This window comes from Nonomuraea sp. NPDC003707 (assembly GCF_053587055.1).
Map to the genome: position 1 here is coordinate 1 of NZ_JBSFNK010000039.1, position 115,343 is coordinate 115,343.

General features: G+C 67.3%; 103 protein-coding genes and 4 pseudogenes. 41 read left to right on the forward strand and 66 right to left on the reverse strand.

The features are described from left to right. Positions 1–54 precede the first annotated feature (54 nt). A complete protein-coding gene (locus ACWDRB_RS55130) occupies positions 55–702 on the reverse strand; it encodes a hypothetical protein (RefSeq protein WP_449908660.1) in 648 nt (215 codons plus the stop codon). Positions 703–945: 243 nt separating this feature from the next. Between ACWDRB_RS55130 and ACWDRB_RS55135 the strand changes: the two genes are divergently transcribed. Then, entirely contained in the window at positions 946–2,289 is a 1,344-nt protein-coding gene (locus tag ACWDRB_RS55135; protein ID WP_449908661.1) for a hypothetical protein, read from the forward strand. Between the two features lie 220 nt (positions 2,290–2,509). Here ACWDRB_RS55135 and ACWDRB_RS55140 read toward each other — a convergent pair whose 3' ends face one another. From ACWDRB_RS55140 to ACWDRB_RS55160, 5 genes are read right to left on the reverse strand one after another with little or no spacing between them, the layout of a single operon-like run. Beyond that, positions 2,510–2,785 carry a hypothetical protein gene (locus ACWDRB_RS55140; RefSeq protein ID WP_449908662.1) on the reverse strand — a complete coding sequence of 92 codons (276 nt, stop codon included), beginning with the start codon at positions 2,783–2,785 and terminating at the stop codon, positions 2,510–2,512. Positions 2,786–2,825: 40 nt separating this feature from the next. Further along, on the reverse strand, positions 2,826–4,217 hold the full coding sequence (locus ACWDRB_RS55145; RefSeq protein ID WP_449908664.1) for a hypothetical protein: 1,392 nt from the start codon (positions 4,215–4,217) through the stop codon (positions 2,826–2,828). Further along, the gene (locus ACWDRB_RS55150) at positions 4,214–4,810 is read right to left on the reverse strand and encodes a hypothetical protein (RefSeq protein WP_449908666.1); all 597 of its coding nucleotides are present in this window, start codon (positions 4,808–4,810) and stop codon (positions 4,214–4,216) included. The genes ACWDRB_RS55145 and ACWDRB_RS55150 overlap by 4 nt, the downstream gene beginning before the upstream one ends. Beyond that, positions 4,807–5,286 (reverse strand): DUF7665 family protein, encoded by a 480-nt coding sequence (locus ACWDRB_RS55155; RefSeq protein ID WP_449908667.1) that lies wholly within the window; start codon positions 5,284–5,286, stop codon positions 4,807–4,809. Before ACWDRB_RS55155 ends, ACWDRB_RS55150 begins: the two co-directional genes overlap by 4 nt. Positions 5,287–5,299: 13 nt before the next feature. After that, the gene (locus ACWDRB_RS55160; protein ID WP_449908669.1) at positions 5,300–5,725 is read right to left on the reverse strand and encodes a hypothetical protein; all 426 of its coding nucleotides are present in this window, start codon (positions 5,723–5,725) and stop codon (positions 5,300–5,302) included. Positions 5,726–5,927: 202 nt separating this feature from the next. On the opposite strand from ACWDRB_RS55160, the gene ACWDRB_RS55165 reads away from it, so the two are divergent. The 5 genes from ACWDRB_RS55165 (at position 5,928) to ACWDRB_RS55185 (ending at position 11,296) form a co-directional block, all read left to right on the forward strand. Next, entirely contained in the window at positions 5,928–6,287 is a 360-nt protein-coding gene (locus ACWDRB_RS55165; RefSeq protein WP_449908671.1) for a hypothetical protein, read from the forward strand. Beyond that, complete coding sequence (locus tag ACWDRB_RS55170; protein WP_449908673.1) at positions 6,284–7,408, forward strand: ImmA/IrrE family metallo-endopeptidase; 1,125 nt, start codon at positions 6,284–6,286, stop codon at positions 7,406–7,408. Before ACWDRB_RS55165 ends, ACWDRB_RS55170 begins: the two co-directional genes overlap by 4 nt. A 784-nt stretch (positions 7,409–8,192) precedes the next feature. After that, positions 8,193–8,795 (forward strand): hypothetical protein, encoded by a 603-nt coding sequence (locus ACWDRB_RS55175; protein WP_449908674.1) that lies wholly within the window; start codon positions 8,193–8,195, stop codon positions 8,793–8,795. A 919-nt stretch (positions 8,796–9,714) separates the two neighbouring features. Further along, positions 9,715–10,059 (forward strand): hypothetical protein, encoded by a 345-nt coding sequence (locus ACWDRB_RS55180; RefSeq protein ID WP_449908676.1) that lies wholly within the window; start codon positions 9,715–9,717, stop codon positions 10,057–10,059. A 1,054-nt stretch (positions 10,060–11,113) separates the two neighbouring features. After that, positions 11,114–11,296: a hypothetical protein gene (locus ACWDRB_RS55185; protein ID WP_449908678.1), complete on the forward strand. Its 183-nt coding sequence runs from the start codon at positions 11,114–11,116 to the stop codon at positions 11,294–11,296. A 190-nt stretch (positions 11,297–11,486) separates the two neighbouring features. Here ACWDRB_RS55185 and ACWDRB_RS55190 read toward each other — a convergent pair whose 3' ends face one another. Next, positions 11,487–12,443 carry a hypothetical protein gene (locus ACWDRB_RS55190; protein WP_449908680.1) on the reverse strand — a complete coding sequence of 319 codons (957 nt, stop codon included), beginning with the start codon at positions 12,441–12,443 and terminating at the stop codon, positions 11,487–11,489. A 1,040-nt stretch (positions 12,444–13,483) separates the two neighbouring features. Between ACWDRB_RS55190 and ACWDRB_RS55195 the strand changes: the two genes are divergently transcribed. Continuing rightward, a complete protein-coding gene (locus ACWDRB_RS55195; RefSeq protein ID WP_449908682.1) occupies positions 13,484–13,648 on the forward strand; it encodes a hypothetical protein in 165 nt (54 codons plus the stop codon). Positions 13,649–15,745: 2,097 nt separating this feature from the next. On the opposite strand, the gene ACWDRB_RS55200 is transcribed toward ACWDRB_RS55195, so the two are convergent. The 5 genes from ACWDRB_RS55200 to ACWDRB_RS55220 form a co-directional block, all read right to left on the reverse strand. Further along, positions 15,746–16,684 carry a tyrosine-type recombinase/integrase gene (locus ACWDRB_RS55200; RefSeq protein ID WP_449908684.1) on the reverse strand — a complete coding sequence of 313 codons (939 nt, stop codon included), beginning with the start codon at positions 16,682–16,684 and terminating at the stop codon, positions 15,746–15,748. Positions 16,685–17,551: 867 nt separating this feature from the next. Then, positions 17,552–18,340, reverse strand: a complete 789-nt coding sequence (locus ACWDRB_RS55205; RefSeq protein ID WP_449908686.1) for an AbiTii domain-containing protein — start codon at positions 18,338–18,340, stop codon at positions 17,552–17,554. A 246-nt stretch (positions 18,341–18,586) separates the two neighbouring features. Continuing rightward, entirely contained in the window at positions 18,587–18,748 is a 162-nt protein-coding gene (locus ACWDRB_RS55210) for a hypothetical protein (protein ID WP_449908873.1), read from the reverse strand. Positions 18,749–19,315: 567 nt separating this feature from the next. Then, positions 19,316–19,648, reverse strand: a complete 333-nt coding sequence (locus ACWDRB_RS55215; protein ID WP_449908688.1) for a hypothetical protein — start codon at positions 19,646–19,648, stop codon at positions 19,316–19,318. Between the two features lie 381 nt (positions 19,649–20,029). Further along, positions 20,030–23,092, reverse strand: coding sequence for a hypothetical protein (locus ACWDRB_RS55220; RefSeq protein WP_449908690.1), 3,063 nt, complete (start codon positions 23,090–23,092; stop codon positions 20,030–20,032). Positions 23,093–23,118: 26 nt separating this feature from the next. Between ACWDRB_RS55220 and ACWDRB_RS55225 the strand changes: the two genes are divergently transcribed. Then, positions 23,119–23,454 carry a hypothetical protein gene (locus tag ACWDRB_RS55225; protein ID WP_449908692.1) on the forward strand — a complete coding sequence of 112 codons (336 nt, stop codon included), beginning with the start codon at positions 23,119–23,121 and terminating at the stop codon, positions 23,452–23,454. A gap of 136 nt (positions 23,455–23,590) precedes the next feature. Here ACWDRB_RS55225 and ACWDRB_RS55230 read toward each other — a convergent pair. Further along, positions 23,591–23,869, reverse strand: a pseudogene (locus tag ACWDRB_RS55230) (hypothetical protein); the annotation flags it as partial. 767 nt (positions 23,870–24,636) lie between these two features. Then, on the reverse strand, positions 24,637–26,724 hold the full coding sequence (locus ACWDRB_RS55235; RefSeq protein WP_449908694.1) for a hypothetical protein: 2,088 nt from the start codon (positions 26,722–26,724) through the stop codon (positions 24,637–24,639). Between the two features lie 507 nt (positions 26,725–27,231). Between ACWDRB_RS55235 and ACWDRB_RS55240 the strand changes: the two genes are divergently transcribed. After that, positions 27,232–28,044 (forward strand): TIGR02391 family protein, encoded by an 813-nt coding sequence (locus ACWDRB_RS55240; protein WP_449908696.1) that lies wholly within the window; start codon positions 27,232–27,234, stop codon positions 28,042–28,044. A gap of 755 nt (positions 28,045–28,799) precedes the next feature. Here ACWDRB_RS55240 and cydC read toward each other — a convergent pair. The 11 genes from cydC to ACWDRB_RS55295 form a co-directional block, all read right to left on the reverse strand. After that, positions 28,800–30,563 (reverse strand): thiol reductant ABC exporter subunit CydC, encoded by a 1,764-nt coding sequence (cydC, locus tag ACWDRB_RS55245; protein ID WP_449908697.1) that lies wholly within the window; start codon positions 30,561–30,563, stop codon positions 28,800–28,802. Continuing rightward, a complete protein-coding gene (locus tag ACWDRB_RS55250; protein WP_449908699.1) occupies positions 30,560–32,278 on the reverse strand; it encodes an ABC transporter ATP-binding protein/permease in 1,719 nt (572 codons plus the stop codon). Before ACWDRB_RS55250 ends, cydC begins: the two co-directional genes overlap by 4 nt. Continuing rightward, the gene (locus ACWDRB_RS55255) at positions 32,275–33,018 is read right to left on the reverse strand and encodes an ABC transporter ATP-binding protein (RefSeq protein WP_449908701.1); all 744 of its coding nucleotides are present in this window, start codon (positions 33,016–33,018) and stop codon (positions 32,275–32,277) included. Before ACWDRB_RS55255 ends, ACWDRB_RS55250 begins: the two co-directional genes overlap by 4 nt. Next, positions 33,015–34,112 carry a FecCD family ABC transporter permease gene (locus ACWDRB_RS55260; protein WP_449908702.1) on the reverse strand — a complete coding sequence of 366 codons (1,098 nt, stop codon included), beginning with the start codon at positions 34,110–34,112 and terminating at the stop codon, positions 33,015–33,017. Before ACWDRB_RS55260 ends, ACWDRB_RS55255 begins: the two co-directional genes overlap by 4 nt. After that, entirely contained in the window at positions 34,109–35,116 is a 1,008-nt protein-coding gene (locus ACWDRB_RS55265) for an ABC transporter substrate-binding protein (RefSeq protein ID WP_449908704.1), read from the reverse strand. Before ACWDRB_RS55265 ends, ACWDRB_RS55260 begins: the two co-directional genes overlap by 4 nt. Further along, positions 35,113–36,132 carry an LLM class F420-dependent oxidoreductase gene (locus tag ACWDRB_RS55270; protein WP_449908706.1) on the reverse strand — a complete coding sequence of 340 codons (1,020 nt, stop codon included), beginning with the start codon at positions 36,130–36,132 and terminating at the stop codon, positions 35,113–35,115. The genes ACWDRB_RS55265 and ACWDRB_RS55270 overlap by 4 nt, the downstream gene beginning before the upstream one ends. A gap of 25 nt (positions 36,133–36,157) precedes the next feature. Further along, a complete protein-coding gene (locus tag ACWDRB_RS55275; protein WP_449908708.1) occupies positions 36,158–38,167 on the reverse strand; it encodes a YcaO-like family protein in 2,010 nt (669 codons plus the stop codon). Positions 38,168–38,463: 296 nt separating this feature from the next. Beyond that, positions 38,464–39,021: a GNAT family N-acetyltransferase gene (locus tag ACWDRB_RS55280; protein WP_449908710.1), complete on the reverse strand. Its 558-nt coding sequence runs from the start codon at positions 39,019–39,021 to the stop codon at positions 38,464–38,466. A 7-nt stretch (positions 39,022–39,028) separates the two neighbouring features. Continuing rightward, positions 39,029–39,631 (reverse strand): superoxide dismutase, encoded by a 603-nt coding sequence (locus tag ACWDRB_RS55285; RefSeq protein ID WP_449908712.1) that lies wholly within the window; start codon positions 39,629–39,631, stop codon positions 39,029–39,031. 60 nt (positions 39,632–39,691) lie between these two features. Beyond that, on the reverse strand, positions 39,692–40,120 hold the full coding sequence (locus ACWDRB_RS55290) for a Fur family transcriptional regulator (RefSeq protein ID WP_449908714.1): 429 nt from the start codon (positions 40,118–40,120) through the stop codon (positions 39,692–39,694). Beyond that, positions 40,117–41,328 carry an MFS transporter gene (locus tag ACWDRB_RS55295; RefSeq protein ID WP_449908716.1) on the reverse strand — a complete coding sequence of 404 codons (1,212 nt, stop codon included), beginning with the start codon at positions 41,326–41,328 and terminating at the stop codon, positions 40,117–40,119. Before ACWDRB_RS55295 ends, ACWDRB_RS55290 begins: the two co-directional genes overlap by 4 nt. A gap of 73 nt (positions 41,329–41,401) precedes the next feature. Here ACWDRB_RS55295 and ACWDRB_RS55300 point away from each other — a divergent pair, with 73 nt between their 5' ends. Together ACWDRB_RS55300 and ACWDRB_RS55305 are read left to right on the forward strand one after the other, a co-directional pair. Next, positions 41,402–42,250 carry a MucR family transcriptional regulator gene (locus ACWDRB_RS55300; protein WP_449908717.1) on the forward strand — a complete coding sequence of 283 codons (849 nt, stop codon included), beginning with the start codon at positions 41,402–41,404 and terminating at the stop codon, positions 42,248–42,250. A gap of 131 nt (positions 42,251–42,381) precedes the next feature. Next, entirely contained in the window at positions 42,382–43,527 is a 1,146-nt protein-coding gene (locus ACWDRB_RS55305) for a HoxN/HupN/NixA family nickel/cobalt transporter (RefSeq protein ID WP_449908719.1), read from the forward strand. Positions 43,528–43,679: 152 nt separating this feature from the next. On the opposite strand, the gene ACWDRB_RS55310 is transcribed toward ACWDRB_RS55305, so the two are convergent. Genes ACWDRB_RS55310 through tsaD form a run of 3 tightly spaced genes read right to left on the reverse strand, consistent with a single transcriptional unit; the run spans position 43,680 to position 45,918 of the window. After that, on the reverse strand, positions 43,680–44,342 hold the full coding sequence (locus ACWDRB_RS55310) for a hypothetical protein (RefSeq protein ID WP_449908721.1): 663 nt from the start codon (positions 44,340–44,342) through the stop codon (positions 43,680–43,682). A gap of 14 nt (positions 44,343–44,356) precedes the next feature. Continuing rightward, a complete protein-coding gene (def, locus tag ACWDRB_RS55315; protein ID WP_449908722.1) occupies positions 44,357–44,881 on the reverse strand; it encodes a peptide deformylase in 525 nt (174 codons plus the stop codon). After that, positions 44,878–45,918, reverse strand: a complete 1,041-nt coding sequence (tsaD, locus tag ACWDRB_RS55320; RefSeq protein ID WP_449908724.1) for a tRNA (adenosine(37)-N6)-threonylcarbamoyltransferase complex transferase subunit TsaD — start codon at positions 45,916–45,918, stop codon at positions 44,878–44,880. The genes def and tsaD overlap by 4 nt, the downstream gene beginning before the upstream one ends. A 411-nt stretch (positions 45,919–46,329) precedes the next feature. Between tsaD and ACWDRB_RS55325 the strand changes: the two genes are divergently transcribed. Then, positions 46,330–46,827 (forward strand): hypothetical protein, encoded by a 498-nt coding sequence (locus ACWDRB_RS55325; protein ID WP_449908726.1) that lies wholly within the window; start codon positions 46,330–46,332, stop codon positions 46,825–46,827. A gap of 233 nt (positions 46,828–47,060) precedes the next feature. On the opposite strand, the gene ACWDRB_RS55330 is transcribed toward ACWDRB_RS55325, so the two are convergent. From ACWDRB_RS55330 to ACWDRB_RS55395, 14 genes are all read right to left on the reverse strand, one after another. Then, positions 47,061–47,273, reverse strand: a complete 213-nt coding sequence (locus ACWDRB_RS55330; RefSeq protein WP_449908728.1) for a DUF397 domain-containing protein — start codon at positions 47,271–47,273, stop codon at positions 47,061–47,063. After that, the gene (locus tag ACWDRB_RS55335; protein ID WP_449908862.1) at positions 47,264–47,854 is read right to left on the reverse strand and encodes a DUF5753 domain-containing protein; all 591 of its coding nucleotides are present in this window, start codon (positions 47,852–47,854) and stop codon (positions 47,264–47,266) included. Before ACWDRB_RS55335 ends, ACWDRB_RS55330 begins: the two co-directional genes overlap by 10 nt. 26 nt (positions 47,855–47,880) lie before the next feature. Continuing rightward, positions 47,881–48,933, reverse strand: a complete 1,053-nt coding sequence (locus ACWDRB_RS55340; RefSeq protein ID WP_449908730.1) for an integrase core domain-containing protein — start codon at positions 48,931–48,933, stop codon at positions 47,881–47,883. 731 nt (positions 48,934–49,664) lie between these two features. Then, positions 49,665–50,069, reverse strand: a complete 405-nt coding sequence (locus ACWDRB_RS55345) for an SbtR family transcriptional regulator (protein ID WP_449908732.1) — start codon at positions 50,067–50,069, stop codon at positions 49,665–49,667. Between the two features lie 295 nt (positions 50,070–50,364). Continuing rightward, entirely contained in the window at positions 50,365–50,607 is a 243-nt protein-coding gene (locus ACWDRB_RS55350) for a hypothetical protein (protein WP_449908733.1), read from the reverse strand. A gap of 41 nt (positions 50,608–50,648) precedes the next feature. Next, positions 50,649–51,914, reverse strand: a complete 1,266-nt coding sequence (locus ACWDRB_RS55355; protein ID WP_449908735.1) for an Nramp family divalent metal transporter — start codon at positions 51,912–51,914, stop codon at positions 50,649–50,651. Positions 51,915–51,936: 22 nt separating this feature from the next. Further along, the gene (groL, locus tag ACWDRB_RS55360; RefSeq protein WP_449908736.1) at positions 51,937–53,586 is read right to left on the reverse strand and encodes a chaperonin GroEL; all 1,650 of its coding nucleotides are present in this window, start codon (positions 53,584–53,586) and stop codon (positions 51,937–51,939) included. Positions 53,587–53,652: 66 nt separating this feature from the next. Further along, complete coding sequence (locus ACWDRB_RS55365; RefSeq protein ID WP_449908738.1) at positions 53,653–54,678, reverse strand: NAD(P)-dependent alcohol dehydrogenase; 1,026 nt, start codon at positions 54,676–54,678, stop codon at positions 53,653–53,655. Beyond that, on the reverse strand, positions 54,675–55,385 hold the full coding sequence (locus ACWDRB_RS55370) for a metal-sulfur cluster assembly factor (RefSeq protein WP_449908740.1): 711 nt from the start codon (positions 55,383–55,385) through the stop codon (positions 54,675–54,677). Before ACWDRB_RS55370 ends, ACWDRB_RS55365 begins: the two co-directional genes overlap by 4 nt. Further along, on the reverse strand, positions 55,382–56,434 hold the full coding sequence (locus tag ACWDRB_RS55375) for an amidohydrolase family protein (protein ID WP_449908742.1): 1,053 nt from the start codon (positions 56,432–56,434) through the stop codon (positions 55,382–55,384). The genes ACWDRB_RS55370 and ACWDRB_RS55375 overlap by 4 nt, the downstream gene beginning before the upstream one ends. 69 nt (positions 56,435–56,503) lie before the next feature. Further along, entirely contained in the window at positions 56,504–56,863 is a 360-nt protein-coding gene (gene mimD / locus ACWDRB_RS55380; protein WP_449908743.1) for a propane 2-monooxygenase effector subunit MimD, read from the reverse strand. Beyond that, positions 56,860–57,966, reverse strand: a complete 1,107-nt coding sequence (locus tag ACWDRB_RS55385) for an aromatic/alkene monooxygenase hydroxylase subunit beta (protein WP_449908745.1) — start codon at positions 57,964–57,966, stop codon at positions 56,860–56,862. The genes mimD and ACWDRB_RS55385 overlap by 4 nt, the downstream gene beginning before the upstream one ends. Before the next feature lie 28 nt (positions 57,967–57,994). Then, positions 57,995–59,023 (reverse strand): FAD-binding oxidoreductase, encoded by a 1,029-nt coding sequence (locus ACWDRB_RS55390; protein ID WP_449908747.1) that lies wholly within the window; start codon positions 59,021–59,023, stop codon positions 57,995–57,997. Positions 59,024–59,144: 121 nt separating this feature from the next. Next, the gene (locus ACWDRB_RS55395; RefSeq protein WP_449908749.1) at positions 59,145–60,794 is read right to left on the reverse strand and encodes an aromatic/alkene/methane monooxygenase hydroxylase/oxygenase subunit alpha; all 1,650 of its coding nucleotides are present in this window, start codon (positions 60,792–60,794) and stop codon (positions 59,145–59,147) included. 258 nt (positions 60,795–61,052) lie between these two features. On the opposite strand from ACWDRB_RS55395, the gene ACWDRB_RS55400 reads away from it, so the two are divergent. Beyond that, entirely contained in the window at positions 61,053–62,888 is a 1,836-nt protein-coding gene (locus ACWDRB_RS55400; RefSeq protein WP_449908752.1) for a sigma-54-dependent Fis family transcriptional regulator, read from the forward strand. Positions 62,889–63,322: 434 nt separating this feature from the next. Here ACWDRB_RS55400 and ACWDRB_RS55405 read toward each other — a convergent pair whose 3' ends face one another. The 3 genes from ACWDRB_RS55405 to ACWDRB_RS55415 all read right to left on the reverse strand — a co-directional run bounded on the left by ACWDRB_RS55405 (position 63,323) and on the right by ACWDRB_RS55415 (position 65,637). Then, positions 63,323–63,922, reverse strand: a complete 600-nt coding sequence (locus ACWDRB_RS55405) for a reverse transcriptase domain-containing protein (RefSeq protein ID WP_449908755.1) — start codon at positions 63,920–63,922, stop codon at positions 63,323–63,325. A gap of 54 nt (positions 63,923–63,976) precedes the next feature. Then, the gene (locus ACWDRB_RS55410) at positions 63,977–64,366 is read right to left on the reverse strand and encodes an integrase core domain-containing protein (protein WP_449908757.1); all 390 of its coding nucleotides are present in this window, start codon (positions 64,364–64,366) and stop codon (positions 63,977–63,979) included. Positions 64,367–65,061: 695 nt separating this feature from the next. Further along, positions 65,062–65,637: a WHG domain-containing protein gene (locus tag ACWDRB_RS55415; protein WP_449908759.1), complete on the reverse strand. Its 576-nt coding sequence runs from the start codon at positions 65,635–65,637 to the stop codon at positions 65,062–65,064. A 68-nt stretch (positions 65,638–65,705) separates the two neighbouring features. Between ACWDRB_RS55415 and ACWDRB_RS55420 the strand changes: the two genes are divergently transcribed. The 6 genes and pseudogenes from ACWDRB_RS55420 (at position 65,706) to ACWDRB_RS55445 (ending at position 71,238) form a co-directional block, all read left to right on the forward strand. Then, complete coding sequence (locus ACWDRB_RS55420; protein WP_449908762.1) at positions 65,706–67,034, forward strand: alpha/beta hydrolase; 1,329 nt, start codon at positions 65,706–65,708, stop codon at positions 67,032–67,034. A 296-nt stretch (positions 67,035–67,330) separates the two neighbouring features. Beyond that, positions 67,331–68,431 (forward strand): NADH:flavin oxidoreductase/NADH oxidase, encoded by a 1,101-nt coding sequence (locus ACWDRB_RS55425; protein ID WP_449908765.1) that lies wholly within the window; start codon positions 67,331–67,333, stop codon positions 68,429–68,431. Positions 68,432–68,605: 174 nt separating this feature from the next. After that, on the forward strand, positions 68,606–69,013 hold the full coding sequence (locus ACWDRB_RS55430) for a pyridoxamine 5'-phosphate oxidase family protein (RefSeq protein WP_449908768.1): 408 nt from the start codon (positions 68,606–68,608) through the stop codon (positions 69,011–69,013). Between the two features lie 301 nt (positions 69,014–69,314). After that, a complete protein-coding gene (locus tag ACWDRB_RS55435) occupies positions 69,315–70,295 on the forward strand; it encodes an aldo/keto reductase (protein ID WP_449908769.1) in 981 nt (326 codons plus the stop codon). A 180-nt stretch (positions 70,296–70,475) separates the two neighbouring features. Next, positions 70,476–70,901: pseudogene (locus ACWDRB_RS55440) on the forward strand (IS3 family transposase); the annotation flags it as partial. A gap of 28 nt (positions 70,902–70,929) precedes the next feature. After that, complete coding sequence (locus ACWDRB_RS55445; RefSeq protein WP_449908865.1) at positions 70,930–71,238, forward strand: integrase core domain-containing protein; 309 nt, start codon at positions 70,930–70,932, stop codon at positions 71,236–71,238. Between the two features lie 190 nt (positions 71,239–71,428). Here the strand turns inward: ACWDRB_RS55445 and ACWDRB_RS55450 are convergent, their stop codons facing one another. From ACWDRB_RS55450 to ACWDRB_RS55460, 3 genes are all read right to left on the reverse strand, one after another. Beyond that, a complete protein-coding gene (locus ACWDRB_RS55450; protein ID WP_363984982.1) occupies positions 71,429–71,800 on the reverse strand; it encodes a DoxX family protein in 372 nt (123 codons plus the stop codon). Between the two features lie 78 nt (positions 71,801–71,878). Further along, on the reverse strand, positions 71,879–72,559 hold the full coding sequence (locus tag ACWDRB_RS55455) for an SDR family NAD(P)-dependent oxidoreductase (protein ID WP_449908773.1): 681 nt from the start codon (positions 72,557–72,559) through the stop codon (positions 71,879–71,881). Between the two features lie 27 nt (positions 72,560–72,586). Then, complete coding sequence (locus ACWDRB_RS55460) at positions 72,587–73,525, reverse strand: NADP-dependent oxidoreductase (RefSeq protein WP_449908775.1); 939 nt, start codon at positions 73,523–73,525, stop codon at positions 72,587–72,589. Positions 73,526–73,623: 98 nt separating this feature from the next. On the opposite strand from ACWDRB_RS55460, the gene ACWDRB_RS55465 reads away from it, so the two are divergent. Further along, the gene (locus ACWDRB_RS55465) at positions 73,624–74,331 is read left to right on the forward strand and encodes a TetR/AcrR family transcriptional regulator (RefSeq protein ID WP_449908778.1); all 708 of its coding nucleotides are present in this window, start codon (positions 73,624–73,626) and stop codon (positions 74,329–74,331) included. A 510-nt stretch (positions 74,332–74,841) separates the two neighbouring features. Here ACWDRB_RS55465 and ACWDRB_RS55470 read toward each other — a convergent pair. From ACWDRB_RS55470 to ACWDRB_RS55495, 6 genes are all read right to left on the reverse strand, one after another. Next, positions 74,842–76,224 carry an MFS transporter gene (locus tag ACWDRB_RS55470; RefSeq protein WP_449908780.1) on the reverse strand — a complete coding sequence of 461 codons (1,383 nt, stop codon included), beginning with the start codon at positions 76,222–76,224 and terminating at the stop codon, positions 74,842–74,844. Between the two features lie 253 nt (positions 76,225–76,477). Further along, on the reverse strand, positions 76,478–77,464 hold the full coding sequence (locus ACWDRB_RS55475; RefSeq protein ID WP_449908783.1) for an NAD(P)H-dependent flavin oxidoreductase: 987 nt from the start codon (positions 77,462–77,464) through the stop codon (positions 76,478–76,480). Positions 77,465–77,628: 164 nt separating this feature from the next. Further along, on the reverse strand, positions 77,629–78,540 hold the full coding sequence (locus ACWDRB_RS55480; protein WP_449908786.1) for a LysR substrate-binding domain-containing protein: 912 nt from the start codon (positions 78,538–78,540) through the stop codon (positions 77,629–77,631). Between the two features lie 64 nt (positions 78,541–78,604). Beyond that, positions 78,605–79,009 carry a tautomerase family protein gene (locus tag ACWDRB_RS55485; RefSeq protein ID WP_449908788.1) on the reverse strand — a complete coding sequence of 135 codons (405 nt, stop codon included), beginning with the start codon at positions 79,007–79,009 and terminating at the stop codon, positions 78,605–78,607. A gap of 52 nt (positions 79,010–79,061) precedes the next feature. Beyond that, entirely contained in the window at positions 79,062–79,865 is an 804-nt protein-coding gene (locus tag ACWDRB_RS55490) for an MBL fold metallo-hydrolase (RefSeq protein ID WP_449908791.1), read from the reverse strand. 135 nt (positions 79,866–80,000) lie between these two features. Further along, positions 80,001–80,855, reverse strand: coding sequence for a LysR family transcriptional regulator (locus tag ACWDRB_RS55495; RefSeq protein ID WP_449908793.1), 855 nt, complete (start codon positions 80,853–80,855; stop codon positions 80,001–80,003). 137 nt (positions 80,856–80,992) lie between these two features. On the opposite strand from ACWDRB_RS55495, the gene ACWDRB_RS55500 reads away from it, so the two are divergent. The 4 genes from ACWDRB_RS55500 to ACWDRB_RS55515 all read left to right on the forward strand — a co-directional run bounded on the left by ACWDRB_RS55500 (position 80,993) and on the right by ACWDRB_RS55515 (position 86,207). Then, positions 80,993–82,021 (forward strand): nitronate monooxygenase, encoded by a 1,029-nt coding sequence (locus ACWDRB_RS55500; protein ID WP_449908796.1) that lies wholly within the window; start codon positions 80,993–80,995, stop codon positions 82,019–82,021. A gap of 261 nt (positions 82,022–82,282) precedes the next feature. Next, the gene (locus ACWDRB_RS55505) at positions 82,283–83,593 is read left to right on the forward strand and encodes an MFS transporter (RefSeq protein WP_449908798.1); all 1,311 of its coding nucleotides are present in this window, start codon (positions 82,283–82,285) and stop codon (positions 83,591–83,593) included. Between the two features lie 28 nt (positions 83,594–83,621). Beyond that, entirely contained in the window at positions 83,622–84,575 is a 954-nt protein-coding gene (locus ACWDRB_RS55510; protein ID WP_449908801.1) for an alpha/beta hydrolase, read from the forward strand. A 123-nt stretch (positions 84,576–84,698) separates the two neighbouring features. Next, positions 84,699–86,207, forward strand: a complete 1,509-nt coding sequence (locus ACWDRB_RS55515; protein ID WP_449908804.1) for a CoA-acylating methylmalonate-semialdehyde dehydrogenase — start codon at positions 84,699–84,701, stop codon at positions 86,205–86,207. 510 nt (positions 86,208–86,717) lie between these two features. Here ACWDRB_RS55515 and ACWDRB_RS55520 read toward each other — a convergent pair. Further along, a complete protein-coding gene (locus tag ACWDRB_RS55520; RefSeq protein ID WP_449908866.1) occupies positions 86,718–87,005 on the reverse strand; it encodes a tyrosine-type recombinase/integrase in 288 nt (95 codons plus the stop codon). 793 nt (positions 87,006–87,798) lie between these two features. Between ACWDRB_RS55520 and ACWDRB_RS55525 the strand changes: the two genes are divergently transcribed. Further along, complete coding sequence (locus tag ACWDRB_RS55525; protein WP_449908806.1) at positions 87,799–88,206, forward strand: hypothetical protein; 408 nt, start codon at positions 87,799–87,801, stop codon at positions 88,204–88,206. A 179-nt stretch (positions 88,207–88,385) separates the two neighbouring features. Here the strand turns inward: ACWDRB_RS55525 and ACWDRB_RS55530 are convergent, their stop codons facing one another. Together ACWDRB_RS55530 and ACWDRB_RS55535 are read right to left on the reverse strand one after the other, a co-directional pair. Further along, positions 88,386–88,568 (reverse strand): hypothetical protein, encoded by a 183-nt coding sequence (locus tag ACWDRB_RS55530; RefSeq protein ID WP_449908809.1) that lies wholly within the window; start codon positions 88,566–88,568, stop codon positions 88,386–88,388. A gap of 488 nt (positions 88,569–89,056) precedes the next feature. Beyond that, positions 89,057–89,326 (reverse strand): annotated as a pseudogene (locus ACWDRB_RS55535) (CHAT domain-containing protein); the annotation flags it as partial. Between the two features lie 102 nt (positions 89,327–89,428). Here ACWDRB_RS55535 and ACWDRB_RS55540 point away from each other — a divergent pair. From ACWDRB_RS55540 to ACWDRB_RS55575, 8 genes are all read left to right on the forward strand, one after another. Then, positions 89,429–90,475: an aldo/keto reductase gene (locus ACWDRB_RS55540; RefSeq protein ID WP_449908810.1), complete on the forward strand. Its 1,047-nt coding sequence runs from the start codon at positions 89,429–89,431 to the stop codon at positions 90,473–90,475. Between the two features lie 207 nt (positions 90,476–90,682). Next, positions 90,683–91,501, forward strand: a complete 819-nt coding sequence (locus ACWDRB_RS55545) for a GNAT family N-acetyltransferase (RefSeq protein ID WP_449908813.1) — start codon at positions 90,683–90,685, stop codon at positions 91,499–91,501. 189 nt (positions 91,502–91,690) lie between these two features. Further along, positions 91,691–91,951 carry a hypothetical protein gene (locus ACWDRB_RS55550; protein ID WP_449908815.1) on the forward strand — a complete coding sequence of 87 codons (261 nt, stop codon included), beginning with the start codon at positions 91,691–91,693 and terminating at the stop codon, positions 91,949–91,951. Beyond that, positions 91,948–93,162, forward strand: a complete 1,215-nt coding sequence (locus ACWDRB_RS55555) for a cytochrome P450 (protein WP_449908818.1) — start codon at positions 91,948–91,950, stop codon at positions 93,160–93,162. Before ACWDRB_RS55550 ends, ACWDRB_RS55555 begins: the two co-directional genes overlap by 4 nt. A gap of 844 nt (positions 93,163–94,006) precedes the next feature. After that, positions 94,007–95,455, forward strand: a complete 1,449-nt coding sequence (locus ACWDRB_RS55560; RefSeq protein WP_449908820.1) for a glycoside hydrolase family 43 protein — start codon at positions 94,007–94,009, stop codon at positions 95,453–95,455. A gap of 242 nt (positions 95,456–95,697) precedes the next feature. After that, entirely contained in the window at positions 95,698–97,134 is a 1,437-nt protein-coding gene (locus ACWDRB_RS55565) for an RICIN domain-containing protein (protein ID WP_449908823.1), read from the forward strand. Positions 97,135–97,266: 132 nt separating this feature from the next. Further along, on the forward strand, positions 97,267–97,500 hold the full coding sequence (locus ACWDRB_RS55570; protein ID WP_449908825.1) for a transposase: 234 nt from the start codon (positions 97,267–97,269) through the stop codon (positions 97,498–97,500). Positions 97,501–97,969: 469 nt separating this feature from the next. Next, positions 97,970–99,154, forward strand: a complete 1,185-nt coding sequence (locus tag ACWDRB_RS55575; RefSeq protein ID WP_449908827.1) for a DUF2786 domain-containing protein — start codon at positions 97,970–97,972, stop codon at positions 99,152–99,154. A gap of 625 nt (positions 99,155–99,779) precedes the next feature. Here ACWDRB_RS55575 and ACWDRB_RS55580 read toward each other — a convergent pair. Beyond that, complete coding sequence (locus ACWDRB_RS55580) at positions 99,780–100,127, reverse strand: hypothetical protein (RefSeq protein ID WP_449908829.1); 348 nt, start codon at positions 100,125–100,127, stop codon at positions 99,780–99,782. 974 nt (positions 100,128–101,101) lie between these two features. Here ACWDRB_RS55580 and ACWDRB_RS55585 point away from each other — a divergent pair. The 4 genes from ACWDRB_RS55585 to ACWDRB_RS55600 are packed head-to-tail and all read left to right on the forward strand — an operon-like array spanning position 101,102 to position 106,003. Beyond that, a complete protein-coding gene (locus tag ACWDRB_RS55585) occupies positions 101,102–101,257 on the forward strand; it encodes a hypothetical protein (RefSeq protein WP_363985014.1) in 156 nt (51 codons plus the stop codon). A 12-nt stretch (positions 101,258–101,269) separates the two neighbouring features. Beyond that, positions 101,270–103,858 (forward strand): lantibiotic dehydratase, encoded by a 2,589-nt coding sequence (locus ACWDRB_RS55590; protein ID WP_449908831.1) that lies wholly within the window; start codon positions 101,270–101,272, stop codon positions 103,856–103,858. Then, the gene (locus ACWDRB_RS55595; RefSeq protein WP_449908834.1) at positions 103,851–104,930 is read left to right on the forward strand and encodes a lantibiotic dehydratase C-terminal domain-containing protein; all 1,080 of its coding nucleotides are present in this window, start codon (positions 103,851–103,853) and stop codon (positions 104,928–104,930) included. The genes ACWDRB_RS55590 and ACWDRB_RS55595 overlap by 8 nt, the downstream gene beginning before the upstream one ends. Beyond that, positions 104,927–106,003 carry a thiopeptide maturation pyridine synthase gene (locus ACWDRB_RS55600; protein WP_449908837.1) on the forward strand — a complete coding sequence of 359 codons (1,077 nt, stop codon included), beginning with the start codon at positions 104,927–104,929 and terminating at the stop codon, positions 106,001–106,003. The genes ACWDRB_RS55595 and ACWDRB_RS55600 overlap by 4 nt, the downstream gene beginning before the upstream one ends. A 483-nt stretch (positions 106,004–106,486) precedes the next feature. On the opposite strand, the pseudogene ACWDRB_RS55605 reads toward ACWDRB_RS55600, so the two are convergent. Continuing rightward, positions 106,487–106,594, reverse strand: a pseudogene (locus ACWDRB_RS55605) (tyrosine-type recombinase/integrase); the annotation flags it as partial. A 499-nt stretch (positions 106,595–107,093) separates the two neighbouring features. Here ACWDRB_RS55605 and ACWDRB_RS55610 point away from each other — a divergent pair. From ACWDRB_RS55610 to ACWDRB_RS55620, 3 genes are all read left to right on the forward strand, one after another. After that, positions 107,094–107,372: a hypothetical protein gene (locus ACWDRB_RS55610; RefSeq protein WP_449908839.1), complete on the forward strand. Its 279-nt coding sequence runs from the start codon at positions 107,094–107,096 to the stop codon at positions 107,370–107,372. 50 nt (positions 107,373–107,422) lie between these two features. Continuing rightward, positions 107,423–108,856 carry an MFS transporter gene (locus ACWDRB_RS55615; protein ID WP_449908842.1) on the forward strand — a complete coding sequence of 478 codons (1,434 nt, stop codon included), beginning with the start codon at positions 107,423–107,425 and terminating at the stop codon, positions 108,854–108,856. 90 nt (positions 108,857–108,946) lie between these two features. Continuing rightward, positions 108,947–109,198, forward strand: a complete 252-nt coding sequence (locus tag ACWDRB_RS55620; RefSeq protein ID WP_449908844.1) for a hypothetical protein — start codon at positions 108,947–108,949, stop codon at positions 109,196–109,198. Here ACWDRB_RS55620 and ACWDRB_RS55625 read toward each other — a convergent pair. From ACWDRB_RS55625 to ACWDRB_RS55655, 7 genes are all read right to left on the reverse strand, one after another. Next, the gene (locus ACWDRB_RS55625) at positions 109,176–109,523 is read right to left on the reverse strand and encodes a DUF4158 domain-containing protein (protein ID WP_449908869.1); all 348 of its coding nucleotides are present in this window, start codon (positions 109,521–109,523) and stop codon (positions 109,176–109,178) included. The genes ACWDRB_RS55620 and ACWDRB_RS55625 overlap by 23 nt on opposite strands. Before the next feature lie 109 nt (positions 109,524–109,632). Next, positions 109,633–110,565: a GNAT family N-acetyltransferase gene (locus ACWDRB_RS55630; protein WP_449908847.1), complete on the reverse strand. Its 933-nt coding sequence runs from the start codon at positions 110,563–110,565 to the stop codon at positions 109,633–109,635. Between the two features lie 109 nt (positions 110,566–110,674). Then, complete coding sequence (locus ACWDRB_RS55635) at positions 110,675–111,553, reverse strand: alpha/beta fold hydrolase (RefSeq protein ID WP_449908850.1); 879 nt, start codon at positions 111,551–111,553, stop codon at positions 110,675–110,677. A gap of 2 nt (positions 111,554–111,555) precedes the next feature. Beyond that, the gene (locus tag ACWDRB_RS55640) at positions 111,556–111,762 is read right to left on the reverse strand and encodes a helix-turn-helix domain-containing protein (RefSeq protein WP_449908871.1); all 207 of its coding nucleotides are present in this window, start codon (positions 111,760–111,762) and stop codon (positions 111,556–111,558) included. An 18-nt stretch (positions 111,763–111,780) separates the two neighbouring features. Beyond that, positions 111,781–111,915, reverse strand: a complete 135-nt coding sequence (locus ACWDRB_RS55645) for a hypothetical protein (RefSeq protein ID WP_449908852.1) — start codon at positions 111,913–111,915, stop codon at positions 111,781–111,783. Positions 111,916–112,296: 381 nt separating this feature from the next. After that, positions 112,297–112,878 (reverse strand): cysteine hydrolase family protein, encoded by a 582-nt coding sequence (locus tag ACWDRB_RS55650; protein WP_449908855.1) that lies wholly within the window; start codon positions 112,876–112,878, stop codon positions 112,297–112,299. Positions 112,879–113,006: 128 nt separating this feature from the next. Next, on the reverse strand, positions 113,007–114,251 hold the full coding sequence (locus ACWDRB_RS55655) for an MFS transporter (RefSeq protein WP_449908857.1): 1,245 nt from the start codon (positions 114,249–114,251) through the stop codon (positions 113,007–113,009). A 135-nt stretch (positions 114,252–114,386) separates the two neighbouring features. Between ACWDRB_RS55655 and ACWDRB_RS55660 the strand changes: the two genes are divergently transcribed. After that, positions 114,387–115,322, forward strand: a complete 936-nt coding sequence (locus ACWDRB_RS55660; protein WP_449908859.1) for a LysR family transcriptional regulator — start codon at positions 114,387–114,389, stop codon at positions 115,320–115,322. The last annotated feature ends 21 nt before the right edge of the window (positions 115,323–115,343 follow it).

The window sequence follows — 115,343 nt, forward strand, 5'->3', positions numbered from 1 at the left end:
CCACGCTGGTGTCCTCCAGGTCGATCTCCGTCGATGCCTGGATCACAGTACTCATCAGGTGCGTTCTCCTTGATCAGGAGTTACACCAGTGACCGTACAGACCCGGGCGCGGCCGATCGTCGCGTCGGTGACATCGACGGAATGACGATCTTCTCGAAGCCAGTCCACAAGTTGGTGAGGGTCGGTGATCAGGTCGCGCGCACTCAATCGGATGCGATTCCAGTCCGTCTCGTCGGGGTGTGCAGGATCCTCCAGCCGGAGGATGAGATCTCCGCGATCGCGACCGGTATGCAGGAGGCGGAAGCCTTCAGGGATCAATCCGTGGCGCTTGGCCGCGTCCAAGGCCCGACGATGAAGTGCTCTGGTGGCCTCGTCCGGGTTTTGGATATGCAGCGTCCCCCCTTCGTCCTGCAAGCGCTTGATCAGTTCAGCCGCCAGGGCGTGAGGTGATTGCGGCCTAAGGCTGACAGTTCGTCTTCCGCTCTTGGAAGTCACGGTGGGAGATGTCAGGGCCGCGGCACCCTGGTAATAGCCATGCGCGAGGTAGAAGCGGCCTGCCTCGGTTACCTCAGCGATCCAGATGCCGTTTATCCGTGGGGTCGAAACTAAGCCCCTGTCCCGGAGTGCGTAAACCGTACGAGCCAGATCACTGTGCTTGGCAGTGACCGACTCACCCTCCGCGATGCGGCGCAGGGTCGTCATTTGGCGCTCGTTCAGCTTGGCCCACCGACGCATATCACTAGATGACATCAGATCGCCACCGTACGCAACCAGATTGCGCCACAACGGTTCTTAACTCATGAGTATCACGACCAACCACGCTGATGTTGGGGCCTGCGATGAGCGCCGCAGAGCATCTGAGGGCAGACGGTGCCGTGGACGACGGTCCGCTGGGTGTAGGTCTCTGCTGTGTGCGGCGTCGCGGGTAGGGCTAGCGTTGTCGCTGTGACCCCCGAACATCTGGAGCTGGTGGCGGCGCTGGTCGACCTCATCTCCGATGCACGACTACGAGCCGGCGAACATGCCGATCTGACCGACCGGGAAACCGCCGATGCAATCGCCGAGTCGCCAGCGGGTGACGCCGTACGCCAGGCGGCGAACGCGGCCGCTCGGGCCAACGGGTATCTGGACGGCGTGTGCGGCGATCGACGTGCAGGCCGGGCGTTGCAAGGCGATGCGCTATTTCGGCTCGGGGTCGCCGCCTTGCTCAGGTCCAACCACGAGTTCAACGCCGAGGCTCTGGCCGGGCAGCTCGCCGCGTACTTGGCCGGGCCGCCCCAAGACCTGTGGCACTATTTCGTTCTCAACATCGACTGGGAGCTGCCAAGGTCGGTCGACCTCGGCGGATGGAGGCTTTCACGACCCGGCGTAGACGAGTGGAGAGCCCAGCGGCCGGTTCCGATCGCAGCGGAGCACGCGCCCACCCGGGCGTGGGATCCGTTGTTGGAGTCGGGATGGCATGTCGTCCTGGCCGCCCCGGCCCCGGAGCAGGCACCCGTGCGGGATTTGCCTTTGCGGTTGTTCTCCCGCGGCCCGTCGACAAGGTCAGTGTGGGCGCCGCTCCTGGCGGTCAACCTGTGGTCGGACGAGCCGGCCCGGGTCGTGGCCGAGTATGTGGTGGAACCCGGCCGGACCGTCGACTGCCTGTACTCCTCGATCCCGTACACGTACACCGGATCACCAGGCGATGAGTACGAGGTCCCGCTGCTCGGGCCGCTTCACGTGGACGACAGCCACAGCGAGCGGCTGATCCGCTTCTTGACGAAGATCACTACACGGCTCACCGAGAAGGACCTCGGCAAGACGCTCCACGACCGCATCCGGCGCAGTGCGCTGCGCTTCCTGGACACATCGGACATGGTCGGCTACGACGCCGATGTGACGTTCCCCGACGACGAGCCGCAGGTTGTGCTCAACTACATGACGTCACTGGAGAACCTGCTTTCTGGCAGTGAGAACCACACAGATCTCTCTCGCAGGACGGCACAACGCGCCGCCGTCCTTATCGGCAAGGATGACGGCGATCGCCTGCGCACACTCCGTTGTGTGAAGGACGCCTACAACGTTCGCAGCAGCATCGCCCATGGCAGCGATCCACACCCCCGCAAACTGACCGAAGCCGCCACACAGGTCAGATCGATCCTCCGCCGGGCGCTCGTCGCAGCGATCGTCCTCGGCGAGACAGAGCTGGGCCCCTTGTGTGATGAAGCGCTCTTGTCCCAAGGGACGCTTCGCGAGAAGATCAACAACCCGCTCGCAGAATTCCACTCGCTTATCCATGCGTCTTAAATCCTGGCCCGGAGGAGAGAGAATCGCCAAACTGTGGGTGGCGAACCTACGCCTAAGCAGCATGATGCATTCACTGATCATTCCTGCCACGACCATTTCGACGTATGGACGCGCGCCAGCGAAGTCAGTCACAGCGCGGGCGGCGTTGCGATGTCTGGTGGCCGTTGGTGCCGGGACTCGTGTGGCCGGTGCCCGCTGTAGTGGATCAGGTAACCACGGATCACCAGGGCCAGGCGGCATTTTTGCCGAGGATCAGAATTCGATTCAACAGTTCGCAGCACAGGGCGCCGATGCCCCGCTCGCAGATTGCGTACATCCCCGGCGTCCGCGGCATGGTGGTAATGTTCCGCAGCACTTCAGCCGCGCACACCTCCCTGACGCGGAGGTGAAGAGCAGGTCCCGGCTGTGGATCAGAAACCACAGCCCGGCAATACGGCCACTCACGTCCATCATCAAGTTGCGGGCCTGCCAGGTCAATCGGCTGATATTCATCCATTGAGGCAACCCATTTCCGAACTAAGCAGCCGCATCCGGTCCTATAGCGGAATGCTGATGATGTCAGCGACCACATTAGCGGCTGCGCTCTGCAGGTCCATGGTGACGAGGTCGACGGCCAGGATGTCGCAGCCTGTGCCGCCGTGCAATTCCCGGGTGGCCTCGGCAAGTCCGATGCAGGCGGCGACGATGCCAACAAACGATGCTCCCACTGCTATGCCGGCGAGTTCGACCATTCCGCAAGCGTCGTGGTGATTTCTCAAATCTGCGAATGCCTGGGTGGCTGGGACGGCTGTCGGGCGTGGGTCGGTGGCCCAGGCCTCGACCTCGTCGCTGGCCTGGTTGCCGGGGAATCGGCGCATCAAAAGGGAGGAGAAGCTCTCCGATCCGCTGCCAAGGCCGATGTCGATGGCGGTACGCCAACCTACGTTGGAGATCATGCGGCGGGTGCGGAGGTTGTCGACGCCGATGAGTGCGACATGGCTTTCGTCTGCGGCCCGGCGAAGGTCTGGTCCGAGGCGGCGCTCGATGATCTGCGTGGTGAATCCGGCATGGTCCAGCGCTGCCGCGACCAGACGGGTCTTCGGGGTTCCGAGTGAGTCGCGTGGAGTGAGAACACCCGTGCTGTGGTTGCCGGGTACGGTCCGATCGACGTCTTGCAGAATGATGTGAACCTCGGCCGGGTCCAGGTAGGGCAACCAAGAGATGGCCCAACTGTAGGCCTGACCGAGGTGGCCGAGGCCCACGAGCCACCACGAGTTGGGGGCGTGAACGAGCGCCGGGCCGTTGTCGCTGCCGTCGTGGCTGAGGTTCCACAGGTTCAAAGTGATGTCGCGGAAGCCGGCATCACTGCCTGGTCGGGCTCGCATGTAGGCGAAGCCTTCGCTGATCGCCAGCGCCGCAGCGGTGATCGCCGCGAAGACACATGGCTGGCCATTCGGTTGCTGCGGCGGTGGTTGACCGGTGTGGACGTGTGCGGCCCACCCCGACCAGGAGGCGCGGAATATGGGGCGCGGCTTGCCGTGGCGTCGGGCATGGTCAGGGGGCACGAAAGCGTCAGCCCCGATGAGGACCGCGGGCCAATCGGCAGAGTCGGTGCTGATCCTTTCTCGGTCCTCGTTCGCGACCAGGTGGGCGCCCTGATCGGTGATGGCCTCCGCGAGGGTACGGCCGGTGAAGGGCCCCCTGGCGATGAGGGTCTCTGGTGCGTCGAGAATGGCGGCGGCAGTGCCGAAGGCCCTGGTAGCGGTCGCTACTGCGGTGAGCAGAGCCGCCTGTCCGTTGGCGTCGGAGCATGTGGCGTTGTCAGCGGAGATGATGATCCCGGTGGCGGCGTGCGCCGTGATCGCCGCTTGGAGGGTGGGTTGTGAACCGTCGTGCGCGGCCAGGAGGACGGTGCGGTTGATGTCATCGGGCTTGAGAGGTGCGGTCATCGCGAGCTCCAAAGGGATATGCGGCGCTTGAGGCGGGCGCCCAAACGCCGGAGCGCGGCGAAGGCGGCTGCCGTCTTGCTGACGGTGTGATGAGAGGCATGGACGTGCAGGATGTCGGCGACGTCGTCGCCGAAGTGCGAGGTCCAGTGGCCGCGTCCGTCGAAGACGTGGACGCCGAATTCGCTGATCGTGATGGGGACCTGGGCGAACCGGGGCGCGATGATCGCGATGTGTCCGGGCAGTGCCACCATGGGATGCGCGGCGTCGATCTTGCTCTGGCCGACATAGGAACGGGGATGGGTGTGGATGTCGCCGACGACGCGGAGGTTCTGGTCGCGGCAGATCACGCCGAGAGCGGTGTAGCCGTCAGCGCCGAAACTGATTGCTCCCGTCAGGCAGTTCTCGTCGAGGTCGTCGTAGAACGCGAGGCTGACCACGGTTTCTCCTCGTTCCTGCGGCTCCGTTATCGGATTGGCGCCCGCCAGCAGGAATGCTCCTGATTCGCGGCTTCCTTGCCCGCGGCGGGCGAGTTCGTCGAGGAGTACCTCAAAGAGAGCCGCATCGATCGTGAGCCGAGGGTTCGGGGTGGTCATGAGGTCTCCGGCCCAGGTTGGGGTAGTACGGCGTTTTGGAGTTCCAGGTAGATCTGCTGCAGGTAGAAGGTGATCGTGCGGCTGGGGTTCCATGCTCGGTTGGGATGCTCTGCCGCCCAGTTCGCGTGGGTGGCCAGCCCTTGGCGATCGCATGCCATATACGGGGCGTTCTGGTTTCCGACCGACCAATCGGTGCGGAAGATCTGCGCCGCGGTTCCTCCGGTGGGCCATTGCTCGACCGGAAGGGGAGCACCTCGTCCTAGGTCCCATGGCTGCCCGCTGGGGGGCAGGCGTGGGTAACCGTCCAGCAGGATCTTCATTCCGAGCGCGTGGCCGTCGCCGGCGGTGATCGCGACGAGCAGGTGCGGCCAGTCCAGGGTGACCAGTCGCCAGAGCCCGGCATCGACCCCGTTCTCGAATTCGTTGGAGGCGAGGTCGAGGTCGAGCCGTTGCCTGCTGGGGTCGATGCCAGGCACAGTCATGCGGTGCTCAGCCCTGGGGGCGCACGAGGTGCACCAGGTCGAGTGCTGCTGTGCAGGTGCCCTTGGGCGCGTACACGCCGATCGGGCTGGTGGCGGGAAGATCGTCAGTAGAGCCGGGCAGCCGCAGGACCAGGTCAGCAGCGTCCGTGTCACTGAGCTCGAACTCGGCAATTGCCTTGACCCGGACCCGCTTGAGCCGAGTGGACGGGGCCGTGGTGATGCGGACCTGGGAGCCCGCGTAGGAAACCGTGACGGCGATGGCACGGCAGGGGTGAACGATCACGTGCCCCGGGTTGTCGCCGAAGATCTCGGCGACCGTCGCGTCGATGTCGAGCTCGACCTCCTCGTCCAGACGGTAGGCGATGTCATCGGCCTCGAGCGTCAGCAGTTCCCGCATGCGGGTACCCGGAGAGACCTCGGAGTGCGTGAGCACGGCTGAACCTGCAGCCGAGTAGGTGTGGATACGCATCTACGTCTACCCTTCATGATCCTTTGAAGTTTGCCATCCAGATCTATGCCTGATCCACTTCCTAGTGAAGCATAGATCTCGCGATCTCGGTTAACTTTTGAGGCCAGACACGTCACGCGAGTCGCTCGTCGCCTCAACCGCTAGCTGGAATACTGGAGGAGTGATCATGACCGTGATGGACACCGGACTAGCGCAGATCATCACGTCGTCCGTGGCGTTGGCCCAGACGTGGCCAGGCGCAAGCGATCAGGTGATGATGCTCATCCACGTGTTGCGGATGGCAGCACCGAGCCTGGTCGAAGTGTTCCAGCTCGGGCTGGTCACCATGATCATCCCCCCGCCTGAGAGGATCTCCTCTGAAATCACACTGAAGTTCAGGAGTGTTGTGATGACCGCGAACGCGAAGGGCCAGGAAGGCGAAAGCATCTTGCAGCCCCACCTTCGGCCTGCTGCCGTCCGGAGGCTGGAGATCACCGACCTTGTCGCCGGTGGACGGTCGGGGCTCAGGCTCAGGATGGTCGGGTGACCGCACAGAATGAACCAACTGGCATCACTCCAGGGTGGTCCCTTCATCCCGGTGCGCTCCTGCGACAGGTTCTGGAAGCTCGCGGGATTCGCCAATCCGAACTCGCCGAACGCACAGGACTGACTCCGAAGCACGTCAACCAGGTCGTGAAAGAGATCATCGGGATATCCGGGGATGTCGCATTGCTCCTTGAGCGAGCGCTCGGAATCGATGCAGAGTTTTGGATTCGAGCCGATGCGGACTATCAAGCTTATTCCAGCCGGGAACGCGCCAAGGCGTCTCTCGCCGAATACACAACATGGGCTAACGCGTTCGATCTACCAACACTGACTCGGCACGGAGTCACTAGCCAAAACGACGACCCCGTCCACAGAGTGGATAAAATACTTAAATTCTTCGGTGTAGCCAGCCCCGAAGCATTTGAGCAAACGTGGCAACGGCCACGGGTGTCATTCCGCCGAAGTCAGGCCTTCGCCGTTCTGGAACAGAACACCGCCCTATGGCTTCGCCTTGTTGAATGCAGTGCAGAACAAGCGGAGGTTTCACGCCTACGGGTGAGCACCCTTCGCTCGGCCGCGCGAGCTATCCGAGGAATGACAAATCTAACCATCACCGACGGCTTCGCGACGGCCAGAGATGCGCTCGCTGAGGCCGGAGTGGTTCTCACCTTCGTCCGGCAGGTCCCCGGCACTCGCGTGTGTGGAGCCACATGGTGGCTGGGAGCTGATAGACCGGTCATCGGGTTGACCGAACGAAATCGCAAGCCCGACATCTTCTGGTTCACCTTGCTTCACGAAATCGGCCACATCGCCCTCCATCCCCGGCGAACCACCTTCCTGGACTTGGAAGGAAATCCTGATGATGCACCCGAACAGGAAGCTAACTCTTTTGCGGGGGAAATGCTTTTCCCAGGTAACGCCCGCGACCTGATCGCACGGGCGACCACACGTCAACAGTTGCTACTTCTGTCCGCCAAACTAGGCATAGGAACCGCCATCGTTGCAGGCCAGCACGGGCATCTAACCGGACGATGGGCCGTTGGAGGCAGCCTTCGCGGCACAATCACCGATAAGGACGTCAATCAACTAGAAACAATATGCCCGATAAGACTTCACGGTTGAGGTAATAGTCCGTCAGCTCCCTAAATGCATCGCAACCGTTACGGCCAAATCATTCAACGCGTCTGCGCGTGGTGGAGGCCGTTCGACGTGAACCGGTATGGACGGTAGATCGAGCGCCGATGGACGGTGATGGCGGCGCTTGACGCCCGGTGAGGAACCGGTGGCAACCAGCACGCTGACCCCGGACGCCGATCCGAGTGTCTGGACACCGAAGCCATTGGCAGTGCCGGTCGCATGTCTGTGCAAGAGCCACGTGGGACGCTTTCGCCGGGCGCGGACTCGGTTCGATTCTGCGGTGGTGGATGGTCTCGCGTGCCGCGCGCTCAGGTTTCGAGGTCGTGCGAGTCATGGTCTTGGCAGACAATCCGGCGTTGCTTTCATACCACCTTGGGCAGGGAGGGGGGTAGGGGAAACGGTCAGCGGGGATGAGGCGGGCGTGCTCATCGAGGTAAGCGGCCAGGTCCGTGACGACCTGCCGGTCTTCGCGGAAGGAGGCATCTTCCTCGTATCCAGCCTCCCTCTGAACCGGATATGTTCGCCCAACGATGGTGTCCGGCGGTGCGGCACGGACCGAGTATCGGCCGTGGACAGAGGCACCAAGTACGGGGCTGATTCAGTGCAGGGGCCAGGTCCATGACGATGACCTGCGGTGATGCACCCTACGGAAGCGAACAAAATCTGCGCTCTGTCAGGTGTGCCGCCTTGCGAGAATCTTGCCGGCCGCCCCATACTTGCCTTCAGCAAATCTCTTGTACTGATTCAAAATCTTGTGCATCCTTCAAGCATGACTTCACAGGAACTTCTGGACGACATCTTCGCCATCCGCTGGCCGCTGCCGCACTTCCCCGAAAGCGACCAGACCCCTCCACGCGTGCATGGCGCCGCGGTGGACGACGCGTGGAGGCTCCGCAACGCCTTCCTCACTGGCAGGCTGAAAGCCGCGGCGGCAGACCACGGCCCGGACTTTGATCCGCTCCTCGTCGCTCTTGAGGACCTCGTCGCGATCAAGAAGGCCGCCGATGAGCAGATCCGGCTGCTCCTGGCCTACGGCCGGGTCTACGTCACCCCGCGCCCGCACACCCTGGAAACCCTCGGCCAGGCCGCCGGCCTCACCCCCTCCGGGGTCAGCCGCGCCTTCGGCGCCAAGGAAATCCTCGCCGTCGGAGACCTCACTGGTCGGCGTCCCGCTGCGGCCGAGATCGACGATCACCATCCCGATCTCTTTCCCGGCGATGACAGCCGACGGCGGTGCACCTGGGGAGGCAGCAAGAACAACCCGTGCAGCGGCAAGCCCAAGTACGCCGTCACCGACAAGTCCGGCACCAAGTGGGCCTGCTGCGACAGCCACCTGCCCGGCTACCTCCGCTCCCGCCCCACCGGCACCTGAGCCGGACGAACACTCTCTGTACGGGCCGAGTTTCGGCCGCCGACGGCGCTCGGGACGTGACCGGCACCTCGAGGAGGTCACCGCCTACCTGGCTTCCGCACGCCCCTCTGTATCGTTCCTCTGCGCGTTTCGTCTTCGGGGTGTCGAGGCCGCAGGTGGTCAGGTACACCCCAATCACCGCACGGTATTCGCGGCATGCCTGCCCCTGGAGGTTGCGTTCTGAGAGTAGAAATCGGCCATCCGGAGTGAACACGGGTTTGGCCACTTGTCGCTGTAAGACCATCAGTTGATGCCGGAGCGCCAGGATTTCGATCTCCTTGTCACGATCGGCTATCGGTAGCAGTCACATGAATGAGAAGGTGTTCGTGACGGCGAGGTAGGCCAGGCGCAGCAGCACGAGAGATCATCTTGCCGATTCCGGTATTGCCCCGCGAGCTTCGGAAGGGACTCGTATGATCGCTAAGCAACGCTGCGACCTGCATGGATGAATTCTCGGTGCCCGCACCGTCCGGTCCGGACCAGACCCGCCTCCAGCCGCAACCATCCAGAACGTAAGCTCGCCAATCGAATATAAAGTGAGAACGGTCAAGGAATGCCATCCGCCCTATGGTTGCTCGTCGGCACCTAATACGACATAGCGCTGGGCGGCATTCTTAGACATTTCTTTTAATCCGTAGGTTCCGGGTTCGGGCTCCGGGCGCCCTACCACTCTGATCTGCAGATTCACCCATCCCTTGATCAAAGAATCAAGAGGTGGATCATACCTGGGTGACGTCTGGGACACACCGACACCACGGAGCTTTCTGGCAGCGCACTTAGCGTGGCGTCTGGTTCGTCGGGCGACGCCGGAGCCGAAGTGTTCGTTTCCGCAGCCTGCGACCTGTTCTTCGCGCTGTGGTGAGTACCAGGCGGCATGTCGATGGGTAGCGCGCCCGCCGACGGGTTGTGGTTTCAGCGCGGCGCCGTGGTGGCGGCCGTAGAGATGGTGCTCGGCAGCGCGGCCGACGCGTTCGGGCGGTCGCTGACGCTGCCGAGCGTGTCCGGGACGCTGGCCGGCGCGTTCGCCATGGGTAGGCGCCGTCGCCGGTTCTTGTCCGGTCGGCTGCTCGGGCCGGGCGGTGGCGGCATCTCGATCGACAAGCTGAACCCGAGCGTCACGGTGCAGGGCGTGCTCGACCCGAGCGACCCGGGCAGCATGTGCCGTCTCGGCCTGCAGATCCGCGACACCATTCGCGACCTCGAGCGGGAGGCGTTCCGACCGTGAGCGACATCAACGTTGAGCGCAGGCCGTGCCGCTGATCACCGCGCTGCGGTCGGGCGTCGACATGGCCGAGGTGGTCGGGTGACCAGTGACGCGGTGCGCGAGGGCACCGCCTCGGAGGAGGAGGTCACCTACCGGCTGGCGCAGATGGTGAGCGTGCTGGGCCTGTGCGCGGCCTACGACTGCGATCGGTGGGACGAGCTTTCAGGCGGCCAGGCGGCGACGCGGTGGCTCGGCGGCTCGTTGCGGTCGGCATGGTCGCCGCCGCGAACCCAGGATGGCGCAGACTGCCACATAACCATCCAGTCGTCGAGGCCGGGCGTCCAGACGGGGAAGACGAGGCGGGCGGCACCGTGGCGGAGGGCGTCGAGACAGCGTTCTCCTTCGGGTGGATCGTCCATCCGGCCACGCTGCCAGGTCGAGCCCCATGAGCAGGCAAAACAGCCGGACGGAGAAGCCTCAGCCTGCGTTTGTGCGTGAAACGTGAAGAATTCTCCAATTTCGCTTTTAGCGAACGAATACGTTTCCTGTGGGGCTTGTGAGGCATTCAAGACACGCCTCCTGGGTGCGACGTCCGCTCACCGGGCGGTCAAACTCGAGGGCAAGGAAGCCCGCGTTCAGTCCACTGAGAGGTTCCGGATATTCGGCATTTCAGGAACCGTTACAGCGGCATTCACATCAAGATCGATAAGCTTCTTGCCTGCTTAAGCGCACTCGCGAGAACCCGCCCGACAAGGTCTCCCGATCAACCTCCGGACGAAGCCATCAAGATCTTTAAAGCGCTAAATAACTGTACCCTACCTGCGGAAACGCTAAGTACATGCTAACTCGTACTATGCGTTCACGATCTTGGCGAGGTGAACGGGAGGCCGCATTGTTCTGGTACGCGCCGAGCCTTAGAGCCACCGATACTGGGAGTGGAAACCCCGCCCCGGAAAACCGGGGCGGGACGCGATTCGACTGAGCGTAAGCCGTCGCCTATCACGGTAAATCGACACCTCCATGGTAGGCGACGGCGACGGTACCCGGTCGGATCACTCTCACAGAGGAGATCCACATGGACCTGACCATTCCCCTCACGCTGCCGATCGACCTGGGCGCGCTGCTGCGGCCGCTCCTCCCCGCCGCGGTGGGCGAGGCTCGGCCGTGGGTGGCGGCAGCCAGCATCTTGCTGATCGTGCTCGTGATCGTCGTGCTGCGGCAGATGCCGCCGATCTGCTCCATCAGCGTGCGCCTCTAGCGTCCGTCCGGCGGGATGCCAGCCCGGTCGCCGCACAGGCCGGGCACACCCCCACGCGCGCCGCTTCGCCCCTCCTCTGCCATAGCCGGGTTTGCCCAGCATCCCAAGAACCATCAAGTGACGCTCGCCGCGACCGTCCGATGATCATCGGAGATGTCCGGAGGAGCGAGGGATCTGGCTGCGAGCCGGTTCAAGGCGAACCGAGTCTGTCCCACCTGGTCCAGTTTTCAGGTGGAGCAACCTCCAACCATCGAGGTGGCGGATTGATCCGAATCGGAGCGGGGTCAGCCTCGGGCGCATCCTCGAGATGTCCCCGGAGAACGGTGCCGTCAGGAAGCTTGAGCAACAGGTCAACGCCAGCGTTCGGCCACTGGCCATGCACGTAGCTGAGTGCAGCACGCGCGTCATACTGCATGGCGCCAGATGGCAGGACCTCTGGACGTGCCAGAACCAGGACCGCCTGGCTTACTGCCCGGCCGGGAAGGGTGCCCAGCCCGTGAACGCCATTGAGGTGGGAGAGGATGAACGCGAGGTTGTCCCGTTCGCGCCTCGGCAGGTCTCCGCTGATCAGTGCTCTTGCGAATCCTTGTACGGCGCGGAAGAAGTAGCCCAGCTCGTCGCGGTCCATAGTCGTGGGCCGGACGGGGTTTCCCTGCACAGGAGATGATTCAACGCGTCCATCGGCATGAACGATGAGTTCCCGGTGAACGAGGGAGTGCCGAAGGGGCAGGGTGTCGGCGTACAAGTGCATGTACCGCTTCCATAGATCCACCTCGTTGAGGAAAGGCTTGTGCCGGGCGAATCCGTTCCCTGTGGCTGCGGTCTTGCACTTGGCCTCGATGGTCATCGGGTCGCCGTTGGCCTTGCGTCCCAAGATTTCATCAGCCACCAGGTCCAAGATCTTCCATGCGGACCCGAACACGATCGGGGTGACGTCCAACTCCCGAGCACTCGCACCGTTGACGTAGGCGACAGCCCTGGCGGGCATGCCGCCGGGCAATGCGTGGACCCGCGGAGATGTCCGGTCTTCATCCCTGAAGTCCACGACCAAGAGTCCCGTCGTCATTTCGAGTGACGGTGCGATCGCGTCCAGCACGTATCGCTCGAACGCGCTCAATTGCGCGAACCGTCCAGGGTTGAAGGCCATACCGAGGATGACGACTGGAGGTGGTTCGTGGTTTACACGGGGGTGGTGGTGCTATTGAGGAGATCGGGGGCGCTCACGCCTTTGCCATGACTCCGCGGGTGTCACGAACGTGCCAGCGCCCCGGCGCCGTGACGTCCAGCCCTCCTCCGCGAGCGTCTTCATCGCCCGCACACGGTGCCGCGGGCCACCTCGAACTCCTGCTGCAACCAAGGGCCTGCAGGAAAGAACTCGTAGCATTCCGGTGTTGCGGTCGATGGTCTGGTACGGGCGTGTCGGTATTGACCGTGGAGATGTTGACGGCGAAGCTTGGGGCGATCTTGCCGCATCTGGATGAGCGACGGCGTCGGCTGCTCGGCGCCGAAGCTCGCGCCTTCCGCGCAGGCGCCGTCCTTGGAGTGTGTAGCCCGCTGATGTAGCCGCAATGTTCGATTAGGTCCCAGTGGAGGCGAGCCAGCTGATGTCGCCGAGGTGAGTGAGGTTTGTCCAGCGCGCAGCCAACCCTGCCCATGGGCTGGACCACCTCCAAGTGCCGGCACAGCTCCTCATCGCGGGCCACAGTGCACTTCTTGGGTTCAAGCGATCCGAATGGAAGATCACGCCGTCCACGTTCCCACTACGAGCGGCCACCGCCATCTGCAGTGAAGCGCAGGTCAACGCGGCATCGTGATACACAGGCGTGGCATAGCCCAGCAGCCAGCGCGAGAACAAGTCCTACGCCATGGTCAGATACAGCTTGCTCTCGTCAGGGTCGATCTGCGTCACATCGCTGTATCACACCACGTCCGCAGCGGGTGCGGTGAAGTTGCGCCCTACCATCCTGCATTTGGACTACATCTCAGCAAGTGGCTATATAGCTACTAAGTGCCTCGCGAAGGTGCCATCTCTCGAATCACTTCGATCGCGCTTTCTTCGAATCCACTGTCTAGAATCCTGAATCTATGTAGCCTCATCAGGGTGGACCAATCACGGCTTTGCCCATCAAGGCCACGTCGGTCCGCCTCCTTTTCCACTTCAATGAGGCCAAATCTACCAAGCATTTCATGAGAAGAATAGGCATCCCTCCCAAGGCCGTACCTAACAATACGGTCATCACTGAAGAGCCTAATCGGCCCGACCCCTTGATCGCGATGCTGCTGACGGGCAAGCGCGAGCAAAAATGCTATTTCGGCATCTTCCAGGAAATGGATCCATCCGTTTCGGAATAGACCGACCGGCAGACCGAAGACGTTCTCATGCATCTACACGCGTCCCGCCTTCATCCAGCAGCAGGAACCTCTCGTACCTTCCCATCCTCTTGGCTTCCGATGGGAGATGAACCAGGCGGACTTCTGTGTTAGATAGCCTTTTCAGAGCAGACTGAAGCATGCGCTGCTTCTTGTCGGCTACACTCACATATATCTTTCCAAGAATGTTGCCGAGCGACCGGTGCGGCAATCAAATCAATCCAACCCGTTTCCATCCCCCCGGACCGAATCGGTAGCTTGTTCTGCGGCCGTCTACCCTTCTTCGTGCGCATCTGCGCTTCACATAGCGCTATCAGGTAGAAGCGTAAGGCGATGCCACGTGGAGACATGATTCTCGTGGCGGGCGGACGATGCTCCGGAAGCGGAAGCCTGCGATCGGAAAAAAAAGCCATGGGCCAACTCACGACCTTCGCGGCAGATGAATCTATCTCGAACTTTTATCGCACTGGGCCATGCTCCTCTACTGGCGAGTCTGGCTGACGCTTCTGCAGCCATAGAAAGCATGGCGACCATACGGTCGAAGCGCCTGTGTACGAGTCGAACCCGGTCCTTGCTTCTCAAGATCTTCCTCCAGTCGTCGCCACGGATCTGGACGTCTTGAACTCAACGCCTTGACCCGCCTCAGGCTTTCCCCTGCAACGATAAATGATCTTCCTCCCGAGAACTCCTGAGGCGGGTCAAGGCGTTCTCTCAGTCTGGTGGCACTCCGTCTAGCGAGTCCACATGATGGCGGAGAAACCTTCTGGAGCAAGGCGTGTACACAGGCGCCGCGCGAAGACAAGCAAGGGGAACCACGTTGTTCCAACGGAAGATCGAACGGCCAACTGAGACGCCGACCCAGCAGAGGCTTCCTCATCGATGGGCACTGATATTGACTATTGCATTTGGGGCAGGGCTGGCTATCGCGCTGGCCAGCGGTCCAGCAGCTGCAGTGGTTGCTGGGGTCAGCATAGCCGCCAGTCTTCACCTGATGATCGAGTAGAGCTGGGCTATAGCCGACCGGCGGAAGCGCCGCACCCTTGGTTCTTCCGCGGGTGATTCTTATAGAGGGAGTGTCCACTCAACGGCTGATCTTGGAGACGACCCTCGAACGCGATCAGGAAGGCGCTCAACAGCGCCTTCCACCGCATGGTCCGCCCTCTTACGATTCTTGCCGTTGGATCCAGACTCATCAGAACCATGAACACGTACGGCGAGTGACCTGTTCATGGCAGCCAGGACGTACAGCAGCGTCCTGCTCAGCGCCTGGACATCGAAGAAGTCTCAGGCCAGCGGTGCGCCGGCCTGGTCGCGTAAGAAGTCGGCCCCGACGGTGTGTGCTCGTTCAGGAGGCAGGGAAAGGCTGTGGCCTTGGAAGGATCTCACACACGGTAGGGGCGGCGGGCGTGATACTGAGTATGGCCATCGCCGACAGTAAGCGCATGAGGAGTTCTCGAAGGCCAGCTGCAGCACCACGGACCGCACACAAAGGAGTCCTTCCATAGCCGGGATTTATGCCTTCTGCGGATTAGCGGCGAGCACGTCTTCGCGACTTGGCTGTCGCGGATCGGGCTGAGCCGGGAGCCAATGCCGCATCATGCCAGGCCATTGAACAGGGTCGGGCGCTCGCAAATCGAACGTAAAGAGGAACGGTCAAGGGATGCTAGCCGCCCCACGGTTGCTCGTTGGATGCTCGTCGGCACCTGATACGGTATAGCACCGGGTGGCATTCTTGGACATTTCTTTTAATCCGTAGGTTCCGGGTTCGAGCCCCGGGCGCCCTACCACTCCGACCTGCAGGTTCACCCACTCCCTTGATCAAAGAATCAAGAGATGGGTCATACCTGGGTCACCTCTGGGACAAGCAGACACCACGAGACTTTTCTGGCATTGCGCTCAGCGTGGCGGCCGGTTCATGGGGCGACGTTGGAGCTGCAGTGTCCGCTTCCGTAGTCGGTGACCTGTTCTTCGTGCTGTGGCGAGCACCAGGCGTGCCGTGGCTTCCGCTGCCGCGTGATGGAGTTCGGGCAGAACCGAGGTGTAGGTGTCGGAGGTCAGCACGATGCTGGCATGCCCGAGTTACCCCTGGACCGTACGCAGGTCCACGTGCGCGGCCAACGCTGTGCTGGCAGCGCCGTGCCGCAGGTCGTGCAGCCGTATCGGCGGCAGACCGCTGGCGGTCACCAGGTACCGGAACCGGTAGGTCAGGTAGTCCGGCCGTATCGGCTGACCGTCCGCGCGGGTGAACACCCAGCCAGCAGTGTCGAGCCCGCCCAGGTGCTGGCGTTGCTGATGGCGGCGCAGCAGGCGGATCGTCTCGGTGTCCAAAGCAATCGTGCGCTGGCTCGCCTCACTCTTCGGCGGGACGACTCGGAGCTGGCCGTTGACGTGAATGAGCTGCTGGACGACCGTAAGCTCACGGGTCTCCAGGCTGATGTCTACCCACCGCAGCCCGGCGAGTTCGCCGCGGCGCAGGCCGCGCAACGCGGCCAGCCACCACAACGAATACAACACGTCCTCGCGGACGTAGTCCAGAAACGCCGTCAGCTGTTCGGTCGTCCACACCGCCACCGCCGGACGCTGCCCTGTGGCCCGCCACACCGCCACCCGGCTTCGGGTCCAGACCTGGGCATGTGGACGCCGGACATGCGGTAGACGCAACCGGCGTGCCGGGTTCGTGTCGATCAGACCTTCGCGGATCGCCTCGTTAAGTGCCGCCCGCAACGTGGCGTGGACCCGCTGCACCGTAGACGGCGACAGCGCCTTGCCGTACCGATTGCGCCGCTGAACCAGGCCGGCGAAGAAGCGACGCAGGTCGACTTGCCCCGGCTCCGCGATCGGGATCCGGCCCAAACCGGAGATCAGGTGGATCCGCACATGATCGGCGTAACCCTGCCGAGTGCGCTCGCGAACGGGCTGGAGGGCCGTCAGCCAGTGGCGCAACCACTGCGCCACGGTGCACGCTGCACTCACCCCACCCGGAATATCGGCGGCGACGAGATCGCGGGCAGCTCGCATGGCGTCCTCTGCGCTATGGAATCCGCCCCGCCGCGTCCGCACTCTACGTCCGTTCGGGCCCAGTACCTGAATCGCGAAGCACCACGAACCGTGGCCTTCGTCTACCAGGTCGGGGCATGCCCTGTCCTGCTCCGAGCAACCACACCGCTTGTACACCACAGGCTCACCCATCGCGCCCCCTCTCCTCTTCACAGAGACGGGCGAACCAGGAAAACATGACGCCGTCCAGGCAGAGTTTCACTTTTCCGTGAGTGCCGAAAATTTGCCCCTATCGTGAGCTGGGATTTCACACGCTGGACACCTTCTTCTGAGCAAGCGCGGGACGGCGGCCAGCAGCTACACCGATGTGACGGGGCAATCCTTTAGCGGGCACGGGAACAGGCCATGGTCGGTGTGGACGAGTTGGCGTCCGATGGTCAGTTCGCGCCGAGCGGTGTCGAGATCGATCCAGCGCAACCGACGCGCCGTAGACCTCGGAGAGCGGTCAGCCACCACAGCGCGAACAGCCGGTCATTCCGGACGAGGGTGAGGAACTCGGTCAGCTGCTCGACCATCCACACCGCTACCGCAGGACGCTCACCGGTGCGCCGCCAGGCTTCGGCAGACCTCGCAGAACGACAACCGGCGCCTGCGCGATGTCGCCGCCGACATCATCACCGCCTTCACCGTGCCAGCCACCGCAGCTCGCCCTTTACCGACCCGCCGCAAGAAATCCCTCTGACCGCGCGGTTACAAGACGCCCGGCACGCCCTCCGGCGCCGTAAAAGCGGCTGGCCACATGGCCGCGGAGAAGGGAAGTTGCCCCCGTCGTGGTCAAGGTGAGCGGCGCGCGGGTCCTATCGCGTTGGGCGCTCCAACAGAAGAGCGCTACTTAAACCACTCCCAGTGCAGCCACTGACCGAGGCCCGCGACGGCCCCAATGACCGCGACGACCAAGGCGATCCACCATCCGGATGTGCGCCAGAAGCGTACCCATCTGGTGGTCGTTTCTGCGGCTCCGTGTGTAACGGTCGTGGTCGAAACACCACCGGACGTGCTTGGCATGACGAAATGGTTGGTACCGCCATAGACCGCAACGCGAGTAGCCTGGTCAGCCTGTTCCGATGACAGCGTCGCTTGTCCAGACATGATCTCCCCTACAAGATCGCTAGCCAGATCAACGAGTTTAGTACGCATATGGTCGAGCACGCCGAGCACCACGGTCGGTTCCACCCGCCAGGCGACGGCTGTGGCTTTTGTTTCTGGCGGGAGTTCGGCGTGCTGATTGATCATTTGAACGACATCGTCCGCGCGAGCGAGGTCGAAGGTCATCGCGTAGTTGTGCAGGTCAGCCTTGCGTGCATCAAGTTCTAGGGTGGCAACGTTCTGCCGCAGAACCACGCGGTCGTCTATGGCTTCGGCCAACTGCTCGGGGAGCGCGGACCGAACGAGTCGCTCGTGGTACTCGCCACCACTATTCTCCAGCGTGACCCACAGCGAGGCGGCGAAGGCGCGGTACGGCGGGACTTCATCGTCAGAGCCGTAGCCGGTGAGTTCTTTCACCGCCCACCCACGGAGGATGTCGGACTGGGTCTGGTTACCGATTGCCACGCACACACGGAGCACATCGGCCAAGGGCAGGGAGGAGTCCAGCGCACCAGTGACGATCTTGTCCAATAGAGGCTGAACTTGGGCACGTAGGGAGGTGGGATCTGACACGAGCCAAGTGTTGCGTTGATGTCCGACAATCTGTAGTGGTTAGCTTCGATCTTTCTCGACCTTGAGCTGGTTGGCTGAGGGTTTCGGCTGGAGGTCGATTTCCTCGCTGTGGTCAGCGTGGTGGCCCGGCTGTCGCGCCGAGTGAGCGGGGTTCCACTGGCCCGCGGGTTTTCCTTCCTGGTCGTGGGGCCGGTTGGATGGTGGTCAGGTCGGCGCTGGCAGGGCGTGCAGGCGGGCCAGAGCGGTGATGATCGGGATGACGCGCATGCCCTGGGGCCAGCCGGTCAGCTTCAGCAGGCCGGTGAGCTCGGCGACCCAGGAGCCGGGGCATGGCCGGTTCGTGGTGACGACGCCGCAGCCGGCCATTGACGCGGATGAGATGCTGAACAACCATGAGCTAACGGGTCTCCAGGCTGATGTCCGCCCACCGCAGCCCGGCGAGCAGACCGCGCAGCGGCCAGCCACCACAACGATACAAGACGTCCTCTCGAACGTAGTTCAAGAACGCCGTCAGGTGTGTGGTCGCCACACCGCCACAGCTGCACGCTAACCCGTGACCCGCCACACTGCTACCCGGCTCTGGGTCCAGACCTGGGCATAGGGACGCCGTGTTCGCGGCAGACGCAACCCCCGCGACCAACCTCGGCCCCAAGAGCGGCGGCAGTCGTTTCTCTCCCTGGCCGGGGGTGAGACCTGCGCCGCGGACAGGATGTTCCCCGAGAACCCGGCCGCCGCCAGCCCAGGTCGCTACCACCCGCGCGGCCGCGCCTGAACTTTGCCGCGGGGACGGCAGCGACCCCGGCCCGCCGCTGGAGGAGCACTGCTCGTGCTCTATCCCGGCCGCTCGACGAGGAGGTCGTCTACCGTCCGCGCGGCCGACCTCTCGGAGCGCAGGCGGCTCGGCGTGCGCACAGCCGCATGCTCGGTCGGTCATCAACGAATGTGGGTGACCTGCCCGTGATCATCGACGACGTACAGGTCGATGGTGAGGGCTCGCCGGACGCGGTCCGGGACACGTTCGACGTGCCAACGGATCGAAGCCGGAACGACCAGCGCGTAGCGGACTTCCGGATTCGGATCGATCATACGGCGCAGGAGCTGGCCGTAGGCGATGTCCAGATCGGTCCCTGGATAGCCGGTGTGGCCCTTGACCTCACCGATCAGCTGCTGGTTAGTGCGTGCGGCGACGATGTCGGGGCCGTCTCGGGTGGCCGGTTCGACGGTCCAGCCCTGCTCGGTGAGCCAGCGCTGGAAGGCGGATACCACTTGCTTCTCGGTCAGGAGTCAAGGGGTTCCGCTCGGTGTCATCGCCGCCCCAGCCCCGTGGCGCGGCGGTGCACGCATATAAAGCGCAGCGGCAGCAGACGCACGCGCCCGATGAATGGTCTGGCCGGAGGAGTACGACGCGGCCGGCGATGGCGGGCCGTATGCCGTCCACTCTGTGGGCAGGCAGCGTTCGCGTTGATCAGCGTGATCATGGGCCGACGCACTTCGCCAGTGGGCCGGGGCGCAAGCTCGGGAGCGATGTGCAGGTGCTGAAAGCGGCTGGTGATCAACGCGGTCTCCGATCCGGTGAGCGCTGTGCCCCGCTTGCGACGGTACGGCGGTGGTGGGTTGAGCGCATCCCTGGGCACGGCCCAGGAATGGTCAATTCCCTTTGTCATCCACCTCCGGGAGCGGCAGCCCGAATCGCTGGATGCGTTCCGCCTCTTCATTCTGACCTTGGTCATGGAGCAGGCCGAGCAGTTTCTGGGCGGCGTAGGGGGCGCCGACGTCGACCAGGGCGCGCAGCTCTTCGGCATGCTTCTGTCTGGCCTGCAGCGTGGCCAACTGCTGGGCGGCCTGGTGATGGCCAGCCTCCATCAGTATGCGCAGGTCCTCGGCCCGACCTTGCCGAGCCAGCAGCGTGGCCAGTCGTCGGACGGCTGCATGGTGGCCCGCGTGGGCGAGGGCGTGCAGATCTTCGGTCTGGCCGTGCTCAATCAGTGCCTGAATGGCGTCGTCATGGCCCGCCCGTGCCAAAGCCCGCAGTTCTTCGAGCTGGCCCTGCTCGGCCAGCAGGTCGGCCAGTGCTCTGATGGCATGGTGGTGGCCCGCCTCGGCCAGCAGGCGCAGGTCATCGATCATGCCCTGTTCGGCCAGCGTCCGGACGAGCCGATCTCCAGCAACGGGGTGAGCGGCCTCAGCCAGGGAACGCAACTCCTTGAGGAGGCCCTGCTCGGCCAGCAAATCGGCTAACCGATTGGCAGCGGCGGCGTTGCCGTCGTCGGCCAGAGCACGCAGTTCGCTGGTCCGGTTCTGTCCGGCCAGCAAGTCGGCCAGCAGTGTCTGGGCATTTTCCGGGCCGGGGCCGGTGAGAGCGGCCAACATGGTGATGGCCTCCCCGGCCTGACCATGCTCGGCCAGCAGTTTGGCCAGCCGGTAGGCGGCGAAGGTGTCGCCCGCCTCGGCCAGCTTCCGCAGGTCGTCGATGCGGCCGTGCTCGGCCAGTAGGCCAGCCAGCTCAGCGGTGGTTACGGGGCCGTCGGTGCTGATCAAAGCGGTCAGTTCCTCGATCGGAGCGCGTGGGAGCAGCAGGGCGAGCAGCCGGACGATGACGGAGCGGTGGCCTGCAGCGGCGAAGGGGCGCAGGGCGGCTATCGCCTCCGCAACATCGTCCTGCTCCAGCAACAGATCGGCGAGCATCGTCGCCACGATGGGGTAGCGGGCTGCCCCGGGGATGGCGCGCAACGCGGCAATCGCCTCCCCCGCCCGGCCCCGTGCAACCAGCACATCGACCAGCTTCTCGGCGGCGAAGTACAGGCCGTCGTCGGCGAGCTCGCGCAGGTCGTCGATGCGGCCCTGTTCGGCCAGGAGCCGCGTCAGGTGGTAGGCGGCAGGGTCGTCCTCGTCGAGGCGGCCCTGCTCTGCGAGCTCGCGCAGGTCGTCGATGCGGCCGTGATCGTCCAGCAGCCACGCCAGCTGCCCGACCGTGGACAGATCCCCTCGGGCGGCGAGAGTGCGGTGAAAGGCGATCGCCTCCTCAATCCTCCCGCGCTCGGCCAGCGCGTCGGCAACCAGCCAGGGATAGGGGAACGGGCCGGTGCCGACGTGCAGGCAGACGGCTTTGGCCTCGCTGACCCGGTCGCGTAGGAGCAGGTGCAGCACCAGCTGCTCGCCGGCGACGATGTCGCCGGTCTCGGCCAGAGGCCGCACGTCCTGGATCCGGCCCTGCCGGAGCAGCAACTCCACCAGTTGCTCGGAGGCGTCGCCACCCGCCGCGTAGGCTCGGCGCAGCAACTCCTCGGCAGCGGCGTACAGCAATAAGTATGAGGCGTGGTCGGCGGCACGCACCTGATCGGCGGGGCTGGTCACATGCGTGATCACGGCACGCCAGGTGGTGGCGGGCACCTTGGCGAACCGGCGTGCCCGGCCGATCTTCTGCAGCAGGTAGTCCGCCACCCGATATCCGTGAGCGCCCACCTCGCCCGGCGGAGCGACCGGATCCAGCACCGCGGCGCCGCGGACGAGCGGCTCGGTCAAGTAGGCCATGGCAGAGGCGAACCAATCGCGCGGCAGGGCACCGCGCTGCCGCAGATCGCAATAGCCCAGCGCTGCCTCACGCAGATAGTCGCTGGTGAGCGAGGATCGCACCCCGAGCCGGGCGGTATCGACAGCGGCGTGCAAGACGGCTCGGGCCGAGGGGGCAGCCCCCTCGGCGTGACGGGTCAGCACGGGCGCGCCGGCGATCGCGGGGAAGGGCTCGTGCGCGTCGAGCCACAGCCCGGCCCGTAGGCATCCATCGCGTTCGGCGGCCGAATAGGCACGTGCCTGTTCGGCGGCGCTCAGCCTGGCACGGATGGTGATCGGGATGGCCTGCTTCCTCACCACATCCCACTCGATCGCGTAGGCCCGAGAGTGCTCAGGTTCGGGCTGGCGGGCGTAGCCCTGGTAGAACTCCTCGCGCATGGTGGCGATCAGCAGCACGCCGGAGCCGGTCAGCGCGCGCACCAGATCCGGAGTGAGTCCCCCGCTTCCGACCAGGTAGTTCTGCAGCTCATCCAGCCACACGACCAGATCAGCGCACGGGTGCGCCGCGGCCTGACGCAGCTGCTCCACCCCAGCCGGGTGCAGCAGCCAACTGTCCGGCAGCACCTGCCGGATCGCCTCCAAGGCGCAGCGGGTCTTGCCTGTCGACGATTCCCCGACCAGCAGCAGCAACTGCCCGCGCCCGCCGGCGACAGCCCGCCGAATCAGCGCCCGCACACCGTTCGGATCGATGTCGGTATCCCGCTCCACGTAGACCGGCAGCTCCCGGTCGGCGCCGGGCACCTCAATGGCCGCATGCACGCCGCAAGCACGCGGATCAGCATCACCCACCCGCACTAGAGGAACGAGCCGTCGCAGATCCGGTTCCCGACTGTGCCCCGCGGCACGCCTGCGGGCAGCCTGCCATGCCTGGTGCTCCTGCCGGGGCACGTGGCAAACACGCAGGAACACCGCCAGAGTGGCCTCGCTGGAGCGTCCCTTGCCGATCAGGTCGCTCACGGTCTGCTTGGGCAGCGAGGCAGAGGGCTGCAGACGGCGTGCCGCAGCCGCCAACTCGGTGGGGCCGCGCCCGCCGGCCAGCGCGCTCAGCGCCTGCCGGAACTGCTCGGGCGTACGGACGGCAGCCGGGTCTGGCCGAGTGCTTGCCGGAACGGATGCTGCCAACGGCCGGCGCGTGCTCATCCGTCTGCCTCCATACCGGTCCGCTCGTGCATGGCCTGGTCGGCCGCCGGGTCGCGAAGCGCAACAGACGCTGCCTGGCGTTGACGCTCGGGCAGGTCCGACATGTCCACCGGGTCCGAAACCTCTGGCCGGACAAGCCCGGCACCGCGCCAATGGAACAGACCGGACCGGACATCGGCCCGGCCTTCCCGCCGAACAACGGAGCGCGCACGATCATGCCTACCCCGCACGAGTTCATCCTCCTGGCCGTGGCCGTCCTCAACCTCATCACCGCGGTGGTCGGCCAGCGCCCGCGCCCCACCCACCGACGGTCTCCGCGCGACAGACGCCCTGACGCTAACCAGTCCAACCCCGCGCCGTGATCGTAGCCGCACCGCCCCGGATCGTTCCGCGTCGTACCCAGAACGATGCGGAACGATCCGGAGCGATCTGGGACGTGTGACGGCGCGGTAATGCGGCAGTCGTAGCGGCTGGCCAGGCCGCGCCGAGCCCGGCCCTCTACTTGATGTGGATGTGGTCCACAGCAAGCCAGGCGTCCACCTCCAGGAGGTAGGCGACCTGCTGCGTAGAAGTCCACTCGCTGACGCCCGGCCGATCAGCGGTGAAGTCACGGCCGATCAGGTCGGGGATGCTGCGGAAGTCACCGTCTGGCACGATGGTGGCCGGCCGGAAGGCGCACGCCTGGGCCAGGAGGCCCTGCTCGCGAATCAGGGCGCGGACCAACTCGGCCGAGCAGTGCTCGCCGCAGCGGGCCAGGGCGGCGTGCACCCGCCGGTAGCCGTAGGTCTCGTACTAGCCAGCGAAGATCTCAGCGACCAGCGCCGCCAGCAGCGCGCGGCCTTGCGCGGTGGCCAAGGCCGGCCGCTCGCGCCACTCGTAGTAGCCCGAGCGGGACGCCCCCAGTCAGGCACACATCCGCGCGATCTTGTGGTGGGCCCTCTCCGCGTCGATGAGCTCGTACTTGGCGAGCGCCGAGCCGCCCAGCAGGACGAGCCCTGACAGCACCCCGCTCATGTCAGCCTTTTAGGGCTCGCCGAAATCTGCTGGGAGCCTCACCCCCTCGCCAACTCGCCTATCAACAGTCCCGGCCTCGTTGCCCCCACGCCGGGAGACGGGGGTTTGCGCTGACTGCCCCGGCTGGGCACGCGAACCACTACCGGGCTCGACCAGATAGCGATCAGGCTGCCGGGTCAGCAAAAGTCCCAGCAGGCCCATGAGCCGTTCGTAGGTGCTCCGCTGATCATCGCTTCGCATTAAGGCGAGGAGTAGCCCGACCGAGGCGCCGATCACGAGGACTAGCAGCACCACCCCCAGTATCAACGGCACACCTCCGCCCGAGGCGTAGACCGTTGTGGCTGCCGCGCCTGCACTAGCAGTTCCGCCGGCAACGGCAAACGTGGTGTGACCAAGCTTGGAACGGGGAGCGGGTGCGGTGGTGTCGTCTGTGGGCGTGCTCTGCCGGGGATCCGGAGTGGAGGTGAGCGGCTGTTGCGACGTGACTGCGGTGGCGCGGCTGCGCGCCAGTCGGCGCGGCCGTTGGGTGCTCATGCCTTCTCCAGGCCGTCCGCGTCCTGCATGTCGTTCTCCTCTGGCTCCAGCAGAGGCGGTTCTGGATCGGGCGGAGGCATGAGCAGGATCATCGACTCACCGAGATCTCCGACCTTACTGCGGATCAGTTTCCAGTCGGCGCGGGTGCCGAATGGATGCTCCGGCAACTTGCTCGGGTAATCCGCGAGTTCGGCCTCCAGTTGCTGGACGATGGTTGCTGCTCGGCCGATCAGGTCGACAATCATGAAGCGGCGCTGCTCGTTGAGTTGCTCTCGGGAGAGGCTGCGGTTCCTCTGCGCAGCGCTGACCTGCTCATGTCGCCCCGCTGCCTTCTGAGGACTAGCCTGCTCAAACAGGTCACCCTCGATGAGCATGCGATGGCTCTGCCCAGAGGGAACCGGGACGCCCTCATCGTCAACTACTGGGTAGGTGTAGTCGACGCCTACGGCTCGGCCGGTGCCTGAGCCGCCTGCGCGCTCATGATTGAAGCTGCGGACGACCTGGGCGGCCTGGAGCCGACCATGCCGGGTGTCGATCCAGGAGGCGAGCAGCACCGGCGGTGTGGCCCGGTAAGCCACTCCGTCCTCGCCGATCTTGCTGCCGCGGTCGCGGGTCAGGATGCCGTCGGCGAGCAGGGCGGTGCCAGCTAGTACTTGGAGCGTGCGTTGAGCTGAGACGTCACCATCTTGGGCTAGCCGGAGGAGTTCCTCGATTGGCTCGAATACCGGCTCCCAGTCGGCGAAGATCCCCTCGGAGAGAACGCCGCCGTTACGCCAGGCGTTACGGGCGGTGTCGGTCGTCTGGGGCTTGGTCAGCCGCCATGGCAGGTCCACCAGTACTCCGATGAAGCCGGCGTAGCGATGTGGGCGGACAGTGGCGATGCCCTGGTCGCTGCGGATGAATCGCTTGGCTTCGTCGTAGACCTGAGGGTTGGTAAGCGTGCGCACAATGATGAGTGCTCGCCACAGCGGACGGGCATGACTAGTCCGGTCAGTCACCATCGCAGGGTCCGCCCCCGGGAAGAGAAGGTTGATCTCCTCGTCAGAAAGAGGTCGGTCCTCGGTGAGGTGAACAAACGCCTCCGACACGTGATCGGCCTGATGCAGGTGCAGTACCATGCGTTGTGCCGTCACGGTGTCTTTGGCCGCCTCGCGCCACGGGCTGACACTGATGTGTCGGATGCTCTGCGCGGCGGCGATGGCGGCGGGGAGTTCATCGAGATCGGTTTCGTTGCTGAACTGCGCCCCAACTATCAGTCGTACGGGTATCCGTCTGGCCTGGAACTCGCGCAGCACTGGCATGGTCAGCCCGCCCCGTGAGTAAGCGAGGTTCGCCGCCTCGGCCTGCCGTAGGTACCGTGCTCGGCGTTTGCGGGCGGGCGTCGTCAGAGCGTCCCGCAGTTCCTGCGCAACTCGCTCGATGTTCCTCGCCGGAGACAGCGTGCTGTCGTAGTAACGGACCAAGGCTGCGCTGGTTGCCCGCAACGTGCCGTCGTACAAAGCGGCGTTGACCATGGATGGGGTGCCATCGCGGAATCGGGCCTCGACCAGGACAGCCTCGACTGGACTCATCACGCCGTGACCGAGGATCGAGTCGCTGTAGATGGCGCCAGTGTCGAGCAGTGTTCCGCGGACAGTGCTGTCCACCAAGTTCTCGGCCTCGGCGACCGAATCAAACTCCACCGACAGTTGTGCCTGAAGCCTTCCGGCCTCGTCTCGAACACCGGTGATTTGCGGCCCCTTCGGCAGGCCGCTCAGTCGCGCGCTCCCCAGGAGGTACGACAGTGCCTCGGCGTCTGCCTCGCCTTCGAGAATGAGCAGGTGCGTGCTGCCGACATACTGCGAGCTCAAGCCATCGTTGCCCGCCTCGTGCGTGGCGATTCGGATGACCTTGGGGAGGTTGATAAACAGCCCGACGGCAGTCTCGATTGCTGTTTCGTTGAGGTTGATGTTGGGATTGGTACTCAAATGACGTTTGAGGGCAGTGAGGTCTTTGGAGGTGGGCAGCGGCAGCGGCAGCGGCTCGCGCTCTATCGGCACCTCCGTGCCGTCTTCGATGACGACAGTCCTAATTCCAGCGGACATGGCAGGACGTCCTTGCCTGCTCAGTACCGTCCAATGCTGCTCATGGGACGGCTACCCCAGCCACTATCGGGGACATGGGCATAGCCCACGCGAAACCTGCGGTGAGTGTAACCAGGCGAGTCGGCCATCGAGGGAGTTTGCGGTTCCACCCGCTTGTCCCAGGACCGCTGCTCGTACTGAGCCGTTGTGCGATCGGAAGCACTAGCGCCCGTCACAAACACCCCATCGTTCTGAAATGGATGATACTCCGGGTTAGCGTCCGTTGCTGGCTGACTCGTGGCTCTCTGCTGCATTCACTACGCGTCCACTTTGAGTGCCTTAGTATACCTATGGGCGATTTTGCTGTGGTGGCCATGGAACTCTTCGATAGCCGCAGCGATTATTGAACAGTGAACGCTTTTCATCCTCACGCTGCCTGCGCAGCTCGGTGATTCTGCAGGACGGCGCGACGGTGGAGGTAGGCAAACCAGTAGCGCGCTATGGGAGCAGACGAGGAGCATGGATCCCATGTCGCAGGCCACGCTGCCCCCCGCCCCCTTCCCCGCCGCCTCGGTCGAGCAGATCTGCAAAGCCTTGGCCAACGCAGTCACCGGACCGCAGATCCCTAATCTGATCGCTCCGCTGAGGATCACCGAGCCTGCCGGTAGCGAGCAGCAGACGAAATGGAAGCGTCTGTTCAACGCTGTCGCCGAGCGGCAGAACCGTCAGGGGGACGGAAAGCCCATGCTGCGCCTCGTGGGCGAGGTGATGCGGCCGGTCCGCTTCACCTCCACGCTCGCCTTCGAGGATGCGCGCTCAGCGGTGAACGAAGCTCTCCTCTACAGCGGCTACAAGATCCTCGACGACGGTAGGGTCGCGCGCACGACTGCGGCCACCACCGTGGCAGAGGCCCAGCAACGAGCAGACGACCTGCGTGCAGAGCTGAGCCGACGCGGTGTTCACCCGGATGTTCTGCACTTCTGTCGAGCTGAGCTCATGCAGCGCAACTACTTCCACGCCGTCCTGGAGGCGTCCAAGAGCGTGGCCGACAAGCTGCGAGCTCTGACCGGCGAGATCGGCGACGGATCCGGCCTGGTGGACAAGACGTGCTCCATCGGGCAGGGACCGCGCATCGCCTTCAACGCACTGACCACCGAATGGGAGCGCTCGGAACAGAACGGCTTGGTGATGCTGATGAAGGGGTTGTTCAGCACCTTCCGCAACCCGAGCGCCCACGCACCCAAGGTTCTGTGGGCCACCTCCCGGTCGGACGCTCTCGACGTGCTGACCTTGATATCAATGCTGCACCGCCGCCTGGACACCGCGACCGTTCGTCCTTGAAATAGTCGCTCGCATGTCCAGGTGTACTATCTTCGGGCGGCCATCGCGACTCTGCCGATGCCAAGCTACTTCCGGATCACATCCTTCGTTGAATGCTAAGGTCAAGCCCAAAGGCATACTTTCGGCGCAAACTGAATGGTCAAGGGCATGTAATCGCCACCGGAACGGCCCTGTCGATCCCATGATCACTTGCTCGTCACATGCTCTTCGGTCAACGGCACCAGCGAACACCACGTGGCATTCTTAGGCATTTATGGCAACAGCATTTACGGACAGAGTGATACATTGAGATAGACTGGGATAGGGAACGGCACAATAGCTGGCGTCTTTTAATCCGTAGGTTCCGGGTTCGAGCCCCGGGCGCCCTATCACTCCACACCCCATCCGACCTGCACTTTCTCGGTTCCCCACCGTCTCCCGCGAGGCGAAGATGGCCGAGTTCATGCTCGTCACATGCTCTTCGGCAGGTGTCCGGCACATCGGCGGGCCGATAGCGAGAGCGAACTGTGCTGGTTTGCGCTGTCGGGTATCGGCCATCTCAGGCCGAACCGTAAAGCCAGACCCCAACGACACCCAGCAGAAGGGCGTGCAGGATGGACTGGCGGCCGGAACGCGCCCGGCCTAGTCGTAGACCCATCCAAGCACTGGCCAAGCCGCCTTCGGCCGCGTTTACATGCCTTCATAGTGGCTGCCGTTCTGGCCTTGTAGGGCCCGAATATTCAGCCACAGCGTCCGATTTGCGGGTTCGCTAGTGATCAGCCGATGAGTTGGGCGGCGAGCAGCCGCGTGTAGGTGCCGTTGCCGGCGAGGAGTTCGGCGTTCGTGCCGGTTTCGGCGACCTGACCGTTGTCCAGGACGACGATGCGGTCGGCGGTTCGGATCGTGGACAGGCGGTGGGCGATGACGAGGGTGGTGCGGTCGCGGCGAGCCGTTGTCATGGCGGCGGCGACCTCCTGCTCGCTTTCGGCGTCGAGGTTGGAGACGGCCTCGTCCATGATGAGGATGGGGGCGTCCTTGAGGAGGGCGCGGGCGATGGCGATGCGCTGGCGCTGGCCGCCGGACAGGCGGGCGCCGAGTTCGCCGGGCAGGGTGGCGTAGCCGTCGGGCAGGCCGGTGATGAACTCGTGGGCGTGGGCGGCGCGGGCGGCACTCTCCACCTCTTCGTCGGTGGCGTCGGAGCGGCCGAGGCGGATGTTGTCGCGCAGCGGGATGTTGAATAGGTAGACGTCCTGGGGGACGAGGGTGATCAGGCGGCGCAGGTCCTCCTGGGGGAAATCGCGAATGTCGTGGCCGCCGATGGTGATCGCGCCGGCGGTGACGTCCCACATGCGCATGAGGAGGCTGGCGCAGGTGGACTTGCCCGCGCCTGAGTGGCCGACCAGCGCGACCGTCTGGCCTGGGGCGATGTCGAAGGTGACGTCGGCCAGCGCTTCAGGGAGGTCTGGGGCATAGCGGAAGCGGGTCGCCTCGAATCGGACGCGGGGCTCGATAGGGCCGGGCGGTGGGGCGGTGACGCGGTCGGTGACGGGGGCCGGGGTGTTGAGGATGGTCATGATGCGGTCGCCGGCGGCGATGACGAGGTTGAGGTCGCGGGCGACGTCTGTGACGGCGATGACCGGGGCGAACGTGGTGGCGGCCAGGACGACGGCGACGGGGAACAGCGCCGGTTGCAGGCTCCCGGCCGAGGTCAGCAGGGCGGCGATGACGAGGACGGTGAGCAGGCCGAGCGTGGTGGCGGCGTTGGTGACGGCGTGTTCGAGGCCGGAGCGGCGGCCGTGGGCGAGTTTGGCGTTCAGGAGCCGCTGATTGTGTTCGGTGAGCCGGTCGAGCTGGCGGGTGTCGGCACCGGAGGTGAGCAGTTCGCGCAGGCCCTGGAGGGTGTCGACGGCTTCGGCGTTGAGCTCGCCGAGTTCGGCGCGGAGTTTGGCCCCCTGGGCGGCAGCGCGTTTGCGCAGCCAGGCGGGCAGGAGGGCGAGGAGGATCAGGGCGGGGGCGAGGGCTGCGGCGAGGGCGGGGTGGAAGACGGCCAGGGCGGTGAGTGCGGCGACGGGGACGGTGGCTGCGCTGATGAGCGGGCTGAGGGTGTGGGCGAACCACAGCTCCAGTTGTTCGACGTCGGAGATGGCGGCGGTGCCGAGGTCGCCGGAGCGGCGTTGGAGGAGGTAGCCGGGGGCGAGGCGTTCGAAGGCGGCGTAGACGCGGGCGCGTACGTCGGCCAGCACGCGGAAGGCGGCCACGTGGGCGAGGTAGGACTCCAGCCACGGGAAGAGGGCCAGGAACGGGAGGAGCAGGCTGAGGACGATCAGGCCGCCGCGCAGGTCGTCGGGGGTGGCTCCGGTGATGGCGCGGCTGACGACCCAGGCGCCGATGCAGGCGGAGGCGAGGACGACCAGGTGGTGAGCGATGCCGCTGGCGATCGCGGTCAGGAGCAGTGGCCGGTGCGGGCCGAGTAGGGCGAGCAGTGGCCGGAACCGGGATCCGGTGCGGGCGGGCGCGGTGGTCGCGGTCAGGGTGGTCATCGGGTCGCTCCGTTCTGGGCGGCGACCAGCCGGGCGTACGCGCCCTGGCCTGCCAGCAGTTCGGTGGGCGGTCCGGCTTCTTCGATGTGGCCGTCGGCCATGACGATGACCCGGTCGGCGCTTTGGACGGTGGACAGCCTGTGGGCGATCATCAGGGTGGTCCGGCCGCCGGACAGCGTGTCGAGGGCGTGCTGGATGGCGGACTCGTTGGCGGCGTCGACGCTGGAGGTGGCCTCGTCGAGAACGAGGATGGGGGCGTCTTTGAGCAGGGCTCGCGCGATGGCGATGCGCTGGCGTTCGCCGCCGGAGAGCTTGAGGCCGCGCTCGCCCACCACGGTGTCGTAACCGTCGGGCAGGGCAGCGATGAACTCGTGGGCCTGGGCGGCGCGGGCGGCGGCTTCCAGCTCGGCGGTGGTGGCGTCGGGGCGGGCGAGGGCAAGGTTGCGGCGGACGCTGCCGTGGAAGAGGTAGGTGTCCTGGGAGACCACGGCGATGAGGGCGCGCAGGTGGTCGAGGGGCAGGTCACGGATGTCCAGGCCGTTGACGGTGACGCGGCCGCCGGAGGGGTCGAAGAAGCGCAGGAGGAGGGACGCGACGGTGGTCTTGCCCGCTCCCGAGCGGCCGACGAGGGCGACGCGCTCGCCTGGCGCGATGTCGAGCGAGAAGTGGTCCAGGGCGGGACGGTCGCGGTCTCGGTAGGTGAAGAGCACGTTCTCGAAGGCCACGGACGGCGGGCCCGTCAAGGCGGGCGTGCTGGTGCCCTGCGAGGGGCCGGGCGTGTCCAGGACTTCGAAGACGGCCTTGAGCGAGGGGACGGCGTTGTAGCTGGAGTGGTAGGCCGCCTCCAGTTCCTTCAGCGGTCGGAAGCTCTCGGCCGTGAGCAGCAGGATGATCAGCAATTCGGTGGCGGTCAGCTCGCCAGCGGCCAGGCGCAGCGCGCCGATGCCGAGCGCCACGGCGGTGCCCAGGCCGATGACGAACGCCACGCCGCCGACGTAGCCGATGACGATGGCCATGAGCCGGATCGAGTCGCGGCAGAATTGCTCGGCCAGGCGGCCCAGTTCGGCCCCGCGCCGCCCGCTGGCGTTGAACGCCTTGAGGGTTGCCATGCCCTGCAGGGCGTCGAGGTTCTCGGCGTACATGCCCTTGTAGCTGCGGAACCAGGCGGCGTTGCGGCCCCTGAGCACGCGGTCCGAGGCCAGCGGCAGTACGGGCATGAGCAGCGCGCAGGTCAGGACGACGGCGCCGACCAGCGGATCCAGGGTGAACAGGTACGCGGTCACGGCGATCGCCCCGATGATGGCGGCGGCCACTTGGGGCAGGAACTTGCCCACGTACGCGTCTACCGTCTCGATGCTGTCCACCAGCGTGGTCTGGGTCGAGCCGGTGCGGCCGTGCTGGGCGTGCGCGGGCCCGAGTTCCAGCAGCTTGGCGGTCAGCCGCCGGCGCAGCTCGGCTTTGACGGCGCCGGAGGTGCGGAGCGCGACACTCTCGCGGACGGCCAGCGCGGCGCTGCGGAGCAGCTGCAAGACGACGACCGCGGCGACGAGCCACACGATCGAGCCCGGCCCTTGCCCGGCGAAGATGCGTGACAGGGCCTGGGCGACGAGGATGCCCTGGCCGACGTAGGTGGCGGTGATGGACAGCAGCAGCATCACGAGTCCGGCCAGGCGCCACCGGATCGAGGGTGACAGGGCCAGCAGTCGGGAGATCACTGCTCCTCCTTGAGCCGTTCGAAGACGAGCTGGGTGCGTTGTACGGCGCGCACGCCGTACACCTGGGAGATCAGTTCGGGGGTGAGGACCTGTTCGGGCGGACCTCCGGCCACGATGCGGCCGGCGTTCATGACGTAGAGGCGGTCGCAGAACGCGGTGGCCTGGTTGAGGTCGTGCAGGACGGCGAGGGTGGCGATGCCCAGTTCGCGTACCAGGTGCAGGATCTCCAGCTGGTGGCGGATGTCCAGGTGGGAGGTGGGCTCGTCCAGCAGGAGCAGGCGGGTCTGCTGGGCGAGGGCGCGGGCGAGCAACACGCGTTGCTTCTCGCCGCCGGACAGGGCGGCGAAGATGCGGTCGGCGGCGCCGGTCAGGCCGACGCGGTCCAGCGCCCGCGCGCACAGCTCCTCGTCGGTGGCGGCGTCGGCTTTGTACGGGGTGCGGCCCATGAAGACGATCTCGGCCACAGTGAAGTCCAGGTCGGCCGGGGTCTCCTGGGCGACGACGGCGGTGCGCTGGGCGGCTTGGCGGGCGGGAAGCCGGTGCACGTCGTCGCCGTCCACGGTGATGAGCCCGGCGGCGGGGCGCAGGGCCCGGTAGATCGTGCGGAGGAGGGTGGATTTGCCGCAGCCGTTCGGCCCGACGAGGCCGACGAATTCGCCGTCGTCCACGAGCAGGTCGGCCTCGTGCACGATCGGGTGGCCGTCGAGCGCGACGGACACGCCGCGCAGGTCAAGCTTCACGTGACGCTCACCGCCCGGTCGACGGAGCGGCGGCGTAGCAGCCACAGGAAGAACGGCACGCCGAACAGGGCGGTGACGATGCTGAGCGCCAGTTCCTGCGGGGCGTTGACGGTGCGGGCGGCGATGTCCACGAGCTGGAGGAACACGGCTCCGAGCAGGGCGGTGACGGGCAGGACCCGGCGGTGGTCGGCGCCGACGAGCAGCCGGGCGGCGTGCGGCACGATGAGCCCGACGAACGCGATCGCGCCGCTGGTGGCCACCAGCACGCCGACCAGCAGCGAGGTCAGCACGAACAGGGTGAGGCGGAAGCGCTGTACGTTCACGCCGAGCGAGATGGCTGTCTCCTCCCCGGCGGTGAGAGCGTTGAGCGGCCGGTGCTGCAGCAGCAGGTACGCCAGCCCCACGGCCAGGACGACGGTGGGCAGCGGCAGCGTCTCCCAGCGGGCGCCACCAAGGCTGCCCATCAACCAGAACAGCACCTGCTGCGCGGCCCGGCCGCTCTGGGCCAGTTGCAGGACGTAGCTGTAGGCGGCCTGGAACAGGTAGGCCAGCGCCACCCCGGCCAGCACCAGCCGCGACGGGGTGATCCGTCCGGAACGCTGGGCCAGCGCGTACACCAGCCCCAGCGCCAGGAGGGAACCGGCGAAGGCGGCGGCCGACAACGACAGCCCGCCCAGCGCCGACGCGCCCAGCACGAACACGCATACTGCGCCGAACGAGGCGCCGGAGGAGACGCCGAGCAGGAACGGGTCGGCCAGCGGGTTGCGCACCAGTGCCTGCAGCACCGCCCCGACCACGGCCAGCCCGGCCCCGACCAGGAGCGCCAGCAGCGCGCGAGGCAGCCGGAACTCCCACACGATCTGCTCCTGCACCGGGGTCCAGGTGCGTGGCACCACGCCGGGAATGAGGTGGTCGGCGACGATGCCCCACGCTTGGGGCAGGGCGACGGGCACGGCGCCGATGCTCACCGCCAGCCAGGTGGAGGCGACGACGGCGACGAGGAGGGCAGCGACGAGCAGGAGGAACCGGCTCGCGCGGCGGCTCTTGGGTACGAGCCCGGTCTGGGCCGGGTTCTGCTGAGTTGTGCTGGTCACTGGGTGAAGGCGTCGGGGTGCAGGAAGCGGGCGATGTCGGTGAGGGCCAGGATGTTGCGGTAGCCGGGGTGCTGGGCTGCCACGGGAAGGGCGAGGTAGCGCTGGTTCTTGGCGGCCGGGCTGTTCTTGGCGATGGCGAAGGCTTCGGCGGCCTTGGCCGGTGAGCTCGGCATGTCCTCGCCGCGCAGGGTGGCGTAGTCGCTGACGATGACCGCATCGGGCTGGGCGGCGCTGATCTTCTCGGCGCTGACCTCGGTGTAGTCACCCTTGACGTCGGCCAGCACGTTCACGCCACCGGCCAGGGTGATCATCTGGTTGGTCAGGCCCGCGCCGCCGTAGGCGTTGACCGGGCCCTTGCCGCCGTCGGTGGCCAGCACCTTGACGGGGGTCCGGCCGGCGACACGCTTCTTGACGTCGGCGAGCTTGCCCTGCAGTTCGCTGATCAGCGTGGCGGCGCGGTCGGGGATGCCGAAGATCGCGCCGAGGTTGCGCAGGTCGGCGAAGGTGTCGTCGATGGTGAACTGGAGCACCTGCTCGGGGTTGCACCAGCCGCCCAGGATGTACACCGGGGTGCCGGCCGAGTTCAGCTCCTCCACGGTGGCGTAGCCGCCGGCGGCGTCGAAGCTGGCCATGGCGTTGTCCAGGACGAAGTCCGCGCCCTGGGCGAGCATGACCTCCTTCTGCGGCAGCATGATCGTGTCGGCGATCTCGGGGATCTTGTCGTACTGCTCCTTCTGCCCCGGCAGGAACGGGCTTTCGGAGAAGTTCGTGCGCCCGGCGATCCGGTCGCCCAGGCCGAGGGCGAGCAGGGTCTCCAGGGCGGGGTGGTAGCCGGTCACCACCTTGGCGGGCGGCTTGTCGAAGGTGAGCTTGCGCCCGCAGTTCTCGATCGTGACCGGGAAGCCGGCCTGCGGCGCTGCGGCCTGCTTGGCCTCTTGGGCGACGGGAGTTTGTGCGCAGGCGGTCAGGGTCAGGGCCATCGCCAGGATCAGGAGCCGCCTCATGCGGACACCACCGCCTCCAGCAGTTCACGGTCGCGGGTGATGAGCGCCAGCGTGCCGACCCGCGAGTCCTTCCAGGCCGCGAGCCGGTCGACGATCCGCGGCAGTGGGCCTAGCAGGGCGACCTCGTCCAGCAGCGCGTCGGGCACGGCGGCTATCGCCTCGGCGCGGCGGCCCTCCCGGTGGTGGGTGCGGATGGTCTCGGCCTCGGCCTCGAACCCGATCTCGCGGGCCAGGTCGAAGTAGGTGTTGCGGACGCCGGGGACGTCGGGGCCGAGGTAGGCGGCGTACAGGGGGCGCAACTCGTCACGGGCCTTGTCGAGGTCGCGGGTGCGGACGGCGTGGGTGATCACGGCGATGTCCACGGCGTCCGGATCGCGGCCGGCGCGTTTGAGCCCCTCGTCGAGCGGGGCGGTGATGGCCGTCTCGCGTTCGGGCGAGTAGAAGCCGGGCAGCCAGCCGTCGGCGATCTCGCCCGCCAGCCGCACCATGCCGGACCCGATGCCGGCCAGGTAGGTCGGGATCGTGGTGCGGACCGGGTCCAGCAGGGCCTTGACCGGCCGGGCGCGGCCGCTGGAGCCGGGGCCGTGGTAGGGCAGTTGGTAGTACTCGCCGTCGTGGGTGACCCGCTCGTCGCAGCGGATCGCCTTGCGCAGGATCTCCACGTACTCGCGGGTGCGGGCCAGCGGCTTGCCGTACGGGACGCCGTGCCAGCCCTCCACGATCCACGGCACCGACACCCCCAGGCCGAGCAGCAGCCGGCCCTCGGACAGGATGTCCAGCGTCAGCGCGGTCATCGCGGTGTTGGCCGGGGTGCGGCCGGCCAGTTGCAGGATGCCGGTGCCGAGCTTGATCCGCTCGGTCCTGGCCGCCAGGTAGGCCAGCACGCTGACCCCGTCCGCGCCGTACTCCTCCACGCTCCACACCGAGTCCACGCCGATCCGGTCGGCATGTTCGACCAGCGGCAGGATCTCCGTCATGGGCTCCCCGTGGTAACCGAGGGCCAGTCCGATCCTCATCTTCAGTGGTGCTCCTTAAGCTCGCTCAAGCGAAGGGAAGAGGGTCGAGGATCGGCTCGGTCGTGGCGAGCCGGGATCCGCCGAGGAAGGGGAAGGCCGCCGGCGCGTTGCCGTACAGGCCGGGCGCCACCACCCGCACCACGCTCAGGCCCGTGGCGCGCACGTCGGGCGTGGTCAGGTCCACCGACACGGCCCGCAGCCCCGCCGCCGCCAGCCTGCTGACGTAGCTGTCGGGATCGACGGGTGAGGGCGGCGGACCGGGGCGGGGCTCGCGCAGGCGGTCCAGCAGCGGGCCCTGCATGCGCGGGTCGAGGAAGAGCTGCAGGTTCAGCTCCAGGTCCGTCAGGTCGTGCCAGTCGGGGCGGAAGGCGTCGCGGTAGGTCCGGTCGGCGCGGTAGGGCCGGTAGGGGTGGTCGGAGGTGCGCCAGACGGCGGCGTCGCCGTCCAGCAGGCCCAGGCTCATCGTGTACGACACCGCCGCCTCGGTGAACGCCTTGGCCGCCGCCGTCTCCGGCTGGGAGCGGCAGGCGGTGCCGAACGCGACGACCTGGCGGGCGCGGTCCTCCAGGAAGGCGCCGATGACCGGGACCCCGAACGCCGAGGGGATCGTCAGGAAGGTCACCGACAGGCCGCGGCCCGCCGCCTCCGCGACCGGACGGGCCAGGTCGTGCGGGGTGAAGCGGGTGGCCTGCCGCCCGCGCAGCCACCACAGCGTGACCGCGTCGCGCTCGAACAGTTCCTCCAGCGCCGAGCGTTCGGCCCGTGCTCGATCGGCACCCGCGGCGATGCCGGCGTTGGCGTGCATGTTGGTGTGCGGGGGGCGGGTGTAGTTGAGATAGACCAGCGGGGCCGGCACCAGGACGTTCGTGCCGCTCATCAGATCGCGGCCCGTCGCCCACTCGATCTCCAGGTCACGGGTCAGCGGCGTGAACGGGAAGCCGGGAGCCGCGTACTGGTGCGGCGCGTACAGGGCGAAGTCCTGCGGGTCGATCGCGTCGGCGGCCAGCTCGGCGTGGCTGCCGCGGGGAAGGCCGTCGGGGATGGCGTTGCCGCAGTAGCGTTCCACCGCCTCGCCGACGGCCGCCTTTCTGGCCTGGTTCTTGTCGAAGGAGGCGCCGCCGGCCACCCGGTCGGCCTTCCACGACGCGAAGCGGTCCGTGGCCGCCACATACGCCCGGAAGATCACGCAGGCGTCCAGCGCGCTCGGCTCCCGTACCACCCGCGTGATCAGCCCGTATTCCGGATCCACGAGCTGTTCAGGCGTGGCGGTCCACTCCCGGCCCAGCCTGGGCAGGGGCAGTACGGGGCGGCGGGTGAGCGAGGCGCCGACGATGATCTGATAGCCCTCGCTCGGGGTCGGCTGTCCGGACAGGACCGCGAGCACGTCATCGGCCAGCAACCCGGCCACGAGTCCGCTCGAGGTGTTCCCCGGGTCGCCGGACAGGGCGTCGCCGGAATCCAGCCGTTCCCACAAGGTGAGCAGTTCGTCCGGCAGGCGGGCGGCGGCGAGGCGGCGGGCGCGGGTGTCGGCGTAGGTGGCGGTGCGGCCCGGGATGGTGCATGGCCCGACGCGGTACGCGAGCCCGTCGGCGTGGCAGCGATGCCAGGGGAGGTCGGCGCACAACCGGTCGATGCGCTGCCACTCGCCGTCGGGTAACCAGTCGGCGCAGGCGACGACCATGTCCACGCCGTCGATCGACTCCAGCGGGCCGCGTACCACCTTGACGTGCGGCTGCAGGAGAGCGGCGGTGATGTCGGCGATGAGGGTCTCCCCGGTCACGTGGACGACGCGATCGGTCAGCGGCGGGGCGGTCTCGGCCGGGATGAGGACCCCGCGCTGTTCCAGGGCCTGCAGAAGGTCGGCCAGGTCATCGTCGATCGGGACGGCCCCGGCCAGGGTTTGCGGGAGACGCCGCATCAGCGCGCCGGGGGTGAGGATGCGGGTCATGCGGCCGTCGGGCTCGTGGCAGCGCCAGATGCCGTCGGCGCCCTGGTAGAGCTGGTGTCCGGGGGCGATGCGGAGCGGGCGGGTCATCCGGCTGGCCTCCGGAGTCGTGCGAGGTGGCGAGGGCGGTAAGGGTGCGGGAGACCGGGGTGCGGCCTCCCGCGGTCGATCACTTGTCGTCGTCCTCGTTCCAGGCGAACTCGGTGTCGACTGCCGGCGTGTGGGCCCTCACGCAGACGGTGAGGTCCTCGATCTCTTCAAATGCGACGTGTGCCATGGCCATCCTCCTCATGGATAGCTTGCAGGTTCCTCGCAATTGCGAGTCTTTTGCAATAAGCACGGTAAGCGGCGGCACGAGAGCGGTCAATGGCCAATCCGGCAGAGCGTCAGTGGGAGGGCTCACGCAGCATGATCAGCCGGGGCCGGTTCTGCGGCCCCTGACGCAGCGCGGCCACGCGCCAGCCGCGACGGCGATACAGTCCCAGTGCTGCGCCGGCCTGCGGGTGGGTGACCAGCCACCAGGACGTCGACGGAGCCGCGGCCAGGAGCGCGTCGTGCAGCATCCTGCCGAGCCCATACCCGCGTGCCGGAGGCGCGACCGCCAGTTCCTTGAGGGTGAAGTCGTGGCGCGGCAACCGGGAGGCGAGTAAGGCGAGCCGGGAGCAGCGCACGCCGTAGGCGAAACCACGGAGTTGATCGCCGTGCAGGGCGGCGGCGAGGGTGAATCCCGGCGCCGGCGCGTCGGCGGCCAGGCGCTCGGCGACCGCGCGGGCTGCCTCGCGTGGCTCGGCCCACGGCGGGCGGGTGAAGACCTGATCTGCCACGTCCGCCACGGCGGCCAGGAAGTCGTGCACCTCGCTCGCCGGGATGAGCCGGATCTCAAAGGTGGCGGCGCCCGCCTGGCCCCGCGGACCAAGCTCGGGCCGGGCGGGCGTCGCCGGCATCAGGACGTCAGGCGCCGCGGGCGGCGTCGTAGCGGGCGATGACGTCGTTCCAGTTGATCAGACCCCAGAGCTTCTCGACGTAGTCCGGGCGCACGTTGCGGTACTGCAGGTAGTAGGCGTGCTCCCAGGCGTCGAACACCAGCAGCGGAGTGGCGTTCATGCCGACGTTGCCGTGGTGGTCGTAGACCTGCTCGACCACGAGGCGGCGGCCGAGCGGCTCCCAGGCCAGCACGCCCCAGCCCGAGCCCTGCACGGTGGCGGTGGCGGTGGTGAGCTGCTTCCTGAACGCGTCGAAGGAGCCGAAGTGCTCGGTGATCGCGTCGCCCAGCTCGCCGTCGGGGCGGTCGCCGCCGTCGGGCGACAGGTTCTGCCAGAAGATCGTGTGCAGGACGTGCCCGGACAGGTTGAACGCGAACGTCTTCTCCAGCCCGACCAGCCCGCCGAACTCACCCTTGTCACGCGCCTCGGCCAGCCGCTCCAGGGTGTCGTTGGCACCCTTGACGTAGGCGGCGTGGTGCTTGGCGTGGTGCAGCTCCAGGATCTCCCCGGTGATCGCGGGCTCCAGGGCCGCGTAGTCGTAGGGCATGTCCGGAAGGGTGTACTCACCCATGAGTATCTCTCCTCGAATTCTCCTACTTGCATATATCTCGCAGAAACAATAGTCCCGCAACTAGCTCGCGTCATGGGCGGCATGCCGACAGCGCCGGCACCGGCCCCGCAGGACCTGGCCGGCGGGATCCATCTCGAAGCCGCAACTCGCCATGACCAGGTCTGCCACCGGGGCCAACTCGTTCGCGGGCAACTCGACGAGCAGGCCGCAGCGCTCGCAGACGAGGTGATGGTGCGGCGTCGTGGCGAGACCGAACAGCGTCTCGCCGCCGTGCTCGATGCTGTGCAGCACGCCGTACTCGCTCATCACCGTCACGTTCCGGTAGACGGTGGAGAGATTCACCATCGGGTGCGCACCGGCCACCAGCCGATGCAGGCGCAGGACGCTGAGATGGGTCCCTGCCTCGTCGAGGACGTCCAGGATGGTCAGCCGCGGGACGGTCCGGCGCAGGCCCACGCGGGCCAGGGTCTCGTCCAGGTCACCGTTCATGCCGGACGGCTCCGTACGGCGAAGGCCACGGCGAGGACGGTCAGGACGACGCCCGCGATCCACAGAGGCGCCCGCAGCCCCGCGACGGCCGCGAGCGCGCCACCGGCCAGCGCGCCCAGCGGGGCGGCCGCCATCGACAGCGTCCGGCTGGCGCTGTTGACCCGGCCGAGCAACTCAGGCGGAACCTCGCGCTGTCGCAAGGTCACCGACAGCACGTTCCACACCGCGAACCCCGCCCCCGTGCCGCCCCAGGCCAGCGCACCCGTCACCGGGTTCGGGTAGGCGGCCAGCGCGAGATCGACGAGCGCGCAGACAGTCAGCGCCGCCACCTGGAGCCACCGGCGATCGAACCGCCGCACCAGGCCGGGCGTGACCATCGCGCCGGCCACCCCGCCGACCGCGCCGGACGCCAGCATGACGCCGTACCCGCCGTCGGACAGCCGCATCGGCCCCACGGCCAGCAGCACGAGCGTCGACTCCCAGGCCAGCGTCACGAAGTTCATCACACAGCCGATCAGCACCACCGTCCGCACCAGATGTGGCCGGACCAGCCAGCGCATCCCCTCCACCGCGTCACGGATCACCGCGCGCCTGGCCGAGGTCGCCGGGCCGGCGGTCCGGATGCCTGCGAGCAGGACCGCCGCCAGCGCGAGCGTCACCGCGTTGAGCCCGAAGGGCAAGGTCATCGCGGCGGCGAACAGCACCCCGCCCACCGCCGGGCCGATCAGGTCCTGGCCCACCCGCTCGGCCGTCACCAGGCCGCTGTTCGCCGACTCCAGCCGCGCGTCCGGCACGATCTTCGGTATGAGGGACTGCGCCGCGTTGTCGTAGGCGGCCTCGCCGACGCCGAGCAGGAACGCCACCGCGTACAGCACGACCATCGAACGGAGGTCCAGCAGCAGCGTCACCGTCAGCAGGCCGAGCAGGACGGCCCGCCCGACGTTCGCCACCGCCATGAACACCTCGGGCCGGCCCCGATCGAGGAGCGCCCCGATGGGCAGGCCGAACAGCACCCACGGCAGGTAAGCACAGGCCGTCAGAGCACCGACCAGCGCGGGGTCACGAGTCAGCGCCGCAGCGAGCAGAGGCAACGCCACGAGCCTGACCCCGTCCCCGAGGTTGGACAACGCCGCAGCGACCAGCACCCGCGGATACGGCGCGCGTCCGACGCCCATCGGTGCTTGAACGGGCACCTCGATGTGAATCACCTCCTCAGGCCGACCCGCGGCCACATTTACCTCCAAATGACATTCCTGCAACTAATATGCTTTTGCAAGCTACATGCAGCGATCTCTCCTGGGCCGGTGGATGATGAACTCTCCTCCGTCGCACGACGGGCTCCACGCCCCCATCGGCACGCTTGTCCGGGACACCGACAACGACCTCGTCCTGTGCCACGTGTGCGGGCGCTGGTACCGCGCCCTGGGCAGCCACGTCCGGGTCCATGGGCTGACCGCCGACGCCTACCGGCAGGCGTTCGGGCTGTTCGCCAGCAAGGCGCTTTCCTCCCGCGAGCACACGGAAGCCCGGCGCGCCACCCAACGGGGCCTCTACCGGCGATCTGTCCGCACCAGAACCGATCTCGGGCAAGGTCACCGGATGGCCCGCTCCGGCGAGCTCGCCGACCTGGCCTCCCGGCAGCGCCTGATCAGCCCTCAACGACGTGAGGCGCAACTACGCGAACTTGCCGCCGGCCGCCGCACCAGAACCGCGGCAGCCGAGGCCAGGCTCCGCGACAACCTGCGCGAGCTCGGATTCCCCGACGTACGCGACGGTTTGGTCAAGCTCTACATCGAGCAGCAGAACGGGATCGAGGAACTGGCCACCCTGCTCCGCGTGAGTCGCGCCGTGGTGCGCCGAAGCCTGACCGACCCCGGCATCGAGGTACGCCACACGGGCGTGAACAGTGACGCGGGAAAGCACTCCAGAGTCGGGGCGAACATCGCTGCGGCGGCTGCCCTGGCGGGGACCACAGACCTGCATCGCTGGCTCTCCGAACGGCAAGCGGAAGGATGGACGCTCGCCAGACTGGCCACCGCCCTCAAACGCAGCATCCCCTGGGTGCGGGCCCGGCTGGCCGAGCTTGCACCGCCGGACCGCGTCAAGAGCGCAGGGGCTGCCCGAACCTGACCCGGTGAGGAGGTCGTTACTGCCGCCGTCGTACCATCACCGGTAGTTGTTGCGCTTTGCTTGCAACAACGTACTTATTGCGGGTTGGCCTCAACGTCTACTATCCCGCATCGCACGACAGTGAGGGGCACATGAACTCCCCAACACCGACTCCAGACAGCACCGCGGGGCGCAAGACAGGGCTGCGCAACGCCTTCACCCCCAAAGAATGGCGATCTCTCGGCGGCATGACGGGGATCGTCCTCCTCCTGCACGTCGTCGGCTGGGCCGTGCTCGTGTTCGCTGTCGCTCCCCACCGCTACCAGCTCGGCAGCGCCGGGGTGTTCAGCGTCGGCCTCGGCCTGACCGCCTACCTCCTCGGCGTGCGGCACGCCTTCGACGCCGACCACATCGCCTCCATCGACAACACCACCCGCAAGCTCGTAGGCGAAGGCACCCCGGCCGTCAGCACGGGCTTCTGGTTCTCCCTCGGCCACTCCTCGGTCGTCTTCGTCGCGAGCCTGCTGCTGGCCCTCGGAGTCCGGGCGGTCGCCGGCGTCGTCCAGAACGAGGAATCGCAGATCGGGCAGACACTCGGCCTGATCGGCACCCTCGTCGCGGGCGGCTTCCTCATCCTGATCGGCCTGATGAACCTCGTCGCGGTCATCGGCATCGCCAAGATCTTCCGCAGGATGCGGACGGGCGAATACGACGAGGCCGAACTCGAACGGCAACTCGACCGCCGCGGCTTCCTGGCCCGCCTCCTCGCCAGGGTGATCAGGCGGGTCAGCAAGCCGTGGCACCTGTACCCCGTCGGCCTGCTCATGGGCCTCGGCTTCGACACCGCAACCCAGGTCGCGCTGCTCGTCCTGGCCGCCGGCTCGGCGACGTTCGTCCTGCCGTGGTACGCCATCCTCGTGCTGCCGGTGCTGTTCGCCGCCGGCATGAGCCTGTTCGACACCGCCGACGGCGTCTTCATGTCCCGGGCCTACGGCTGGGCGTTCCTCAAACCGATCCGCAAGGTCTTCTACAACCTGACCGTCACCGTGCTGTCGGTGACCGTCGCCCTGGTCATCGGCGGTGTGGTCCTCGTCGGGTTGATCGTCGAACGACTCGGCATCGAGACCGGGCCGCTCGCCTGGATCGCCTCTCTGAACCTCGACTACGTCGGCTTCGGCATCGTCGGGCTCTTCCTGCTGACCTGGGTCATCGCGCTGGCGGTGTGGAAGTTCGGCCGCATCGAGGAGAAGTGGTCCGACAGCACAGGAAAGGCAGAGTCCCTGCCCGCCACCGAGTAGCCTGGCGACTCTCCGCACGGGGCTCCCGTGTGGTGAGAGGGTGTGACGTTACGCGAGGAGGCTACCGGTTCGGGGAGCCTCCTCGGATGCCATCCGGCCATGCGACCGCGCGCTGGGTTCTGCAGCAGGCGCAGTCACCACGTTGTGGGTGGTCAGCTGCTCACCAGGCGATCCTCCGCCTCTGTGGGGCCGCTGATGACGTCCAGCCAGCGTGCCAGTTTGTCGCGGAATCCGCGGCGTCCGTCCAGTGTCACGGGCGTTTCTCCCGCTGCGAGGCTGACCAGGTGCTGGGCGGTCTCGAAGGCCATCGTCTCGGGAATCAGCAGACCGTCAGGCCGTAGGGCCGTTCGCGGCAGGGTGGGCCGTCCGTCGGCGATGGTGAGCGCGTCGTGGGCCAGGTCGCGCAGGTCGCGGTCGCCGTTCTCCATGGCGAGGATCACCGCGCCCGACCGGCGGGCGTCCGCCACTCGCTCCAGGACGTGCTCGTCGCTCGCCCCGGGAGCGACGACGAACAGCGTCTGCCCTTTCCTGGCTGCTTCGAGTCTGCTCAGCCCGACCGACAGGTGCGCGGGCGCGCCGGCGGGGACGTGGTGGCGGATCAGCGTGGGCGCCAGCTCGGGGATGCCCGCGAACTGCGCCTCGTCGGAGAGGTGCGCGGCCATGTGCCAGGGTTCGTCGGTGGGAGTGCCGACCACCAGGAGGTCTCCGGCCTGGTGTCCGGCCGTGCGGAGGGTGCGGGCGAATCCTCGGGTCCTGACCACCCAGTCGGTGCCTTCCAGCAAGGCGCGGGTGATCTGGATGCGGGCGTCTTCCATGACGGTCTCCCGGTTCAGGTGGAGGCGCTGCGGCGCTGGTCGTGTTCGGCGAGCACCGCACGGCGGGTGTCGGCGGGCAGGCGGTCGATGTAGAGGAGCCCGTTGAGGTGATCGGTCTCGTGCTGGAGACACCGGGCCAGGAGTCCGGTGCCGTGCACGGTGACCGGTGCGCCGGTGACGTCGAAGCCGTCGCAGACGGCACGGTCGGGGCGTGCGAGCTGGGCGGAGCATCCGGGGATCGACAGGCAGCCTTCGTTGCCCTCATCGAGCCGGCGGTGCTTGATCTCGGGGAGCCGCAGGACCGGGTTGACCACGACGCCCTTGTGGAGGACGTCGTCCTGGTCCGGACAGTCATAGACGAAGACACGCTGGTCGACGCCGATCTGGTTGGCGGCCAGGCCGACGCCGCGAGCCGCGTACATGCTGGCGAACATGGTCCCGACCAGACGGGCCAGATCGTCGTCGAAGCGTTCGACGGGCCGGCAGGGCTGATGCAGCACCGGCGTTCCCACCAACGTGATGGGCAGGGCGTCGGTCACGAGCGGCTCCATTGTTCTTCGTGGGGGTTGAGCGAGGCTCTGGTCAGCGGGGCCGATGGGTCGGCCGCCAGGGCGAGTGGCGACGGCGCCGTGTCCGCGGCGATGAGGAGATCCCCGACGGCCGCGATCATCGCTCCGTTGTCGGTGCACAGTTGCGGGCGGGGCACGCGCAGCGTGATGCCGGCGGCGGCGCATCGCGTGGCGGCGACCTGCCGGAGCCTGCTGTTGGCGGCGACCCCGCCGACGATCAGCAGGGTGTCCACGCTGTGGTCGAGGCAGGCTTTGACGGCCTTGCGGGTCAGGACGTCGATGACCGCCTCCTGGAAGGAGGCGGCGATGTCGGCCACGGCCTGCCTGGAGCCTCGTTCGACGTGCCGGGCGACGGCGCTCTTGAGCCCGGAGAAGGAGAAGTCGTAGCCGGAGTCGAGCATGGCCCGCGGGAAGCCGATCGCCGACGGGTTCTCGTCGCGGGCGATCCGATCGATGGCGGGGCCGCCTGGATAGGGCAGCCCGAGGATCCGCGCGACCTTGTCGAACGCTTCACCCGCGGCGTCGTCACGGGTGTCGCCGAGGTGCACGATCGGGTCGCGGGCCAGGTCACCGAGCAGCAGCAGCGAGGTGTGGCCGCCGGAGACGATGAGCGCGACCGACCGCGGGGGCAGCGGCCCGTGCTCCAGGGTGTCGGCGGCGACGTGCCCGGCCAGGTGGTGCACGCCGTACAGCGGCTTGCCCAGGGCCAGCGCGTACGCCTTGGCGGCGGCGAGCCCGGTCTGCAGCGCGGTGGCCAGGCCCGGCCCTGAGGTGACCGCGATGGCGTCCACGTCGGACGGGGCGATCCCGGCCTGCTCGAAGGCGGCTGTCAGGCACGGCACCATCGCCTCAAGGTGGGCCCGGGCGGCGATCTCGGGCACCACGCCGCCGAAGCGGATGTGCTCCTCCATCGAAGAGGACAGCGCGGCCCCGAGAAGCCGACCGTCCGCGACGATCCCGACGCCGGTCTCGTCGCACGAGGTCTCGATCCCCAGAACGATCGCCATACCCACCTTCTCTAGTTGCGATTAGTTTGCAACTACGAATAATAGGCAATATCGATGGACGCCGTCGGCGGTTACGGATTCCGGAGATGAACGATGCGAGCAGCAGCGATCAGGCCCGCTTCAAGGCGGCAGGTCATGAGATCGTCCGCAGCGCGCCAACGACACGAACCTGGTGTTCGTCGACCGCCGGTACACGACTCGGGGGCACCGGCACTCATGGATGCACGTTGAGAGTAGTTGCAATAACTGTGCAGTAAGGTTTGACCATCGGCCATCTGGCTGGTGCCGGGAGGCGAAGTATCGACGGGCGCCCGTGCCACGCATGCCGCCCGCTCTCGGGGCACGGATACGCCATCACGTTGCCCCTGCGTATCAGTCGCGATGGATGGGCCGACGAGGACGGGATTGCCTGTGGACGATCAGATCGACGCTGGACTCGCGCCGGTCTCCGTGGAGACGCTCTTGTTCCAGGTAGCTGTTGACGGCCGCTGGCTCTATCGGCGGATCGCCGCAGCACCCGACCGGAGTGAGAGCCCTGACGAAGTCGCCCGCCGGATCAGTGAGCTGTCCGCAGATGATCCGTTCACCGTCGTGCACTCCACGAGCTGGCGCCATCGGCCGGAAGGACAGGTGGTGCTCACCTATGCCGTGTGCCCCGACCCGGCGCCGCACCTGCCCGCCGAAGAGCTGCCCGCCCTGGACATCGCCCAAGGCAGCGCGCCGGCAGCGCCCACGCCGGAGCGGATCGACGTCATCAACGTCGCCAGCCACGCGATCCGCCACCTGGCATTCCTGATGGTCACGGACACCGTGGTCCGCCGCGCATTGCTGCACCATCCTCCCATCGCCATAGCCCTGGAGGAGCTGGCACCGCTGACGATGACGCGGCTGGAAAGCACGCTGGCTTGATTGGCACGGCATCGTGCGACCCGCCCCCATGTACGATGTGCAACTTGAGCAGCGACGACTACCGCGCCGAGGCCAAGCACACTACGTCGATGCCCAGCATGTACCCGTGCCCGACAGTATCCACCGCAGGAGTGGTTCAAACGGTCATAGGCCGTTTCGGTCGTGTGGTTCAGGTATGAGAGGAGGCCTCGGCACCCAGCCGAAGCCCCCTCTTCGCTAGCGTCGGTAGGGGGTCAGAAGTCGAACTCGCCCTTTTTCGCACCGTCAATGAACGCGGCCCATACCTCGGGCCGAACGACGAAGGGAGCCTGGTCAGGCGCTTCGGTGTCACGAATGCCGACACGACCGCCGGACAGTGGTGCGACTTCGATGCAGTTTCCGCCGTTTCCGGTCGAGCGTGTCGCCTTGCGCCAGGCCGCCGTCTCCAGCTCGGCCCTCAGGTCCATTTCTCCACCATCTTCCTGATGAATTCGACCGACGCCCTCTGGGGGAGAGCATCCGCCCTGATGGCGTCCAGCTTCATGGTAACCAGCTCAACCACCTCGGCGTAGCTCGTCACGACGGGCTCGGCAGCGGTCTCCAGATAGACCGTGTGACGGACGCCGTTGGGCGCTTGCGCGATGACGATACCTCCACTCAAGCCGGGGTTGGCGCCCAGCGGACAGATCTGCACGGTGATGTGCGGGACTCGCGCAGCTTCCAGCAATCGCTCCAGTTGCTCCCGCATGACTCCGGGGCCGCCGATGGGCCGGCTGAGGACCCCTTCGTCCAGCACCACCAGGTAGCGAGGGGGGTGGGTGCGGGTGAGGATCTTCTGCCTGGCCAGGCGGGTGGCGACGAGGGCATCGATGCGTTCAGTGTTGTAGCCGGATTCGCTTTCCAGCAAGGCGCGGGCGTAGTCGGCTGTTTGCAGCAGTCCCGGGACCACCAGGGGCTGCCAGGTGCGCAGTGACTGGGCCTGTTCTTCCTCCTGGAGCCAGGGTGCGAACCAGGTGGGAGCCGTGTCGCGATGGTGTACCGCTCGAATATGGCGTTACGTGCCCTGAGCTGCGGTTAAGCCGCGTGGTGGTACTCGCTGATCATTCCTGCAACTACGGGTTTTCGGCGGATGGATCGCAGGTTGTTGAGGTCGATCACGTCGCAGGCGGGCTGCGTTGCGACGTCCGGGGGACGTTGGTGTCGGGACTGGTGCGGCCTATGCCGGTTGTAGTGGATCAGGTACTCGTGGAATACGAACGCCAGGTGGCGTTCATTGAGGATCAGGACCCGGTCCAGGAGTTCACGGCGCAGGGTACCGATGACCCGCTCGCAGATACCCTTCATCCTCGGCGTCCGCGACATGGTGGTGACGACCCGCAGCCCTTCGGCTGCGAAGACCTCTCTGAAGGCGGAGGTGAAGAGCGGATCCCGATCGTGAATCATGAACCGCAGCCCGACGATACGCTCCCCCAGATCCATCGCCAGGTTGCGGGCCTGCTGCACGGTCCACGCTCCGGTCGGGTGCGCGGTCACTCCGGCCAGGTGCAGTCGTCGGGTGCCGTGCTCGATGAAGACCAGCACATACAGCCGCTTGAGCAGCGCGGTCTCGACCACCAGGAAGTCGCACGCGATGATCGCGTGGGCTTGCGCGGTCAGGAACTGCCGCCAGGTCGGCCCAGCCCGGCGAGGTGCCGGATCGATACCGGCGGCGCGCAGGATCTCCCACACCGTGGAGGCCGCGATGCTGTAGCCCAGCCGAGCCAACTCGCCCTGGATCCGCCGATGCCCCCATGTCGGATTCTCCCGCGCCATCCGCACAATCAGTACCTTGACCGACCGACGGGTACCGGGCCGTCCCGGGCGCCGCCTGTCGGTGAAAGTCCACTTCAGCGCCACGAGGCTACGATGCCAACGCAGGATCGTCGCCGGGGTGACCGGGAACACCTCCACCCACCGGCAGCGATGGACCAGACGCGACAACGCCGCAAGCCAGAGCCGGTCGGCATGACCCCACCGCAGCCGGCCGCGGAGCTGACGGCGCAGGACCTGGTTCTCGTGACGGAGCACCAGCAGCTCAACATCCTTCGACAGATCAGTGCGCACCAGCACCGCCAGCAGGCCGAACAAGCCCCTCACCAACCCGTACACAAGCGACAACAAAACCCCGCGATGATCGCAGTCGCCATCCTGATCGCGCAGCAAAACCCCAGCTCACAGCACGAAACCGTGTTTTCGAGCGGCACAGGATGGCGCCGCCGGCCCGTGTCGCGGCCTGGTGAGCCTTCCAAAACCTTGCGGACCGTGACGGCGGCCATCGAGTCAGCCTCTGTCACTCGAATGCACCACATTGGGCAGCAGCGCGGTCACCACGACAACGGATCGCCGGGACAACCACCCGGCACGGTCGTAGTGGATCTCCCACCACTCGCTCTCGGCGGCCACCCCCGAGTGCTGCAACCGCCACGAGCCCTACTCGAGGCAGTCATTGGTGCAGTAGTCGATCGGGATCCGTAGGCGTTGATCTGCTTCCACAGCTCCAGATGCACCTCGCCCGACGGTACCAGCGGCACGGCGGTCGGCACCGTGTAGTGGGCCGTTGGGCGACATCGCCCGCCGCAGTTAGAAGGTGTTGGGGATAGACCTGCAACGGAACCGTTTCGTACGGAAAGCGCCTTCTCGCAGACCAGGACGAGTACGGAACGGTGCCAACGCAGGGCGTTAGCGTACAGCCCAGTTTGGTTGCGGCCCGCCTGTGATCGTAGTTCGAGATGGATGGGCTGGCGGGTGACCCCCGGCGATAGTGATCTCTATGTCCGGAACTCCTCAGTAGCGGACGAGATCAGTTCAGTGCTGGCATGTCAGCCGGAGCGCAGTCCGGCCAGAATCACCGCGACGAGCCGCCGGACCGCCGCCTCGGACGGGAGGGTGCCGGCCGCCCGTAGGGCGTACTCGCAGTAGCCGGCAAGCTCGTTCGAGGTGACATCGCTCCGGACGTGGCCCGCCTCAGCGGCGTCGGCCAGCAGACCTCGGATCATGTCGCGGACGCGTCGCTGGGCCCGGAAGACGTGTCCGTCGCATTCGATCGCCTCCAGTTCGGAAGTACGTTGTTTCACCTGATTCCTGGCCGCGCCGCGTTCGTCGGTCGCCGCTTCCACATCCTGCCGGGCGCGGGCTAGGGCGGCGGATCGAAGGTGCGGCTCCTGGCCTTCGGGGGAGGCAAGCAATCGCCCGGCGGTGGCGCGATCGGCGGCGGGCCGTTGCATGAGTTCGCGCTACAGCATCGATTGGGCGGCGCGGATTTCCAGAGCCTTGAGCGCGTCTTCCTGGCGGCGGCGCAGAGCATCCAGAGGTGTGGCCGGATCCCCCGACAGCTGGCATGAGCAGGGAATGTCAAAACTGTTCAGCGGTAACCGACACATCGCTAGACCTCATCCAGCGCTTCTCCGATCGCGTTGTTGAGCAGGACTCCGGCTCCGGTGATCGCCCCGCTGTGGGGCCGGGGCCACCAACGGACGGTGCTCCGCAGCAACCGGCCTGGACCGGCCGGGAACGGGTCACTCACCCGCCTGAGGACATCTCCACAAAAAGGAAAGCAAGACCGGTTACCGTGGCGGCTGTGCAGAGCACCGCGACCCGTATCTTCTGCCGTCGCCACCACAGCACCCGTCGGCGTACCGACAAGGGAAGAAGCTCCCACTCCACCCACCGAAGCGCCAGCCCGTACATGACCAGCAGCGCGAAGCCCAGCACGCCGAGCGACGTCATCGTGAAAGCAATGCGATACATGTCGGGCATCCGCATGTTCCTCCCTGCAGGTGGCAGGCACGTCGGCAGGCGCGGTGTCATGTGCCGAATGTGACAGCGAGCAGGTAGACGTTGAGACTGACGATGAGCGTGGCGACGGCGCCGGCCAGCACGGTGGTGATCCGCCTGTTCACCATCTCTCCCATCACACGGCGACTGCCGGTGAGTAGCACCAGCGGGATGAGAGCGAAGGGGATTCCGAACGAGAGCACCACCTGGCTGAGTACCAGGGCGAGAGTGGGGTCCAGGCCCAGCCCGAGCAGCAGCAACGGGGGCAACATCGAGACCGAGCGGCGCAGCCAGATCGGGATCTGGCGACGGATGAAGCCCTGCATGACGATCTGTCCGGTGTAGACGCCCACACAGGACGAGGCGAGGCCCGAGGCCAGCAGCGCGATCCCGAAGATCACGCCGGCAAGGTGCCCTGACGTGGTGGAGAACGACGCGTGAGCCGCTTCGATAGATTCCCCTGCCTTGGGGGAGAGCGCCGTGCCGACGACGATGATCGAGATGTTCACTGCCCCGGCCATTGCCATCGCGACCACCACGTCCCACCGGGTGACCTGCAGCGCGCGGCGACGTGGTCCTCGGGTTCCGCCTTCGGCGCCCGGTAGGGCCTGGGTCAGCGCCGAGTGAAGGTAGATCGCGTGCGGCATCACCGTGGCACCGACGATACCCGCCGCGAGCAGGACGCTCTCGCCTCCGGCGAACCCCGGCACCAGACCGGCGACGAAGCCCGTCGTGGCCACCGGCAGACGGAGCGTCTGGTACACGAAGGCGAGCAGGACGACCGCGAGCAACCCGATCACTACGGGCTGGAACCCCTGCCGGCCCCGTATCCGCATCATCAGAATGACCAGCAGCCCCACGCCGGTGATCAGACCGCCGATGACGAGTGGCAGCCCGAACAGCAAGTTCAGCGCCACCGCGCCGCCGACGATCTCGGCGAGATCCGTCATTATGATCACCAGCTCGGCTTGGACCCAGAGGGCCAGCCGTACCGGGCGGCTGTACCTGCTGCGGCACATCTCGGGCAAGTTTCGTCCGGTGGCGATGCCAAGCTTCGCCGACAGGTACTGCACCAGCATCGCCATGATGTTGGCCAGCACCACCACCCACAACAGCAGGTAGCCGTACTTGGCCCCGGCCGTGAGGTTCGTGGCGACGTTCCCGGGGTCTATATAGGCGACCGCCGCCACGAATGCCGGGCCGACCAGGCCGAGCCCGCCGCGTACCGCGCGCAACCGGGTTCTGATCGGCGCAGGTCGCACCGGCCTCTGGATCTCCGTGCCGATCGGGTTCATCGTGGTCCCGTCCCTCGGGGTCTCAGGCGATGTTCGACGGCCGGACCATGCCTTCGGCGAGGTCTCCGAAGCCGGGGGCCACGATCGCCCCCGGGTTGTACAGGACCTCCTCCACGACCAGGGTCTCGGTGGTCAGCAGCAGTGCGGCGATCGAGGCGGCACTCTGCAGCGCCGACCGAGTGACCTTAAGCGGATCGATCACACCGGCGGCGAACATGTCGCCGTAATCGCCGGTGAGGGCGTTGAAGCCGTGTCCGACCGGCAGGCCGGCCACCATCTCGACCACCTCGTCACCGGAGTAGCCGGCGTTGATGGCGATCCAGCGCATCGGCTCCCCCAGCGCCCGGCCGACCAGGTCGCGACCGGCGGCCGCGTCCCCGGAGAGCTCCACGTCGTCGAGCGCGGACCTGGCCTGGAGCAGTGCCACGCCGCCGCCGGCCACTACGCCCTCCTCAATGGCCGCGCGGGTGGCCGAGAGCGAATCCTCGACGCGGTGCTGCTTCTCCTTCAGCTCCACCCCGGTCGCGGCGCCGACGTGGATGACCGCGACGCTGCCGGAGAGCCGGGCGATGCGCAGTTGCAGACTGTCTTGGTCGTGCTCGTTCTCGGCCCGCTCGTACTCCCGTTTGATCTGCTCGATGCGGGCGGAGACGTCGGCGTCCAATCCGGCCCCGCCCACGATGGTCGTGCTGTTCTCGGTGACGGTGATCCTGCGGCACTCACCGAGCTGGTCCAACCTGATGGTGGACAAGCTGAGGCCCGCGTCGCCGGTGATCACGCGCCCACCGAGCAGGGTGGCGAGGTCCTCCAGTTCGGCGACCCTGCGGTGGCCGAACCCGGGCGCGCGGATCGCCACCGATCTGAAGGTGTCGTGCACGTTGTTGGCCACCAGCATCCCAAGGGCGGGACCGTCAACGTTCTCCGCGAGGATGACCAGCGGACGCCCTGTACGGGTGGCCTGCTCCAGCACCGGCATCAGCGTCTGCACCTTGGAGATCGTCTCGTTGGTGAGCAGCACGTACGGGTTCTCCAGGACCGCCTCCATCCGGTCCTTGTCCGTGACCATGTACGGCGAGACGTAGCCGTGGTCGAACTCGACCCCGTCGACGAAGCTGACACCGAGTCCGAAGGCCGGCCACTCCTCAACGGTGACCACGCCTGCCGTACCGACCCTGGCCATGGCGACAGAGATGGCGTCACCGATCTCGGTGTCGTTGCTTGCCGAGAGCATCGCGACGTGGGCGAGGTCGGCCTGACCTCCGACCTCCCGGGACCGCTCCTGCAAGCGTGCGACGACCGCAGCCACGCCGCGTTCGATGCCGCTCTTCAGCTGCATCGGGTTCGCACCCGCATCGACGGCGCGCATCCCCTCGCGTACCAGGGCCTGGGCGAGCACCGTCGCGGTGGTGGTCCCGTCGCCGGCCACGCCGTTGGTCTTGGTCGCGACCTCCTTCACCAGCTGCGCACCCATGTTGGCGAACGGGTCGCGCAGCTGGATCTCCCTGGCGATCGTCACACCGTCGTTGGTGATGGTCGGCGGGCCGGTCAGCTTCTCGATGACGGCGTTGCGCCCCTTCGGACCGAGAGTCACCTTGACCGCGTCGGCGAGCGCGTTGACACCCGACACGAGCAGCTGACGAGCCTCGACATTGAACCGCAGGTCCTTGGCCATATTGATCCGTCCTTGTCGGTATGGGATGCACTAGAGGGACGTCTGCATGGGGGGCGTGGCTGATGGCTAGGGGACGAGGATCGCCCTGCCGCGTACCCGCCCGTTGTCCAGATCGTCGAGCGCCCGCGCGAAGTCGGCCAGCGGGAAGGTGCTGGTGTGCAGCCGCACTTTGCCCTTGGCCGCGAGCACCATCAGCTCAACCAGGTCGTTGTACGAGCCGACGAGGTTGCCGATGAAGTTGATCTCAGTGGAGATGATGTCGATGGTGGGCACCCGGAGGACCCCGCCGTAGCCCACGACGTAGTAGTCACCGGCACGGCGCAGCATGCGCACCCCGTCCTCCAGCGCGCCTCCCTCGCCGACGAAGTCGATGACCGCCTCCGCGCCGTTTCCGCCGGTCAGGTCCAATACCGCATCGACCTGGCCGCCGTCGGCAGGCACTACGTGGTCGGCGCCGAGCTCCTTGGAGAGGGCCAGCGCGTCCGCGGACCGGTCGACGACGATCATCTCGGCCGAGGAGAGCGCCCGCAGGACCTGGACACCGATGTGGCCGAGACCGCCCGCGCCGATCACCACGGCCTTCTGTCCAGGACGGAGCTTCCGCGACGCCTTGCGTACCGCGTGGTAGGCGGTCAGCCCGGCGTCGGCGAGGGCCGCCACGTCGGCCGGTTCGAGGGAGTCGTCGAGCCGTACCACAGCCCGCGCGTTGGTCTTGAGCAGCTCGGCGTATCCGCCGTCGCCGTCGATACCGGGGAAGACGGAGTTCGCGCAGTGCACGTCGTCGCCGTCGCGACAGGCGCCGCACAGGCCGCAGGTGGCCAGCGGGTGCAGGATCACCTTGTCGCCGACCGCGACGTTGCTCACCGCACTGCCGACCTCGTGGACCCAGCCGGCGTTCTCGTGCCCGAGGGTGTACGGCAGAGCGACGCCGGACTTCTGCGCCCACTGACCCTCGATGATGTGCAGGTCGGTACGGCACACGCCCGCGCCACCGACCCGCACCACAACGTCGTACGGGTCGGTGACCTTCGGCTCCGGCACCTCGACGAGCTCCGGAGTCCGGTCGTACCTGGCAAGTTGAACCGCCTTCATCGGGTGCCGTCCTCTCCAACGAGATCTGGGTAGCGGGTACGGAGCAGGCCACGGCAGAAGCCGGAGTTGCCCTCGATGCTGACCCGTACCGCCTTGGCGAACCGCAGGTGCGCGGTGACCTTGTCGGCCGGGAGTGAGTGGCCGTCGTCGTCGACCAGGACGGGCTCGCCGGGGCCTGTGGGCAGGCCCAGCTCTCCGCGGCGGCGCAACAGGCTGGTGCGTTCCGGCGAGACGGGCAGGTCACTGAGGCGTGACCGGCTGAGTGCCTCGATCTGCCAGCCCGCGTCGATCAGCTTGCGGCAGGCGCGTTCCAGGCACGCCGCGTGCGCCTTGCGCTGGAACGTCCGCCGTAGCTCGGCCAGTTCCGCGTCGGCCTGCCCGGGGAAGGTGCCCGCGAAGCCGGCCCCCTCCGCGACTCCGGCATTGATCTCGTCCGCGGCGAAGTGGTCCTCCAGCCGGATGTCGACGGTGCGTACCCCCGGTACCTCGCTGACCGCGTCGCGCGCGTCGGCGACCATGAGGTAGGCGAAGTTGGGGGCGCAGAAGTACGTCGGCAGCCGGAGCCGGACGCGAGCCGCGGCGCCGGTGACGGCCGCTTCGAAGACGAAGCCGAGATCGGTGATCGGCTCGTCCAGCTCGGGGTCGCGTACGGTGCCCAGCGCCGACCACACCGCCGCGGGCAGCGAGGCTAGGTCGGTGGTGGTCATGCGGGCACCTGCGCTGGAGTCATGGGCGCCGAGCCGATCGCCGCATCGCTGTCGACGGGGGCCGCGTCGAGGCGCATGCTCTCGGGCACCTCGATGCCGTACAGCGAGGCGGCGTTCAGGCCGAGGATCTTGCGCTTGACCTCTGGGGTGAGCACGCCGTATTCCGGCTGCATGTCCTCGGGGATCTGGAAGTCCACGAACATCTCGACCAGCCACTTCGGGCTCCAGATCGCGTAGTCGCTGGCGAAGAGCAGCCGGTTCTCGTCCAGCCAGTAGAGAAGCTCACCGATGATCTGCGCGAAGTAGCGCGGTCGGGTGTGAATGAACGGCATGGCCACCGCGAGCCCCCCGTACACGTTCGGCTCCTGCGTGGCGATCCAGCAGAAATCCTCCAGCCGGGGCAGCCCGACGTGTTCCACGATGAACCGCAGGTTCGGGAAGGCGCTCGCGGCGTCGTCCACGTCGGCGACGTCGAAGGCGTCACGGTTCAGCGGGTAGATCGTGGGGCCCTTGTGCACGTGGATGTTGCGGATGCCGAGCTGTTCGCACTTCTCCAGGTAGCGGTAGGCCCACGGGTCCGACAGCTTCCAGCCCTTGGAGTCGCCCTTCCACTCGGCGGTGTAGAGCTTGACGCCCTGCAGGTTCCACCGCTGCGCGAGGGCCTCCAGCTTGTCGAGGCCGGCCTCGCCGTCGCGGGGGTCCCACGCGCCGTTGACGATGAACTTTCCGGGATTCCGCTCGGCGACCGCGCCGTCCTGTTCGGTGGTGTTGAAGCCGTTGATGTAGAAGTCCGTCAGATAGGTCGGCTGGAAGATCGCCTTGTCGACATAACCGGTCTCGAAGAGGTCGTGGATCATGTCCTCTTCGGAGTAGTTGCCGAACTTCTCCAGCGGCCACACCCAGCCCTCGGGGCTGAGGTTGCGGTGGTAGTCGTAGAAGCAGTCGGTGAAGCCCTTGCCGTACCGGTTCGCCTGATTGGCGGTGCCGCCGTCCCAGAAATGCACGTGCCCGTCAACGATGAAGTAGCTCTCGCCGTCCTTGTGGTACATGGCTCTTCCTTAGATCCGGAGATACAGGTGTCCGCCGGAGCGGGAGAGGCCCGCTCCGGCGGTTCGTGGTCAGGGTGACTCGACGGGCTTGAGGTCGAAGTCGATGTACTCGGCGGCGTCCTCGGGGTTGGCGAAGAGAATCGTCCGATCGTCGAAGTGGACCATCCGCCCGTAGTGGGTCGACATGATCTCCTCGAAGTCGCTCTGGTCGAACTCCGCGCCCAGCGCGTCGGTGATCTCCTCGAAGTCGAACTCCAGCTTGCGGACACCGTCCACGCGGATCATCGAGGGATACTCCGCGACCTCGACGCCCTCCTTGCCGCGCATGACCTCCGCGACGACGTACCCGTTCTGGTTGTTCATCAGGGTCACACCGCACTTGTTCGAGGAGGTGCGGTTGATCTGGCCGAACTGCTCCACGCTGGTCATTCGGACAGCTCCTTCGGCTCCGGCAGGTCGAGGTCGGCGAGTATGGCCCGGAGATTGCCCTTGGCCGCCTCAAGGGACGCCGCGAAGGTGATCGTCCTCTCCTGGGGCTGCGACCAGATCGGCTGCAGGTCCCTGGCCGCGCTCAGGCTGAGCGGCACCCACCTGCTGAGCCACGTGCCGAGCAGGGCCTTGTTCTGCTCGCCGTGCACGGCGTCACGCACCAGCAGGGTGAACAGCGCCCGGGTGTATTTCAGGTCCCGGTCGTAGTCGCTCTCGCCGGCGCCGACGACCGAGGGCGTTACGTAGTCTCCGTTGCGGGCGGCTATCTGCATCACCAGGTGGCTGCGGAACAACGCCCCCACCAGCGACTCATAGACGACGTTGGTGGCGAAAAGCGCTTCACCCCAGTCCCCCGCGGCGGTGAGCAGTTCGACGTTCTTACGCACGCCCTGCCAGACCGGGTCCTCTTGCCACACCTCGCGATGCACCGACCCGTCGAACCTGAGGTCGGACTCGCTCAGGTCGAGGTTGTAGAGCGCCAGATCCTGGGCGAACCTCAGCTTGTGCACGCTGTTGACCGCGATGGCGTTGTTAATCATGTTCGTCGGGGCGGAGCGCTGCGCGGCTACGAATACGTGCAGCCCGAGACCGTGCTCAGCATGCATCCAAGCGCCGAGGTTCCGTTCGACGAACTTGATCCAGCTGCGTGACCAGTTCGCGTAGGCGTTCGCGAGCTTCGCGTTGGCGAGATTCTGGGAGATCTGGCGGACGACGTTGGCGTTCATCCGGTAGATCGTCTGCTCCCACTCCTCGTTGGGATCCCTGAACCGATGCCAGTCGGACGATTTCAGCTCGGTCCAGTCCTTCGGGTAGCCGCCGGGGCCCGACGCGAAACCATAGATCCAACCCTGCGTAAGGTGCCGATCCGGGTCCGGCTGCACGTCGAAGGTGACGTCCTCGTATGTCGTCGCGCGCAGTTTCGCGGGTTTGAAGTAGTTGAAGGTCCGGCTGGTGGAGCTTGGGAAATCCAGCGCCCCTGCTTCAGCGTCGGTGAATTCGGGCTTGGGGAAGCTTCGCTCCTTGCCCTTGGTCGGAGTCGCCATATGGCTTTCCTCTCGTGAATCGCCGGGCTCACCCGGAGGCCGAGGTCGTGAACTTGTCGAAATAGATCTGGTCGGCCGGCACTCCACGGCTCTCCAGTAGCGCGATGGCGGCGTCGATCATCGGCGGCGGGCCGCAGAGGTAGACGTCCTTGCCTGCCAGGTCGCTTTCCCGCCGGTCGAGTACCTCGGTTACCAGGCCGGTCTCGGTCCAGCCTTCCGGCCAGCTCTCGGACAGGCATGGGACGAACTGGAAATCGGGCAGCCGCGACTCCAGCGTCCTGAGCTCGTCCAGATAGAACAGGTCCTTCGCCGTACGGGCACCGTAGTAATAGGTGACCGGGCGCCCGTTACCGGTCTCCAGCATGTGCCGGAGCAGGCACAGGATCGGCGCCATCCCGGCGCCGCCGCCGATGAAGACGAGATTACGCTCTGATTTCTCCCGGAGAGTGAAGGAGCCGAACGGCCCTCGGATCAAGAGTTCGTCGCCCTCGTTGATCCCGTTCTCCAGGAGGCCGGAGAACTTCCCTCCCGCGTACCGCTTGATGATGAATTCCAGCGCGTTCCCGGCCAAGGGTGTGGTGGCCATCGAGAAGGAGCGGTGCTCGTCCAGGCCGGGAATGGTGATGTCCACGTACTGGCCCGCATGGAAATCGAGTGCCGTCGGTTCCACAAGTTCCAGTCGCAGCAGGGTGATGTCGTGGGTGAGCGCGTTGATGGCGGTCACCTTCGTACGAGCGTCCACGATCGGCTTGGCCGAACGCAGGATCTCCTCGTCGTAATTGATCAGCTCGACCTGGAGATCACTGTAGGCATGTCCCTTGCACAGCAGGACGTATCCCTCTTCGCTCTCGTAGTCGGCGAGCGCGAAGGTTGAGTAGCGGTCCATCTGCACGTCGCCCTCGATGAGGAACGACTTGCAGGCGGCACACTGTCCCTCCCTGCATCCGTGCATCAGCGTGACGCCCTGGCGGAACGCGGCGTCGAGGATCGTCTCGTCCTCGTCGACCTCGATCTCCAGGTCGACCGGGTCGAAGCGGACACGATGTTTGTCGCCCATGAGGGTCACTCCTCGGCCTGGCCGGCGGTCAGTAACGGCGATGTCGGAGGTGCCGCCAGTGACGACACCTGATCAGTGGCGGGATGATGGGGATGCCGCCAGTGACGGCACTTCCGACCGGTCAGAGCGCGGCGGCGGGGCGACCGCCTGGGCCACCCGCCTTGTACGCGGCGACCATGGCCTCCCTGTCGGCGTCAGAGGCCTGGTTGAGCAGCACGTTCGGGCTGGCGAACTGGATGCCCCTGACGTCGTCGAGCTTCCAGAGCTTCTTCGGGTCGTCGAGGTCCAGGTGTGGCTGCGGGATCAAGGTCTGCCCGTCGTCCCGCACGTACCCCAGCTCCTGGATGATCTCCGCCAGATCCCTGCCGTGGTAGAGCGTCTCCCACTCGCGCTTACCGGTGAGCCGGCCCATGTTCGGCGTCGGGCGGCCCTCGTACTCAGGTCTGAAGGCGGTGGTGTCGGTCCACGCGCAGGTCTCCGAGCAGTACGTCCGCCACTGGCCGTCGACCTTGTCCGTCACCATGTCCTCGCGGATCACGCAGGGGACCATGCAGGTCCAGCAACGATGCGGGTACTGGTAGTCGACGTTCTCGAAGGCGATGGGCTTGTTCTTGCCGGGGTACCGCAGGCGGTTGTAGTTCTCCCACCACTTGCCGTACTTGTTGTACCAACCCGGGTACTTCTCCTCGAACCACTCGAAGTCCTGATCGGTCATCGGGTCGATCCGCCAGTAGTTCACCGGCCAGCCGGTGGCGAAAAACTGCGCGACCTCGTGCACGTACCCCTTGTTGTAGATCCGGTTCCACGCCTCTTCCACGAGGTCGTGCGGGATCTTCAGGCCGTACTTCTCCAGCGGGATCAAATAGCTGCGGTAGTAGTCGTCGTAGATCCACCGGCGCCACATCTCCGCGTAGCTGTCGCGGTCTTTACGGCGGTCCTTCGTGCCGTACTCGATGAAGGTGCCGATGGCGGCATCGACCACGCAGTGGTTGTTCCACCAGGCGTATCGCAGGTCGCGTTCGAGAAGCAGCCGGTTGTCCTCATCGGCGAGCGCCATCAGCAGGATCGAGTACCCGTTGCTGATATGGCGCGACTCATCAGACTGCACCGAGTGGAACACCGTCGGCAGCAGATAGTCGCCGTTGGCGGCGGCCTCGGACGGCATCGCCACGAACAACGTGTTCGTGAACGCGGTCTCGGCGACCACAGTCAGGTAGACGTTGGCCGCGGTGATCGCGTCGCCGGTGATGAAGCCCTCGCCGAACTGGCGGCCGATGGTGCCCGCGTAGTTGTTGGAGAACGCCTTCTCGGTGATGTCGAACCCCGCAGGGTCGATGTAGTGGTTCATGTAGAGGCGTTTGAGGTTCATCTGGATCGTGGAGTGACGGACCTCGTCGATCATCTGCACGGCCAGACCGTTGTGGATCTCCGGGTTGGGCACCGCATCGATGGCCATCGGCATGGCCCGCGCGGCGGAGATCTCAGGGAACGGGATGATGGAGAGGAACAACTTCTGCCACTCCATCCACCGCTCCTGCACCTGGCGGAACATGTTCCCCCGGATGGCCCCGTCCATCGCGCCGAAGACGCGGTTGTCCTTCTCCTCCTCCATCGGGAAGTAGGAGCGGAGGATCTGCTTCAGCGGGTCCTTCTTCGGCGACTTGTCGAACTTGTAGTCCGTACCGAACCTCGTCGCCGGCGTCGCGAACGTCGGTTCCCAGGACAGCTCAGTGATCTTCTTGTGCGCCTTGCTGAGACTCTGTCGGCTCACGTCTGCCTCCTCGATCGTGCTGCGTGCTCGAATTCCTCGTGGTCTGATGGGGCGGAGATTGTCGAACGGTCATTGCCGGCGGTTGTTTCGGACTCGTTACGCGCCCAGTGCCCTGCATCACACATCGCCAGAGAAGGGAAATCGGTCTCAACTTGAGACGCCGCTGTCGAGAACCAGCCGTAATCTTGTGGTTACAGCGGGAAGGCGGCTGTGTTACGGCGCCCAATCGAGCGAACGGCTACCTGCGGTGGAGGTCACATGACCGAAAGCTGGTCCGGATCGGCCAACCGTAACGACAGGTTGGCGGCGGCACGCGAGCGCTTCCTCACCTCCGAGGAGGTGGAGCTCGGCGCCGTCCGTGAGGCGATCCTCACCTCGTGGCTGCGATCTCGCACCTGGAACGTCAGCGCGGACCACATCGCGCTGCCGTACATCAAGGATCCGAACTTGGAGTCGCTTCTCGTGCAGACCGCCGCGCCGATCCTCGCTCAACTGCGCGAGGAGTTGTACAACGAGCCGGTGAGCATCATCCTCACCGACCCCAACGGCGTCGTGCTGCAGCGGCTCACCGGCGACCCGGCCCTGGAGAGATACCTCGACCAGGTGCAATTGGCGCCAGGGTTCAGCTACTCAGAGCAGTTCGTCGGGACGAACGGCATCGGCAGCGCGCTGGAGAACCGCCAGCCGTTCCACGTCTTCGGCCACGAGCACTACGCCGAGAACCTGGAGACCCTCGCCTGCGCCGGCGTGCCGATCTGCCACCCGACCGCGGGCAATGTCCTCGGCCTGCTCGACCTCACGTGCTGGACTCGCGACGCCGGGCCGTTGTTGCTGTCGCTCGCCAAGGCGACCACGCAGAGCATCGAGAAGACCTTGCTCAAACAGACCGGGCTGCGGGAGCTCGCGCTGTTCCGCGAATATCTACGGACCTGCCAGCGGACCAGCGGACCCGTACTCGCTGTCAACAACGACGTCGCGATGATGAACGACCGCGCCCGCCAATTACTGGAGCCGGGTGACCAGACCGTGCTCCTCGGGCACGCGGCCGACGCCGCCAGCCTGGGCAAACGCACCTCGCTGGAGATCGAGCTGCCCAGCGGAGTCGAGGCCCGGGTCTCGTGCAAACCTGTATGGAGCGAGACAGGCCTCGCGGGCGGTGTGGTGTACGTCCAGCTCAACGATGTCGTGCCACACGTCATGCGCAAGCCGGCGTCCCGATCAAATGTCGCACTACCCGGCATCGTAGGTTCTGCCGCGCTGTGGAAACGGTGCTGCCGAGACATGAACGGGCACTACCGGTCCGGCGACTGGCTCGCAGTGGAAGGCGAATCGGGGGTCGGCAAGCTCGCCCTGCTGCACGCGGTCCACCGGCGACATCGTCCGTCGGCGCACTTCCGAGTGATGGACGCCGCCGACTGCGTCAACGTCAACGCCTGGACCCAGGTGATCCGCCAGGAACTTGAGGCAGGAGAAGGCGCGCTCGTGCTTCGCCACATCGACCAGCTCGACCGGTCGCAGCTGCGGACGCTGGCCGACGTGCTTGCGGAGTCGCTGGAGGCGATCCCCGACACCGCCCCGCTGCCCTGGACGGCGGTGACGGTACGCAGCCTCACCGAGGCCGGCGAAGAACTGGCCCGCGTGCTCAGCTACTTCCCTCGCTCGCTCAGCGTTCCCCCGCTACGCCATCACATCGACGACATTCCCGAGCTGGTCCCCTTCCTCCTGGCCAAGCTGACGCGGGGCGGTGAGCTGACCTGCTCGTCCGAAGCGACGCAGTTGCTCATGCGCAACACGTGGCCGGGGAACGTGGCCCAACTCCAACGCGTACTGTCGAGCGTCGCCCAGCGCCAGCGGTCCGGCGTGATCAGGTCCAGCGACCTGCCGCCGGAATGCCGGGCGGTGAGCCGCCGTGTGCTCACCCCGCTAGAGTCGATGGAGCGAGACGCGATCGTCCGAAGCCTCCTGGACTCGGCCGACGACAAGACGCAGGCGGCCCAGGCGCTCGGCATGTCCAGGGCAACGATCTATAGGAAGATCCGCGAGTACGGCATTGACGTCGCCACCCTCCCAAAAATAATGGGGCCTGTCCGGTAGTGGTGTGTGGTAAACGGCTCTGTCGCAGAAAACCGTACAGTCCTGCGGTCAGAAGTTCTCGGCGGCAGGACTGTATCCACCGCTGTCGCGGTAGGGACCGCCCTTCAGGGCGGCCCCCCGCACAGATCCCAGCGTGCGGAACTACCGCACTGGGCTCCTGCCTTGGGTTCTGGCAGCCAGGCGCACCTCCGGGTAGGGATGCATGATTCGGGCCTTAGGTATCCATCGAGTGACGTACCGGTTCATCCGTTCCCAGGTCATCCGGTTTCGCTGGCTTCGACGCCGCAGCGTCTTGTGCCAGAGCCGGGTCACCTGGTGACGAAAGGTCGATACTGCGTCAGAGTTGCCCGGCACGGCGTAGTAGGCCATGTGCCCTCGTAGCACGTTGGCCAGCCACCGCCCCTGTTCCGGTACGGGGTTCGTGCCGGCGGCGCTTAAGCTGCTCGTTGATCTCTTTCAGCTTCGCCCGCGCCCGCTTTGCGATCGTGATGCGCCTGATCCAAGACGTGGTGCAGGTAAACGTTCGCCAGCAACGGGGACACCGATGCCCCTTGCGGCGAGCCTCCCTCACACGCTGTCCACTCCCCGTCCTCGATGACTCCAACGGTCAACCATTTCTGAATCAACCGCAGGACCCGTTTGTCCGCGATCCGGTGCTCCAGGAACTTCCGCAGCCAGGCATGATCAAGCTGGCCGAAAAAATCGCGGATATCCGCATCGAGCACCCAGCTCACCGGCCGCCGATAGAGCCCGACCGACAGCGCGTCCGACGCGTCATGCGGGCCGCGACCTGGTCGGAACCCATACGAGAAGCCCCGGAAATCCACCTCGTAGACGGCGTTTAGGACCACGACAACCGCCCGCTGGACGATCTTGTCCTCCAGCGCGGCAATCCCCAGCGGCCGCTGACGTCCATCCGCCTTCGGGATGTACGCCCGCCGACTTGGCAGAGCCCGGTAGCGCCCCGACTGCACTCTGACATGCAGGTCCTGAAGATTGACCTCCAGGTCCAGCCCGTAGTCAGACCACGTCACCCCTGTCCGGTGCCAAACCTCGCTCGTAGCGCTGGCCTGCGGTTTCGTGCGTCGTCAAGCGGCTCTGCGATACTCGTGGATCAGGCCGCAGACGGCGCTTCCTCTCTCTATTCGAGCCGTGAGCTCGACCACCTCGGCTGGATCGTGAAGGGGTTGGCGTAGTGACAGTGCCTGATGCGGACGATGATCGTTGTAGAGGCGCTCGTACTCTGCCAGGACCTGCCGAAGGTGCCCCTCACCAAGGACCAGAAGGTGATCGAGGAATTCGCGCCGGAGCGTGCCGACGAACCGCTCGGCGAACGCATTCGCCCGCGGCGAGCGCGGCGGAATCTTGAGGACGTGCACATCCGCGCCGGCAAGCACCTCGTCAAATCCTCTGCCGAACTTGCCATCCCTGTCCCGGATCAGGAACCGGAACCCGTCGGCTCGCTCGCCCAGTTCCATCACCAGATTGCGCGACGTGGAGAAAGTCGCATGCCAGGATTCCGGAGGCTTGGGAGCTGAGGAACTGGCGCCAGGTCGGTGAAGCCCGGTACGGCGCGGGCCCAAAACCCGCCGCCGCCAGGACCCGGCGGACCGTCCCCTCCCCCACCCGGTATCCAAGACCGACGAGTTCGCCCTGGATGCGGGGGAGCTTCGAGCAGCGGCTGGACCGCAGGGCGCCCTCGGCGGAGACGGTGGAGTTCCTCGAGGGGGCGACCTCCGGCCCTCCCCAAGTCGGCAGGAAGGAGTAGGTGTGGGAGGTGCGGGTGTCGATTAATCATCCGGCCAGGTCAGGCGGCACGTCGACACTCCTTCAGCACGCCACCGAGTCGATCATGTCGAGCGGTGCGGTTCGAGCCCGCTCTGCTCGCCTGCTGCGCCGTACGGACGGAACGCTCCCTCATGATGAACAGGCTCGGACGCCGTAGCAGGCGGCCACGGATGGGCGCTAGCTGCCGGCGTTGTCGATCGTCCGAAGAGTGACGCTTCTCCATGCCCCAGTTCCAAGCGTTGTGCCGGTCGGCGTTGACCACCCATGAGCCGCAGTCCTCACATTCGTAGCCGAGCGCCTCGAGCCGTCCCCGCCGCGCGACGTCCGCGTAGCTCCGTCAGGCGAGGGACAGTCTGAGAGCGCTGCGTAGACTGACGCTGCGAAGTCAAGCCGCCCAGCCACGCAGCGCGGCGGGGATCGTCGAGCGGAACGTGGCCTCGGCCGTGGCGGTGTCGAGGGCCCCGGCCAATTCGAGAGTCACCAGCCCGTGCAGGGTCACCCAGAGCGAGAGCGCGATGGAGGTCGCGTCCCCCGAGAGCGCGGAGGCCGACAGAGCGCGGTCTATCGCCTCGATGAGCGGCCTGACGGGATCTGCGGCACCCACGTCGCCGGACGGGTGGAAGCTCTGCACGCCGCCGAACAACACCATGTAGAGGTGGCGGTGCTCGCGTCCCCACCGCCGGTACGCGACCGCGAGCTCGTAGAGGTCGGCGAGGGGGTCATCGGAGGCCGCCACCGCCAACAGTTCCTGGGACAGCCCGGCGACCGCTCTGTCGCGCACTTCGGCGATCACCCCGTCCTTGCCGTCGAACAGCGAGTAGACGGCGGCGGTCGCGGTCCCTGCGGCGGCGGCCAGGGCGCGGATGGTGATCGACTCCCGTGGACGGGTCGCGAACATCTCGGTCGCGGACTCGATGAGGCGGTCCTTCACGGTGTCGTCGTTCGTTCTCGGCCTTCCCACGACGACCAGCCTAGCCGAGCTGGTAGCGTTTCCAAACGTCGTTTTGAAACAACGTTTGGAAACCGTCGATGCCACTCACCGTTCCCCTCCGCCTCATCGGCCGTCTGATCCTCGCCGTGCTCGCCGTCGTGGGGCTGGCCGGGTTGTTCCTCACCCTCATCGTTCTGACGGACGGCGCCCGCTCGGGGATCGCCGCCTGGCTGACCACCCTCGGCGCCGGAGTCATCGCCGCACTGTGGCGAGGCCGCGGCCGCACCTGGCCGGGCCGGCTGTGGCCCTTCGCGCCGGTGATCGTCGCCGCCGCGCTCACGGCGTCGGTCTGCGTCCCCACCACCCCCACGACCCGGCAGTATCCGCCCGACCTGCCATTCGTCGCGACGAAACACTGGAGCCTGAGCACGGGAAGCCGGGTCGCCGTTTACCACTATCCCCCCGCCTCCGGCGCCCCCCGGCGCCCCACGCCGCTCGTGTACCTCCACGGAGGGCCCGTCCGTGGCATCGCCGTGCTTGACCACCGGTTCCTTCGGCTCCTGGCCGGACAGGGCTACGACGTGTACGCCTACGAGCAGCCCGGCGGCGGACGGAGCGACCTGCTGCCCATGGAGCAGTACACGATCTCCAGGTCCGTACGTGACCTCGCCGCCTTCATCGATCGCCTGGACAAGGGCCCGGTCGACGTCCTCGGATTCTCCGCGGGCGCGGTCGTGCTCACCCGGGCCCTGGCCACCCCGGACGTCGCCGTCCACGTGCACCGGGCGATCATCGCCGAGCCCGGCCCCATGGACGGTCCCACCGCGCTGATCAGCGGGCAACAGGGACGACCGTCCGCGCGCGGCCTCGTACCGGCCCCGACCGGACCGCGGGCGACGCGCGTCCCCCGGTACGCCGTCGCGCTCGGCCTCATCCAACTCGGGCTCCTCCCGCCCGACACCGGCCTGATCACGCAGGCCGAAGGCATCACCGCCTTCAAGGCCGCCGACCTCGGCAGCGACACCGCCTCCGCCTACTGCGCGCAGGACGCCGGCCGCATCCCTGCCGAGGACACCGCGGAGAACTTCTCCTTCAGCGTTGCCGCGAGCCTCCGCATCATGCAGACGATCAAGGACTCGCCTTCCATCGCCTCCGAGCTGAAACGCTCCCGCACCCCCGCGATGCTGATGATCGCCGAATGCTCGTCACAGGTACGCCAATGGGAGACCGCCATCCTCGCCGCCGACCCCGCCATCGAACGAACCCAATACATGCCCGGTGTCGGACACCATATGTGGAACGGCCTCGACGACAACAACGAGCGCGCCGCCGCCGTCATCACGGCGTTCCTCCAGGCCGAACCGTCGCCCCTGCGGAACTACCCGACCCGCGCCGACATCTCCGCCTTCCTCCGCGACCACAGCTGAGGTCCACAGCGGGCCGACCTGGACCTCAGCGCCGCCACCGACCGTGAAGCCGCGCCGGGCCGCCCACCTCTGGAGCCTTCGCAGCGCTGCCGAGCGACAGCCGCTCGGCCACATCCAGCCGTACCTCGCCGTGGAGCTCCTGGGGTTCCTTACGAGCTATGCTTGCGTACGCTGGTTACCGACAGGAATAAATAGCAAGCGTATGCAATTATTGTGAGTGTTCTGTATATTGCCGCGCGGGCGACGCGCCTCTCGCCTGGCGGCCGACCCTTCAGGCGCGTATCAGGAGTTTCGGCATGGCCTCTCTGTTCACCCCGGTCACCCTCAGATCGCTGACCGTCCCCAACCGGATCTGGATGGCAGCGATGTGCCAGTACAGCGCGGAGCCGCAGGGTGAAGCGGTGGGCGCCCCGACAGACTGGCACTTCGCCCACCTCGCCGCACGCGCCTCCGGGGGCACCGGCCTGATCGTCACCGAGGCCACCGCGGTCAGCCCCGAGGGCCGGATCTCCCCGTATGACCTCGGCATCTGGAACGACACTCAGGTAGCCGCGTTCCGGCGCATCACGGCGTTCCTGAAGTCGCAGGGCACTGTCCCCGCCATCCAGCTCGCCCACGCCGGGCGCAAGGCGTCCACCGAGCGCACCTGGGTCGACGGCGGGCGCCAGATCACCCCGGACGAGCCGTACGGCTGGACTCCGCTGGGCCCCAGCGCGACCTCCTTCGCTCCCGCGTCGACGACGCCCGAGGAACTCACCGCGGACCACATCCGTGCAGTCGTCCAGGAGTTCGCCGCCGCCGCCCGGCGCGCGCTCGAGGCCGGATTCGAGGTCGTCGAGATCCATGGAGCCCACGGTTACCTGATCCACCAGTTCCTCTCCCCGCACAGCAATCACCGCACCGACGAGTACGGCGGCTCGTTCGAGGGTCGGACCCGCTTCGCCTTGGAGGTCGTCGACGCCGTACGCGCGGTGTGGCCCGAGGAGCTGCCGGTCTTCTTCCGCGTCTCCGCCACCGACTGGCTCACCGAGAACCCCGAGGATGACCGTGACGGCTGGACCGCGGCCGACACCGTCCGTTTCGCCAAGGAACTCCACGCCCGCGGCGTGGACCTGATGGACGTCTCCACCGGCGGCAACGCCCCCGGCGCCAAGATCGTGACAGGCCCCCATTACCAGGTGCCCTTCGCCGAGCAGGTCCGCAACGAAGCCGGCATGCCCACCGCGGCCGTCGGCATGATCACCGAGCCTGCCCACGCCCAGCAGATCATCACCTCGGGCCAGGCGGACGCCGTCCTGCTGGGCCGCGAACTCCTGCGCAACCCCTACTGGGCCCGTCGGGCCGCAGAGGAACTCGGGGGCCAGGTCGCCGCCCCCGTCCAGTACCACCGTGCTTGACCGCCCCACGGACGGAGCAATCCTCTGGATCGTCAGACGCAAGCTGAAGAAGATCCAGTATCGGCTCCACCTGCTGACCGGATGCCCGGCCCGGACCGGCCTCGCTCTCGATACCACGGTGCGAATTCAACCTGTGTGGCTATCACCTCGTACACCCTCATAGAAAGGCGACAAATGCCGAGCGCGCCCCTTCCCCACGATGCCGCCGAGATGTTCGCTCGCCCCAACTACGCCACCATCACCGCCGTCCGCCCCGACGGGCAGCCCGTCTCTGTCGCAACCTGGTACCTGTACGAAAACGGCCGGATCCTGGTGAACATGGACGCCAGCCGCAGGCGAATCGTTTACCTGCGTAACGACCCCCGGATCAGCCTCACCGCGATGGACCCGCGAGACTGGCACACACATATCAGCGTCCAAGGCCGGGTGTCGAATTTCTCACCCGACGAAGGGCTCGTGGACATCGACCGGATCTCGCGGCACTACGACGGTCGGCCATACCCGATCCGTGATCGGGACCGAGTGAGCGCCTGGATCGACATCGACGCTTGGCACGGATGGGGTGCTTTGAAGCAGGACTGATCGAGACAACCGACAATTCCGACGGCGTCTCACAAACAATCACAACGAGCTTCGGCCTGGTCGAGCAGTTGCATTCCGATGGCGTTGCCAGCAGAAAGAGTCAATCGATACTCCACATCAAAGGATCGCCAGGATCGATTTGACTCATCGCGATGCGCTTGGACAGGCTGGATACCACGCAACGGCAGGGCAGAGTGCGACGCACTCACCTGGATGGGCGGGATCGGTGGATGCGCAGGTCAGCGTTCGCTCACGGACGCCCGCATCTGACCGGTCGCGCACATCAAGAGGAGAGCACATCATGTCCGTCGGCTATCGCCAGCTCGGCGACTCCGGTTTGACCGTGTCCACCGTCGGGCTTGGCTGCAGCAACCTCGGCAGGCCGAACACCGCCAGTTTCACGCAGGAGGGCTCCGACGCCGTGGTGCGAGCTGCCCTTGACGCCGCCATCACTCTTTTCGATGTCGCGGACACCTACGGCACGCCGCCGGGGGTGAGCGAGCAGCTTCTTGGCAGGGCGTTGAAGGGCCACCGCGACGACGTTGTGATCGCCACCAAGTTCGGCATGGATGCCGAGGGGGCCAACGGCCGCGACTTCGGAGTCCGCGGCTCCCGCCGTTACATCGTCCGTGCTGTCGAGGAGTCGCTGCGCCGGCTGGGTACTGACCGGATCGACCTGTACCAGTTCCACACCCCCGACCCGGCCACACCGATCGAGGAAACCCTGGCCGCGCTCGACAGCCTGGTGCAGCAGGGCAAGGTCCTCTACATCGGCCACTCCAACTTCGCCGGATGGCAGATCGCCCAAGCCGAGTATCTCGCCCGCCAGGTCGGCACCGCCCGCTTCGTCGCCTCGCAGAATCACTACAACCTGCTGGACCGCCGTGCGGAGCTCGAAGTGCTGCCCGCCGCCCAGGCGTTCGGGCTGGGCGTCCTGCCCTACTATCCGCTGGCCAGCGGGCTGCTGACCGGCAAGTACTCCTCCGGCAAGGCCCCCGAAGGGGCGCGGCTGACCCACTTCCGTCAGGACGACTTCGAGGACGCCGACCTGGACCAGCTCGCGGCCTTCGGTGACTTCGCTGCGAAGCGCGGCCTCAACGAGGTCCAGGTCGCCTTCTCCTGGCTCGCCTCTCGTCCCGCCGTCGCCTCGGTCATCGCCGGTGCCACACGGCCCGAGCAGGTCAGCCAGAACGCCGCCGCCGTCGGATACGAGTTCAGCGCGGACGACCTCGCCGAGCTGGATGAAATTTTTCCCCCGCCGCCACCCATCGCGCTGTTCTGAGCGCAAGCCGTTCACAAAGAACGGGACAGGCGGCCCTCCGGACCCCTTCATGCCCTGACAGCGGCCGGAGCTCAGCCCTCGACGAGGGTGGCGATGGAATCGACCAGCGTGGTCTTGAGAGCTTGATGGTAGGGAAGTGAAGGCCAGAGCAGGAGTGCGCAGCCGCTCGCGACCGGGCGTCCGCCGATCCCGGATGAACTGCGTGAGCTGGTGATCCGGCTGGCCAGAGAGAACCCACGATGGGGGCACCGGCGGATCCAGGGCGAACTACTCGGCCTCGGCCATCAGATCGGAGAAGGCACCATCCGCCGCATCCTCACCGCGGCCGGCCTCGGCCCAGCACCACGCCAGACCTCACCGACCTGGCGACGGTTCCTCACCTCGCAAGCCTCCGGCATCTTGGCCTGCGACTTCCTGCACATCGACACCGTGTTCCTCAAACGCCTGTACCTCCTCTTCGCCATGGAGATCGAGACACGCCGCGCTGCACCTGCTGGGCCTCACCTCCAACCCGACCGGCGCATGGACCACCCAGCAAGCCCGGAACTTGCTGATAGACCTGGGCGAGCGCGCCGGCACCTTCAGGTTTCTCATCCGGGACCGTGACGGCAAGTTCTCCCGCTCGTTCGATGAGGTGTTCACCGCCGCTGGTGTAAGGGTCATCAAGACGCCCGTCCGATCGCCACGGGCCAACGCGTTCGCTGAACGGTTCGTGGGAACGCTACGCCGCGAGTGCCTCAACCACCTGCTCATCCATGGCCAGCGGCACCTGCGTAAGGTCCTGACCGAGTACGAACGCCATTTCAACCATCATCGCCCGCATCAGGGCCGTTCCCTCCGTCCCCCATTGCACGACCCCAGCCAGGTGATCGACATGTCCTCCCGGATTCACCGCCGAAGGACCGTCACAGGACTGATCAACGAGTACCGCAGAGCAGCCTGATCGCTCTACGAACGCCCAGCTCAGGAACAGTATCCGCGTTTTGGGACCGCACAGGCATGGCGGCAGCATGTCGGGGAAAGGCCTTGCCCGTCAGCTCGACCAACGCATGGGGCGGCGTCAACCGGACCATGACGGGCAGCACCTTGAGCTTCCCGCGCAGCATGTCGCACTGGTCGGCCGACGACGGGGGTCAGAAGCCGTAGGGGCCGAAGCGGCCCCAGGCCACCAGGGCGGCCAGGACCAGCAGGACCGCGTTGAAGGCGATCGCGGCGGGTTCCTTGCGGCGGGCGTGGGTGAGTGCGGCCAGGATCATCACCACGGCCAGGCCAGTGGCGGCCAGCGGGGTGAGGACGGGGGCGATGCCGGTGGCCGCAGGCAGGATCAGCCCGAGCGCGCCGGCGAGTTCGGCGATGCCGATGAAGCGGACGGTGCCGGCGGAGAAGTCCTCCACCCACGGCAGCTTGGCTTGGAGCTTGTCCTTGGGCTGGGTGGACTTCATGAGCCCGGCCATGCCGAACATGACGGCCAGTACGGCCTGCACGATCCACAAGACGATGTGCATGAGACTTCCTTGGGAAGACGGGGGTGGGCGAGAGGGGACGGGTCCTCCGGCTTGGCGGTGCTTGCCGCGAGCCGCCTGTCAGCCGTTGAAGATGACCTCGGGCTGGTCGCGGCGCTCGTGCAGGTCCCAGTACAGCGGGGCGATCTGCTCGGGCGTGGCCGTAGGGAAACCCTCGGGGCCGCCCTCGCCGATCCAGGTGTTGATCGCCACGTGCGCGGCGTGCACGCCGCTGCCGGCCAGCTCGTTGTGCAGGTTGAGCACCCAGTTGCGCAGAGCCGCGGCGGCGGCGTTGACGTTGCCGAGCATGGGGATCGGGTGCACCGAGCCGCCACCGGTGGTGAACAGCAGCGTGCCCGCCCCGGCCGCGCGCATCGCGGGCAGCACCGCGCCGGCGGCGGCCACGGCGCCGTAGAGGTTGTACTCGATCTGCGGCTGCAGGTTGTCCACCGTCACCTCGGAAGGCACGGCCATCGTGAGGCCGGGGACCGGCGAGTGCGGCGCCGGAGAGTACTCCAGCACGTCGATGCCGCCGAACCGCTCGGCTGCCGCGTCGAGGGCGGCGGACAGGGAGGGGCGGTCCAGCACGTCGGCGGGGAACGCGGCGGAGGTGATGCCCTCCTGGCCGAGCCGGCCGATCAGGGCTTCCAGCTTCTCTTTGGTACGGGAGATCAGGGCGACGTCGAAGCCGTGGCTGCCGAAGGTGCGGGCGATGGCCAGGCCCATGCCGGGGCCGGCGCCGACGATGGCGATGGTGGGCATGATCAGATCTCTTTCGTAGGCGGGGGTTCAGGAGCAGGTGACGGCGAGCTTGCCGAGGGCGCCGGCGCCGAAGGCGGCGAACGCCTCCGGGGCCCGCTCCAGCGGGAAGGTGGCGGTGACCGGGACCCTCAGCGCGCCCGAGGCGACCTGGGCGGCCAGGGCGGTCAGGGTCTGGGGGTTGGTGTCGGCCATGATCGTGTGGACGGTGACGCCGGAAGTCTCGACGGCGTCGGCGGTCAGGCCGAGGGTGGAGGCGAGGCGGCCGCCCGGACGCAGCAGGCTCGCGAGCCCGGCGCCGTCGCCCGCCAGGTGCAGTACGGCGTCCACGCCTGCCGGGGCGAGCGCGCGGACCTGGGCCGGCAGGTCGCCGGTGTAGTCGACGAGGTCGAGTTTGGCGTCGGTGAGGCCGGTGACGAAGTCGGCCTCGGCGCCGGGGCGGGCGGTGGCGATGACGCGGGCGCCGCGGGCGGCGGCGAGCTGTACGACCAGCGCGCCCACTCCGCCGGTGGCGCCGGAGATCAGCACGGTCTCGCCGTCGGCCGGGGCGACGGCGTTGAGGCTGTCCAGCGCCGCGGTGCCGGCCAGTCCCAGCGCGCCCGCCTCCCGAACGCCCAGGCCCTCCGGGATGGGGGCCACGCCGTAGGCGGCGGACACGGTGACGTACTCGGCCAGCGAGCCGGTGCCCACGAACGGCTTCATCACCACCCCGAAGACCGGCCGGCCGATCTCGAAACCGTCCACACCCTCGCCCAGAGCCTCGACGGTGCCCGCGAAGTCCTTCCCGATCACCAGCGGAAAGCGGTGCTCCATCACCCCTTGCAGGTAGCCGGCCACGGTGGCGGCGTCGAAGCCGTTGATCGAGGAGACGGTCACCTTCACCAGCAGCTCACCGGCCTCAGGACGGGGAGTGTCGACCTCGGTCACGGCGGGAGTCGCGGGGACGGAGTCCAGAGTCACAGCACGCATGTTGTACACCTTTCGGAAAGTGGAACGAGGTGCCCAGTTCCATGGCGACAGCCTAGCAATGAACTGGGCAGCCCGTTCCACTTGGCTAGGATGGGACCATGACCTCCACCGCAGACCCCGACTCGACCCTGGACCGGCAGCCCGAACCGGGGCTGCGCGCCGACGCCGAACGCAACCGTGAGCGCATCCTGGCCGCCGCCCGCCGCCTGTACGCCAGCCACGGGATCGGCGTCTCCATGGCCTGCATCGCCCGCGAGGCAGGCGTCGGCAAGGCCACCCTCTCGCGCCGCTTCGCCACCCCCGAAGAACTCATCAACGCCGTCTTCGCCGACCGCATGGACGCCTACGCCGCCGCCGTCGCCCACGCCCTCGCCGACCCCGACCCCTGGCGCGGCTTCACCGGCTACATCCACACGGTGTGCGCCATGCAGGCCGCCGACCGCGGCTTCGCCGACGTGCTGGCCATGACCTTCCCCACCGCCAAAGCCCTGGAAGCCCGCCGCGCCGAGGCCTACAACGGGTTCCTCGAACTCATCGCCCGCGCCCAGGCCACCGGCCACCTGCGCGCCGACTTCACCTCAGAAGACCTCGTCATCCTGCTGATGGCCAACGCCGGTGTCGTCGCCGCCACCCAAGACGCCGCCCCCGGCGCCTGGCGCCGCCTCGTCGGCCAGATGCTGCGCGCCTACGCCGCCCCCGGCGCCGACCTGCCGCCGCTGGAGCAGGCGCCCGCACCCACCGCGCTGTACCGCGCCATGGTCCGCCTCACCCGCCCCGCCTCCAGCACCAGCGGAGACGGCCGGTGACGTCGCCGGGCGATCATGGCGAGTGTCTCGTCCACCTGACTCCGCCGCGCGCCGGTCATGCCTTGACTCTGCCTCGCCATCAGCGCTCTGCGGGGACGCCGTAGCACACAAGACGCCGTCTGGGGTGACCGTGGTACGGGATCGGAGTACAAGATCAACTATACTCAGAGCCTGACGGCAACACCCCACCACAATCGCAAGGGGGCGCCGTGACCAGCACATTCGCGCGGCATCCCCGGTGACGGTCACTGCAGGCGCGTCAAGCCCAAGGGGAGCAACCTTGTCGCGCGCCCAACACCATCCCCCTCGGCCTCAAGGGTCCGGACAACGACTGCGCGGTTGACCGGACTGTATACGTGCACGGGAACTCCTTGAGGACGATGAGCGTCAGTGGAGGGAGTACGGGGATGCTGGTGAGGCGGGGGTGGGGGTTCCGCCACGTCCGGATGCATGACGGGAACCACGTGGCAGCGCCTGCGGTGTCAGGGAGGCATGCGCTGGTCTGGATCACTACTTGGTGGTTGAGGGTTCGGGCGAGTCCGTCCGCTCGGACGTGTCGAGCCGGCTCCACACGGCCCGGACGAGCTTGTTGTCCCTGCCGCCGCGCAGCAGTGCCAGGCTGACCACGGTGGACACGGCCGCCACGGCGATGGGGTAAGTCAGACCGGCCAGCTGGTTGCCGGTCGATGTGGTGAGCGAGAGCGCGATGAGCGGCATGAACCCGCCGAAGACGCCGACGCCCAGGTGGTACGACACCGACAGGCCGGTGTAGCGGATCCGAGGCGGGAAGAGCTCGGTCAGATAGGCGGCCGTCGGCGCGTACACCATGGCGCTGAACATGATCTGCAGGGTCACCGCCACGACGACCTGCGCCCATGACCGGTCTGCGGCGGCTTCGCGTATCCAGGCGTACAGGGGCAGGAAACTCACGGCCGACAGGGCCAGGCCCGCCACGATGATGCGATGCCTGCCGTACTGATCGGACAGTCGGCCGAACAGGACGTAGGAGGGAGTGCCCAGCACCAGCGCGACCGCCATGCAGACGTTGGTGGTGAGAAAGTCCACTTTCAGCACGCTCTGCAGGAAGTACAGGGCGTAGAACTGGCTGGTGTACCAGACCGTACCCAGCCCGGCGGTCAGGCCGAACAAGGTGAGCAGGACGAGGCCGAGCGACCGAGGGTTGCCCAGGGTTTCCCGGATGGGCGCCTTGGAGAGGGTGCCTTGTGCCTGCATACGGGTGAACACCGGCGACTCTTGGAGCTTCAGTCGCATCCTCAGGGAGAAGACGATGAGGACGACAGAGAGCAGGAAGGGAAGCCGCCAGCCCCACGAAGTGAACGCGTCCTCGCCCAGCAGGAGCCGGCATGCGACGACGACGAAGATGGACAACAGCAACCCGAGTGTGGCCGTGGTCTGCAGGAAGCTGGTGAAGAGGCCCTTGCGATCTGCCGGGGAGTGCTCGGCGACGTAGGTGGCGGCACCGCCGTACTCGCCGCCCACCGCGAAGCCCTGGAGCAGCCGCAGCAGAACCAGCAGTACGGGGGCCGCCGTGCCGATGGTGTCGTACTTCGGGAGGCAGCCGATGAGGGCGGTGGCCACGCCCATGACGATGAGCGTGGCAAGGAAGGTCTTCTTGCGGCCGACCCGGTCGCCGAGCCTGCCGAAGAACAACGCCCCGAGGGGGCGGACGACGAAACCGGTGCCGAATGCCGCCACGCTCACCAGCAGCGCGATGCTCGATTCGCCGGAGGGAAAGAATAACCCGGAGAAGACGACGGCGAGGCTGCCGTAGATGAAGAAGTCGTACCACTCGATGAGCGTGCCGGTGCTGGATGCGGCGATGATGCGGCGCAGTTCTCTCGGAGAGGCCTGCGGAGGCTGGGGACTGGACATGGCGATCCCTCCCGACGCCGGTGTGGCGGCGTCGCATGAATTCGAGCAGGAGCGGACGTGCCGAAGCCGAATCGATCCTGAGGGCCTCGCGGCCTGCGGACGGGGGCGATCTTCAGCCTGGTGTCGATGCCCTGCTCAGGTGCTCCTGTTCACGTGCTCCTGCTCAGGTGACAGACCGGAGGTCCGGCCGCTGGAGACACTGCGCGGGGATACGAGGCTCCGGTCATCGGCGGGAGTCCTGCGGGACAGTGGTTCAGCCGCTGAATGCGGCGGTCTGCGGAGCGCGCCGGACGAGCCGGGCGGCGGCGTCCTGCGCCATTCTGCGCACCACTTCCCCGGCGGGCAGGATCTCCTGGATCAAGCCCACGCTCTCGCCGACGATCATGTTTGCGATGTCGAAGTCCTGCTGTGAGACAGCGGCCTTGAACTCTGCGGTGGCCTCGGCGAGTTGTGCTGCGAGTTCCGGCTCCCGCCCGTGCCACCGGTCGATGAACCGGTTGCGCAACAGACGACCGTCGTAGTCGGCGGGCCAGTCGTACTTGCGCACGATGTCGTAGACGCTTGTTCGGACGGTGTCATCACCGCCTGCCGCCACCGCGCGGGCGTGGGCGCGAGCCGAGACCACCGCTTCCTCCGTTGCCCAGAAGCGTGTTCCCACCAGGACACCGTCCGCGCCAAGGACGAGTGCGGCGGCGAGCCCGCGACCGTCCGCCACTCCGCCGGCACCCAGCAGGAGAGTGTGCGGAGAGCGGGTGGCGATCAGGTCCGCGACATCGGGTACGAGGGTGAACGTCGACCGCGTCCCGACTCCGTGCCCGCCGGCCTCGCCACCCTGCGCGACGATGACGTCCGCTCCGGCGTCGAGGGCTTGGCGGGCCTGATCGAGCGTGTGGACCTGGCACAGCAGCGGTACGGCCGCGGCGCGGATCCGGTCGGCGAACGCGGCCGGGTCACCGAAGGACAGCATGACCGCGGCGGGCTGGTGCTCCAAGGCGACGTCGAGCAGCTCGGGGCGGCGAGCCAGGCTCCAGGTGATGAAGCCGCACCCCACCCGGGTGCCGGCCGCGGCGGCGAACTCCCGCTTCAACCACTCTTCGTCGCCGTAGCCTCCGCCGATCATGCCGAGTCCGCCCGCGGTGGTCACCGCGGTGGCGAGCCGGGCGCCGGAGACGAGGTCCATGGGGGCGAGTACGACGGGGTGCTCGATTCCGAAGGCGTTGGTAAGGCGCGTTGTCAGCAAGGCGAAGTCCTCTTCGTCCAGGCATCCGCCCGGCGGTGCGGTGGGCGGTGCGGCGTTAAAGGGGACAGTAGGTTCGCCGCGACTTCATATCCAACGATTGCTTGTGATGGCAGCCATCACCAGCAGAGAACTTTCCGATGGCCGACAAGCGTCAGGCCGGTGAGCTAGCCCGTGGCCGCGGAGGAATCTCCGACCATCCGCAGGACGGGCGGTGGCTGCTCCACGGCCCCCGCATGCGCGAGAAAGCGCGTCAGGGTGGGCGACGGCGGTGCGTCGACGCGCTGGACGAAGACGGTCTGAGCGTGTGCCTCCTCCTCTGGCAGCTCGTGCACTCGAACCTGCTCGCGGGAGGCGTGCCGCTCGACCACGGCGGCGGGCAGCAGTGTGAGGCCCATGCCGGCCCCGACGCAGCCGAGGATGCCATCGAGCGTTCCGAATTCCATGCAGCGCACCCCGACGGCGCCCCGCGCCTGCAGGATGCTCTCCAAGCGCCTGCGGTAGGAGCAGCCGGTACGGAAGACAAGGATCTTGGGGTCGCGCATGGCGGCGTCCAGGCCGGCGATCCGGCGCGCCGTGACGAGGACCAGGCGTTCCTCGAACACCGGGGTCTCCACCAGGTCGGGCTGTCGCACCGGGCCGCTGACCAGCGCGCCGTCGAGCCGATGCTCCAGGACGTCCCGGACCAACTGTTCGGTCGGCCCGGTGATCAGCGAAAGGTCGACGCGGGGACAGTCCTCCGCGAAGGCCGCCAGCACCGCGGGAAGCCGCAGGCCTGCCGTGGTCTCCATGGATCCGATCCGCAGCGGTCCGCAGGGATCGCTCTCGTCGCCGATGACATACTGCGCCTCTTCGACGAGCCTGCTGATGCGTTCGGCATACGGCAGAAGCTGCTCCCCCGCGTTCGTCAGCGCCACGCCCCGGGCATGCCGACGGAACAGCGGGGCGCCGAGCTCCTTCTCCAGCGCGTGGATCCGCGCGCTGACATTCGACTGCACGGTGTGCAGTTCCTGAGCGGCCTTGGTGATGCCGCCCGTGCGCGCGACGGCCAGGAAGATCCGCAGGTCGGACAGTTCCACGTCGACCTCCACATGTGCCTGTGCGGCAGGAGCATACCCGCGGCCGGTGAAAGGGTGGACGTCGTCAGTGGCCGGGGACGGGCAGGACGCCCTCGGTGTACTGAGCGCGTCCGAAGCCGAACGACCAGTCCTGAGGGCCGTTCTCCACGATGCCGATGAAGACGTCCTCGCCGCTGATGCCGAGCGGTTCCAGCTGCTCGGCGACGGCGTGGTAGACGCGTTGCTTGACCTCGGCGGTACGCCCCGACTGGGTGAAGATCTGGATCATCACCAGCCGGTCGGTTCGCTCGAAGCCCAGACCGGCGTCGAGGGCGATGACGTGATCCGCGTCGTGCTCGGTGATGATCTGGAACCTGTCCCGCTCGGGGATGTCCAGCACGTCCACGAGTGCCCGGTGCGTGGCGTCGGCGATTGCCCTCGCCTCGTCGGGACGACGTCCGCGGATCAGATCGATTCGTACGAATGGCATTGCTGTCGTTCCTTGCTCATCTGTTGCTGATTTGTCTGTGGGTGCGGGCACATCAGCGGGTCAGTTGCACCCACGTTCCATGGGCCGCGACCCGCAGCAGGGAGGAGAGGCCGGCTTCGTGGAAGGCCAGCTCGATCTCCGACAGCCCCTCGGAGAAGTGGGCCCAGCCGTCGTAGTGGGCAGGGATCACGGTGTCCGCGCCGAGAACGGCTGCCGCGGCAGCGGCGCCGCGGCCGTCCAGTGACAAGGGCCGACCACCGAACTTCGCCGGTACGCGTGCCGCTCCCACGTGCAGGACGGCCGCGTCGATGTCCGGCACCCGGCGGGAGATCTCCGCCACTGCGCGGATCGAGGCGTTGTCGCCGCTTACATACACGGTGGGAAGTCCATGTCCGGACAGCACAAACCCGGTGACCTCGCAGTTGATGTTGCCATCAGAGTCTCGCTCGCCGTCCTCGGGGCCGTGGACCGCAGGGACCGCCCGTACGGTCAGGTCGCCGCCGCCGTCCGCGCGAGGCACGAAATGGCCGGCCCACGGGGAGAGGCCGACGGCCGGTGAGCCCAGCCGTCCGGCGGCCTGGGGGCCGGTGAGCACCAATGGGGCGGTCTTCGCGAACACCCGGCCACGCTCGTCCAGGTTGTCCGGATGCGCTTCGTGGCTGACCAGAACGAGGTCGACCGGTCCCACCCCGTTCTCGTCCACGGCAGGTCCGGCCGTCTTGGTGAGGTAGCCGTGCGGGCCGGCCTCGTCGAAGGTCGGGTCACTGACGACGCGCAGGCCGCCTATGTCGATCACGGCCGTCGGGCCGCCCAGGACGGTGATCGCGCATTCCTGCCGGGACAGCCCTGTGCTCATCGCGACCCCCGCCGAACAGTGCTGATGGTCTGGCTCACGTCATCGACGCTAATGGCTCCCCGCTCGCGGCAGAAATGCCTATGGTGACCTGTCTATGCGTGTCACGCATAGAGTCTGCTCGCCGGAACGTGCGGATCACCTCGAGGTGGCGGCCTGTGCGGCAGCCTCCAGGAACCGGCGGATGAGCGTCCGCTGGACGTCGGGCACGTAGACGAGGCTGACCGGGCTCGGCGGTGCGTTGGTCAGGGGCACGAAGCGAAGGACGGGGTGCTGGGTACGGTGCTGCGCGGCCTCGGGGACGATGCCGATTCCGCGGTTGGCGGCCACCGTCTCCAGCCATTCGTCGTAGTTGGCCGTTTCGATGATCTGGGCCGGACGCTGGTCCACGGGCCACGACCATGGACCAGTGGTACCGCTGACCGTGTTGACGACCAGCGGCCAGTACTGGACGTCCGTCCAGTCCAGCTGACCGAGGCGAGCCAGATCACAGCGCTCGGAGCATACGGCGATGCGCGGCTCGTCGTACAGATGCACGATCCGCGCCCCTCTTGGCGCGTCGACGTCACCCCGGACCAACGCGATGTCGACGGTGCGCCGGCGCAGCGCCTGGAGAGGATCGTCGGACCTGGTCAGGTCGACCGATGCGCCGGTGGTCTCCTCGAAGCGGCTGACGGTCCGCTGTGCCCAGGGGGCGGGCAGCAGCCAGCTGAATCCGAGCCGGAGGGTGACTCGGCGGCTTACGACGGCGAGGGCCTGGTCGAGGGTCGCGAGAACGCGCTCGGCGTGGATGAGGAATTCCGCGCCGGTGTCGGTCAGCTCGACGTGCCGTGAGGACCGGTCGAGCAGACGGACGCACAGACCGCCCTCCAGTTGCGCGATCGTACGGCTCAGCGCCGGCTGCGTGATCAGCAGTTCCTCGGCGGCACGGGAGAACGAGTGATGGCGGGCCACGGATGTGAAAGCCCTCAGGTGACGCAGTTCGACATCCATGCCGCTCACGCCCCTTCGCCGCATCCATGCCTGACATGCATAGCGGCAGCTTAACCGGCATTTCACAGGCACACACGCGCTGCCTAGCGTGAGAGCCGGCCACTGAACGCCCACCCGTAGGTTGACGAGGAGTTGTCGTGAGCACACTGCTGTCCGGCATCGGAGCAGACCTTCCCGTCATCGCAGCCCCGATGGCCGGTGGACCGAGCACGCCCGCGTTGGTCACCGCTGCCGCCCGAGCGGGCGGCCTGGGCTTTCTGGCCGGTGGGTACAAGACCGCGCAAGCACTCGCCGGGCAGATCCACACCACGCGCGCGGAAGGCACCGCATTCGGCGTCAACCTCTTCGTGCCCAACCCGGTCCCCATCTCCCGGGAGGCGTACCGGCGTTACGCGTGGGAAGTGCGGGCGGAGGCCGACCGCTACGGGCTCACTCTGCCCGAGGAACCGATCGAGGATGACGACCACTGGGCGGACAAGATCGACCTGCTCACCTCCGCTCCCGTGCCCTGGGTTTCCTTCACCTTCGGCATCCCGGACCGTGCGGTCGTCAGCGCTCTGCGCAGGGCCGGGAGCACCGTTCTGCAGTGTGTCACCTCGGCCGACGAAGCCCGTCGAGCGGCTGATGCCGGCGTCGACGCGCTGGTCGTGCAGGCGCCGGCCGCCGGCGGGCATTCGGCCACACTCACCCCTGCGAGTCCTCCCGCGCCGGTCCGGCTGCCCGACCTGATCGCCGGAGTGCGCCGCGCTGTCGCCCTGCCTGTCATCGCCGCTGGTGGAATCACCACCGCCACCGACGTGGCAGTCGCGGTACGCGCAGGCGCGGAAGCCGCCATGGTCGGCACCGTCCTGCTGCGCACGCACGAGAGCGGGGCGTCCGCACCTCACAAGGCCGCCCTGGTTGATCTGGCTTTCGAGACCACCCTCGTCACCCGTGCCTTCACCGGGCGGCCCGCACGCGCCCTGCGCAACCACTTCACCGACCGATACGACCCGCTCGCCCCGGCGGGTTACCCCGCCCTCCACCACCTCACAAGCCCGCTCCGCAAGGCTGCCACCGTGGCCGCTGACGCACGCCTGATCCACCTTTGGGCCGGAACCGGTTACCGCCAAGCAAGGGCCGAGCCCGCCGCCGACACCTTTGCACGACTCGCTGACCAGCTATGAGAGGAGGTCAGCGATCAAGCCGGCTCACGGGCCGGCCATCGGAAAGTTCTCTGTCAGCGATGGATGCCATCGCAACGAATCGTTGGTTCTGAACTCTCGGCAAGCCTACAGTCTCCCCAACGCCGCACCATCGGCCCGACAGACGCTCGGACCAAGGGAACGTCGCCTTGCTGAGTGCGCCCTTCCCCATGCCCTCAGAATCGAGCATCCCGCCCCTCAGCCACTGACACGTCTGAGTGAGAGAACGAAGATTGGCACGACATGACGAGTTCCGACGCGGGACCATTTGCGTCCCCTATCTCATCTGAGCCACCAACTGAGTCCCGCACTGTGCCATCCGAGAGTGAGCATCCCCCGATAGGCAAGTCGTTCATCTTCGCATTCGCGTTCGCTTACGCAGGATTCTGGGTCGCCTGCCTGATGCCCGGCACGGTCTCCTTGGCACTCAAGGTCCGGGCTCTGGTCGGACCCGAGGACGCCGCAAGCGCATTGAGTCTCATCATCGGCGTGGGTGTCCTCCTTCCTCTGGTTCTGATGCCAGTGGTGGGGCGGCTGAGTGACCGAACGACAGCACGCATCGGCATGCGCCGTCCGTACCTTCTCATCGGTGCGGCCGGAGTCGTCGCGCTGGGGGCGGTGATGGCGCTCGCGCCGAATGTGACAGTACTGCTCATCGCATTCGCGCTGTACAGCGTCGCGGCGAACCTGATCGGCACCCCGCTGCTTGCGGTCATCGCCGACCGGGTGCCGGTGCGTCAGCGTGGCCTGGTATCGGGTCTGGTCGGTCTCACACTGCCGCTGGCGATGATCGGCGGTACGTTCATCATCCAGCTTGTCGCTGCCAGCACTTTGCTGACGTTCCTGCTGCCGCCGCTCATCGCGGCTCTGAGCGTTGTGGTGTTCATCGGCCTGGTCAAGGATCGCCGGCTCTCCAAGGATGCCCCCAGACCAAGACTGTCGGTGCGCGAGATCGCGGGGACATTCTGGGTGAACCCTGTCCGGCACCCGGACTTCGCGTGGGTTTGGGTCGGCCGTCTCCTGTTCGTGATCGGTTACGGTTTCCTCACCACCTACCAGGCGTTCTTTCTGCTCGATCACCTCGGATCCAGCCCGGACGAGGTGCCGCGACAGATCTTCGTCGCGAGTCTGGTGCTGTCGATCACCACGATCCTCACCAGCGTCACCGGTGGCAAGCTGTCGGACTTCCTTGGCCGCCGGAAGGCGTTCGTGCTGACTTCTGCGGCGGTATACGGTGTCGCGCTGATCATCGCATCGCTGATAACGGGGTTCAACGGCTACTTGTTCGCGATGGGGATCGCGGGCATCGGGTATGGGGCATTCCTCGCTGTCGACCTCGCACTGGTCGCCGATGTTCTTCCGGACAAAGCGAACGCGGGTAAGGACATGGCGGTCTTCAATATGTCCAGCACGCTCGCCAATGCTCTCGCTCCCGCGGCAGCTCCGTTCATCCTCCTTCTGGGAGGCGGGTCCTACTCCACGCTGTTCGCCGTCGCCGGCGGTGTCGCGATCCTCGGCGGCATCGCAATCCTTCCGGTACGTGGCGTTCGCTGACGCCCCTCTGCATCTCCCAAGGACAAGAATGCCGATCGATCCGCACCTGCGGCCGCTCCTGCCCTTCGGCCATCCGCCGAAGGTCATTGAAGACGTGGAGCTCTTCCGAGCACAGATGAACCAGAACAACGACGCCGCATTCGACAAGTTCGGCCGACCCGGTCCGCGCGTCGCCGAGCGCCGGGTCCTGAGCATCGGTTCGCCCGGCGAGAATGTGCGAGCGATCCTTTACCGGCCGACCACCGCCGGACCTCATCCGGTGCATATCTTCTTGCACGGAGGAGGGTGGGTGATCAACAGCGCATTTTCGAAGGACTCGGAAGCCGTCAGCCGCCACCGGTGCGTACATGCGGATTGCATTGTCATTTCCATCGACTACCGAAAAGCGCCGGAGCACCCCTTTCCAACGCCCGTGTACGACGCGGTCTCGGTCATGAACTGGGTTCATGAAAACAGCGCCGAGATCGGCGCGCTGCCCGGCGCGATTTCCATCGGCGGCCAATCATCGGGCGCCAACATCGCCGCGGCGGCAACGCTCATGCTACGGGACAAGGGGCGGGACGACATCGCCTACCAGCTCCTGGAGGTTCCCGCTCTGGACCTGACCCACAGCCGCCCGCGGGAGGAGGGCGACGAGCTGCCTTTGTCGATGTCCGACGTACGCACGTTCTGCGCGCTCTACCTTGGCGACAGCGGTAACGGTAATGATCCGTTCGCTTCTCCCTTGTTGGCCCGTGACCTTACAGGGCTCCCGCCGGCCTACATCGCGATAGCCGAATACGACGTTCTACGTGGTGATGGCGAATGGTACGCGCAGCGACTGCGCGAGGCCGGTGTCCCCGTCGAGCTCTACCTGGGAGAAGGACATGTCCATATCTCCCCGGCCATGACCGGACTGTTGGACTCGGCTCGGGTATGGCAGGAGGCGGCGACCGCGGCGCTGCGGACAGCCAACATGCGGTTGCGCAACTCGGCTCGGTGAGCTTACGCCCGCCGAGCAGCACCTCGTCCCCTCCCCCGGCGGTCGCGGTGTCCACCGTCAATGAGATCCAGAACCTCTACTCCCAGATCTACGCCTGCTTCCCCGCCCTTTCCAGGAGCCACGATGCCCACGAAAGCGACACACATCGACCACTACATCGACGGCCGTCTCGACAATCGCGATGCCCAGCACCGCGGTGAGGTGTACAACCCGGCCACCGGCCAGGTGACCGGCCTCGTCGCGCTGGGGACGGCCACGGATGTGGACGCGGCGGTCCGGGCCGCCGCTGAGGCGTTCGAGACCTGGTCCATCACGCCGCCGCACATCCGGGCCCGCATCCTGTTCCGGTTCCGGGACATGGTGGAGCAGGAGGCCGACCGGCTGGCCGCGATCATCACGGCCGAGCACGGCAAGGTGCTCGATGACGCCAAGGGAGAGATCGTCCGCGGTCTCGAGGTCGTCGAGTTCGCCTGCGGCATCCCTCAGCAGCTGAAGGGAGAGTTCTCCGAGAACGTCGCCCGCGCTGTGGACGCGGTGTCCCTGCGTCAGCCACTCGGCGTGGTCTCGGGCATCTCGCCGTTCAACTTCCCCGCCATGGTGCCCATGTGGATGTTCCCCGTGGCGCTCGCCTGCGGGAACACCTTCGTGATGAAGCCGTCGGAGAAGGACCCCACCCTCAGCGTGGAGCTGGCCAAGCTGCTCGCGGAGGCCGGACTGCCCCAGGGCGTGTTCAATGTCGTGCACGGTGACAAGACCGCGGTGGACGCCCTCCTCGCGCATGAAGACATTGAAGCCGTCAGCTTCGTCGGCTCCACACCCATCGCCGAGTACGTCTACAAGACAGCCACGGCCAACGGTAAGCGCGTCCAGGCACTCGGCGGTGCCAAGAACCACATGGTCGTCATGCCCGATGCCGACCTCGACCAGGCCGTCGCCGCACTGATGGGCGCCGCCTATGGCTCGGCGGGTGAGCGGTGCATGGCGATCTCGGTCGTCGTCCCCGTCGGAGAGGACATCGCGAACGCCTTGCGGGAGCGTATCGTCGCGGCCCTCACCGACCTCAAGGTCGGCCCCGGGACGGAGGACGGAGTCATGATGGGTCCCTTGGTGACCAAGGCCCATCGGGACAAGGTGGCCGGCTACCTTGACGTAGGCACCGCGGAAGGCGCTGACCTGGTCGTAGACGGCCGCCTGACCTCGCTGCCCGGGCATGAGGGCGGATTCTTCCTCGGCGGCTCGCTCTTCGACCACGTCACCCCGGACATGCGGGTCTACCGAGAGGAGATCTTCGGTCCGGTGCTGTCGATCGTGCGCGCTCAGTCGTTCACCCAGGCGGTGAAGCTGGTCAACGACCATGAGTTCGGCAACGGTACAGCGATCTTCACCGGCGACGGCAACACCGCCCGGACTTTCCTGGCCAAGATCAAGGCGGGCATGGTCGGCATCAATGTGCCGATCCCGGTGCCCATGGCCTTCCACTCCTTCGGCGGCTGGAAGCGGTCCTTGTTCGGTGACCACCACATCCACGGTCCCGAAGGTGTGCGCTTCTACACCCGCTACAAGACCGCCACCACCCGCTGGCCCAACGACAGCCAGGTACGCACGGAGTACGCGATGCCGACCCATTCCTGAAAGCGTCTACGGAAAGCCGATCTCGTCGCCTGGGCGGGACAGTTCAGTGTCCGCCAACGAGTGCCCAGGGGCCGCGGCGGGCATCGGTCTGCGCCGCCTCAACGGCACCCCGTGTAGACCTCGTCCCGGTGTTCACCAATAGGAGCAGATATCCCGCCCGCCATGACGAGACGCGATCCTCGTCAGCTCAGACCTCAGAGATGGCTAAAAGAAGATCAAGCCAGAAGGTGTGCACGGCCTCGCTGGTCAGCAATGTCCTGCTGTGCGGTCAAGTCTTGTCCACGTGGGCTCGTCTCGCCGACCAGGCCGTTCGCAACCAGCAGATAAAAGATCCGCTGCTTCTCGCGGCGATCCTCCCGGCCCCGTTTGCAGGACGGGCTAGGGATTGATCGGCTGCATCACCTGCACGACAGCGCTGAGGACAAAGACGCAGGCCCGCCGAAGAAACGACGGGCCTGCCGGGTTCGGTGGTTCAGGTTGTGGCGTCGCCGGTGTGGGTCGGCAGAGTGATCAGCCGGGCGGTCTGGCGCCTGCGGCTGCGGTGTTGACGAGAGCGGCGGTGGATTCCGCGGCGGCCCGGGCCACCTCCGGGAAGACGCTGGTGTAGGTGTCACGGGTGAAGGTGGACGAGACATGGCCGAGGGTCTCCTGCACGACCTTCAGATCGACCCCGGCAGCCAGCATCAGCGAGGCAGCCCCATGGCGCAGGTCCTGCAGCCGCACCGGCGGCAGCCCCACCTGGAAGGCCAACTGGTAGAACTGGTCGCTGACCTGCTGCGGATGCAGCGGCCCGCCGATCTCGAGCGTCTACCTGCCCCTCACCTCGCTCGATCCCGCCCGGCCCGCCCCCGACCTCCTCGACAACCTGCTCCACGGCATCCACACCTGCTGGCGCCTCTACCAGCACCACACCAACCCTCAACGCCCCGCCCCCGCAAAACGTCGAGAATTCACGGCAACGACAACTCCGCCGAGCATTCCTCGTCGCAACCCGAGAAGAAGCAGCCGCCCAAAACGAACGACTGCTGTAGCACCCACAGAGCATGCCGACCTCGGATACGGCGCCAGTGAAGCAGCATGTCAGCACTGAGTTCCTCGGAGCTCGCTCCCATGGCACGGCCTGCTCCAGGTACGCGGCAACCTGGAGCAGCAGGGCCTTACGCATAGGCGGGAGGCTATCCGCGCGCCGATTCGGATACTCAAAGCAGGAACGCCATCCGCAAACCGCCGGCGCCTCCATTCCGCGCTTGGCTACCGGCCACCCGTGGAAGCACTCAACGAGTCCCTTTCAATCGCAAACAGCCGCATAGGCTACGCCCATAAGGCGGCTGTCCGGAATCACCGTGGCCCCTCAAGGGACAGCGACATGCAAGTTAGATGACAGTGCCGCTTGAGAGGCTCCGACCGAGAAATCCCGTAGCGACGCGCCGACAAGGGCACGGCTCCGGCGTGACGGGAGTTTCGGACATCTCGCGCGCAAGCCCATGGGGAGGACAAGACAAGAGTGAGCGACAACTCGGGACGTCAGCAGGTGACCTTCCGACCTCGTCTAGGACGGCGGGTGGTCACATGTGTCGCTCCCATCGCGATCATGACTGCAGGTGCGGGTGTGTGGGGCGCGTGGAAACTCACCCTGAGTGGTCTGCCGTTACTTGGCCTGATGGCGGTGGGACTCGTGGTGGGCGGCGCCTTGGCCGTCCGCAATGCCATGGTCGGCGTCACCGTCGCTCCTGGCGAAGTAGTGATCATAAATGGGCGCAAGACCATTCGGATACCTGTTGAGAAGCTTGGGGGCTTCGACTGGGGAGACTACGGTCTCGTTGCCGTATGGGACGACAATGGTGGCAGGCAGGTGACCCCGGTCGCGGCGTTCAACAAGATCGCCAACCCTATGGCCGACCTCCGGCACGGCCATGAGGTCTGGGAGCAGTTGAAAGACTTGTCCGGGAGGCCGGTACGGCGTCCGCAGCGACCACGGCCGCGCAGGCGGCTGAACTGAGTGTACGCACCCGGCGCGAAGACCAGTCCCTTGCCACCGCACCTCACGTTCTTGTGCTCGGCGAACAGGGTTCCGTCGAGGGTGATCAGGAGGTCGTTCACCTCCTCGGCGTGCAGGGTGGGAAGGTTCCGCACTATCCACTCGAAGGTGCCGGGCAGGTCGGCCCAGCCCTCCGGGATCTACTCCGCGTCGGCGTCGATCATCCGTCGGCGGGCACGCTCCAACTCTTCCTGGCCGAGGCGGTCGTGGAGGTGGGCCAGGACCGCGGAACGGAACACGAGCACTGGCTGGTCGGTGCGCTGCTCCAGCAGCGAAAGGCCCTCCAACCGGGCGATCAGCCACCCTGGAACCGGGATCAGCAAGGTCCGTACGGGACGGGGCCGCTCGGCGATGCGGGCGGGACCAGAAGAGCAGCTTCGTGCAGCGGATCGACGGCACCGGCGTGCGGCACGTCGGCGTCTTCGGCTACCCGACCTCGCTGTCGCCGACCCCGGCCTTCGATCGGTTCGCCTATCTGCGCGACGGCGTGTGCCCTGCACCACCTTCAACTCGATGCCCGACGCCAGCGCCAACGTCGCAGCTCCGTGACGCAGGTCATGCAGCCGCACTGGCGGCAGCCCGCTGGCGGCCACGAGCTTGTGGAAGCGGTGAGTGAGATGGCGGCCGCTCTCCTCCGTGCCGCCAGGCCGCCTCCCGTCGAGCCGTCCACACCACTGGATGAATTCGCGCCAGCGCTGGCAGCCGTACGCCCTGCGCAAGGTTGGCGGCGATCAGGTCCTCGCGCACCGCATGGTTCAATGCCGCCCGCAGCGTCGCCCGGACCCGCTCCAACGTGGATGCGCTGATCGGCTCACCGTACCGATTCCGCCGCCGTCCTAGCTCGACGAACATGCGCGTCACATCCCGCCGGGACAACTCGGCCAGAGTCAAGTGCGTTCTCCATGGCGAGGGCAGCGTCGATATGCCGTGCCTCGTCGCGCAACCAGTGTTGGGCCCGGCGAAGCGCATCTCCGGCTGCCTTGCCACCCGCGATCTCACGGTGGAAACGCTTGGTCAGCAGTGAGGCGGACAGGTCGTCGACCATCCGTGCCGCACTCAGTACGCCTGGGGCTCCCGCGAAGACGAAACCACCAGCTCTAGCTGGCGATCAGGTCACGGAACGGGACACCTCCCATGGGCGGGCGTCCTGGCGGTGCCGCTCGCCGATTGGAATGATGACGGGATGGAATATCGCGAGCTGGGACGATCGGGGCTGCGGGTATCGGTGCTCACCATGGGCACGATGACGTTCGGCGGCGGGGGCAAGTTCGCCTACGTCGGCGACACCGGGGTGGAGGAGGCGCGCAAGCAGATCGACATGTGCGTGGACGCCGGTGTCAATCTCATCGACACCGCCGACGTGTACTCCACAGGCCTGTCGGAGGAGATCGTCGGCAAGGCGATCCAGGGCCGCCGTGACGACCTGCTGCTGGCCACCAAGGTACGCATGCCGATGGGTGACGGCCCCAACGACGCCGGGCTGTCGCGCCACCACGTCATCACCGGGGCTGAGGCGAGCCTGCGCCGCCTGGGCACCGACCACATCGACCTGTACCAGGTGCACGAATGGGACGGCCGCACCCCCGTCGAGGAGACCCTGGCGGCGCTCGATCACCTGGTGTCCGCCGGCAAGGTCCGGTACGTCGGCGTCTCCAACTACACCGGCTGGCAGCTCATGAAGGCCCTGGGCGCCGCCGACAGGCTCGGCCTGCCGCGCTTCGTCAGCCAGCAGATCTACTACTCCCTCCAGGCCCGCGACTCCGAGTACGAGCTGATCCCGGCCGCGATCGACCAGGGCCTCGGCGTGCTGGTATGGAGCCCGCTGGCCGGCGGCCTGCTGTCCGGCCGCTACCGCCGGGACGCCCAGCCGTCCGAGGGCCGCCAGCTCACCGAGTGGAACGAGCCTCCCGTACGCGATCAGGAGCAGTTGTACGACACCGTCGAGGTGCTGGTCGACATCGCCGGGGAGCACGGGGTGTCGGCGGCGCAGGTGGCGCTGGCCTGGTTGCTGGGGCGGCCCGCGATCACGTCGCTGGTGGTGGGCGCGCGCACCAGCGAGCAACTGGCCGACAACCTGGCCGCCGCCGACCTGAAGCTGACGGCCGAGCAGCGCGCCCGGCTGGACGAGGTCAGCCGCCAGCCGCTGCTCTACCCGTACTGGCATCAGGCGGCGACCGCTTCCGACCGGCTCTCGCCCGCCGACCTGAGCCTGCTCGGACCGCACCTGTAGACAGGTTGTACGTACGCCCGCCGACGCCGGGCTTGGGCCGATCGGGTCGTTCTCGCGGTGCCGGCCTGCCGGTTGGCAAGTGAGGTCTTGGCGCGCCATGGCGAGGACCTGCCAGAACCGCAGACCGGCGCGCAGGCCATCCCTGTGATCTCGACTCCGTACAGGCTCCGGTACTTCCGGGGTGGCCGACAGAGTAGGTTCGCGCCTGTGAGTGATATTCGACTTCTTGGTCCCGAGGAACTGCCCCTGTGCCAGCGGCTCGAAAGCGATCGCGAGTGGTCCACCGACGAGGCCAAGTGGCGGCTGATGTTCGAGACGGGTGAGGTCTACGCCGTCGACGCGGTCGACGGTGACGGCCTGGCCGGGTGCGTCGTGGTGACCCGCTACGGCGACTCGCTGGCCGACGTCGGCATGATGTTGGTCGCCAGCAGGTACGGTAGGCAGGGGCTCGGCACGCGGCTGATGGAGCACGCCCTGGAGGCCGCCGGAGACCGCATCGTGGAGCTGACCGCGACCCGGTTCGGGCGCCCCGTCTACGAGCGGCTGGGCTTCCGGCCCACGGGCAGCCTGACGATCACTATGGGCCCGATGGAAGGGGCGGCGGGGTCGTCCGGAGTCCGCGTGGCGACACCGGAGGACCACGCCGCGCTCCTCGACCTGGACTCCGAGGTCACCGGGGCCGACCGGAGCAAGGCGCTGACCGCCCTGCTGGCCACGGCCGAGCGCACGATCGTCACCGACGGCGGCTTCGCCGTGGCCTGGAACGCCGGCCCCCACCGTGTCATCGGTCCCGTCGTCGCGCCCTCGGAGGAAGCCGCCCGCGAGCTCATCCTGGCCGCCGCCCACGGCGCCGACCGCGACGTGCGGATCGACCTGCTGGACGCCTACCCGGGCCTGCGCCCGTGGCTCACTGGGCTGGGGCCCACCGAGGGCCCCGCGGCCCTGCCGACGATGGTTTACGGCGCCCACCGCCACCCGGGCGACCGCGGGCGATACGTCGCGCCCATCCTCATCTCGATGGGCTGACCGGCCATCAGGGCGCCCGCGGCCAGCACGGTCGGTTCCGGATGGCCCCCTCGCGGGTGTGGGTGCGGGTGGTGGGATCGGCGACTGAGGTGCCGAGCCCGGTGGGCCGAAAGGCCGGAGCGCGGGTGAGGCCGGAGAGGTCGGTGCGGGTGTGGTCTGGGCCGGGACGGTGACGCCCGCCTCGGCGCTGTGCAGGTCGCCGACGTACCAGGACAGCTGACCGCTGAGCCACTGTCGCAGCCGCTGGACGTAGTCGTCGAGCCGGTCGAGGCCAAGCGTCAGGCGGTCGACCGGTGGATCCGGGCCGGCGCGTACGACGCCGTGATCGAGTACGACGCCGGCGCGCAGGCCAGGGCCGCGGCGGTGCCCCTGAGATTGCTGCGCCACCATCCTCGGGGTACGTTCTCGGCGAGCTTGTTGGACGACGGCATTGCCCGGAGGCGGCTTTGACAGAACAGTCCAGCACCACCCCGACCTGGCCAGACCTTCCCCCAGGCCCGTACGGCACCCTCTCGCCCGATCTGGTGCGGCGGCACGCCGAGGCCCCGATGGAGCCGGCGACGTTGCCGAGCGGCGACCGGGTCCCGATGATCGTCAAGTACGCGGACGTCCGCGGCCTGCTCATGTCGCCGGCCAGCAGCCGCAACCTGCGCGAGCCCGGCCTGCCCCGGCTGGTCAAGGGCCCCTTCCTGGATGACGACCCGGCGGCGCTCATGAACCAGGACCCGCCGGAGCACACCCGCTACCGCCGCATCATGCACGGCACGTTCACCCCCAAGCACATCGAACGCTGGCGGCCCCGCGCCGCGGTCATCGCCGAGGAGCTGATCGAGGCGGCCGGCGCGGAGTTCGACCTGGTGGCGGACTTCGCGCTGCCGCTGCCCGCGCGGGTGATCTGCGAGATGCTGGGCGTGCCGATGGACCGCTACGAGCAGTTCAGGGGCTGGACGGACACCTTCCTGTCCACCACCGACGCGAGCGCTGAGGCCAGGCACGAAGGGCTGGCGGAGTTCACGGCGTACACCCGGGAGCTGATCGAGCAGCACCGGGTCAAGCCGGGAGAGGACCTGATCGACCTGCTCATCGAGGCGCGCGACGAAAACGGCGGGCTCAGCGAGGACGAGCTGACCAACATGGTGTTCACGCTGATCGTGGCCGGGCACGAGACGACCGCCTCGCTGATCATCAGGGGCACGTTTCGGCTGCTGTGCCACCCCGGGCAGTACGCGGAGCTGGCCGCCCGCCCCGAGCAGGTCGAGGCGGCCGTGGAGGAGATCCTGCGCCACGAGGCGCCGGGCAGCAACGGCATGCTGCGGCGGATCACTCAGGACGTCGCGCTGTCCGCCGGGACCGTCCCGGCCGGGAGCGTCGTGCTGCCGAACCTCTCGGCGGCCAACCATGATCCGGAGGCGTTCGAGGATCCGCTGCGGTTCGACATCCACCGCTTCGATGACGCCCAGCCGAACCCGCACCTGGCCTTCGGCCACGGGCCTCATTACTGCCTGGGCGCGAACCTGGCCAGGATGGAACTGCAGGAGGCCTTCCGCGCCCTGGTGACGGGCCTGCCGGGGCTGCGGGCGCGGGAGGACCTGGCGGACGTGCGGTGGAGCGACGGCGCATTCGTCTATCGGCCGCGCCGCCTGCTGGTCAGCGCCGGGTAGCAGGGGGGCGCCGCGAGAGGCGCCCCCTTGGATCGTCAGAGCGCGCAGGCCCAGGCGAACTTCTTCACCCTGCCGAACCAACTCGGAGACGCCGCCACCTGAACCGCCGGACCCGGACAGGCCCGTCGATCCCTTCGGCGGGCCTGCGTCTTGTCCGTCGTGGTCATCGCGCAGACGGTGTGCAACCGATCGCCCTGAGCCTGCGCTGTAAACGGGGCGAGAGGATCGCCGCGAGAAGCAGCGGATATTCATCTGCCGGTCTCTGTCCCCCTATCGTCCCTGTTATAAGCGTGGCTGCACGATACGTCGATGTGGGTGACAGGTGATCAATGCCGACGGCAAAGCGCCGGTGCGCGTCGAGGCGCCCATCATTTGAATGATCACGTCAGCTTGGTCCATTGCCGCGCTGGTGCACGGAAAGCGCATTCCCCCTTTTCCCGGCCGCCTCTTGACAAGTCAGATGGTTACGTAAACGCTCTGCGGCAAGACGCCTCAAACGTCGCGCGCAATCCGGTCGTCCCAGTTCCCACAGGGGGATCCCGTCTCAGGCCCTTCGTGGGACTCACAGCTCTTTGTTAACGCTAACAAATGTTTCTGCCGCGGATTCCGGAGGGTGGTCCCGTGTCCCTGCGCCCAAAGCTCACCGCGCCAGTCGTGGTCCTGTTGAGCTCGGTCGCCGCCGGCACGGCCGCACCGCCGGCCTCAGCGTCCGAACCAGTCCGGCGACGGCTACGCCCTCCACCTGGTGGTCAGCTCCGGCGCGGCGCGCGGGGCGGCCGCGTGAACGGCCAACCAGCAGTGGACCCGCACCTCCTCCTGACCTCACCGCACCTTCGGAGCGACCATGACACACCTCTTACGGCGAACGGCGCTGATCGGCCTGGCCGGCGCCCTGCTGCTCGCCCTCGGCCTCACCGTTCTCGAACGTCCTGCCAAGGCCGCGGCCCCCTACACCGCCTATCTGATGGCGCACTTCACCGGCGAGAGCGCCAACGGCGAGCAGATCTACTTCGCCACCAGCACCGACGGCCTGCACTGGACCGATCTCAACAGTTCGCTGCCGGTGCTTACCTCCAGCATCGGCGAACTCGGCGTCCGCGACCCCGCCATCGTCCGTGCGCCGTCCGGCGACCGGTTCTATCTGATCGCCACCGACCTGCGTATCGCCGCCGGCAAGGGCTGGGACGTCGCCCAGCACGATGGCAGCACCTCGCTCGTCGTATGGGAGTCACCTGACCTCGTCACCTGGTCGGCGCCGCGCCTGGTGAACGTCGCCGGGACCATCCCCGACGCCGGCTGCGCGTGGGCGCCCGAGGCGATCTACGACCCGGCGAGCGGCGACTACGTCGTCTACTGGGCGACGATCTCACCGCGGAACGGCGTCGACAAAGCCCGCATCTACTACTCCCGTACCCGCGACTTCCGCACGTTCACCGCCGCGCAACTCTCCATCGACCGGCCGGGCACCCAGGGCATCATCGACACGCAGATCCTGGAGATCCCCGGCAGCGTCGGCGGCTACCGCTACATCCGCGCGTCCGGCGACGGTCAGATCACGATCGAGGGCAGCAACCAGATCCTCACCGGCTGGACCCGGCTCGGCGACATCTCCCACCTCGGCTACACGGGCGCGCAGGTCGAGGGCCCGATCCTGCACCAGTACAACGGCCGCGACGAGTGGGGCCTGTGGGTCGACCAGTACGCCGCCGGCCGCGGCTACCTTCCGCTGACCACGACCAATCTCGCCGCTCCCAGCGGCTACCGCGTCCGCGTCGCCTCGGAATACGCGCTCGGCGCCAGCCGCAAACGGCACGGTTCGATCATTGGCATCACCCAGGCGCAGCTCACCGCGCTGCAGGCCAAGTGGGGCGGCCCCGCCTCGGCCGGCACCCGGCGCCTGCAGTCGGTCAACTTCCCCGACCGCTACCTGCGGCACAGCAACTTCGATGTCCGTATCGATCCGAACGTGAGCCCGCTCGCCGACTCGCAGTGGCGTATCGTGCCGGGCCTGGCCGATCCGGCGGGGGTGTCGCTCGAGTCGTCGAACTTCCCCGGCTGGTACCTGCGGCACTACGACTACGACTTCGTTCTGGCCAAGTATGACGGCACCGCCACCTTCCGCGGGGACGCGACCTTCCGCCGGGTGGCGGGCCTGGCCGACTCCTCGGCGGCGTCGTTCCAGTCATACAACTTCCCGGACCGGTACATCCGCCATTCCAACTACCTGCTTCGCCTGGATCCGATCAGCACGGCCACCGGCCGGGCGGACGCCACCTTCCGGATCACCAGCTGATTCCTCCGGTGGCAGGGAGCGCCCCGCAGCGATCGGCGCAGCCCGGGCCGGGGAGCCGCCGGCCCTGCTCCTGGAGCAGCACGATGCGGCCCGGACGTGCGTCAGCAACATGATCTTCACAGACCCAGGAACTCAGCTCTAGTGATGGGAGTTTCATGACACCGACCAAGGCGTCTGACGCATACTCGTCAAGACCGTCGCGGAGCACCTGGTCGTTGCGCCGGTCGCTGGTCCCTCTTGTGGTGACCGCGCTCGCCGCAGTGGCAAGCCTCGTCATTCCCGCGCCGCCGGCCAATGCCGCCACCAGCCAATTCCGAGGCATGAACTGGGCCGTGCTGGGTGACAACTTCAGCACCGGTACGCTCGTCGTGCAGGGCCTGAGCCAGTCCGACAGCAACGCGACAGTACGGGCCAAGGCCAACGCCCTCTACGACGACATGGCCTCCACCATGGGGGTCAACACCGTCCGGCTGCCTATCAACACTCACACTGTGGCCAACACGACCTGGTGGAACGCCTACCGCGGAGCCATTGACGCCGCCACCGCCCGTGGCTTCAAGGTCATCCTCGCCTATTGGGAGGACGGCGCCGCCTCCGGCGGCAAGATCACGAATCTCGCCGCATGGAACACGATGTGGTCCAGCGTGACCAACACGTACGGCTCGAACAGCAACGTCTACTTCGAGCCGATGAACGAGCCGCACGGCTACACCTCGGCGGACTGGCGCAACGTCGCAGCGAACTGGCTCAGCTACCACACCTCGGCAGTGCCCGGACGGGTGCTCATCGGTGGCACCGGCTACAGCCAGGACCTGCGGGACATCTGCAACGACAGCCGCTTCAACTCGACGCTGCTGTCCTTCCACCATTACGCCTTCTTCTACAGCGCGATGACCTACGACGCCTTCCGAACCCACATTCAGACGCGTCTGGGCAACTGCGCCTCCCGCGCGGTCGCGACCGAGTTCGGCGCACCGATGTCCACCGGCCTCAACTACGGCGACGCCAACAGCACCGACAACTTCGTGCGCCATATCCGCGCCATGGCCCAGGTCATGCGCGACAACCAAATGGGCGGCACCTACTGGCCCGCTCTCGGCGGCAAGCCAACCGAAAGCCTCGGCTACGACTACTACTCGATGTACGCCCTGAGCGGCAGCGGCACCAATCTCAACTTGACCGTCCGCAACGCCTCCGGCGCTGACCGGATCCGATATGGCTGGGGCGACACCATCGGCGACCCCACCCCTCCGCCGACGGTCTACACGATAAACGCGCGCCACAGCGGCAAGGCCATGGACGTCCAGCAACCGAACACCGACAACGGTGCGCGCGTCGGCCAGTACACGTACGGCGGCAACGCGTGGCAGCAGTGGCAGTTCCAGGACGCCGGCAGCGGCTACTGGCGCATCATCAGCCGTCACAGCGGAAAGTGCCTTGATGTGGTGAGCGCTTCAACCGCCGACGGTGCCGAGCTCATCCAGTACACCTGCGGCACCGGCACCAACCAGCAGTTCCAGATGGTCGCCAACGGCAGCTACTTCCAGCTCCGGGCACGACACAGCAGCAAATGCGTGGACGTACCTGCCGCATCGACCGCGGACGGCGTGATCCTCAAGCAGTATCCGTGCAACACCGGCACCAATCAGCAGTGGTCGCGCACGGCCGTCTCGACGTGACCGCGGACCCGCGGTGGCGGGTGCTGGAGCCCCCGCCGGAAGGCGAGATCACCGATCACCTCGGCTACGACCGGCACGACTGACCGGGAAGAACAGCGGAATAGCCGCGACGGCAGCCGCACCAAGACTGTGGTGACCAACGTCGGCCCGGTGGAGGTGCGGGTGCCGCGCGACGTGGCGGGCAGCTTCGATCCCCAGCAGGTGTGCAAGCGGCAGCGCCGGCTGTCGGGAGCGGATGAGATGCTCTTGTCGCTGCCGGCCAAGGGCATTGCGCATGAGAGATATGCGCGCATCTGGCCGAGGCGTACCACTCAGCACCGGACGGCGGGCGCAGACGAGTGCGCTTGCTCAGTGGCCGCTTCATGACAGGCTCGAATCCATGATTCGCCAGTCGGCGCGTTACTCGGCTACCCAGAAGCGCCAATTGTCCGGTGTCTTGGGCCAGGACGGATTCGGTAGCCATCCGAGCGGGGGTTCCCAGCCCTCGGGAGCCGGTGGCCGGCCTGGTGGCACGACGAATCTGATTCGGTTGGTTTCGGCGGAATTGGCGCATGAAATCCCACGATGGGCGCGCCTGCCGACGATGAGCCGCCGAATGACGGCGTACACCGTAGACAAGATCACGAAACGTGATCCCAGCCGACCCGGGCTGGTCGCTCGGCGCCTTCACCCCTCCCGCTCAACCGGACGAGGGTTCTGCGCTGAGAGTGATTCGAGTTCTTGAGCCCCACAGGGTCGGTCAGGACCTCGCCGCCTTCCTCCGCGCCGGTGAGCAGGGGATGCTGTTCCGTCACGGTAGAGTTCTGGCGGACTTTCATTAAGGTGGACGGCATGCGTGAGTAAGGCCAATGAGCTGATCGGCGCGGCGACGGAGGCGCTTGCCCGCGAGGATCAGGCGTCCTTCGACTCCGCCGCCGCCTTCCTGGCCGACCGGGACGACGCCGATCGCGTGCTGGTGGAGGTCGTGACCCGTGCGATCTCGGGGTTGTGGCGGAACGGCTGGCAGCCCGCCGACGTGGTCAGGATCGCGGCCAGGCGGCTGACCGACTGGCACGGGCGGGCGGCGTCCGACCTCATCGCCTGGGAGATGCGGGCCTATGAGCCGGCCACGGTGGATGAGCGCTGGCGCGACCAACTCGCCGGCTTGGAGGCCGCGGTGTGGTGGAAGGGCGGCTACCTGGCGGCGCGGCAGGCGCGCGACGGGGCCGGCCGTCTGGTGACCGTCTCCGGTGTGCTGGAACTGCTGGGGTTGCTGACCGGGCTGCCCCGGCTGGAGTCGTTGAGCCCGCCGCCCGGGGCCGCTCGCCGTACGATCCAGGCACGCTCGCACGTGGTCAGCGAGAAGACGCTCGCGCGGGTGCGGGCGCTGCTGGCCAAGGCGGAGTCGACGACGTACGAGGCGGAGGCGGAGACGTTCATGTCGGCGGCGCAGAGCTTGATGGCGAAGTACAGCATCGACGCGGCGATGCTGGACGCGCAACCAGGCGGAGGTGAGGCCCCGGCGGGCATCCGGGTCGGCATCGACGCGCCGTACGAGCAGCCCAAGGCCGTGCTGCTCGTTCTCATCGCCGAGGCCAACAGGTGCCGGGTGATCTGGTCGAAGGAGCTGGGGTTCGCCACCGTGCTGGGGTTCTGGGCGGACCTGTCCTGGGTGGAGATGCTGTTCACCTCGCTGCTGGTGCAGGCGCAGACCGCGCTGGTGAACTCGGGCACCAGAAAGCACGGCACCGGCCGATCGAGGAATAAGACATTCCGCCAGTCGTTCCTGTCGGCGTTCGCTTCCAGGATCGGTGAGCGGCTCGCCGAGGCCACGGCGGCCACGGTCTCGCAGGAGAGCGCCAGCCGGGGCACCGACCTGGTGCCGGTGCTGGCGGCCCGCGAGCAGGAGGTGGAGCAGGCGGTCGAGCGCATGTTCCCGAACCTGGTCTCGCATGCGGTCCGCACGTCCTGGGACCGGGAGGGCTGGGCGGCGGGCCGTACCGCCGCCGATCAGGCCAGCCTCGGGGCGCGAGACCGATAGCGCTCCGGGTGCGAATATCCATCCGCGCAGGCATGGAGGTGATGCGCTCTCTTGTGCTCCCGTCACACGCACGCACGGCGTGATGGTCGATCGTGCTGCTGCGCTTGGCCTACCTGACGATGACGACCACCTTCTCGTTTCTGGGGCTGCTACCCCGGATCAATCGCGACAAGGAGATCGAGATCTTGGTGTTATGGCACCAGCTGATGGTGCTTGCGCCTGCCGGAAAGTCCGTCCATGCAGTTCAAGCGGCATGTGAGTACTCGCGGAGAACCCCGCCGAGCCGGTCTCTTCGGCGTATGTCCAAAGCGGCGATTCGCCCTGGATCTCCGATCAGATCCGGGACGACGGGTAGCGGGGCCGCTTGATCAAGGGCTTGGTGGGCGCGGTGCTGGCTGTAGAACCGTTCGTACTCGCGAAGAGCGTGAAGCAGATGGTGTTCGTTCCACGAAACACCGCTACTCACGTCGCCGAGCCTCAGCCATCGGTCCGAGGCATGGGACACCGGGGACGGTATTCAGGGGGAGACCGCCCCCGGCAACCCGCCTGTGCGAGGCCTCTCACGCCGGCGAGGCCTCCGCGGTCGCCGGCGGTCTATGCCGTAACATCCGCCGAATTTCTAACGCTACTGGATGTAGCTGATGAGGAAGGGAAGCTGCTGGTTTCCGTCCTCCAGGGTGCCGATCGATCCGTTGGGATGGAGCACGACGTTGCCCTCGCTGTAGTTGTCACCCCTCCATGAGTAGATCCACGCCGGGCCGTTGAGGTATTTGGCGGCACTGTCGCGCCACGAGGCGGTGGGGATGTCGGCCAGCTGGTGCCCGTTTCCCCGGGAGGCGGCGAAGGAGTAGGCCTCGTTGCGTGTCTTTTTCATTCCCGGTCCGTACCAGTACAGGCGGTAGGTGCCCTGGGCGGTCTCCTCGCCGTCGGCGCTGGTGGCGGAATTGGGGATCTCTATTAGCTGGTCGGTCATCGCTGCTCCATCTCTCGCTTGGGGGTGGAGGCGGAACGCCATCCACCCAGTGTTACCCAAAGCTATATATCCATCACTTATAGTAGTCAAACGGACATCGGGGCGCCGTGGGTGCCGTCCATCAGGCGAAGGCCATCCCGCGAGGCTGTCCCGACTCAGTCGAAGTGATGCCCGGCGTGGCGCGCCCATCGCCCGGTCCCTGAACACCGCCCGCCGCGCTCTTCTTGAGGGTCCTGAGCGCACCGCGATCCGTCACGCCCTGGACAGGTGCCACCGGAATACGGCGAGAACGGGCCGCGGGACGACATAACCGCAGGTCAGCGTTGAGCCCGCGTTTCGTGCACAGTGGAGCGACCGATCTTGAGCGTGCGGGGCGGCCTCAGTTCGTCGCCCGGTCCCGGCGTCGGCGTGCGGCGCGGATCTCGGCGTCGGCGACCTTGTCGTCGGGGCATGACGAGTATCGGAACGAAAAGTCCCGCGAGCTCATCGTCGAAGGCACCCGCGAGAGTTTGGAAGCCGCCCGCGGCCAGCGCCTGGGCCGCGCGCCGGCGGGTCCCACGGGCGGCAGCAGCAGGCCTGGTGTCACGGGCGGCAGCAGCAGGCCTGGTGTCACGGCCGCGTGGCGGCGAAACAAACATGTAACATTTAATCGCGTCGACCTTCCGAAGCTTACTCCAGGACCACCCTTCCACCCGTCTGAAATCTTTCGATGGGCATCGGTGATACTTCGGCGGACAGCAATCTCTTACCATCGTGAAATTGACTGGTTCTGTCATCACACTTACGGTGACGCCTGCCTGGTCGGAAAGTTGGCGACACTCGTCACCGCAGCGCGGAGGGTCGATTAATGTTCGGCCTCCGTGCTTTCTGCCCATTTATTGCCCCCTTGTCGGATGGACGAGATCGCCGACCGTGCTTATGGTGTTGATCGTCACCGATATAGCCCGCTCCGGCGGGTAAGAATGGGAGTGCAGATGGCGACCGATGAACCGCTCCGCCTCGATCTGGACACGCTCGACGTGATGACGGTCGAGCTCCCCGGCGAGGATCTCGTGAAGGCCCTGGGCATGGGTCTCGGCAACACCGAAGTGGGTGCCTCGGGCATTGCGCGCACGAGCTGGCTCATTTAAGCCTCCCCGGACATGGTCTCGACGCGTCGTGGCCTGCCGGGACGCGTCGAGATCGACGCGGCTCGCCGCACGGTGGACGCGACCGTGGTTGCCAGGGTCGCCGCGCTACCGGTGACGGCGCTCGCGGAGCTGAGGTGCACGGCCACGTGGCGGAGCGTGCAGGAGATCCTCGCGGCCCGTGGCCGGCTGGCCGTCGAGGGCCGGCGGCTCGCGGACGAACTGGAGCCGGTGATCGGAGCGGTCGGACCGGGCCCGGCGCGACCGGCGCTGGTGGCGTTGCGGCGGGCGCTGTACAACGCAAGGCGGCCGGCGGGCCGTGCCTGGCCGGTGGAGATCGGTTCCGGCCTCGGTCCGCGCGTCGCGGCCTGGCTCACGGACCTCGATTGGCATGACGCGCTCGTCCGACAACTGCCGGACCTGCTCGATCAGGATTGCCGGGGCACCTACGAAGTGCTGCGCCGGTGGGTCGGCACCGACGCCTTCGGCTACGGCGTGCTCCAGGCGGGACCGGCGATGTCCGCCGCGCTGCGCCAGTGGCTGGCCTCGCCGCCCGGCAGCGTCCCGCCGCGCCAGGTCGCGCTCCGGCTCACCAGGTACCTGGCCCGCGTCGTGGCGAAGACCAGCCCGCACGCCACTTTCATGATGGCGGCTCTGGGGCAGTGGAGCGACGACGGCGAGCCGGTCCGCTGGGACGGGCCATGGGCGTGGCGGAGCGCTGTCGAGCCGAACGTGCCCCTGCTGCTCCGGCTGCTCACCGACCTGGCCCGCGCCGACGGCGGGCTCGCCGCCCTCTTCGAGGTCAGGCCCAACCCGAGCCTCGAGGAGGACGACGGCCGCCTGTGGTACGTGACCGGCCAGGAGGACGCGTACAGCGGCATCGCCGCGTCCCAGCCGTTCCGGCGGCTGCTGCGCCCGCCGTACGACGACCTCCGTACGCGGGCCGGCGGCGCGCTCGGCCGGCTGGTCGACCTGGGAGTGCTGGAACTCCACCCCCCGGTCGCCGACCAGGCCGCCGCGCACCTCGCCGACCTGACCGATCGGCTCGGCACGCATCCGGCGGGCAAGGCGCTGGCCGCCGTACAGGAGGCGCTCGCTCGTTACCCGGAGGCGGCCGGCGTGTCTGAACGTGAGGCGCTGCAGCGGAGGGTACGGTCCGCGTTCGCCGAACTTGCCGGAGACGATACCGATCGCCTGCCGGACCGCAACCTTTTCCACGAGAACGCCGTGGTCACCACACCCGGCCCGCGACTGGGCCTGGCCGCCTGGCGTCCCGCCCTGGGCGACTTGCACGCGATCGTCGACTTCGCGGCGGTCTTCGATCGTGATGGCGTCGCCCGGCTGCTCGCCGCCGACCTGTTCGCGGAGTGGTTCGGCGCCGGCGTGCAGGTGCCGTTCGGGCGGTTCCACCGAATGCTCGCGCAGCGAACCCATTCGGCCGCACCCGGCACCCCGGCCGGTGAGCTGCACGCGCTCATGTACCCGTGGCAGGAGCGACACCCGCCCGGCCGGACGCCCGCCGTGCCCCGGCTCGACGAGCTTCGAGACGCCCGGACGGCGGCGCTGGCCGCGGTGCGCGAGCTGCTGCCCGAGACCCCGGACGCGCTTACCATCGACCCGATGGTGCTGGCCGGTCTCGCCACCGACCGCCCCGAGTTCGTCCGTCCGGTGGGGTCGCTGTCCTGCTTCGTGCAGACGATCAGCTCGCCGGACGCCACGCCGGTGCGGCTGGTGCTCAACGGTCTTGGCCCGGGGCACGGCGCGATGCGCAGCCGCCTGCACCGCCTGCTGCGGGTCGCCGGAGTTCCTGCCGGCGAGAACCGCCTGCTCGGGACGGAACGCGGCATGCCGGTGGAGATCACCGGGCTGTTCGGCAGCAACGTCAACCTGCGTTCCCCGGTGGCGGCCCAGGAGATCGGCTATCCGGGCGTGGTCCCGAGCGGCCCGGCCACGTTCGACCTGCGGGACCTGGCCGTCCGGCACGAGTCCGGCGCCGGCGGCCTCGTTCTGGTGCACGCCGGGCACGGCACCCGGCTCCGGCCGGTGTACACCGGGATGGTCGCGCCCATGCTGCTGCCGCGTACGGCCCGCCTCTTGCTCCAGCTCTTCGGCGACATGCCCAGCCCGGTGATGGAGCTGGCGTCGGTCTTCTCCCGTCCGCCGGAGTCGGTGCCGGCCCGTGTCGAGCGTACGGCCCGGGTGTCGGTCGGGCGGGTCACCGTAGCCCGTGCCGCCTGGTATGTCCCGGTGCGCGAAATCCCGCGCCGGGGCAAGAACTCCGCTGCAGCGCACCTGCTCGCGCTCGCGGCCTGGTTCGCCGAGCACTCCCTGCCGGAACGTTGTTTCGTCTCCTCGGGCGATCCCGGCGCGCCGGTCCGCGAAAGGCTGCACATGGTGCGGCTCGCCAAACCGACCTATCTCGATCTGGCCGACCCCGCGCTGGTCACGCTGTTCGACCGAGGGCTGGACGCGAGCGGATCGGTGGTCGTCTTTCGTGAGCTGCTCCCGGACTTCGAGGCGGCGCTCGACCTGGAAGGAGACGGCGGCCACCCTGACCGCCGCCGCCACGTGACCGAGTACGTGGTCGAGGTAGGCCATGCCTGACCGCTGGATCTCGCTGCACGCCTTCCACCAGGCCGGCACCGACCTGCTGCTCGGCACGGCCGTCGACGGCCTGGTGCGGGAGCTGGACGGACGGCTCGACCGGTTCTTCTTCCTGCGGTACTGGGAGGGCGGCCCGCATCTGCGGCTCCGCCTTCTGCCGCGCGTCCCCGGCGACGCGGTGATGATCGAGAAGCGCGCCACAGCCGTGCTGGAAGAGCACCTCGCGGCGTATCCGACGACGGTCGCGTGGGACCGCGAGCGCTACGCGCTGCTCGCCCAGGAGTTCGCCCGGCAGGAGGGCCTGGTCGCCTACGACCACCGGCTGCGGCCCGACGACCACGTGGAGGCCATCGCCTACCGGCCCGAGCACGCGACGTTCGGCGGGCCGCAGGCGGTCGCCGCCGTCGAGCGGCACTTCACCGACTCCAGCCGGATCGCGCTGGCGATCCTGCGCGGCGAGCACGACCACCGGCGGCGGCTGGGCCACGCCCTCGCCGCGATGATGCTCGCCCTCGTGGCCTGGGAACCCGACCCCCGCCGCCTGGGCCCCCTGCTGGCCCGGGAACGTGACCGCTGGGATCCTGCACCGGCCCGCGCCCGGCAGGTGGAGATCTTCACGAAACAGCGCGAAGCCCTCACCGCACAGGCCGAACGGTGCCGGCTCATCGCCGCCCGCACCGCCTCGTCCGAGAGCCACGCCCCTGCTCCCTCCGCCGACGGGCCGCCCCCGGGCGGTGTCGGCGACGCTCACGACTCGCTCGGCGCATGGTGGCGCTCGATCGACACCCTGCACCGGCGCCTTGTCGCGCTCCAGCGAGCCGGAGGCTTCTATCCGGTCCGCGGGGAGGGGGCATCGCGCCCCCCGGGCCTCCCTCGCATTCCTGACACCCCTGGCCCCGTGGGCGTCGACACCTCGGTGGATGCGGAACGCCACGACGTCCTGATCGTGCTGAACCGGTGCGTCCACCTGTTCTGCAACCGGCTCGGCCTGTCGATCGTCGAAGAAGCGCACCTGCGCTACCTGACCGCCGTCACCCTGGACGGGCTGGCGCAGAAAGAGGGAACCTCGTGAGCAACCTCCCCTGGCACAGCATCCAGATCCGCTACTACGACCAGGACAAGGACGGACTGATCCTGGACTGCGTCCGCCCGCTGCTCGAGCACCTGGACGGCCTCTTACAGCAGCCGTACCTCGTCCGCCACTGGCGCCAGGGACCGCACCTGCGGCTCAACTTCCGCGCGACCCTGCAGGACTGGGAACGCGAGATCCTCCCCGTCGCGACCGAAACGATCACCAGGTATCTGCGCGAGCACCCGTCCACCACCCGCCTCGACGAGCACGAGCAACTCGCCGCCCACCGCCTGCTGGTCGTACTCGAGCACGAGACCGGCCCGCTGCAGCCCTGGTACCCGGACAACTCCCTGCAGACCGAGCCGTACGACGACCGGCTGCGCGTCTTCGGCGGCCGGCCGCTGGCGAACCTGATCGACGCGGCCGCCGCGGAGAGCACCCGGCTCGCCTTCGGCACGCTGGACAAGGTCCGCCGGGGCGAGCTCGCGCTGTTCGCGGTCGCCATCGACCTCATGACCGCCCTGGCGCACGTGAGCGTCCCGCCGATCGGCCGCGGCTACATGTCCTACCGCTCGCACGCCGCAGCGGCCGCCTCGTCCTGCGAGGACCGGGACGCGGTCACGGCCGCGTTCGAAGCCAGGTATCGCAAGAACGCCAGGGAAATGCGCGCGACGGTGGTCGACCTGGTCGCGTCGATCGACGCGGGCGACCCGGCGCCGCACGTACGCGACTGGATCGCCTTCACTCACCGCCAGAAGGAGATCGCTCTCCCGCTGCTGGCCCGCAAGGAGATCGACCTGGACGCCCCCGACCAGCCGGTGGCCGACCGCCGCCACCCGGTCGACTATTTCGACGTGCTCATGTCTACCGACCGGTACCGCACCGAGATCCTCGAATCGGACTGGTTCCTCGCCCACCGCCTCGTGGTCAACATGCTCTACGCGCACCTGGCCAGGCTCGGCATCACCCCGATCCAGCGGTACCTGTTCTGCTATCTGATCGCCTCCGCGGTGGAGGAGGAGTATGGCGTCTCCCCTCTGGAGAAGGCCCGCGATTACCTGCTCAGCGGCTGAGTCGCCTTCGGCGCATCCGAACGGAAGGCCACGGTAAGCCGCTCGACTCTGCTCTGTTGACGGGACTTCTCGTTCCGACGCTCGTCCAACTAGGCGTACAGCTGACTGGTCTCGGTGGAGGCGTGGCCGAGGCGGCCTCGATGGAGACGCCGGCGTTGATGAGCTCGGTGGCGTGGGCGTGGCGCAGCTGGTGGATGTCGATCTCGACGCGTGCGGCGGTGCAGCAGGTCTGCCAGCGGTGTGGGCGGCATCGTAGGACAGCGGTCCGCCGCGGCCGTTGATGCCGGCCCGGAACAGCGGCCCGGCGGTGTAGCCGGCGCGGGCCAGGTAGAGCTTGAGCAGCGCGACGTAGCCGCGCTCGTCGAGCAGCACGGTGCGTACGCTGCCGCCCTTGCCGTGAACACGGACATGTTCGTCGTCCAGGCGCATGCGCTTGCGGCTGGACGGCGATAGGTCGGCGAGCTCGACCAGGTAGGCGCGGATCGGCGTCGCGGTCAGCGCGGCGATCTCCTCGCCGTGGTGGGCGGCGAAGGCGATCAGGTCGCCGCGGTAGGCGCGCCGGGTATGCGCGGAGGCGCCGGCGTTGGCCAGGTCGGTGAGGAAGTCGTCGAGATGGCGGAGAACGGGTGGGCGCGGGCGAGTTGCTCGGCGATGACCGGATCCACCGTGTCGGCCTCCACCATCGGCCGGGTTGCCAGATAACCGGGAAACGAAGCGTCCCCACCGAGCGGCGGTCGCCCCGCTCGCGCTACGCCCGTGATCGCTGTCTTACCGGATAACAACAGTCATCCCGCAACCAACCCGGCGTCCTATTCCCGAAACTGACCCCAGCCACAAGTAACGATGGGGTAGCCCGTGGCCGCCTGGCTCCCGAAGAGAATGGGGAGATTTTAAAGGGGTTATTCCACTACTGGACAAATCCCGCTCGCTGTGGCCTTGCACCGATGAGCATGGAGACATCTATCTCATTGTGCGGAGCGCCATTTTATGTCCTCCCCATCGCCAACCCCACTGACCTGGGACGCGGCATCTCGGAAGCAGTTTTTTCGGCTTTTCGAGCACCTGCGGCAGGCCATTAGGGTGCACATTCATGGAATCGACTTTCCGATCGGCCGAAGAACTCTCGGCCGCCATGCGTGCCGGTGAAGCGACCTCGGCGGAACTGACCGACGAGGCGATCGCCCGCATCGAGCGGGACGACAAGGTGATCAACGCGATCTGTGTGCGGGTGTCCGTTGCGGGCGATCACTCCCAGCGGCCCGTAGCTGCCAGGGGTGCGGGTCGGTGTGCCAGAACCGCCGGTCGCCCAGGTCGGCGAAGCGGGCGCGAACCAGTGGCCGAGCATGGAGAAGATCCCGCACACCATTGACCGCGTTCAAAAGCGTGAGACCAGTGATCAACTGCTTGAGGAGGATTCGCGTGAAAGCGTTGCTCACCCTGACCTGCGCAGGTCAGTTCATGGTGCTGCTCGACAACACGATCGTCGGCGCCGCCCTGCCCGACATGCAGCAGCGGCTCCACACCGGGCTGACCGGCCTGCAGTGGATCGTCGACGCCTACGTGCTGCTGGTGGCCATGCTGCTGCTGTCGGGCGGCGTCTTCGCCGACCGGTTCGGCCGCAGGCGGGTGTTCCTGGCCGGGGTGGTGGTGTTCACGGCCGCGTCGGTGGTGTGTTCGCTCGCGCCCTCGATCGGCTGGCTGATCGCCGGGCGGGTGCTGCAGGGCGTCGGGGCCGCGGCGCTGAGCCCCGCCTCACTAGCGCTGCTCGCCGCCGCGTATCCCGCCCCGAGGGAACGCGTCAGAGCGATCGGGTTGTGGGCCGGGTTCAGCGGCATCGGCCTGGCCGCCGGACCACTGGCGGGCGGGATCCTGGTGGAGTCCTTCGGCTGGCCCGCCATCTTCCTGGTCAACGTGCCCATCGGGGTGGTCCTGCTGCTGGCCGGGCTGCGCGTGCTGGGAGAGTCCCGCAACCCGAGCGCACCGCCGATCGACGTCCCCGGCACGGTCCTGTCCGTCGCGGGCGTGGGCGCTGTGACCTACGGCCTGATCGAGGGCGGTTCCCGAGGCTGGACCTCGCCGGTGATCCTGGGCAGCTTCGCCGCCGGACTGGTGCTCCTGGCCGCGTTCGTCGTGGTCGAGGGTCGTGTGTCGACGCCGATGCTGCCGCTCCGGCTGTTCCACCAGCGGCTGTTCACGGTGTCCAACACGGCGATGGTGGTGGTCGGGTTCGCGCTGATGGGGTCGTCGTTCTTCTTCTCCCAGTTCTTCGTCTACGTCCAGGGCACTTCGATCCTGGTCGCCGGGCTGCGGACCCTGCCCACCTCGCTGGCCATGGTGATCGTCAGCCCGTACGCGGGCCGGTTCGCGGCCAGGTACGGCTTCCGCGTCGTCGTCGGCATCGGCCTGGCGCTGGCCGGGCTGGGGCTGCTGGCGCTGGGCTTCGTCCACGCCGATACCGGCTACGGGAACGTGTGGTGGCGGCTGGCGGTCGTCGGCATCGGGTTCGCTCTCACCATGTCGCCGCTGACCGGGGCCGCCATCCAGGCGGTCAGCCCGCAGGAGGGCGGCCTCGCCTCGGGCGTCAGCAGCACCACCCGGCAGATCGGCGCGGTGCTCGGCGTGGCGGTGCTCGGGGCGATCGTTCACACGCGGGAGTCCGGCGGAGCCTCCTTCGAGTCCGGCCTCAACAGCGCCTTCCTCGCGGCAGGTGCCGTGACGCTGGCCTGCGCCGTGTTCACCGGCCTGTGGCTGACCACGGCCCGGACGCCGAGGGACGTCCGGGCCGAACAGCCAGGAGGCCGAGCAGTCAGTGAGCGGACGCTGACAGCTCCTCCCAGCCGGCCCACGTCTTGAGCCGCTCGGTGTAGGCCTGCTGGGTCATCCGCAGCCCTTCGGTGCCGAAGAACACCCGCAGCGGCGAGCGAGCACTCGAGGTCGAGTCGGGTGGTGGGGCTGGCGGCCGGCGGGGTCAGGCTGAGAATCCAGTTGCCGAACCGGCGGATGACGTGGGTGATGTACGGCGAGATGGTGGCCAGCAACCCGTCGTACGCGCTGCGCCGGGTGATGGGGTCGACCAGCAGCAGCCGGGCCGGCCTCGCCCGGGCTCCGGCGTCGACCCGGCTGGACACCATCGTGAAGAATCCGCGGTTCACCTCGGTGCGGATCTTCTTGGTCATCTCATCCAGCGTCGTGTAGCCGGGCAGCTCGCACTCGGCGCGAACCAGTTCCTCCAGCGCCACCCCTCCGGCAGGCCGATCATCTCTCGGATGTGCTCGAAGACCACCGCGGGGACGTCCTTGAGCTTCGGGGAATATCCCAACCGCTGGCAGGCCTTCAACCACACCAGCAACGCCAGCAGATGCTGATCATCCTGCGTCTTGCCGCGCGTCCACTCCACCTCGGCCGCCGACGGAGTGAACACCTCCGCCAGCTCCCGCGCCGACACCGCCCGCGCAAACCTCGGGTACGCCGTCCGATCGATCGACGTCCCCCAAACCCCCCGAAACCATTCACTAACCAGCGTGAAGTCAGGAGTTCAACGACCGGCGATCAAGAGCGCGGCCCGTTTCCGCCGTATTCCGGTGGCACCCGTTGTGATCCGGCTTGGCGCTTGATCTGGGTAGCAGCCCTTAGGGCCGGAGGTCGTTGGACAGGTTGATCCGGATCTCCGTGTTGCGGTATCCGGCGCGCCCGAACGCGGCCGCCATCGGCGCGTTGCCCACGTCGGTGGTGGCGGTGATGCGGAACTCTCCGTTGGCCGCGTGGATGCGGGTGATCTCGGCGAGTATCTCGTCCACGTAGCCGCGCCCCCGGAACTCCGGGACCACCCCGAGATACCCGACGTTCACGTTGTACGGCGTTGCCGAGGGGATCGCCATTCCCGCCACCTCGCCCTCGTGCGTATAGGCGATCCGCCACCACTCCCGCTTGCCCGGCGCCCTGAGATAGAAGTCCATTTCTTCGCGCGCGGTCGCGTCCACGCCCTTGGCTGCCAGGTTCGCACGAGTCTGGGCGTCCAGGCTGCCGTCGGCGATTCTCGTGAATACCGTCAGGAACTCCTCGTCGGACGCCTCGGCGAACCGCAGCACGCCGGTCGCCGGGGGCACCCCGTCGGCGGGTGTCCACTCGAACTGCAGCCGCTCCACTTCCCGGGTGAGGCCGGCCGCGTGTGCTGCCGCCCGCCGCCATTCCACGGCCATCGAGGTGGCCGGATCGTCGCGCCAGCCGCCGGCTGCCTTGATCGCGTACTGCACCGGCTGCGGGAATCCGGTCAGCGCGGCCCTGATCAGCTCGGCGGCGATGGCGGCGCGGTCGCCCATGGCGGGATCCACGTCGAGGCAGTCGAGCGCGACCGGGTGCGCACTGTCCTTCGGCCCCCACCACAGCGCCCGTCCCACGACCTGGTCGTCAACCTCGGCGATCCACGTCCATTCCGGCCGGTACATGTTCTCGGCCAGATCTGCGAGGTAACGGTCGGCGGGGATCCAGCCGACGGGCTCGGCCACGCTCCACCTGGTCACGTGGTCGAGGTCGGCCGAAACGGTAGGGCGGTAGGAGATCATCTGCATAAGCTTAAGCCCTTTTGTCATCATTTGAGCCAAATGTCCGGCCATTCCTTGAAGCCCGGCACCGCCCCGCTCAGGGGCGGCGCCCAGGCCCTGGGCAGGGCGATCATGTCGCCGTATGCGCGAGGATCGCCGTCGCCAGTTCCTCGTGCACCTCCACCGGCAGCGTGTGCCCCATCCCCTCCACCATCATCAGCCGCGCCCCTGGGATCCGCTCCGCGATGAGCGCGCTGTGACCGGGTTTGGCGGGCTCGCAGGTGCCCTCGACGGCCAGGGTCGGCGCCTTGATCTGGTCCAGGACGCCCACCGGCTCGAAGTCCGGGTTCGCCGCCGCGGCCCGGCGGTGATTGGCCACGGCGGACAGATCGCGGGCTCGGTCGTAGATGTGTTCTTGCAGCAGGCGGGCGGCGTCCTCGTCGAAGGGCAACCCCGTCCCGTGCAGGACGCGCTGCTCGGCGATCATGAGGTCGATCTGCTCGCGCCGGCTGGCGGGCGGCGGGCTCGTGATCAGCGCACGGAAGAACTCGACGAACTCCGGCGCCGGCGGTGGCAGGCTGCCTTCGGGCTGCGGCTCGCCCATCAACGCCCGCATGATCACCGCGCCCTCAGCGCCGCCGAGCGGCGAAGAGCCGATGACGGTGAGTGTGCGCACCCGCTCCGGCCGCTCCACCGCGATCAGCTGGCCGAGCAGCCCGCCCGCCGAGTGGCAGACCAGATGAGCGCTGTCCAGGCCATGCGCGTCCATCACCCGCAGTACGTCGTTCTTGATGTCGTCCCATGTATAAGGCTCCTTGTCGAAGTCGATGGTGTCCGAGTGGCCGGTGTCGCGGTGGTCGTATCGGATCACGCGCCGGCCACCGGCCGTCAGCCTGCCGATAAACGCGTCCGGCCACAGGACGCCCTGCGACATCGAACCCATGATCAGCAGGATCGGCGCGTCCGTGGCGGCGCCGAACTCTTCGCTCCAGATGTTGTTCTCAGGCATGTTCAAAGCATGTCCTGTCCCGCTACCGGTGCCTTCTGTAGAACTACTGGGGACGTCAGTTCAGTACGGGTGCCGACGCCTACCTTCGGATAGATCCTGTAGAGGTGATACTCGACCGTCCGCGGGCCGAGAAAGAGCCGGGCGGCGATCTCCTTGCTGGACAGGCCGTCGGCGACCAGGCTGGCGATCCGCAGCTCCTGCGGGGTCAGCGTGTCGAGCCCCGACCCTCATGGCTCCTGCGTGCTCTCGCCCGCCGCGCGCAGCTCCGGGTGTCGGTAAGCGCTGGCGGACGCGGCCGCCGGAGCCGCCCACGCACACGCGAGGCACGACACCATGGAGATGTCGACGATGATCGCCGTCATGTAGGCGGCCGTGTGACGCAGGGCTTCTTTCTCCTGCCCGCTAGATCCAGCCGCGCTCCCCCGGTGCCGTCCTGGGGAAACACCCGCCACCTCCTTACTCCGGCCACACCTCCGTCACGTCCCTCGCCAAGTACGTTCGCGTCTCCCCCGAGGCCCTGTGCCCGCCGGCAGCAGGGCCGCGACCCCGCCGCGCGCCGCCGCTGACGGGGCGCAGGGCGAGCCCAACCCTGCACAAGGGTGTCAGAACTCCTCATTTCTGCGAGCACGACCCACGAGCCGAAAAGATGCCCTGGGAGCGAGGTAGTCACATATCGTCAGCGGCCAGAACCGAGGTCTGGCCGCTGACGCGATCCCCTAACGGTCGCTGATCATCATTGACGGTTACGCCCTGCCGGTCTTTGCCCGATCACGCTGACTTTCGTGCAGGAGCGACCGCAGTTCGGCGGTGTTGATGATGTGGGCCAGTCTCGGGAAAACGCTGGTCATCAGGGTCTGGTGGACTTGCGGGTCCGGGTCGGTGACGCCGTCGGAGAGGACATAGAGCTGGTAGTCGCGGTCGGCGGCATCAGCGACGGTGGACAGTACGACGCCGCTGGTGGTGATGCCGGCGATGACCAGGGTAGTGATTCCGCGATCCCGCAGTTGCCGGTCTAGGTCTGTCGTGGACAGCGCGCCGTAGCGGGTCTTGCGGACGGTGATGTCGCCGGGCTCCGGGGCAAGCTGATCGTGAAAGGCGCTGTCGGGCTCCTCGTGGTGCATGAGGTGCTGCTGGCCGAGGAAAGAGAAGGTCTTGTTGGCCGGTGGGATCGCCGCCCAGTCGGCTTCGGTGAATCCGACCCGCACGTAGGCGATGGCGGCGCCGTGCGCTCGCATGTCGGCGATGGCACCGGCCACTCGTGACAGCAGCGCTTCCGGGTTGGCCAGGCCGGGGAGCGAGGCCAGGATTCCGTGCTGGTAATCCATGATGAGCAGTGCGGCCGTCCGGGGGTCCAGCGCCGGGGGTGTGACGGTCATTTTTCTCTCCTTGGGTGATGAGGGGCGCCCTGGCACGCGAGATCGCGTGCCGGGGCCGACTACACGTTGGCGGCCCGTTAGGTGCGGCTGGGTGTCGGCTCCGGCTCGGCGAGGGGTGCCGCGGCGTGCCGGGGAAGCAGTAGCGGGGTCGTCATCAGGAGCACGCCGGCCAGGCCGATGGCCGTGCGCGGGCCGAGCAGGCCGCCCAGCACGCCCCAGGCGGCCGTCAGGAGCGCGGCCGAGGCCTTGGTCGTCACCGTCCAGGCGGACAGCGTGCGGGTGATCCGGTCGGGCGCGGTGCGATCGAGGCGGTAGGTGGCGTGGACGGGATTGAAGACCCCGCAGCAGAAGATCAGCCCGAGCTCGACGCCCATCACCAGCAGCAGCCCGCCGGTCCCCGGCCCCAGGAAGACCAGCCCGGCGGGCCAGATCGCGCGCAGCGTCCCGGCCACGACCAGGACCCGGTGCTGCCCGAACCGGGTGACGAGTGGCCGGGCCAGCCGCGCACCGAACAGCCCGCCGATCGCGGGCGCGGCGAAGGCGAGGCCGTACTGCCACGGTGTGAACCCGAGCCGGCCGAGCATCAGGACGGCCAGCAATGCGTCGGTGGCCATCAGCAGGCCGTTGAACAGGGCGGTGTTGAAGAACAGCGGACGCAGCGTCGCGTCGGCGAGGATGTACCGCCATCCGTCGAGCAGGTCACCGGCCCGCATGCGCGCGGCCTGCCGGCGCTCGGGCCTCGGCTCCTTGCCGCCCGCCGCGCGGATGCTCAGGGCTGAGAGCAGGTAGCTGACCGCGTCGGCCAGCACCGTCACCACCGGACCGAGCAGCCCGATCGCGGCACCGCCGAGCGGCGGTCCGATGACCGTGGTCGTCCAGGCCGTCGACTCGAAGCGGGCGTTGGCGACGAGCAAGTCCTCGGCCCGCAGCAACGTCTTCAGGTAGGCGCCGGAGGCGGCGCGGAAGGTGATGTCGGCCGCCGCGACGACGACCGAGACCAGCAGGAGCTGGACGAAGGAGAGCACGCCGAGCGCGAACGCGGCCGGAATCGTCAGCAGCGCCGCGAACCGCACCAGGTCCATCCCGATCAGCACCGGCCGCTTGCGGCGGAACTCCACCCACGGGCCCAGCGGCACCGCCACGGCCGCGCCCACCAGAGCCCCCACCGAGGACAACGCCGCGACCTCGGCCGGCCCGGCGTGCAACACCTGGATCGCGATCAGCGGGAACGCGCCGAAGGCGAGCCACGTGCCGACCGCGCTGGTCCCGAACGCTCCCCAGAGCCACCCGAACTGCCGCCCCAACCGGTTCCCGCTGCGCATGCCCGCCGCTCCTCGCCACTCGCTCGCACAACTGATTTGTGATCGCAAGCATCAAAGCGCGCGCCGAACCAGGGGATCAAACAACTTCATGGCCTTCAGCTACAACGAACAGTTGTATCTGTAGAGTGTGTCCGCATGGACCTCGACACCGTCCGGACCTTCGTCGCCGCCGCCGACGCGGGGCAATTCCAGGAGGCCGCCGCCGAGCTGGCGGTCACCCAGCAGGCCGTCTCCAAACGCATCGCCGCGCTGGAGCGCAACCTCGGCGTGCGGCTGTTCACCCGCACGCCGCGCGGCGCCGAGCTCACCATCGACGGGCAGGCGTTCCTGCCCCACGCCCGCGAGCTGCTGCGCGTCGCCGAGCGCGCGGTCGCGTCCGTGCGTACCGACAGCCGTCCGCTGCGCGTCGACATGATCACCTCACGCAGCGCGGCATCGGGCCTGATGCGCGGCTTCCACCGCGCGCACCCCGAGATCGACCTCGACGTGGTGATGCTGTTCGACATCGAGACGGCCCTCGCCGCCATCCGGTCCGGTGCGATCGACGCGTCCTTCCGCGCCGTCGCCATGCCAGGCCGGCCCTTTCCCGAGGACATCGAGTCCGTCCGGGTGCTCGACGAGCCGCTCCAGCTCCTCACCGGGCCCGCCCACGCGCTGGCGGGCGCCCGGTCGGTGACCCTGACCCAGCTCGCCGGGCACCGGATCTGGATGCCCGGCCTCGTCCCCGGAACCGAGTGGGCCGCCTACTACGACGACCTCGTCGCCGAGTTCGGCCTCACCATCGAGGCGACCGGCCCCAACTTCGGCTCCGACGCGCTCCTCGACACCATCGCCGACACCCCGGCCCTGGCCACCTTCATGGGCGAGCAGACCCGCCTCGTCTGGCCCGCCGGCCACGGCCTGCGCCGCATCCCAGTGACCGACCCCACGCCCGTCTACCCGCACTCGCTCCTGTGGCACCGCGACAACCCCCACCCCGCGCTGGCCACCCTCCGCGCCCACCTCGCCGCCACAGCGGCCGGCCACGGCGCCGCCGGGACCTGGGCGCCGGACTGGGCAATCCCGCGCTGAACGCCGCCTCGGCGGGCCGGA

Bases quoted from the DNA above. Each gene is read 5' to 3' on its own strand.
- ACWDRB_RS55130 (WP_449908660.1), bottom strand. From the start codon at position 702: ATGACGACCCTGCGCCGCATCGCGGAGGGTGAGTCGGTCACTGCCAAG.
- ACWDRB_RS55140 (WP_449908662.1), bottom strand. From the start codon at position 2,785: ATGGATGAATATCAGCCGATTGACCTGGCAGGCCCGCAACTTGATGAT.
- ACWDRB_RS55145 (WP_449908664.1), bottom strand. From the start codon at position 4,217: ATGACCGCACCTCTCAAGCCCGATGACATCAACCGCACCGTCCTCCTG.
- ACWDRB_RS55150 (WP_449908666.1), bottom strand. From the start codon at position 4,810: ATGACCACCCCGAACCCTCGGCTCACGATCGATGCGGCTCTCTTTGAG.
- ACWDRB_RS55165 (WP_449908671.1), top strand. From the start codon at position 5,928: ATGACCGTGATGGACACCGGACTAGCGCAGATCATCACGTCGTCCGTG.
- ACWDRB_RS55175 (WP_449908674.1), top strand. From the start codon at position 8,193: ATGACTTCACAGGAACTTCTGGACGACATCTTCGCCATCCGCTGGCCG.
- ACWDRB_RS55180 (WP_449908676.1), top strand. From the start codon at position 9,715: ATGGGTAGCGCGCCCGCCGACGGGTTGTGGTTTCAGCGCGGCGCCGTG.
- ACWDRB_RS55185 (WP_449908678.1), top strand. From the start codon at position 11,114: ATGGACCTGACCATTCCCCTCACGCTGCCGATCGACCTGGGCGCGCTG.
- ACWDRB_RS55190 (WP_449908680.1), bottom strand. From the start codon at position 12,443: ATGGCCTTCAACCCTGGACGGTTCGCGCAATTGAGCGCGTTCGAGCGA.
- ACWDRB_RS55195 (WP_449908682.1), top strand. From the start codon at position 13,484: ATGAGAAGAATAGGCATCCCTCCCAAGGCCGTACCTAACAATACGGTC.
- ACWDRB_RS55200 (WP_449908684.1), bottom strand. From the start codon at position 16,684: ATGCGAGCTGCCCGCGATCTCGTCGCCGCCGATATTCCGGGTGGGGTG.
- ACWDRB_RS55210 (WP_449908873.1), bottom strand. From the start codon at position 18,748: ATGGCCGGCTGCGGCGTCGTCACCACGAACCGGCCATGCCCCGGCTCC.
- ACWDRB_RS55220 (WP_449908690.1), bottom strand. From the start codon at position 23,092: ATGAGCACGCGCCGGCCGTTGGCAGCATCCGTTCCGGCAAGCACTCGG.
- ACWDRB_RS55235 (WP_449908694.1), bottom strand. From the start codon at position 26,724: ATGTCCGCTGGAATTAGGACTGTCGTCATCGAAGACGGCACGGAGGTG.
- ACWDRB_RS55240 (WP_449908696.1), top strand. From the start codon at position 27,232: ATGTCGCAGGCCACGCTGCCCCCCGCCCCCTTCCCCGCCGCCTCGGTC.
- cydC (WP_449908697.1), bottom strand. From the start codon at position 30,563: ATGACCACCCTGACCGCGACCACCGCGCCCGCCCGCACCGGATCCCGG.
- ACWDRB_RS55265 (WP_449908704.1), bottom strand. From the start codon at position 35,116: ATGAGGCGGCTCCTGATCCTGGCGATGGCCCTGACCCTGACCGCCTGC.
- ACWDRB_RS55270 (WP_449908706.1), bottom strand. From the start codon at position 36,132: ATGAGGATCGGACTGGCCCTCGGTTACCACGGGGAGCCCATGACGGAG.
- ACWDRB_RS55275 (WP_449908708.1), bottom strand. From the start codon at position 38,167: ATGACCCGCCCGCTCCGCATCGCCCCCGGACACCAGCTCTACCAGGGC.
- ACWDRB_RS55280 (WP_449908710.1), bottom strand. From the start codon at position 39,021: ATGCCGGCGACGCCCGCCCGGCCCGAGCTTGGTCCGCGGGGCCAGGCG.
- ACWDRB_RS55285 (WP_449908712.1), bottom strand. From the start codon at position 39,631: ATGGGTGAGTACACCCTTCCGGACATGCCCTACGACTACGCGGCCCTG.
- ACWDRB_RS55290 (WP_449908714.1), bottom strand. From the start codon at position 40,120: ATGAACGGTGACCTGGACGAGACCCTGGCCCGCGTGGGCCTGCGCCGG.
- ACWDRB_RS55300 (WP_449908717.1), top strand. From the start codon at position 41,402: ATGCAGCGATCTCTCCTGGGCCGGTGGATGATGAACTCTCCTCCGTCG.
- ACWDRB_RS55305 (WP_449908719.1), top strand. From the start codon at position 42,382: ATGAACTCCCCAACACCGACTCCAGACAGCACCGCGGGGCGCAAGACA.
- ACWDRB_RS55310 (WP_449908721.1), bottom strand. From the start codon at position 44,342: ATGGAAGACGCCCGCATCCAGATCACCCGCGCCTTGCTGGAAGGCACC.
- tsaD (WP_449908724.1), bottom strand. From the start codon at position 45,918: ATGGCGATCGTTCTGGGGATCGAGACCTCGTGCGACGAGACCGGCGTC.
- ACWDRB_RS55330 (WP_449908728.1), bottom strand. From the start codon at position 47,273: ATGGACCTGAGGGCCGAGCTGGAGACGGCGGCCTGGCGCAAGGCGACA.
- ACWDRB_RS55345 (WP_449908732.1), bottom strand. From the start codon at position 50,069: ATGCAACGGCCCGCCGCCGATCGCGCCACCGCCGGGCGATTGCTTGCC.
- ACWDRB_RS55350 (WP_449908733.1), bottom strand. From the start codon at position 50,607: ATGCGGATGCCCGACATGTATCGCATTGCTTTCACGATGACGTCGCTC.
- ACWDRB_RS55355 (WP_449908735.1), bottom strand. From the start codon at position 51,914: ATGAACCCGATCGGCACGGAGATCCAGAGGCCGGTGCGACCTGCGCCG.
- groL (WP_449908736.1), bottom strand. From the start codon at position 53,586: ATGGCCAAGGACCTGCGGTTCAATGTCGAGGCTCGTCAGCTGCTCGTG.
- ACWDRB_RS55365 (WP_449908738.1), bottom strand. From the start codon at position 54,678: ATGAAGGCGGTTCAACTTGCCAGGTACGACCGGACTCCGGAGCTCGTC.
- ACWDRB_RS55370 (WP_449908740.1), bottom strand. From the start codon at position 55,385: ATGACCACCACCGACCTAGCCTCGCTGCCCGCGGCGGTGTGGTCGGCG.
- ACWDRB_RS55375 (WP_449908742.1), bottom strand. From the start codon at position 56,434: ATGTACCACAAGGACGGCGAGAGCTACTTCATCGTTGACGGGCACGTG.
- mimD (WP_449908743.1), bottom strand. From the start codon at position 56,863: ATGACCAGCGTGGAGCAGTTCGGCCAGATCAACCGCACCTCCTCGAAC.
- ACWDRB_RS55385 (WP_449908745.1), bottom strand. From the start codon at position 57,966: ATGGCGACTCCGACCAAGGGCAAGGAGCGAAGCTTCCCCAAGCCCGAA.
- ACWDRB_RS55390 (WP_449908747.1), bottom strand. From the start codon at position 59,023: ATGGGCGACAAACATCGTGTCCGCTTCGACCCGGTCGACCTGGAGATC.
- ACWDRB_RS55400 (WP_449908752.1), top strand. From the start codon at position 61,053: ATGACCGAAAGCTGGTCCGGATCGGCCAACCGTAACGACAGGTTGGCG.
- ACWDRB_RS55410 (WP_449908757.1), bottom strand. From the start codon at position 64,366: ATGGAACTGGGCGAGCGAGCCGACGGGTTCCGGTTCCTGATCCGGGAC.
- ACWDRB_RS55420 (WP_449908762.1), top strand. From the start codon at position 65,706: ATGCCACTCACCGTTCCCCTCCGCCTCATCGGCCGTCTGATCCTCGCC.
- ACWDRB_RS55425 (WP_449908765.1), top strand. From the start codon at position 67,331: ATGGCCTCTCTGTTCACCCCGGTCACCCTCAGATCGCTGACCGTCCCC.
- ACWDRB_RS55430 (WP_449908768.1), top strand. From the start codon at position 68,606: ATGCCGAGCGCGCCCCTTCCCCACGATGCCGCCGAGATGTTCGCTCGC.
- ACWDRB_RS55435 (WP_449908769.1), top strand. From the start codon at position 69,315: ATGTCCGTCGGCTATCGCCAGCTCGGCGACTCCGGTTTGACCGTGTCC.
- ACWDRB_RS55450 (WP_363984982.1), bottom strand. From the start codon at position 71,800: ATGCACATCGTCTTGTGGATCGTGCAGGCCGTACTGGCCGTCATGTTC.
- ACWDRB_RS55455 (WP_449908773.1), bottom strand. From the start codon at position 72,559: ATGCCCACCATCGCCATCGTCGGCGCCGGCCCCGGCATGGGCCTGGCC.
- ACWDRB_RS55460 (WP_449908775.1), bottom strand. From the start codon at position 73,525: ATGCGTGCTGTGACTCTGGACTCCGTCCCCGCGACTCCCGCCGTGACC.
- ACWDRB_RS55465 (WP_449908778.1), top strand. From the start codon at position 73,624: ATGACCTCCACCGCAGACCCCGACTCGACCCTGGACCGGCAGCCCGAA.
- ACWDRB_RS55470 (WP_449908780.1), bottom strand. From the start codon at position 76,224: ATGTCCAGTCCCCAGCCTCCGCAGGCCTCTCCGAGAGAACTGCGCCGC.
- ACWDRB_RS55485 (WP_449908788.1), bottom strand. From the start codon at position 79,009: ATGCCATTCGTACGAATCGATCTGATCCGCGGACGTCGTCCCGACGAG.
- ACWDRB_RS55490 (WP_449908791.1), bottom strand. From the start codon at position 79,865: ATGAGCACAGGGCTGTCCCGGCAGGAATGCGCGATCACCGTCCTGGGC.
- ACWDRB_RS55495 (WP_449908793.1), bottom strand. From the start codon at position 80,855: ATGGATGTCGAACTGCGTCACCTGAGGGCTTTCACATCCGTGGCCCGC.
- ACWDRB_RS55505 (WP_449908798.1), top strand. From the start codon at position 82,283: ATGACGAGTTCCGACGCGGGACCATTTGCGTCCCCTATCTCATCTGAG.
- ACWDRB_RS55510 (WP_449908801.1), top strand. From the start codon at position 83,622: ATGCCGATCGATCCGCACCTGCGGCCGCTCCTGCCCTTCGGCCATCCG.
- ACWDRB_RS55515 (WP_449908804.1), top strand. From the start codon at position 84,699: ATGCCCACGAAAGCGACACACATCGACCACTACATCGACGGCCGTCTC.
- ACWDRB_RS55525 (WP_449908806.1), top strand. From the start codon at position 87,799: ATGACTGCAGGTGCGGGTGTGTGGGGCGCGTGGAAACTCACCCTGAGT.
- ACWDRB_RS55540 (WP_449908810.1), top strand. From the start codon at position 89,429: ATGGAATATCGCGAGCTGGGACGATCGGGGCTGCGGGTATCGGTGCTC.
- ACWDRB_RS55560 (WP_449908820.1), top strand. From the start codon at position 94,007: ATGACACACCTCTTACGGCGAACGGCGCTGATCGGCCTGGCCGGCGCC.
- ACWDRB_RS55580 (WP_449908829.1), bottom strand. From the start codon at position 100,127: ATGACCGACCAGCTAATAGAGATCCCCAATTCCGCCACCAGCGCCGAC.
- ACWDRB_RS55585 (WP_363985014.1), top strand. From the start codon at position 101,102: ATGGCGACCGATGAACCGCTCCGCCTCGATCTGGACACGCTCGACGTG.
- ACWDRB_RS55590 (WP_449908831.1), top strand. From the start codon at position 101,270: ATGGTCTCGACGCGTCGTGGCCTGCCGGGACGCGTCGAGATCGACGCG.
- ACWDRB_RS55595 (WP_449908834.1), top strand. From the start codon at position 103,851: ATGCCTGACCGCTGGATCTCGCTGCACGCCTTCCACCAGGCCGGCACC.
- ACWDRB_RS55610 (WP_449908839.1), top strand. From the start codon at position 107,094: ATGGAATCGACTTTCCGATCGGCCGAAGAACTCTCGGCCGCCATGCGT.
- ACWDRB_RS55630 (WP_449908847.1), bottom strand. From the start codon at position 110,565: ATGATCTCCTACCGCCCTACCGTTTCGGCCGACCTCGACCACGTGACC.
- ACWDRB_RS55635 (WP_449908850.1), bottom strand. From the start codon at position 111,553: ATGCCTGAGAACAACATCTGGAGCGAAGAGTTCGGCGCCGCCACGGAC.
- ACWDRB_RS55645 (WP_449908852.1), bottom strand. From the start codon at position 111,915: ATGACGGCGATCATCGTCGACATCTCCATGGTGTCGTGCCTCGCGTGT.
- ACWDRB_RS55650 (WP_449908855.1), bottom strand. From the start codon at position 112,878: ATGGATTACCAGCACGGAATCCTGGCCTCGCTCCCCGGCCTGGCCAAC.
- ACWDRB_RS55655 (WP_449908857.1), bottom strand. From the start codon at position 114,251: ATGCGCAGCGGGAACCGGTTGGGGCGGCAGTTCGGGTGGCTCTGGGGA.
- ACWDRB_RS55660 (WP_449908859.1), top strand. From the start codon at position 114,387: ATGGACCTCGACACCGTCCGGACCTTCGTCGCCGCCGCCGACGCGGGG.